Origin of the sequence: Synechococcus sp. CBW1002 (genome assembly GCF_015840915.1) — a bacterium.
Taxonomy (GTDB): domain Bacteria; phylum Cyanobacteriota; class Cyanobacteriia; order PCC-6307; family Cyanobiaceae; genus CBW1002.
The window spans coordinates 3,198,144-3,306,299 of record NZ_CP060398.1 but is presented as its reverse complement, the minus strand read 5'-3'; the positions used below and the strand labels follow the sequence as shown (position 1 = coordinate 3,306,299).

Sequence of the window (108,156 nt, the reverse complement as noted above, 5' to 3'; positions counted from 1 at the left end):
GGTGCTGTCGAACCGGCCCCAGCCCCCCGTGCGGACTCCGCTGCACTCAAGGATTCTGCTACGGATCAAGATCCAGAGGTTGCTGCCTCCAACCCGGCCTCTGCCCTGCCCGAAATCAACTGTGCGGTGGCCTGCGTGAACGGCTGTGTGCGGCCGGATGCCTGCCCCAGCGCCGAGGCCCGCGCCCGCGTGGCAGCCCTGCTGGAAAGCCGCTCCCTCGACGACCTGGTCGCGATCGCCACCAATTCCCTGGACGACCGCACCCGGGCCCGAATCGAAGCGAATGGTCCCCTTGGCGGCTGAGGTCTACCTCGATGCCTGTGCCACCAGTCCGCCGGCTCCGGCGGTGCTGGCGGCTATGGCGGACGCTGCCGCGGAGGCCTGGGCCAATCCCTCCAGCCTGCATGGGTATGGCCTGGCGGCGGCCGAGCGACTGGAGCGCAGCCGGATCTCAATCGCCACCCATCTGGGGGTGGAGCCCGATCGACTGGTGTTCGTCTCCGGCGGCAGTGAGGCCAACCATGCGGCCCTGCTCGGCATGGCGGCTCGGATGCAGCCAGGTCGGCTGCTGATCTCCGCAGTGGAGCACCCGGCATTGGCGGCGGCGGCGGCCGGTCTCCAGGCCCGTGGCTGGCAGGTGCGGGCCCTGCCGGTTGATCGGCGTGGGGTGGTGCGCCTGGATCGCTTTGAAGAGCTGCTACAGGCCCCGACCCGGCTGGTCTCGATGATCTGGGGCCAGAGCGAGGTGGGGGCGCTGCAGCCGATCGAGGCGATCGGCGCCCGTTGCCGAGCGGCTGGAGTGCCGTTCCACACCGATGCGGTGCAGGTGGTGGGCCACCGCAGCGTCAATCTGGGCCGCCTGCCGGTCGACCTGCTCAGCCTCACCGCCCACAAACTGCAGGGGCCGCGCGGGATCGGTGCTCTGGTCCTGGCGCCAGGGGTGGAGATCGATCCCTTGATCGGCGGCGGCGGCCAGGAGGGGGGACGCCGTGGCGGTACTGAGTCGGTTGCCCTCGCCGCCGGCTTCGCCGCCGCACTCGATCTGGCGGCCGCGCGGCTGTACGGCCATGGAGGACTCGACCCGCTTCTCCCCCTGCGCGACCGTTTGCTGGAGACACTCCTGGGTCTGGAGGGGGTGCGCCTCAGCGGACCCGATCCCGCCGATCCCGATGGACGCCTGCCCCACCACATCAGTCTCCTGGTTTCCGATGCCGCTGGCCGCCCGCTGGCGGGCCGGGATCTGGTGCGGGCGCTGTGGCGCCACGGCTATGCGGTGAGCAGTGGTTCGGCTTGCAGCAGTTCCGCACGCGGAAGTTCTGTGCGCAGCAGCTCTGCCAGCACCGCAGGTCCCGGCGGGGATCCTCAGCGGCTGCGCCCGGATGCCAGCCCCGTACTGCTGGCCATGGGGTACAGCCCTGAGGAGGCGGCCAGCGGCCTGCGTCTCAGTCTCGGCCCGTGGCTGTGCGAGGCGGATCTGGAAGGATTTCCGGCGGCATTGCAGCAGGCCCTTGCCGACCTCGCAGCGGTTTCAGCCGGCGGTGACGGTCGGGATGGGTAGGGTCGCGCCGATCTCGCCCCTTGCCGATGCTTCCCGCCGATCTGCGCGCCGCCGAGTCGCAGGCCCTCGAGGCGCTGAAGGCCGCGTTCCTCGCCGACCCCAAGGGCCGCTGGACCGTGGAGTGGCGTTTTGAAGGGTTGCGGGTGCTGCCTGTGGTGCTGCGGCTGGCCGCAGCGTTGCTGGAGACGGGCCAGGAGCTGCGGCTGCTGTTCAGCGATGCCGGTGCCACTGCTCTGGCGAAGCGGGATGCTCCTGAGCTCGCCGGTTGCATCGCCAGTTTCAGCGACCAGATCCGCCGTCAGAGCGAGGCCTCGGGCAACGAGCTGCTGCTGCTGGTGGGCGCCAGCCAGGCGGACTATGAGCTGGTGGAGCAGGTCTGCGGTGGCCATCGCGGCGCCGTGGTGCTGGTGAACGGGTCCCTGGAGGATGCGGCGGTGGGGATCGGCAGCGTCGCCCGGGAGCGGCGGCGGGGCTTCCTGGCGGGCTGGCAGAGCGCCTACGCGCTGCTTCCCCAGGCGGAGGCAGCCCTGAAGCGGGCCTATCCCGGCCCATGGGAGCTCTACCGCCTCGATCCCGATGGCTACCGCCTCTGCACGACGTTCGAGCAGAAGCCTGATGCCGAGCAGCAGGCTATGGCCCTGGCCGGAGAGGAGGGCCTTGATCTGGGCGGACAGATGCGGGTGCTGGATCAGTTCATCGAAGGCCTGCGCAACTGAGGGGCGACAGGTCTCTATCTCGGAAGTCAGCACCCCCGCTTTCGCGTTGGGGCTTGAGGGCCATGGTTGCCCTCCTTACACTTCCCCCAAAGAAGGAGGCCCATGGCTGATTCCCCCGCATCCCGACCCCGCGGCTGGAGCCTGGTGGATGCAGGTGCAGCCGTTGCCGTGCTGCTGGCCGCCGCTGGCGTGATCTGGAGCCCCAAGTTGAGCAGTGCCGTGGCGAAGGCCACCGGTGATCTGCGGCCCGTCAAAGTCGTGGTGGACGTCAGGGGTGTCCCTGTGGCTGACCCCGGCGCCCTGATCTCCGCCATCGAGACGGAGCGCAAGGTAGCGATCGTGATTCGTAACCAGCCTCATGGCACCGTGGCGATCCAGAAGCTGATCCCACTTCAGAGCCGCCTCGTGGCATTGCAGCCGAATGGCTCGGTGGTCACGGCGATTGATCCCAACCAGGCCGTCTTCGGCCGTTTTGATGCCCGGTTTGTGCTGGAGGGACAGGGCCGCAGGAGTGAGGGTGGGGTGGTCTTCGGCAACCAGAACCTCAAGATCGGGGCTCCGGTGGAGCTGGAGGGCAAGCAATACAGGGTGCAGGGTGTCGTTACCGGCCTCCAGGTCGGGGAGGGTTGAGATGCGTTCCTATCTCCTGTCCAAGCTGCACTGGGTTCAGCAGTCCTCCCGGCGCCACAGCCTGTCGCACCGGTCTGCTCTGGCCCTGACGGCCTTCAGTCTGCTGGCCACGCCGCTCAGCGCCTTTGCCCAGCAGCGCCCGGCGGTCCTGGCCTCGCCGCCTCCGGTGGCTCTGCAACCGGCCCTGCCGCTGACCCTGCCCGCCACGCCGCAGCCGGTGGGTCTGCCGCGACTTCAGGCCCAGGTGAGTTGCCCTGCACTGCAACAACGACTTCTGGCCGTCATCGGTGCTGAGCGATCGGTGTGGAGCGTGTCCGTGGCGGATGCCAGTGGCCGTCTGCTGGCGGATGTGAACGGCACTCTTCCCCGTATTCCGGCCTCCAACCAGAAGCTGGTCAGCACGGCTTTCGCCCTTGATCGACTCGGTCCGGATTATCACCTCAGCACCCGCCTGTGGCGTCTGCCCGATGGCACCCTGCGCCTCACCGGCGAGGGTGATCCCGACCTGGCGGTGCCGCAGCTTCAGCGCTTCGCCAAGCTGGCTCTCGGTGCTGGTGGTGGACCTGGTGTCGCGCCTGGGCTGGTCACCCTGCAACTGGCCGAGGAACCGGCCCAGGCCTGGTGGCCCAAGGGTTGGCATCCGGCCGATCGGGCCTACGCCTATGGCGCTCCGATCACGCGCCTTGCGGTCACCAGCAACGCCATTCACGATGCTGTGGCCAACCCGCCGGCCCGTCTTCAGGCGCTGTTGCAGAAACTGATGGTTCAGCAGGGAGGCAAGGCTCGACTGGCCGTGGTGTCAGCCACCACACCCCTGCCAGCCGATGCGGTGCTGCTGCATGAGGAGGCCTCGCTGCCGATGTACGGGCTGCTCAGCCTGGCCAACACCGAGAGCCACAATTTCACGGCCGAGGTGCTGCTGCGCCAGGCCAGCGGCACCTGGGATCTTGATCAGGCCCGTCAGGCGGCCACCCTTTGGCTCACCGAGCAGGGCCTGCCGACCGAGGGGTTGCGGGTCGTGGATGGCAGTGGTCTGGACCGGGCCAATCGCCTCACCAGCCGGATGCTTGCAGCCCTGCTGCTGCGCATGGATCAGCACCCCTATGGCCGTCAGTACGTGGCCTCGATGGCGATCGCAGGCCAACGCGGAACCCTGCGCAATCTCTATGTGGGCACCCCGCTGCAGGGCCATTTCCACGGCAAGACCGGCACGATCAGCGGGGTGCGCTCGATCAGTGGCGTGCTCGATTCTGCGGATGGCACCCGCTACGTGAGTGCGATCTCCAATGGTGCGGCAGCTCCGAACACCACCATCGGTCAGGTGCTGCGCCAAGCTCAGACAGCTGGACTGTGCCCAGCGGTCTAGTCCGGCTGGGAGGGGGTGGCGGAGGGGGCTTCAGCCCCTGCCGCCGGCCACCTGCCGCAGCCGACCGGCGGCCCGGCGGGCCCTGCTGACCGATCCGCCAGAGCCCTCAGGACCCTCCGCTGGAGCGGGCGCAGAGGCAGCTGGCCGGCTGGAGGTGACGGACTCCTCCGTCTGCATCCGCACCAGCTCCCGGCGGCCGGCCAGCACGACCTGGCTGAGGTCCTTGAGGCGGCCTTCCAGTTCCCCGAGCACCTGCTCGGCATAGCGATTGGCCCCCTCCTGCACCGAGGCAGCTTCCTGACGGCTGCGGGTGATCAGTTGCTCACACTGCTGCTGGGTCTGTTGGCGGAACTGCAGAGCGTCGTTCTGCAGCCGTTCGGCTTCCGCCTGGCTTTCCCGCTGGATCCGCAGGCCTTCCTGGCGAATGCCTTCCAGTTCCTGCAGGCTCTGCTGACGGGACCGTTCGTGCTGTTCGACCAGCTGGCGGTTGCGTTCTGCCGCTTCCTGCTCCATCTGCTGGCGTCGGCCCTGGGCTTCCTGCTCGAGGTGCTGGCGCCTGGCTGCGAACTGCTGTTCCATCCCGGCGAGACGCCCCTGGTGCTCCTGTTCTGCCTGGGCAACCTGCTGGCGGGCTTGCAGCAGCACCTGCTCGCACTGCTGGCGGGCCTGTTCGCGCATCTCGGCGCTCTGCCGTTCGGCTTCCTGTCGTACGGACGCGTTCTGGATCAGCTGTTCCCGCTCCCGTCGCGCCTGGTTGACGATCTCCTCGGCCTGCTGGCGTGCCTTCTCGATGAAGCTCTCCCGCTGACGGATCAGCTCGTCCGCCTGTTCGATCTGGCTCGGCAGAGCGTCACGCAACGCATCCATGAGCTCGATGGCGTCCTGCTCGTTGACCAGCCGCCCGCCGCTGAAGGGGATGCGGCTGCCATCCAGAATGAGCTCCTCAAGCTGCTCCAGCTGATCGAGCACGGTGATGCGCAACTCGGACATCTCAGGCTGTCGTGGATGTCCGATTAAAGAGCCTGGCCAGATCTTCCGCCACTCCCGCCGGCACCATGTGACGCACATCCCCGCCGAAGCGGGCAACCTCCTTCACCACCGAACTGCTCAGGAAGCTGTGGTGCACTGCAGTGGCCAGGAACAGGGTTTCCACCGCCGGCGCCAGGCTCTTGTTGGTGTGGGCGATCTGCAGTTCGAACTCAAAGTCGCTCAGGGCCCGCAGCCCCCGCAGGATCACGGCGGTGCCGCACTGGCGGGCGAAGTCGACGGTGAGCCCGTCGAAGCTGCCCACCTCCACACCGGCGAGGTGAGCAGTGGCGGCCTGGATCTGCTCCAGGCGTTGTTCCAGAGTGAAGGCGGGGCGCTTGCCCGGGTTCTGCAGCACCGCCACCATCACGCCGTCGAACAGGCCGGCGGATCGCTCGATCAGGTCGAGGTGGCCCAGGGTGAGGGGATCGAAGCTGCCGGGGTAGAGGGCGCGCATCGCTCGGTTCCTGCTGGCGGCCAGCCTATGGGCTGCTTCACCTGCGGATGGCTTTCTAGAGTCAGGACAGCCGCGGGCGTCCGCGCCCTCCCCTGCCATGTCCGACCAGCCCGGCCTGAACGCCGAAGCCAAGAAGGTGCTCCTGCGCAAGATCCCCCATGGGGTGTTCATCTGCGGCGTGGCCGAAGGCGAGGAGGTGAATGGCTTCACCGCCAGCTGGGTCACCCAGGGATCGTTCGAGCCGCCGCTGGTGGTGATGGCCGTGCGGGCCGATTCCACCAGCAACGGCATCATCCAGCGCACCAGACGGTTTTCCTTGAACGTGCTGAGCTCCGATCAGAAGGATCTGGCGGCCGTGTTCTTCAAGCCCCAGAAGGCCATGGGTGGCCGCTTTGATGCGGCACCCTTCAGTCTTGGCCCCCTCGGCCTGCCGATCCTCAACGACGCCCTGGGCGGCGTGGAGTGTGAGCTGGTGGGGCAGGTGGCCCACGGCGATCACACCGTCTTCGTGGGTGAGGTGAAGAGCGCTGTGCTGCACCGCGATGCCAGTGCCCTGGAGCTGAGCAGCACCGGCTGGCAGTACGGCGGCTGATCCCACGCAGCACCCGGTGGTTTGCCCCGTGGCTGAGTCCCTCCCCGAGCCCGCCGGGGCCACCCAGCGCCCCCTGATCCAACAGCCTGAGCGTCTGCGGGCCCGCCTCAAGGCGGTCCCTGCGGAGCCGGGTTGCTATCTGATGCGCGACGCCGACGATCGCATCCTCTACATCGGCAAGGCGAAGCTGCTGCGCAACCGGGTACGCAGTTACTTTCAGGCCTCCCAGGGGCACAGCCCCCGCATCGGCCTGATGGTGCGGCAGGTGTGTGAGATCGAGTTCATCGTCACCGACAGCGAAGCGGAGGCGCTGGCGCTGGAGTCGAACCTGATCAAGCAGAACCAGCCGCACTTCAACGTGCTGCTCAAGGACGACAAGAAGTATCCCTATCTCTGCATCACCTGGAGTGAGGCTTATCCGCGGTTGTTCATCACCCGCCGCCGCCGCCTCCGCAGCCCGCTGGATCGTTTCTACGGGCCCTATGTGGATGTGGGACTGCTGCGCCGCACCCTGGGCCTCGTCAAGCGGGTGTTTCCACTGCGGCAACGGCCCCAGCCACTGCATCGGGATCGCACCTGCCTGAACTTTGATATCGGCCGCTGCCCTGGTGTCTGCCAGGAGAAGATCAGCTCGGACGATTATCACCACATCCTGCGCAAGGTGGCGATGATTTTTCAGGGACGCAATGATGAGCTCCTGGAGTTGCTGCAGGTCCAGATGGAGCGCTATGCCGAGCGGCTCGATTTCGAGGCGGCAGCTCGGGTACGAGACCAGCTGCAGGGTCTGGCCAACCTCACCGCCGATCAGAAGATGAGCCTGGGGGACAGTTCCGTCTCCCGCGATGTGCTGGCCCTGGCGGTGAATGACCGGCTGGCGGCGGTGCAGCTGTTCCAGATGCGTGCCGGCAAGCTGGTGGGTCGACTCGGTTTCACCGCCGATGCGGTGGCCCTTCCCGCTGCGGAGGAAGGAGCTGGCGGGGAGTTGCCAGCCGCGCTGGAGCGGCAGCAGGCCCTGGGCCGGATCCTGCAGCGGGTGATCGAGGAGCACTACAGCCAGGTGGAACCAGTGGAGATTCCGCCGGAGCTGCTGCTGCAATACCCCCTGCCTCAGCAGAGCCTGATTGAGGACTGGCTGGCGGAGCGGCGCGGCCGCCGGGTGAAGCTGGTGGTACCGCAGCGGCAGCAGAAGGCCGAGCTGATCGAGCTGGTGGTTCGCAATGCCGGCTATGAACTGGAGCGGGCCCAGCGCAGCATTGAACAGAACACGCTGGCGACGGAAGATCTGGCCCAGCTGCTCGATCTGACCCATCCACCCCGCCGCATCGAGGGCTATGACATCAGCCACATCCAGGGCAGCGATGCGGTGGCGTCGCAGGTGGTGTTTCTCGATGGCCTGCCAGCCAAGCAGCACTACCGCAAGTACAAGATCCAGAGCAGTTCGATCCGCTCCGGCCACTCCGACGACTTCATGGCCATGGCCGAGATCATGCGTCGCCGCTTCCGCCGCTGGGCCCAGGCCAAGGCCGAGGGGGCGGATCTGCGTGAGCTGCGGCGGGCGGCCGATTCGGCGCTGCACACCGGCGGGCTCAATGACTGGCCGGATGTGGTGATGATCGACGGCGGCAAGGGGCAGCTCTCGGCGGTGATGGAGGCCCTGCGGGAGTTGAATCTCGACGAGGACCTGGTGGTCTGCTCCCTGGCCAAGCAGCGGGAGGAGGTCTTCCTGCCCGGTGCCCGGGAGCCGCTCGAAAGCGAGCCCGAGCAGCTGGGTGTCCAGCTGCTGCGTCGCCTGCGCGATGAGGCCCACCGTTTCGCTGTGAGCTTCCACCGGCAGCAGAGGGGGGAGCGAATGAAACGCTCCCGCCTCTCCGATATTCCGGGTCTGGGGCCCAAGCGCGTCAAGGAGCTGCTGGCTCACTTCCGTTCGATCGATGCCATTCAGCTGGCCAGTGCCGAGCGGATTGCCGAGGCTCCGGGGGTGGGGCCGGCCCTGGCGCAGCAGATCTGGGCCTATTTCCACCCGGATGCGGATGCTGACACCCCCGACATCAACAGCGACACCGACACCGACACGGCACCAGCATCGGATCCGGATCCACGCCTCACCGATTCCGCTCCTGACTGCGGCAGCCAGGAGAATGGAACCCCTCTGGAGCTCGCCGGTTGAGGCACATCGCTGGCCTGCTGCTGAGCCTTCTGACGGTGGCACTTCCCCTGCTGCTCCTGCCTCTGCCTGTCCCGCTGGCCCTGGCACCCCAGGCTCTGATGCCGCAGGCCCTGGCGGAGCCGGGCCTGTGCATCGGACCGGTCTGCGCAGATCAGATCACCCGCAGTGCCAAGCACCATTTCCAGCTGCGCCTGCGGGTGAGCGATCAGCAGGGGCACCACGAGCGGTTGGTGGTGGATTGCCGTGATGGGCGCCTCAGCCCGGCGACCGGACCGGTGGAGCGGGGCTATGTGGCGGCGGTGACCCGGCGCGCCTGCCGTCTCAGCGGTGAGCCGATTGGCTGACCTCGCGCCCAGGCTGGGGGTATGGGTGCTGATCGATCAGCTCAGCGCCGATCAGGCCGCCCTGGCCAGCACCGGGCCGGGGCAGGCGCGGGTGCTGTTGGTCGAGAGCGCCGCGGGACTCCGCCGCCGGGCGTCTCATTGCCAGAAGCTGGTGCTGCAGTGGAGCGCCCAGCGGCACTTCGCCATCGCGCTGCGGCAGGTGGGCTGGGAGGTGGATCACCGTGAGGCGGCCAGCTCCGGTGAGGCGGTGCGGGGCTGGATCGCCGAGCACCGGATCGAGGAACTGCGTCTGATGGAGCCGGCGGATCGGGAGTTTCGCCAGGACATCGATGCCCTGCGGCTCCCGGTGCGCCTGGTGTGGCTGCCCAGCAACGCCTTCCTCTGGAGCCGGGAGGCGTTCTCGGCGTGGGCCGGGCGCCAGAAGCAGTGGCGCCTGGAATTCTTCTACCGCGAGGGGCGCCGCCGTTTCGGCGTGCTGCTGGAGGGGGAGGGCAAGATGGCCCGTCCCCTGGGTGGCCAGTGGAACTTCGATGCCGACAACCGCAAGGCACCGCCGCGGGGGCTGGAGGGTCCGGCACCGTTGGTCTTTGCCCCGGATGCGATCACCGAGGCGGTGATCGAGCGGGTGGAGCGGCTGCAGGAGCAGCGGCGCGCGGAAGGGCTGCCGCCACTGCCGGGCAGTCCCCGTCCCTTCGGCTGGGCGGTGAGCCGGCAGCAGGCCCTGGCAGTGCTGGAACACTTCATTGCCACCCGCCTCGATGGCTTCGGGCCGTATCAGGACGCCATGGTGCAGGGGCAGCCCACCCTCTGGCATGCGCTGATCTCGCCCTATCTGAACCTGGGGCTGCTCCATCCGCTGGAGGTGATCCGCCGGCTGGAGACGGCGGGCCTGGAGCGGGGGACGCCCCTGGCGGGGCTGGAGGGGGTGATCCGCCAGATCCTCGGCTGGCGCGAGTACACCCATGGCCTCTACCACTGGTTCGGTGAGGCCTATGCCACCAGCAATCACTTCGGCCACCAGCGACCCTTGCCGGCGTTCTTCGAGGAGCTGGGCGGCAGCGGCATGGCCTGCCTCGACACGGTGCTGGCGGAGGTGAAGGCCACCGGTTACGCGCACCACATCCAGCGGCTGATGGTGCTGGCGAACTACGGCCTGATCGCCGGCCTCGATCCCCAGGCCCTCACCGCCTGGTTCCATCGCATGTTCATCGACGGCCACGACTGGGTGATGCAGACCAATGTGCTGGGGATGGCCCTGTTCGCCGATGGCGGGCGCCTGGCGAGCAAGCCCTATGCCGCCAGCGGCAACTACATCCGCCGCATGAGCAACTACTGCCAGGGCTGCCGCTACGACCCCCGCCAGCGCAGCGGCCCGCAGGCCTGCCCGCTCAATGCCCACTACTGGGATTTCCTCGCCCGCCACCAGCACGACCTGAGCCGCAACGGCCGCATGACGCTCGTGCTGCGCCAACTGGAGAAGATCCCTGCGGAGGAACTGACGGAGATCCGGGCGACGGCGGAGCTGCACAGTGACGGCTGGCCTCTTGGCGATCAGAGTCGCGGTCGGGGCTGAAAGCCACCCCTCCCGAGACCGCGAGATGCCACATCTGCCGGGATCCAGATCGCTGGAGCGGCAGGTGAGCTGGATTGCGCCGCCCGGCCTCAGCCTGGAGTTGGAATGGCCGTAGGGCCTGCGGCAGCGGATCGTGTTCCACGCCGTGCCCACCAATCCCCAGGACACGCGAGTCAGCCGCTTCTACGTCCGCAACGACACCGAAAAGCAGGTGTCGGCTGCTGCCATGGTGCGGTTCGAGCGGGGCCTGATCGATCAGGACCGGGCGATTCTCACCGCCGTGGCCGCCGTGCTCGAGCCCTGGCCGACAGGAGAGCATCTGATCGAAGCCGACCAGCCGATCGCCCTGATGCGCCAGCGACTGATGGATCTGCTTCAGTTGCGCTGAACCAGCAGATCGCGGGGGGTGTGGTTTGTGGCCGACGGCGATCGGGCTGGCGGTGATCGCCTCCAGGTAGCGGAAGAAGCGATACAGCGGCGGGTCATTGACGTTGGCATGACCAACCGGAATGCGGCCGCCACCCAGCAGCTCTGCCTGGCCTTCGATGAAGGGGCGGCCCTCGTCGTTGTTGTGATTGGAGAGATCCCGCAGTGCCCTGAGCGCAGCGTGGTGGTGTGCCGCGATCGTCGGGCACGAACAGCACCGCCAGATGCAACCCATCATCCAGTTTGTTGAGCCACAGATTGGGGGCGCCTCCCACCTGACAACGACAACGTCATCCTATGGAGGAAGGCGTTACCTATCGAACGAACGCTTCAATGGGTGAGCCATGGTTCAACCCCTGCTGAAAGGGAGGATTGGATCGGCTGAAACTAGCGGATTCAAGAGCTTGGATCTCTCAAATGAGAAACAGCACTAAATGGGAGGGATTTCGGAAATATGGATCTTAAGGAGAATGGATCTGAAAAGAGGAGTGAGTTCTAAGGATACCTTTTCTTGGGCGATCAGCTGTCAAGAGCGTCTAACCTTCATTGTATGGCTGCTGTCGACAAGGATGACCATTGCTGATAACTGCTGTTGAACTGCCTTGCCCGTTAACCAGGCATGCAATGGCGAAGAATGCGGCCATTGAGGATGTTTTGGATCAATCCCTGGCGAGGTTTTTTGCTGTGATCAGCAAGCGATGTCTGAATCGAATGATCGGGGAACTGAGGTGGTCTGGCTTTTCTGGACAGGCCCCATCGTTAACCTCTGAGGCGGGGTACCGCCCCTGAAAGGGGCTCCCACCGATGAGCAAGCGCCGCACCCACAGCCCCGAGTTCAAGGCCAGGGTCGCCATGGAGGCGATCAGTGGCCGCAAGACGATCCAGGAGATCGCCGCCGACCACGCCATCCACCCGATCCAGGTGAGCCAGTGGAAGCGGCAGCTCCTGGACGGTGCCAGCGAGCTCTTCACCCGAGGCAAGAAGACCAAGGACAAGGAGGAGGGGCAGGCCAAGGAGGCGGAGCTGTTCCAGCAGATCGGACGGCTGCAGATGGAGCTGGAGTGGCTCAAAAAAAAGTCTCAACTGCTCTGATGCCCGTGAACTGCGCAAGCTGGTCGATCACGACCACCCCGAGCTCAGCATCAGCAGGCAGTGTGCGCTGCTGGGGCTGCCTCGATCCACGCTGTACTACCGGCCGACACCGGTCCGTGTATCGACGCTGCGGATCATGGCCAGGATCGATGCTCTCTACCTGGAGGATCCCTGCAGCGGCAGCCGCCGGATGGTGGACTATCTGGCCCAAGATGGTATCCCGATCAGCCGAGATCGAGTGCGAAACCTCATGCGGCGCATGGGATTACGGGCGATCTACCAGAAGCCCCGGACGACGGTTCCAGGTGATCCGTCCGTGCGGTTCCCCTGCCTGGTGGACCTCACGCAGGTCACGTCGGTGGATCAGGTCTGGGCGACCGACATCACCTACATCCCTCTGCAGAAAGGGTTCCTCTATCTGGTGGCGATCATGGATCTCCATTCCAGGCATGTGCTCAGCTGGAGGCTCTCCAACAGCCTTGACACGAAGTTCTGTCTGGAGGCCCTGGAGATGGCCTTGGGAGGCGGCCGTAGGCCAGAGATCTTCCACTCCGATCAAGGCTGTCAGTTCACGTCCGCTGACTTTGTGGCCAGACTCAAAGGGGAGCGGATCCAGATCAGCTGGTCCGGCAGAAAGCGGTGCTACGACAACATCCTTGTTGAACGGCTGTGGAGGACTGTCAAGTACGAGGAGGTCTACCTACGGGCATACAGCGATGGCTGGGACGCTGAAATCAGCCTGGCCCGCTTCCTGTGGCGGTATTGCCATGTAAGACCTCACAGTTCCCTTGGAGGCAAAACTCCCCACGCGGTCTACACTGAGGCCGAACCATGTTCCACCCGTCCTGGGTTAACGATGTCAGGGGCCGGAACTGTCCAATAAAAGGCACCCACCTCAAACAAACAGTGCACCCCTCCAATCCGTTCAGCGTTCAGGCCCATCCAGTCCAGGCTTGTCATCCACTGATGGGGGGGCAATGCTTGCGGTGTGGGCATCGGATGGATCGGACAGGCCCACGCCATCAAAGAGGTGGCGGCCGGGCGCCTCCGGGGAGGGATCGAACCAATACTGTTCCACCAGCGTCAGGAAAGCCTCGCGCGGCAGCAGGCCTGCCGGCAAACCCAGGCCGGCGAGCATTGCATCGAGGTTGGCGGCGATGCTGCCGGTGGGATGGCCGTAGGCGGAGGCGAAGGCCGCCAGGTCGTCGAGGCAGAGCATGCCATAGCCATCGAGGTCGAGCACGTCGAAAAAACCACCGGCGGACCGGGCGATGAACCGCCGTGCACCATCCGGATCGGCCTGGAAGGCAGCGAACACCCGCGCGTGGGAGGCCACGAACTCCACCTGAGTCACCAGTCCGTCATGGTCGCTGTCTCGACGCGCGTTTTCGTGCCTGTAGGTGTCGAGAAGAAGCTGCAGCAGATTCGGGAAGGGAGTCCTCCGACCCTGCCAGCGCTGAGCGAGCTGAGCAGCCACCGGCTCGAAATCGCCGCGCAGGGTGTGGCGTCCGTCGCCATCGCGGTCGTAGAAGGCAAACAGGCGGAGATAGCGGTGGATCAGCTGGACCGGCAGATGCCCTGCCGGGGCCTGGGGCGCCGGGCGCTCAGGTCGTTCAGAGCCGTTCACCATCCATGGGACCGGGGGAATCAGCTGACGCTACCGGCACTGATGGCACCCATGGGGCCTGGCACGCCCCTGACATTGCATCGGGAACCAGGGCAACGTTCCCCTGGCGGTGGCCAGTGCGATCAACACCGCAGGATGCCCGCCCTGGCCAGGACCGATGATGCCTGACTCAGCCAGTCTTCCTTTCAATATGTATGTCCTGCCGACTGGCCCCAGCGGTACCGGATATCCATGGATGGTCGTTCAGCGGATTCCGATGCGTTCCCGGCTCGTCCCCGTCCTGGGTGCCCTCGTGCTGCTGGCCGGTCTGATGCCGCCTGCCGCCCAGTCCCGCCCCGCGACGGGCGAACTGAGGGCCGTGGTCTTCGATGCCGTTCTGCCGTTCATCGAGAAACGGGGCGACAGCTATGAGGGTCTCGCCGTTGATGTGCTGAGCGCCGTGAAAGACGAGGCGGGGGCCACAAGCCTTCACTTCATTCCGGTGGCCAGCATCGATCAGGGGTTCGACGCCATCACCACCGGCAAGGCCGACATTGCCTGCGGCGTGGCCTTCACCTGGCCCCGAACCCGGCAGGCGCTCTTCACCCTTCCCTTCGCCATTGGTGGCACCCGCCTGCTGGCACCCGCCGGTGTCGATGGCACACCTGACTCCCTGAGCGGCAGAACCGTGGGGGTGGTGGACAACTCCGCCGCCGCCCAGGTGATCGCCAGTGTGGTGCCTGCGGCCAAGCTCAGGGGATTCAAGACTCCGGCAGAGGCCCTGGCCGCTTTGAATGACAACACGGTGGACATCCTGGCAGGTTCAAGCCTCTGGCTGGCCGCCAACAGGGGGTCTGGCAACAAGAAGCTAGTGCCCGACTACCCCTATGCCCGAACCGGCATCGGTTGCATCGTGGCGCAGAACAATCCTGGCTTGCTGACCGCCGGCAACCTGGCCATCGCCCAGATGATGCAGGCCTATGTGGACGGCGACAGCGGTTCCCGTGAGATGGTGAATCGCTGGGTGGGACCGGGCAGCGCCATCAAACTCTCCGAAGAGCAGATCAGCGACTTTTACGCGTTGATCCTGACTTCCACGGCGGAGATCTCCACCACCGTGAAGCCGCCGGACCAACAGGGTGCCGAGTGATGCTCCCGTTCTGATTCCTCCCCTCTGAGTGCCATCACCGTCCGCACCCTTCTGTCCTGATGAAACGCTCCCTGATTGCCTTCCAGGTTCTGCTGGCCTGCAGTGCCGCTCTCTGCCAGAGCGCCGAAGCCTCGCTTGTCTACGGCCAGCCGGATCCTGCCAACAGTCTCGACAGCCGCATTGAGACCGTCAGAAATGGCGACTGGAGCAATCTGCTGCGACCCACTGCCGTCGAGAGCGAGCAGATTGCCAAGAGCAAGTGGGGGAACGGCGGTGGTCACGCCTTCAAGAACACCCGTGGCAGCGGCAAGTGGAGCAATGGCAAGGGCGGCGCCAAGTGGAGCAACAGCCGCCCCACCTGGAGCAATGGGTCCTACCGCGGCGGCTGGGGGAATGGGGGCAGCTCCGCCTGGCGCAACGGGGGCGGTGATGCCTGGCGCAATGGGTCTGGTCGTACGTTCATCAACTGGTGAGCCGAGCCTCTTCTGCCGGGCCTGATCTCAGCCGCTTCGGCCCTATCGGCCTGGTGGTGGTGCAGTCGACCTCGTTATGCAACCTCGACTGCTCCTACTGCTATCTGCCGGATCGCCAGAAGAAGCGGGACTTCGACCTCAGCCTGCTGCCGCTGCTGATGCAGCGCATTCTGGAGAGCCCCTATTGCGGACCGGAGCTTGCCCTGGTGTGGCATGCCGGCGAGCCGCTCACTCTGCCCTGCAGCTGGTACGACGAAGCGACCGCGATCATCCGCCGGTCGTTGCTGGAGTGGCAGGCGGAGGAGATCGACTTCACGCAGCATGTTCAGACCAACGCCACCCTGATCAACGACGGCTGGTGTGAGTGCTTCCGTCGCAACAGAATCGTGGTGGGCATCAGTGTGGATGGCCCCGAGGACATTCATGACGCCAACCGCCGTTTCCGCAACGGCCTCGGGTCCCATGGCCTGGCAATGAAGGGGATCGAGGCCCTGCATCGCCATGACCTGCCCTTCCACTGCATCTCCGTGATCACGGCGGAAGCGATGGAGCAACCGGAGCGGATCTACCGCTTCTTCCGCGACAACGGCATCAGCGCCGTGGGGTTCAACGTGGAGGAACAGGAAGGGATTCACACCAGCTCCTCGATGCAGGGGCAGGAACGGGAAGAGCAATACCGGCACTTCCTGCGAACGTTCTGGGATCTGAGTGAGCAGGACGGCTTTCCCGTCATCCTGCGGGAATTTGATCAGGTGATCGGGCTGATCCAGGATCAACGCCGCATGCAGCAGAACGAACTCAATCGGCCCTTCTCGATCCTGAGTGTCGATGCCCTTGGGAATTTCTCCACCTTTGATCCCGAGCTGCTCTCGGTGGCCAGCGACACCTATGGCAGTTTCAACCTCGGCAATCTGCGAGAGATGTCCCTGGTGGAATCCACCACCACCGACCGCTTCCACCGCCTCTGGGGAGACATGACGGCAGGTGTGGCGAACTGCCACCAGAGCTGTGAGACTTTCGGCTTCTGCGGCGGTGGGAACGGCAGCAACAAGTTCTGGGAGCACGGCAGCCTGCGGGCGAGTGAGACCCACGCCTGCCGCTTCGGCACCAAGATTCCGGTCCAGGTTCTGCTGGAGCGCTTCGAGCAAGGGCCGCCCCTGCAGCCCTCTCCTGGTGAGCCAAGCGGCGCCTGAGTGCACCATGCCCCTGCACTGGCTCTTTCCTACCCCTGTCCTGCAGGAGGATCTCCAGCCGGATGCTGCCACCGCAGCGGCCATGGAGGCTTTCCTTGCCCAGTTGGACCGGACCGTGTATCAGCACGAACGATTCTCCAGCCGCAACAATCTCACCGGTGATGTGCTGGCGGAGCTCGGGATGGATCAACTGCACCGCCTGGGCGAATTCCAGTGGCTCAACCGCCAGCTGGCCCACTATGCCGGCCTGTTTCTGGAGAAACTGATTGGCCCCGATCACGGACTGGAGCTGCACATCCAGAAGGCCTGGTCGGTGATCTGTCCGTCCCAGGGAGGTGAACTGGATGCCCACACCCATCCCAATGCCCAGCTCAGTGCCGTGTTCTACGTCCGAATGGAGCCCGACAATCCCACCGGACAACTGGAATTCCAGGCTCCGGAGACCTATTTCAGCCACAGCATGACGCTGCCCTATGCGGCGGCTGCCGTCAGTGGGGGAGTGTTTGCTGCGCAGACCCATCGGTTGCTGATCTTCCCTTCCGATCTGCGCCATCGCGTCACCCCCTATGAAGGTCGCAGCAGCCGGTATTCGGTGTCCTATGACTTGGCGCTGACCACGCCGCCGGGAGCAGGGCGCGAGATGCAGGTGCCCCATCCCCTCGATTGGGTTCCCCTGTCTCTGGTTTGACCAGCCGCTGTGGGTCGCTCCATATCGGGAATGCGCGAAGCCAGACCATGGAAAGCCATTCAGATGGAAAGCCATTGAGTCAGTGCCTTCGGACCCGTGTTCTTCTTCTTCTTCAGCCTGAAGACAGGCTCCTGCTGCAGTCTGAAGACAGGCATCTGATCGTTCCAGAACCCCTCTGGCCCCGCAGCCAAACAGCATCATCAGGACGCATCATCGAGACGGTGGCATCCTGTTCGTGTCCCATGCATGGGACGAAATCAGCGAGGAAGCACCGATGCCCTATCGAAGCTGACGCCTCCATGGGCAGAGACACTCCTCCGCTGTCCATCCCTGGGTACGCAGGGCTGGGACTGACGACATCAGGTCCAGGGCGCAGGCCTCGATCTGAAACCCCAGCAAGAAGCAAGGGTTCGTGCCAATGCCGCCTCGACAATGCCGGGTTGCCAGGGCGCCGCTTCCTGCCTTGCCGGCAACCGGCACCCCATCCGAACATCCCGAACCCCCGGCCCTAGCCTGTATCGACCCGACCGCCCTGCCGCATGCCCCTGGCCTTCGCCTGGCCGCCCGAGGCCTATCTGTGGTTCAAGACCCTCCACATCGTGGGGGTGGTGGTGTGGTTCGCCGGGCTCTTTTACCTGGTGCGACTGTTCATCTACCACCGCGAGGCTGAGGAGCTCGAACCCAGCCTGCGCTCTGCCTTCCAGCAGCAATACGCCTTGATGGAGCGGCGTCTGGCCAACATCATCACCACCCCCGGCATGGTGGTGGCGGTGGTCTGCGCAGCCGGCCTGCTCAGCGTGAATCCCGCCTGGCTGCACCAGGGTTGGATGCACGCCAAGCTCGCCTTTGTGGCGGCGCTGCTCGCGTACCACGCCTTCTGTTATCGGCTGATGGGCCAGTTGCAGCAGGGCAACTGCGGCTGGAGCCCGAAGCAGCTGCGGGCCCTCAATGAGCTGCCCACCCTTCTGCTGGTGGTGGTGGTGATGCTGGTGGTGTTCAAGAACCAGTTCCCTACCGGCGCCGCCACCTGGTTCATCGTGGCCCTGGTGGTGTTCATGGCCGCCTCGATTCAGTTCTATGCCCGCTGGCGTCGTCTGCGGGCCGAACGGCTGGCGGCGGCCGACTCGCTGGTGGGCTGACGGTATGCGCTGCCAGCCTGGCCTCGAACCCCGCGTTCTTCCTGCCGCGTCGAGATCGCGGCCCCGCTGCTGATGGTGACGTCGTTCCCCCAGCTGCGTGGCGAGGCGGCCAACCACCCTCTGGCCAGGGTGCTCCGAACAGTCTCGGCAGACAGCTGCCCGGGTCGGCTCAATTTCCATTGCCACACCACCTGCAGCGACGGCAGCCTGCATCCCCGCGAGCTGGCCCGCCAGGCCGCTGCGATCGGTCTGGAACATTTCGCGGTGACGGATCACCACTCCATGGCGGCCTGTCCGCAGGTGCAGGCGGCCCTGAATGAACTGGCGTCTGAAGGGGTGACCGTTCCCACCCTCTGGAGTGGTGTCGAAATCAGCTGCCTGCTGGAGGGTTGTCTGGTGCATGTGCTGGCCCTGGGCTTCAACCCTGACCATCCCGCCCTGGCGATCTACCTGCGCGGCGAGGCGGTGGTGGGACCGGCGCTTCGCTCCGAGGCCGTGGTGGCGGCCATCCGCGCCGCTGGAGGCCTGGCCTTGCTGGCCCATCCGGCCCGCTATCGCCTGAGCCACCAGCGTCTGCTGACGGCCGCCGCCGCCCAGGGGTTTGACGGGGCCGAAGCCTGGTACGACTACGCCATGCAGGGTTGCTGGGCGCCGACACCGCTGGTGTGCGAAGCAATCGCCGGCGCTCTGGCTGAACGTGGCCTTTTGCAGAGTTGTGGTACCGATACCCATGGGTTGGAGCTGCGGGGCCGCTAGGCTCAGTTGACGCCTTTCTTCAACGCCGATGGGCCTCTTCGATCGTCTGCTCGGTTCCCGTAACGCTGCGGCGGCCTCGAAGCCGGCCTCCAAACCCAAGAAGGAAGCCGAAGCGTTCTTCCTGGAGCCAGACGCCTCCACCAGCATGGGGGATGTGAACTTCATGCGGCGCTCCAACACGATTCGCCATACCTTCCCGGGTACGGCTGATAACCCCGGCAACAAGGAGATGGTGCAGGAGGTGGCCTCGATGGAGGCGCGTCTGGAACGGGCCTCGGAAGGACTCCCCGGCATGGCTTCCGCCAGCGCTGAGATGAATCTCACCGGCGGTGTGCCCAAGCCGGTCAAGAAGACCTTTGCCAAGCAGATGTCCGCCGCTGAGCTGGAGCAGCGGCTCAAGGGCTCGGCCGTGACCGGGGTGAACGTCCCGGGTGGGGCCGCTGCCGCCAGGAAGCAGAACGACACCGACGCCAACGACCAACCGGCGATCACCCGTCAGCAGGGCAAGCCCGGATCGATCGATCCGTTCAAGTCCATGGTCAAGGATCTCAACGCCTGAGCGGCAGGCTGGGGCGCTTGATCAGGCCCTAACGGGCTTCGATCATGGCCTCACTGTCCAGAACCAGCTGGCGTAGCTGGTCCAGCTGGTTCTGGTTCGCGCTCTCCCAGAGTCCGCGGTGGTGGGCCTCCAGCAGTCGTTCGGCCATATCTCGCAGGGCCCAGGGGTTGGCGCCCTGCAGGAACTGGCGCACGGCTGCATCCCCCAGCCAGCGGTCACAGAGAGCTCCATAGCTCCAGTCCGGTACCCGGCCGGTGCTGGCGTCGTAGGCGAACAGGTAATCCAGACTGGCCGCCATCTCGAATCCTCCCTTGTAGCCGTGCTCGCGCATGGCATCGATCCAGCGGGGGTTGAGTACGCGGCTGCGCAGCACCTTGTCGAATTCCCGTTCCAGCCGATGCAGGCGCGGCCGCTGGCTACGGGAATGATCGCCGAACCACAGGGCCGGAGCTGAGCCACTGAGCGCTTCAGCGGCGGCGCTGAGGCCTCCCTGGAACTGGTAGTAATCATCCGAGTCGAGCAGGTCGTGCTCGCGGTTGTCCTGGTTGTGCAACACCACCTCAACGTGGCGCAGCCGCCGCTCCAGACCGCTGCGATCGATGCGGGCGTCAATCGCCCCGGGGGCCAGAGCCGTCGAGCCGGCTGAGCTGCCCAGACCGGCGTCCCCGTCATACCGCCACTGACTCCAGTTGAGGAAGGCCTCCCCCAGATCGCGGCGCTCCTCCCAGTGGCCGCTGTCGATCAGGCCCTGCAGACCGGCGCCGTAGGCCCCTGGCGCCGATCCATAGACACGGCCGCTGTGGCCCTCGCGGCGGGCCGCCGCCGCCAGGGGATTGGACTCCTCGGGTTCATCCAGCGCCGCCACCATGGCCGTGGCCCGGTTGATCCAGCCCACCAGCTGGGGAAAGGCGTCGCGGAACAGCCCCGAGATCCGCAGGGTCACGTCCACCCGTGGCCGCTGCAGCACGCGCAGGGGAATCAGCTCGAGATCCACCATCCGCCGGGTGGGTCCGTCCCAGACCGGTTGCACCCCCAGCAGGGCCAGGGCCTGGGCGATGTCTTCGCCACCGTTGCGCATCGTGGCTGTGCCCCACACCGACAGGGCCAGGCAGCGCAGGTCGTCGCCCTGCTCCTGGAGGTGCAACTCCAGCAGCAGGGCGGCACTGCGGCGTCCCAGATCCCAGGCCGCTTCGGTGGGCAGGCCCCGCAGATCGACCGAATAGAAGTTGCGGCCCGTGGGCAAGAGATCGGGGCGGCCGCGGGTGGGGGCACCGGAAGGCCCGGCGGCGATGCGCTCGCCGGCCAGTCCCCGCAGAAAGGCCTGCTGTTCGGCATCGCCACAGGCCAGCAGCCGTGGCAGCAGAACGGTCTGGACCCTGTCCAGGGCGGCTGCCGTGCTGGCGCCCCACACCGGCGGCTGGGCTGCAGCTGTGACCCCGGAATCGCTGTCTTCAGGGTCCTTCAGCAGCGGTTGGAGCAGCGCCAGAGCGGCCTGCTCCAGCAACACCACACCATCGCCCACGTGGCGCAGGGGTACCGAGCACTGCTGAGCCTGCAGCGCCTGCAGACGTTGCCGGTCGAGCTCGCTCAGGCGCGCCTCCTCCGGATCGCTCCAGGGGTCGAGGTCGAGGTTGAGGTCCCGGGCCAGCGCCTGCGTGAAACCCGGTTGGCGGTCCTGCGGTGCGCGGGCCAGGCAAAGCAGCAGTTCGGTCAATTTGCCGGCCGACGGCAGGGTGCCGTAGGTGTGCAGCCCCAGGCGGATCTGAGCCTCCTTCAGCTCGCAGAGATAGCCATCGGCTGCCTCAAGGCGCTCCTCCAGGGTCCGGATCGCAGTCGATTCTTCCTCTTCCTGGCAACTGCCGGGCTCCAGGGGAAATTCCAGTCCCTCCAGACGTTCGGCCAGCCGCCTGCGCAGGGAGATGGCGCGTTCGCTGCCCAGTTGGCAGGCCTCCCAGTATTCGTCGAGCAGTGCCTCCAGTTCCTGCAGGTCGCCATGGAGCCCGGCCCGCCCCAGCGGTGGGGTGAGGTGATCGAGGATCACCGCCTGGGCCCGGCGCTTGGCTTGCGACCCCTCGCCCGGGTCATTGACGATGAAGGGATAGAGGTGCGGCATCGGCCCCAGGGCCCATTCCGGATAGCAGTCGGACGAGAGGCCCAGGCCCTTGCCGGGCAGCCATTCGAGATTGCCGTGCTTGCCCACATGCACCACCACCTGGGCTGCGAAGCTCTGCCGCAGCCACAGGTACTGGGCCAGGTAGGCATGGGTGGGCGGCAGATCGGGGCTGTGATAGCTGAGGCTGGGATCGCGGTCATAGCCCCGTTCCGGCTGGATCAGCAGCACCACCCGCCCGAAGCGCAATCCACGGATCGGAAAGCCGGCCGCCTCCAGGCCGCCATCCCGCTCCGGCGGACCCCAGACGGCTTCCAGCCGCTCCCGGCCTGCCGGCGGCAGGGATGCGTACCACTGCACGTAGCACTCCAGGGGAAGATGGTCCAGGGCCGGCCGGTGACCGCTCTCGGGGTCGTTGCTGCGGCCCGCCAGCAGGCGCTGGATCAGGGCGTCGCCATCGGCGGGCAGTGCCGGCTCGTGACGGGTAGCACCAAGGGCAAGGTCCTGGTCGGGATCCGCCAGGTCGTAGCCGGCCTGCGCCAGCCACTGCAGCATCAGGGCGGCGCTGGCTGGCGTGTCCAGCCCGACACCGTTGGCCAGGCGACTGTTGCGCGTGGGGTAATTGGCCAGCACGAGTGCCACGCGCCGCTCCGCGGCCGCGGTCGTCCGCAGCCGGATCCAGTGGGCCGTGAGCTGGGCGATCCAAGCCAACCGCTCCGGGTCGGGCCGGTAACGCGTCAAGGCCACGGATAACCGTTCACTGGCTTGCTCGGTTTCCTTGAAGGCGCCGATGCGGGTGGTGAGCCGGCCATCCAGTTCCGGCAACGCCACCTGCAGCGACAGATCCACCGGCCCGAGGCCAATGCTGCTGGCCTGCCAGGTGGCGCGCGGCTGGCCGCTGGTGAGCAGCTGCAGCACCGGCACGTTCAGGGCCTCCCACAGCGGCGCCCCCAGCCCTGCCTCCGAGACGCTTACCGAGGCAAAGGCGGTGGCACAGAGCACCGCCTGCACCTGTTCGCGGCTCAGGAGGTCGGCCACGCCCCGTTGCACGACCGCATCCCGCAGTCCGCTGACCCACAGGGCCCGGGGACAGAGCCCCTGCCCCCGCAAGGCCTTGAGACAGTCCTCCACCAGGGCCAGATCGCCGGCCTGGTGCAGGGCCCGGTAAAGCAGCAGCCCCACCCGCGGGCCCGGATCGTTCTGCCAGTCGTGGGGCAGGGGATCGGCCAGCGGGCTGGGCTGCGGCGGGACCACTTCCCGCCCCTCCAGGAGACAGCGCAGGCTGCGCAGCATCCGACGCAGGTTCTCCGCCCCGCCCTCCCGCAGGCAGCCGGCCAGGCCGATGGCCAGAGCTGGTGGGACGCTGCCCAGGTTCGCCAGGGCACGGTCTTCGTCGGCGGTGCCGGCCAGCACCACCAGCGTTCGCCTGACTGGATCCTGCTGCCACCAGTCCTGCAGGCGCTCCAGGCCGTAACTCCAGTGACCCTTCCCCCCCAGCAGGCGCACCACCACCAACCGGGCTGCTGCCACCGTGCTGGCGACGTAGTGATCGATCACGGCCGGATGGACCAGCGCCGCCAGGTTGAGGGCGCGAAGGTCACTGCCGAGCAGATCCGGCTCAGCCACCAGCAGGGCTTCCAGCGCCACGATGTCGGTGTCGGCACTGGTGAGCAGCAGCACCGGCGCCGCTGGCTGCTCAACGAACGCTCCCTGCGCCGCTTCCTCGGCTGAACCTGGAACCGTGGCCAATCGATGCATGGCCTCATCCTGGGTGCTTGCGGGCACGGCCGGGGCCTGGCAGTGAGAAGATCGCTCCAGAAACGCCGGTCCGATGCATCAGTTCCTCCCCTATGCCTGGTTCGGCGGTCAGTGCGTGCCATTTGCAGAGGCGACCCTGTCGGTGGCCACCCACGCGCTTCATTACGGCACCGGCGCGTTCGGGGGGATGCGGGCGATACCCAATCCAAGCGATTCCAGTGAGATTCTGCTGTTTCGTGCCGATCGCCATGCGCGCCGCCTCAGTCAGAGCGCGCGGCTGCTGCTCACGGAACTGAGCGAGGAAACGATCCACGCAGCCATCCACGCGTTTCTGCAGGCGAACAAACCCACCTGTCCGGTTTATCTGCGGCCATTCGTCTACACCAGCGATCTGGGCATCGCCCCGCGCCTGCACGACATCCAGACCGACTTTCTGATCTACGGCATTGAGCTGGGCGACTATCTGTCTCCCGAAGGGGTGAGCTGCCGCATCAGCTCCTGGACCCGCCAGGAAGATCGCTCCCTGCCGCTGCGCGGCAAGATCTCCGGCGCCTACATCACCAGTTCCCTGGCGAAAACAGAGGCAGTGCGCAGTGGCTTTGATGAAGCTCTGCTGCTCAACAGCCGCGGCAAGATGAGCGAAGCCAGCGGTATGAATCTCTTCATCGTGCGCGATGGTGTGCTGATCACACCCGGCGTGGATCAGGACATCCTCGAGGGCATCACCCGGGCCAGTGTGCTGGAACTGGCCCGCGACATGGGCATCCCCACCCTGGAGCGACCGGTCGACAAGACCGAGCTCTTTGTGGCCGATGAGGTGTTTCTCAGTGGAACCGCAGCGCGGGTCACACCGGTTCGGCGGGTTGAAACCACCGACCTTCCCGCGCAGAGACCGATCATGGAACGGCTGCGCGAACGCCTCACCCTGATCACGGAGGGCCGGGATCCCGCCTATGACCATTGGGTGACGCGCATTCGCCTCGAGGCCTGAGCGACAGGAACACCCGCAGATGGTCATCACTGCCCCCTCCTCTCCGACCGAAGGTTCTGCCAACGCAGGGCCCCGTCAGCAGCGCACTGGATTTCTGGAGCGCCTTCATGGCCCCCATCGTCCGGTGTTGGTGTTCGACGGCGCCACCGGCACCTCGCTGCAGCAGATGAATCTGACGGCCGAGGATTTCGGTGGGGCTGCCCTGGAGGGTTGCAACGAGGTTCTGGTGATGTCCAGGCCCGATGCCGTGCAGGCGGTGCACCGCCAGTTCCTTGAAGTTGGCGCCGATGTGATCGAGACCGACACCTTCGGTGCCACGTCCCTGGTGTTGGCTGAATACGACATCGCCGATCAGGCCTTCGCCCTGAACAAACGGGCCGCCGCGTTGGCCCGTGAGATGGCCGATGCCTACAGCACCCCCGACAAACCGCGCTTCGTGGCGGGTTCGATGGGTCCCACCACCAAGTTGCCCACCCTGGGCCACGTTGCCTTCGAGACGATGCGGGCCTCCTTCCAGGAGCAGGCCGAGGGCCTTCTGGCGGGAGATGTGGATCTGTTCATCGTCGAGACCTGCCAGGACGTTCTCCAGATCAAGGCGGCCTTGCAGGGCCTGGAGGCGGCATTCAAGGCCACAGGTGAGCGAAGGCCTCTGATGGTCAGCGTGACCATGGAGACCACCGGCACGATGCTGGTGGGTTCGGACATAGCCGCCGTGGTGGCGATCCTGGAGCCCTTTTCGATTGATGTGCTCGGCCTCAACTGCGCCACTGGCCCGGAGCAGATGAAGGAGCACATCCGCTACCTCAGCGCCAACAGTCCCTTTGTGGTGAGCTGCATCCCCAATGCCGGCCTGCCCGAGAACATCGGCGGGGTGGCCCATTACCGGCTGACGCCGCTGGAGATGAAGCTGCAGCTGCTGCACTTCGTCGAAGATCTCGGCGTCCAGGTGATCGGAGGCTGCTGTGGCACCACCCCCGCCCACATCGGCGCCCTGGTGGAGCTGGCGGCCGAGCTCAGCCCAGCCCCCCGCGAGGTGCGTCGCTCCGATGCACTCCAGGCTGCCGATGGCGATGCCACCCACAGCGGCCCGCGGCCGTTGTTGCGCTACGAGCCCGCTGCTGCCTCGATCTATGGCACCACGCCGTATCACCAGGACAACTCCTTCCTGATCATCGGCGAGCGGCTCAATGCCAGTGGCAGCAAAAAGGTGCGCGAACTGTTGGCGGCGGAAGACTGGGACGGTCTGGTGGCCGTGGCCCGCAACCAGGTGAAGGAGAACGCCCACGTGCTTGACGTCAACGTCGATTACGTGGGCCGCGATGGTGAACGCGACATGCACCAGCTGGTGAGCCGGTTGGTGACCAATGTCAATCTGCCGTTGATGCTCGATTCCACCGAGTGGCAGAAGATGGAGGCCGGCCTCAAGGTGGCCGGTGGCAAGTGCATCCTCAACTCGACCAACTACGAAGACGGCGACGAGCGTTTCTTCAAGGTGCTGGAGCTGGCCAAGGCCTACGGCGCTGGTGTGGTGGTCGGCACCATCGATGAAGAGGGCATGGCACGCACGGCGGAGCGCAAGTTCGCCATTGCACAACGCGCTTACCGCGATGCCCTGGAGTTCGGCATCCCTGCCCATGAACTCTTTTACGACCCCCTGGCCCTGCCGATCTCCACCGGCATCGAGGAGGATCGGCTCAATGCTGCCGCCACGATCGAATCGATCCGCCGGATCCGCACGCAGTTGCCGGGCGTGCACGTGGTGCTGGGCGTCAGCAATGTGAGTTTTGGACTGTCACCAGCTGCCCGTATCGTGTTGAACTCCGTGTTCTTGCACGACTGCTGCGCGGCCGGCATGGATGCCGCGATAGTCAGCCCGGCCAAGATTCTGCCGCTGGTGAAGATCAGTGAGGAGCACCAGCAGGTCTGCCGCGATCTGATTCACGATCGCCGTCGCTTTGTGAATGCCAGCGAAGCTGGCATCTCGGCGACGGAGGCGGCAAAAGCTGGAGCGGTCTGCAACTACGACCCGCTCACGGTGTTGACCACCCTGTTCGAAGGGGTGAGCGCCCGTGAGGCGCGGGCTTCGGGGCCATCGCTGACCGATCTTCCTGTGGAAGAGCGGCTGAAACAGCACATCATTGATGGGGAACGGATCGGCCTGGAGCCAAGCCTCGATGAAGCCCTGGCCAGTTATCCGCCGCTGCAGATCATCAACACTTTCCTGCTGGATGGCATGAAGGTGGTGGGCGAACTGTTCGGTTCCGGCCAGATGCAGTTGCCCTTTGTGCTGCAGAGTGCTGAAACCATGAAGTCGGCGGTGGCCTATCTCGAGCCCCACATGGAGAAGCAGGAGGGGGAGAGCAGCGGCAAGGGCAAGTTTCTGATTGCCACCGTGAAGGGCGACGTCCACGATATCGGCAAGAATCTGGTGGATATCATTCTTACCAACAATGGCTATGAGGTGATCAATCTCGGCATCAAACAGAGTTGTGATGCCATCATTGAGGCCCAGCAGAAACACAATGCCGATTGCATTGCCATGAGTGGTCTGCTGGTCAAATCCACGGCCTTCATGAAGGACAACCTTGAGGCCTTCAATCAGGCCGGCATCGGTGTGCCCGTGATTCTCGGTGGTGCTGCACTGACGCCGCGCTTCGTCAACGGTGACTGCCGCGCCGCCTATCGCGGCCTGGTGGTCTATGGCCGCGATGCGTTTGCCGATCTGCGCTTCATGGATGCCTTGATGGATGCGAAATCAGCCGGCACCTGGGATGATCAGAAGGGTTTCCTGGCGGGCGTTCCCGAAGGGCTTGGTCTGGCCAGTGCCGATGGTAATGCGGGCCCTGAGGATGGTGCCACCACTCCCGCTGAAACGTCTTCAAGTCAGACATCTTCGTCTGAGACATCTGCGGACATTGCGTCCCAGCTTCACTCCGGTGCTGTTCAGCCTGCCGGCTCCATCTCCCCTGGCCCCAACGACCATCGTTCTGAGATGGTGCCCGAGGAGCCGGCCCTGACCCCACCGTTCTGGGGCAGCAGAGTCCTCAACGAAAACGACATCGATCTAGAGGAGGTGTTTGCCTACCTCGATCGTCAGGCCCTGTTCGCTGGCCAGTGGCAATTGCGCAAAACCCAGCAGCAATCACGTGCCGACTACGAAGCCATGCTGGTCGAGAAGGCTGAGCCCGTGCTGCAGCACTGGAAGCAACGGTGCATCAACGAAAGCCTGCTGACCCCGCGGGTGGCGTATGGCTATTTCCCCTGCGGCCGCAGCGGCAATGCCGTGGTGATCTTTGATCCCACGGGTCTGGCTGAATCGGATAGCCCCAGCCAGGCGGGCCGCGAACTGGGCCGTTTTGAACTGCCGCGTCAGCGGGCTGGCAACCGCTACTGCATCGCCGATTTCTACCGCGATCTGGTGATCGGTGCCGATGGAGAGCCCAGGCCTGCCGACATGATGCCGATGCAGGCGGTGACCATGGGGGAGGGGGCCACCACGTTTGCGCAGCAGCTGTTCCAAGCGGATCAATACACGGATTACCTCTATTTCCATGGCCTTGCCGTGCAGATGGCCGAGGCCCTGGCGGAGTGGGTCCATGCCCGCATCCGAAAGGAGCTCGGCTTCGCCGCCGAGGAACCCGCGGCCCTTCGGGATGTGCTGGCGCAGCGCTACCGAGGCAGCCGCTATTCCTTCGGCTATCCGGCCTGTCCCAATGTGGCCGATTCCCGTCCCCAGCTGGCATGGCTCGGTGCCGAGCGCATTGGTCTGTCCATGGATGAGAGTGATCAGCTGGATCCTGAGCAGAGCACCACAGCCCTGGTGGCACTGCACAGCAAGGCCCGCTACTTCAGCGCCTGATCTCGGCCGTCTGCCCTTGGCCGTGCCTGCTGCCCCAGGGTCATGGCAGGCTTTTGCCGCCTCTCTGTTTGCGATCCATGGCCATTGCCGGACCCGGTGGTGTTGATGCCGCCATTGCCTCCGGGCTTGATCTCGATGGCACCCCCATTCCCGTCGAGATGGTGGAGCTCTACAACGAGGTGATGGAGCTCGAAAGCCAGCGTTCCCGCAGCGGCGTCAAGAAGTCGATGCGAAACCGCATCGTCAAGACCGGCTCCAAGCACTTCGATCAGGCCTCTCTGGATGCCCGTCTCAAGGCTGCCGGCTGGGACGGCCTCAAGGACAAGGAGATTGCCTTCTTCTATTCCTGAGCGCCGCTCCTGGGGCTCCAGCCTCGGATCCCTGGCCCTGGCGGTCAGGGACGCGATCGGGTCAGCTCAGTCGGCACACATGGCCTCGAGCGTGTCGATCACCTCCTGCTGGAACTCCTCGAGCTCGGTCGAGTCACTCAGATCAACCCCCTCACCGGCAGCGTTCTGAGTCAGTTCCTGAAAGTGAAACGCTCCTTCGCCGTGGGCCAGGAACTCCATGGCGGAGGGTTCACCGCTCTCCTTGTAGGCGTCGCACAGGGCCATGAAGGCCGCGTCTTCGGTGAAATCCCAGCTCATGAAGGGGGGTGGCAATCAACGACCTTTAACGCCTACCCCCCGGATCCCGTCAACCTCCTGGGGAAAGCTTGTGCCAGTCCTTCGTCAGACTGCGACACAACCGCCCCCCCTACGGCCGTGTCCAGCTCCGTTCCTGACTCGCCCCTGGTTTCCGCCTCCGAGGCGCGCAACGTGCTCGACCAACCCCTGGAGCTGTGCGGCTGTGCCCCGTTGACCGGGTGGCATCGCGACGGCTACTGCCGCACCGATCCCACCGATCTGGGCCGCCACACCGTCTGTTGCGTGGTCAGTGAGGCGTTCCTCACCTATGCCCGTGCCCAGGGCAACGACCTCACCACGCCCGTTCCGGAGTTCCAGTTTCCCGGCCTCAAGCCGGGAGATGCCTGGTGCGTCTGCGCAGCCCGCTGGCTGGAGGCCTACGACGACGGTATGGCGCCGCCCGTGCGGCTGGCGGCCTGCGAACGCTCCACCCTTGAGATCATCCCGCTGGAGGTGCTGCGCGAGCATGCCGTCTGAGCCGCCTGCTCACCAGGGAATCGCCGCCCCGTCCCATGCCCAGAAGTTGCCGCTCTGCTCCGGCCCCAGGCCACTGATCACATCCAGGAGGTGATCAGCGGCCCGCCGGGGTGTGAACAACTGCTCGGCTGGCACCGAGCCGCGAAAGGGGGCTGAGAAGGCGGTGGCCGTGGTGCCGGGGTGCAGCAGGCTGACGCAGGCCAGGGGCAGCCGTCGTTGCCACTCCAGGGCCAGGGTGCGCAGCAGCTGGTTCTGGGCGGCCTTGGCGCCCCGGTAGGCGTACCAGCCGCCGAGCCGGTTGTCGCCGATGCTGCCCACCCGGGCCGACAGGCTGGCGAACTGGCAGGGCTCGCGGCGCGGCAGGCAGGGCTCCACGGCTTGCGCCAGCAGGATGGGCCCGAAGGCATTCACCGCGAAGCTCTGCTCCAGGGCCTGGCGCTTCACCTGGCTGAGCCGCTTCTCCGGTTGGAGAGCAGGGGCGTGCAGCAGACCAGCGGTGTTGATCACCAGCCGCAGGGTCGGCGCCGTGGCTTGGATCCGTGCGGCAAAAGTGCCCAGGCTGAGGTCATCGCTCAGGTCCAGAGGCAGCCAGACCACCTCCTCCGGCAGGCGATCGGGCCGATGGCGACCGGCAGCATGCAGCCGCAGCCCCGGAGCACGCTGTTGCAAGGCCTCCAGCAGGGCCATGCCGATGCCGCCGGCTCCCACCACCAGCGCTTCCCCCTGCCAGCGCTCCAACGGGGCCAGGGCCGCGGAGGGCTGCGGTGGATTCGGCATGGCAGGGATCCCTGGATGGCGCATGATGACGGCCCCACCGCGGCAGTCGCGGTTTCTCGTCCGTTTGCGCATGGCTCTGAGGCTTGTCGTTCTGGGCCGCGGTGCCTGGGGCACCACCCTCACCGATCTGTGGCGCCGCGCCGGTCATCACGTCGTGGTCTGGTCGCGCCGGGATGGCGGCGATGCCAAGGCGCTGCTGGGCGATCGGGATCTGGTGGTGGCGGCCGTGGCGATGGCCGGCATCGAGCCCCTGGCGAGCCAGTTGAGCGCCGCCTGGCCGGACGATCTGCCCCTGTTGAGCTGCAGCAAGGGTCTCGATCCGGATCGGCTCTGCACCGCCACCCAGCTCTGGCGGCAACACCTCGCGAACGCAGCGCTGGCGGTGCTGAGCGGTCCCAACCTGGCCACGGAGCTGCAGCAGGGTCTGCCCGCCGCCAGCGTTCTGGCCTCCCAGAAGGCGACGCTGGCCCGCCATCTGCAACGGGAGCTGAGCAGCGACAACCTGCGCCTCTACACCAATGCTGACCCGATCGGCGTCGAAGCCGCCGGGGCCCTCAAGAACGTGATGGCCCTGGCGGCCGGCATCTGCGACGGTCTTGGCCTGGGTGCCAATGCCCGCGCCTCGCTGCTCTGCCGGGGGCTGGCGGAACTCGGCCTGGTGGTGCGCGGCATGGGGGGTGATCCCGCCACCACCTATGGCCTGGCGGGCCTGGGGGATCTGCTGGCCACGGCCACCAGCTCCCTGAGCCGCAACTATCGCTGCGGCGTTCTGCTGGCGGAGGGGCTGGACGAAACCGCCGCCATCGCCCGGATCGGGGCCACGGTGGAGGGCCGTGCCACCGCCAGGGCCGTGCTGCGGTTGGCCCAACAGAACGGTTGGCATCTGCCCATCTGCGATCAGGTGGTGCAGGTGCTTGAGGGCCGCACGACACCCCGCCGGGCCGTGGCGGATCTGATGGAACGGCAGCTCACGTCAGAGTGATCTGCCCACCTTCATTCGCGCCTGCGTGATGCTCCCAGCCCTGCTGATCGAGGCCTTCGCCGAACGGCCCCTGGCCGGCAACGGTGCCGCCGTTGTGCGGCTGGAGCGACCCGCCAGCGACGCCTGGCTGCAGGGGGTGGCCACCAGCCTGCGCCAGTCGGAAACGGCCTTTCTGCTGCCAGCGCCTGGCGGAGGCTGGGCCCTGCGCTGGTTCACCCCCAGCTGTGAGGTGCCGCTCTGCGGCCACGCCACCCTGGCTGCGCTGCTGGCGCTGGGGGCCTGGGGCCTGTTGGAACCTGGCGCGTCCACTGCCCTGCTCAGCCGCAGTGGCCCCCTGGTCGTGCAGCTGGCCGAAGACGATCCGGGCCGTGGACGGATCGAGCTCCCGAGCGCACCGCTGCAGCCGGCAGAACTGCCGGATCCGCTGGCGGCGCTGCTGCATCGTCGACTCGGCTCAGGCGTGGAGCAGTACTGGCATTCCGCGCTGGGGTACTGCGTCGCTCTGTTGCCGCCGGCGGCCCAGCTGGGCCAGCTCGATGGTCTGGCAGCGGAGCTGCAGGGGGAGGCGCGGGCAGGGCTTGTGCTGATGCAGCAGTGCGCCCAGACCAGCCATGCGGAGGGCTCTGGCGTTGCTTCTGGCGAGCTGGTCGGTGGCCGCCCCGCCGACTTCCGCCTGCGCTTCTTCGCCCCGGGGCTCGGCATCGATGAGGACCCGGTCACCGGATCCGCCCATGCCCTGGTGGCCCCCTACTGGATCGAGCGCCTCAACCGGCCGGTGGTGGGCTGGCAGTGTTCCAGCCGGCCAGGCGGCATGCTCTGTGAGGCGGCATCTTCAGGCATGATCCGCTTGACCGGTACGGGCCATCTGTTGTGGAACGGCAGCTTGCAGGCAGAACCCGATGGCAGCGGTGCCGAGAGCTGGGCAGCACTCTGGGCCGCTGCCTGAACCTGCCCTGGCTGCCTCCGTTCAGCCGGCGTCTGCTGCTGACCGGCCCCCTGGCGGCGGGAGCTCTCGCCGTCGGTTTTGCGGCCCAGGGCCTCATGGCCAGCAGCCGCGGCACGGCCGACGACGATCGCCTGCTCGCAGCCCTGGTGGCCAGCCCCACCACCACCACGACGGCCTCCCGCAGCGCGGCCGGCACGGCAGCTGGCGGTGAGGAGCGGATGGCGCCGACCCAGGACCAGCTGAGCGGCCTCCAGGCCGAGCGGGCCGCCAGTGCGGCGTCCCAGCGCCTCGATCTGGTGGAGCCTGGGGCTGGTGCACCGGTGGCCCTGGAGATCCGCGTGGCCTTACTGGGGGCTGCCGGCCAGCCCCGACTGGGGGCCAGCGGCCCCTGGCAGCTGCTCAGCCGCGACGGCCGCCTGCTGCAGCAGGGTTCCGCTGGCGATGCTGTGGCCCTGGGGGCTCTGCCATCCGGCCTGGCGGAAGCCTGGTTACAGACAAGTTCCGGCGTGCTGCTGGTTGATGGCCAGGCCTATGCAGGCCGCTTGAGGCTCCTGCTCAACGGCAGTGGCGTGGAGCTTGTCAACCATCTTTCGCTCGAGGACTACGTGGCCTCGGTGGTGGGGGCGGAAATGCCCAGCAGCTGGAACATGGAGGCCCTGCGGGCCCAGGCCGTGGCGGCCCGTTCCTATGCCCTGGCTCACATGGCCCGGCCGGCCAGCCGCCATTGGCACCTGGGCAACACCACCCGCTGGCAGGCGTATCGCGGACTGGCCAGCGTCAGCGAGCGAACCCGACAGGCAGCTGCCTCCACCGCCGGCCTGATCCTCAGCTACCAGGGCGGGATCGTCGAAAGCCTCTACGCCTCCACCCAGCAGATCAGTTCGGAGGCCCATGGCCATCTCGGCGCCAGCATGAGCCAGCACGGTGCCCAGGATCTGGCTGAGCAGGGTCTTCGGTACAACCAGATCCTCGGCCGCTACTACCAGGGTGCCTCCCTGGCCCGCCTCAAGGCCGGTGCCGGGTAACTCCCTGATGCGGGGCACGCGTCCCGGCCAGCGCGCCGCTCGGCTCTGGCGTCGTGCCCTGGCCGTCTCTGAGCGGGCCTTGGCCGCCGGTGCCCTGGTGCCACTGCGTACGGAGCGGGTGCCCCATCCGAGCAGCGCCCCCTTCGTGTTGCGTCGACTGCTTTCCAGCACCCCCAAGCATCTGCGGGCGGGCGGGCCCAAGCCGAACCCATTCCTGCCCTGGGAACCGCTGCTGCAGGTGGAGCTGCTGGGCGAAAGCCATGTGGTGCTGCTCAACAAATTCCCCGTGCAGCGGGGCCATCTGCTGCTGATCACCAGCCAGTGGCAAGCTCAGGCCGGTTGGCTGCAGGAGAACGACTGGGCCAGCGTGGCCCACGTAGCCAGCGATACCGGCGGGCTCTGGTTCTTCAACAGCTGTGCCGAAGCCGGGGCCAGCCAGCCGCATCGGCATCTGCAGCTGTTGCCGCGCCACCCCGGCGAACCGAGCTGCCCGTTGGCTCCGAGGCTGCGCTGCCAGCTCGATGGGCTGGCTCCTGCCTGGCCCTGGGCCTACAGGCTCAGCCGCCGCCACGATCCACTCGGCTGCTCCGACCTGCCCAGCCTTTACCAGGAGCACTGCCGTTCCCTCGGCCTGGGCAGCCCGGAATCCGATCGTCAGCCCCGTCACCCCTACAACCTGCTCTTCGATGACGACTGGTTCCTGACCGTGCGGCGGGTGCGGGAACATGCGGCCGGTTTCAGCGTCAATGCGCTCGGCTTCGCCGGCTGCCTGCTGTGTTGTCCATCCTCACGTCTGGACTGGATTGAGACAGAGGGCCCCTTTCGATTGCTGCAAGAGGTGGCGGCATCGCCCGAGCTCCTGCTTGAGTCCCAGATCGAGGGACTGACCGCCCCCGACTGATCCCTGCGGGCTGATCACTGCCGACCGGACCCTCTTGAACAGGCTCCTCCCGCAGTCACGGTGCAGCTGGCGACTGGAAGGCTGGGCTCGAAGGCCGTGGTTTCACGGAATCTTGCCCCTCCGGCCGGCTGATTCCGTGGAATCGCGGTTGAGGACGACGCCCGGCTGCGGCTGAGTGAACCGAGGAGACCCCCACCGGTGCTCTCCGATGGCCATTCGCCTCCGATTCGATGTCTCGCCGTTGTCTGCCAGCACCAGCCGCCGCTCGATCCACCGCCGAGCAGCGCCGGAATGCACGCGTGCTCCAGTACCTCCAGATTGTGCGGCCCCTGGCCTTGCACTATTCCCGCTGCTGCCGTGAGCCCCTGGATGACCTCCTGCAGGTCGGGATGCTGGGGCTGCTGCGCGCCGCCGAGCTCTACAACCAGGACCGCGCTGTGCCTTTTGAGGCCTTTGCCCGGCCCCATGTGCGGGGCGCCATCCTCCACTACCTGCGCGATTCCGTCGGTTGCGTGAGGCTGCCCCGTCGCCAGGTGGAGATGCTCGATCGGTTGCGGGTGCTGGGACGGGAGATCGAATGCCAGCAGGGGCGCACCCCCGGCTCCGAGGAGCTGCGGCGGGCTCTGGGCCTCAGCCCCGAGCAGTGGCATGTGCTGCGCCAGGGGGAGCAACTCAAGCGTGCGGCTTCGCTGGAGGGTCTGGTCGGAACCGAACCCACTGCCCTGCCGGATGCCAGCCGGGAGGAAGTCTCAGGCGGTCACGATGACCTGACTGGCTTCAACGGGAGCAGCCCGACATCGGTGGAGCGGCTGCTGGCCAACCTCGACCCGGCTCTGGCCACTCTGGTACGCCAGGTCGTTCTGGGAGGCTGGAGCTATCGCCGCGTCGCCCGGCAGCTGCAGGTGAGTCCGATGACGGCCCGCCGCTGGTTTCTTGGAGCGCTGGATCAGTTGCGCAGCCAGTGGGGGCAACTGAGGCTCAATCCTGAGGGTCCAGCGGCTGGTCTCGGCGCATCTGTGCTTCCAGGGTGTTGATCGCGGCTGTCACTGCCGCCAGCTGCCGCTCGATTCCATCGCGCCAGAAAGACAGCATGCGCAGCTTGCGTTCCTGGTAACGCCGCCGACTGGTGCGGCTGTCCTCCTCGGAGGCACAGCAGGGGAAGGGCGGAAACATGAGAAAATTCTGTGGATCCGTCTGGTTCTAGCCTGCGACTCAGCGCCTCTGAGACTTGCCCACTCCCATCCTCGTCTACCAGAGATCGTTGAGATGCTCCGCTGGGCCCTCCCCTTACGCTTGCCTTCCCCAGGCAGAGTGGCCCCATTCTGGGTTCAGCAGGAAGCCTCGCCCCCAACTGCGAAGAAAATCACAGATCATGTGCCTTTGCCAGTCGCAAGACACAGTTTGAAAGAGGTCGGTCCCGCTGGTTCTATGCAGCTGGTTTCAGTCCTGCCAGCCGTTTCGGCTGTCCTGCTTGGTTCGGCGCTGGTCCTGCAGGCTCCGGCTGCTTCGGCCTATGTGGCGTTGATGGCTGGTCAGCAGGCACGCCCACTCAACGGCACCTTCAACAACGTGCCCGTGCTCCACTCCAACCAGCCGGAGGAGGTGGAGGGGCCCGGCATCTTGATCACCACCACTCCCGGCAGCTCAATCGCTGCGGAGACGGGCCAAGCCCTCCGCAATTCTGAATTCACCTTCAACGGAGACTTCGGCCTGCACCTGCATCACAAGTATTTCCCCCCCAACCGCAAGAGCATTTCTCCGCAGGATCGCCGCGCCCAGCTCACCCTGGCGGCGATCCTGATCAATCCCGGTGTGCGGCCCGTTCACATCCGCTTCAAGAACGGTGCGGTCCGCAACAGTTTCGAAGCGCCTTATCTGGCAAACAATCTGATGGGAGTGAAGCCTTTGGGCCCCAGGCCATGGAACACGGGTCCTGGAGATGCCACGGCGGTTCAGATGCTGCGGGGTCGCCTGGATCGAAATCTCACCGATGAGATCACCATTCCTGCTCGCAGCCGGGTCGTGCTGTTCAACACGGCCCTTCCGGCCCTTGGGATTGCCAATGCCCTGCTGCGAGGTCACAGCGATGGTCCCTTCCAGGTGGCTGTGGTGGCGGCGAAGGACCCCACCAGTGATCGAGACATCCTGGCGGTGCTCGATCAGGGGCGTCTGGCTCCGGGTCGGGTCTATCTCAGTCGCATCGCCGACATCCAGAACCGCCAGATTTTTTCCCGGGTGGGGGGCGTGGCCCTTGGCGATGCCTACAAGGCCAGCATTCGTCATGACCTAGGCAGCCAGGGACCTCTTCACGTGCCGTTGACCAGCACATTCCGCCATCACTTCGGGACCAGCGACGTGCAGGTGAATGCCTTGGCGACCCGCATGATCGATTCGTCGCTTGACAATGTGGGCACCTATGGCGTTCGCTTCGACGTCGATCTACAGCTCACCGGCAATGGACCGTATGAGCTGGTGATGAGCCATCCGTCTCCCAGTGGTGGCCGACATTTCACCGCTTTCCGAGGCTCTCTGCAGGTCACGACTCCCGAAGGTCTGCAGGAAATGCACGTCGGCATGCGTTCTGGTCAGAGCCTCTCGCTCACCTCCCTGCAATTGCAGCCTGGGGTGGTCAATACCGTGCGGGTGAGCTTGGTTTACCCAGCCGATGCGACCCCTGGCCACCTTCTCAGCGTTGTGCCCAGCTCCCAGTTGGCCCTTGTGCAGGAGCGGGAGCGACAACTGGAGCTGGCTCGTTCATCGGTGACCCGTCCGAATGCTCCGCCACCTGCTGTTCCGCCTGCGGTCGCCAACAATGGCCCCGCCCTGGTTCCTGCGCCGGCGGTCCAACCAGCCGGTCCTCAGGTGCCTCGACCAGCTGTGGCTCAGCCCCGCCCGCTCGTGACTCCCGGACCTCATCGCTGGGAGCCGCCGACCCCGCCCCTTCCCCCGATCAACCATTCCGTCAGTCCGTCACGGTCGGCAGCCGCTGCCACACAGGTCCCCGTGGTCCTTCCACCGGTCAGGGTCAGTCAGTCGTTGATTGAGCGCTACCGGGACGCTGTGGAGGCTCAGCAAGACATCATGCGCGGCCTTGTGGGCCGCTGAGCGAATCACATCGTCGGTGGAACCAGTAGTGGACTCGGCCCAGAGAGAGCGGCGCAGGATCAGTCTGGAACTGCCGGTTGAACTGGTCGCCCAGATCGACAGTCTGCGGGGGGAATGGGGTCTACGCAGCCGGGGCGACATCCTGGTGCGGCTGCTGCAGGGTCTCTTCGAGGATGACCTTCCGGAAGAGACGCTGGAGGTCGTGGAACTCTCCAGCGGGAGTTGGCCAGTGAGGACTGTCTCCCCGGAGGCAGTCCCCAGAGACACCGTGGGGTCGGACGTGACTGCCACCGAGACGATGCAGTCTCCGCCAGAGGACCTGGGGAGCGCCGCTGATGAGGCGAGCGACTGGACCACGGCTGGGCTTGGCTCGCCGCTTCCTGCCCCAGGAATGCCGACACCGGAGCCAGAGATCCTGGATGGGAGCAGGCACTCTGCGCAGGACCTGGTTGCAGAAGAGGATGCGCCTGAGGATCCGGAGGACGAGGAGTTCAGCACCGCCCTCGACGAGCGCGGCTCCCTGGTGCTGGTGCCCCGCAGGCAGGTGGCTCTGCGAGCCACTGGAGATCCGATCGCATCGCCCCGTGCCCCGTCGGAGGTTCCTCCACCGTCCAGTGGGGGCAGCCCTGGCGGTATCGATCTGCCGGGCTTCGTTCAGCGCCGCTCCGATCGCCTGCGGCGTAGTCTGCGGGTCCGGCCTGGCTCGATCCAGACGGATGATTCCCTGCCGACGGTGCCGGCGGCATCCATTCAGCGGGCCCTCACGGCAGCTGCCCAGCACTGGAGTGATCTTTACGGCAGCGAACCCAATGAGGCCGTGCTCGAAGCCGCCATGGTCTGGTTGGCTCAGGACATCTGGCCGCACGCCGACCAGAGCGAGGGACGGGCGTTCACCTGGTCCCTGGCCAGTGCATTGGTACGGTGCTTTGTCCCCAGCTGGGAGGCGGGTCCTGCCAGTTTTGAGCGGGTGATGGTGATGGCGGGGCTGCTGGAAGACCCTTTCAGTGCCGCCACCCTGGAGCTACGCCTTCCGACGTTGATTCGACGTTTTGTGCATCGGTTTCGCAGGCGCCGCCCCGGGACTTCATTCCTCACCCTGGAGCACACGATGACCCTCCATGGCGCCCTCAAGCTGCTGCAATTGCCAACAGCACCGGGTCATCAGCTCAGCCTCCGCCAGATCCGGGAGTCTTACCGCGAGATGGCTGTGCTCCATCATCCCGATTCAGGCGGCTCCGTGGATGTGATGCGACGTCTCAATGAGGCCTATCACATGCTCAAGGAGCTCTACCGCGGATCCAGCTGAGAACGCTGCTCTGGCTGAGTGGATCAAGCCAAGACCTCGCGTCAGCGCTGATCGCACAGTCTGCTGGATGACCGATTGCAGCGACCCGCTGCAGAGACCTGTTGCGTGGACCATGGGTTCTCGTTCGTCTTGAGGCTGTCCCGATGTGTGTCCAATGTCGTGTCGATAGCGAGAGGTTGAAATGCGATCTCGTGAGCCCGGCGGGCCTTCAGGGCCGGATGTGTTGACCATCGGCCGGTGTTAAGGGGAGGGAGTTGCGGGCATTGTCCATGCATCTCGCCTGAGAAGTCGGACGAGACCAGCCATGGGACTCAGTCGGGGACCATGCGCCTAGACCTTCTCAACTGGGTCCCATATCAGGACTGATTCAAAGTCTTGAATGGGCCTCGTGAGACTACTGCGAAGGGATGGGTTTTCGTTCTTCCTCGGAATGGCTGAGTGGTTCGCTTGACCTTTGCTCGGTCCTTTGCAGCTGGATCGTGACTCCGCAGGGTTGGATCGATTCTTATGCGAACTCCATTGGCTTCTTCATCTGATTCTGATCACGACATTCAGAAAAATCGTGGAATCCAGCTGCCATTTGTCTGTCTTGGGATGCAGAGGTGAGGCGAGCCGCTCTGGATGCAGGGCTGTGCTTCGGGCTTGAAGACCCTGCTGGAGCCACCATTGTCTGGGAGATGACCTCCGGGTCGGTCTGGATGGCGTGCCCGTGCCCACGCGCCCCCCACTGTGTCCAGTGGGGTGTGAACAGACTGTCCAAGTCTTGATTGACTGCTTGAAAGCCAAGTCAGGAACTGTGCTCTGGGAGTCTGCGTACCTGCTTTTGAAGCAGGTACGCATTCGGAGAGCGGGTGATGGCGGACTGGTGATCGGTTCGGATTTCGCCTCCCCAGGACCTTGTTGTCGTGTGCGCCCGCAGGGGGTCTCCGGCACCCCTGCGGGGCCAGGTCGAAATCAGGCCATTCTCTTCCTGTCTATCCCGAATGAGACGCCTATGGGTCTTGTCTATGGTCCCTAATGAGACTCGTGCGTCGGGTCCGGATGTCAAACGTGCGGACGTCAAACGTGCGGCGTCCAGTTCTGCCGGCTTGCTCGGATCGGGAACGTTGCCTCAATGTCGGTCCTTGACGGCTGTACGGCAGAGCCAGCTCACACATCCAGGCTGTGTCTCTTGTTCAGACCAATATGGCGACTTGGTCGGGATAGCTGAGACACTGGTGCTCCGGGCGAATCACCTGCCGATGCTTCCTGACGTGCTCATCCTGGGAAGCCCCTTGACCAGTCACCCGATCGAGAGAGCATGAAAAAGCCGCGCCTGTAGGAGACGCGGCGGAAGATGTGTGTCCGTCAGGTGCTTCAGGTGGTGGTCTGCATGCCCTGAATCAGAAAGTCAAAATAGGGACCAGCCGTAGCCGCTTGCTCAGTGCTCAGCAGCGATAGGGCGGCTTCCCGGAGGGTGCGCATGGCTTCGACCATACCGGGCATGGGAACACCGAGGCTGTTGTACATCTCGCGGGCACCCTCCAGGCCGATCTTCTGGATCTGCTCGGTGCTGCCAGCCAGAACGCCATAGGTGACCAGCCTGAGGTACCAGCTGTAATCCCTCAGGCACTGGGCACGCTGCTTCTGGCCATAGGCGTTGCCACCCGGGGCCACGTAATCGGGCTTGCGGGAGAACAGCTGTTTGGCTGCCTCATCGATGATTTTTTTCTCGTTGTCGGTGAGCACCTTCACGATCGACAGCCGTTGGCTGCCTCCGGTGAGGAAGTCCACCATCGAGCGCAGCTCGCCGCCGGTGGGATAACGAAGCTGATCATCGGCCTGGAGGATCAGATCCCGAACGACGCTCATTTCTGCTGCCACGTGCACGCACCACCTTATCGAGATCTCGTCTCCGGATCGCCTCCTGAGCCGAACGTGTTACGCCCCTTTGCAACCTGGTCTGCCCAGGGGCCGATGATCAAGGCCAGTGTCTGCCTCCCGCCCGTGTCGAAATCCAGGGACCATCAGACCCGGGCCCGCGTGGCAGTGGGGTCTCTGCTCTCGGTGGAGATCGCCGATCTGGGTCGCGATGGCCAGGGCGTGGGCCGTGTGGGGGATCAGGTGGTCTTCGTGGCCGACGCCCTGCCCGGCGAGCTTGTCCGCGTGCGGGTGGTGCACCAGGCCCGGCGCCACCTGGTGGCGGAACTCAAGGGGATCGAACGCCCGTCCCCCGACCGGCGCCAGCCCCCCTGCATCCTTTCGGACAATTGTGGCGGCTGCAGCCTGCAGCATTGCAGCGATGCCGCCCAGGTGTCCTGGAAGCAGGGGATGGTGGGCGAGGTGCTGCGGCGCCTCGGCGGAACGGACCTGCCGCCCCTGCCCTTGCTGGCAGCGGAGTCTCCGCTCGGCTACCGCAACCGCGCCGTGATTCCGTTGGAGCTCACTGACGAGCTGCGGCTGCGGGCCGGGTTCTACCGACGCGGCTCCCATCAGATCGTCAACATGAACCACTGCCCGGTGCTGGACGCCCGGCTGGATCGGCTGATCGAACCGTTGAAGGAGGATCTGGAGGAAGCCGCCTGGCCGGTGGATCGCCATGGCCGCAGCGGTGGTGGTCTTCGCCATCTGGCTCTGCGGGTGGGCCACCACACCGGCGATGTGCTGATCACCCTCATCGCCAGCAACGACAACCTGCCGGGCCTCGATGCGCTGGCCAGCAGCTGGATGGATCGCTGGCCCGAGGTGGTGGGGGTGTCGCTCAATCTCCAGCCGGAGCCCAACAACAAGCTGATGGGCCATGAGACCCGCACGCTCTGCGGGCGGGACTGGCTGGAGGAACGCTTTGCTGGCCTGCGCTATCGCATTGCCGCCGACACCTTCTTTCAGGTGAACACGGTGCAGGCCGAGCGGGTCGTGCCCCTGCTTCTGGCTGCACTGAAAGCCGCTGGCACGAGCCGCTCCGTGATCGATGCCTACTGCGGCATCGGCACCTACACCCTTCCGATCGCGGCCGCCGGCTATCGGGTCGAGGGCATCGAGGCACACCTGGCTTCGGTCCAACTGGCCCGCCGCAATGCTGAATCCAATGGTCTGAGCGCCTTGGCACGCTTCAGCAACTCGGATGTGGCCGAGGCTCTGGCCCAATCACTACCCGGCGCTGGCGCCCTGTTGCTCGATCCGCCCCGCAAGGGGCTGGAGCCGCCGGTGCTGGAGGCCATCCTGAACTCCCCCCCACCGCTGCTGCTCTATCTCAGCTGCGACCCAGGCACCCTGGCCCGGGATCTCGGTCGCCTCTGCGGCACCAGGCAGGCTCCTCAAACGGATCCATCCGTCTGCGCTGAGGCCAGTGCCGACGCTGAGGCCAATGCTGACGCTGGGACCGGGGCAGAAGCCTTGGCCGAGCCGGAAGCTGCACGGTTCCGGCTGCTGAGCGTGCAACCCCTCGATTTTTTCCCCAACACCAGCCACGTGGAAACCCTGGTGGTGCTGGAGCGCTGCGCCTGAGCTCAGCGATGCCCAGGCGGTGAACGCAGGCTCAGCTGCGCAGCTGGGCCCCGAACTGCTTTTCGAGCGCCGCACGGATCTTCGCCTGGGCCCCATCCACCTGATCGTCGGTGAGGGTGCGCTTCGGATCGCGGTAGCGCAGCCGGAAGGCCTGGCTGCACTGGCCATCCCCCAGCTGCGTGCCCTCATAGCGATCCACCAGCTCCGCCTGCTCCAGCAGGGGCTTGCCCGCCTTGCGGATGGTGCTGAGCAGGTCGGCCGCCCGGGTGGCCTGCGGCACCACCAGGGCCAGATCCCGCTCGGAGGCCGGCACTGTGGCGAAGGGAGCGAAGGCGGGTTGCCAGCGGTTGCGGCGTGTGGCGGCGCAGAGCAGCGGCTCCAGGGCCAGGGTGAACAGGTAGGTGGCCTCCGGCAGGTCGTGTTGGTCGGCCTGCTCGGGATGCAGCTGGCCGAACCAGCCGGCCGGCCGGCCCTCGACCAGCAGCGTGGCAGCACGACCGGGATGCAGCAGGGGCTGATCGGTGAGCGGGCGATCGTCCACGGGCAGCTTCAGGGTCTGCAGCGCCGCCTGCAAGACGCCCCGGGCCTGGAAGTAGCCAGGCGGCTGGGGTTTGCCGCTGCTGGTCCAGCGCTCGGCGCGGCGTTCGCCGGCCAGCACCCCCACCAGCTGCTGCCGTTCGACACCATCGGCATCGAAGACCTGGCCGATCTCGAAGGCCCAGAAGCCGTTTTGGGAGGCCTGGAGGTTGCGGCGGGCCGCCTGGAGCAATTCTTCGTGCAGGTTGTCGCGCAGATGGCCGTAATCCGCCAGCAGGGGGTTGGCCAGTGGCAGCCGCCCGGCAGCCTGGGGCACCAGCGAGAGGCTGCAGGTTTCCTGCAGACCAGCCGCGCAGAGGGCGCGGCGCAACCGGCGCTCGGCCAGCTGGGCAGGTTCGAGGCCGCCGGGGAGCAGGGGGTCGGGCAGATGGCAGGCGAACTGGTCGTAGCCCACCAGGCGGGCCACCTCCTCGATCAGATCCACTTCCCGCTGCAGGTCCATGCGGCGCGAGGGGGGGACGACCACACTCCAGCCATCGTCGCTGTCCTTCAGCACGCAGCCCAGGGCCGTGAGGGTGGCCGCGATGCGCCCCTCCTCGAGATCCTCTTCTTCGCCGTCCACCACCACCGGCCCGAGCAGGTTGTGCAGGGCTTCGCGGCGCAGCCTCAGGGGCTGAACCGGCTCCTGGGGCCGCTGATGCAGCCAACGGCCCTCCAGTTCGGCGCCGGCCAGCTCGATCAGCAGCTGCACGGCCCGATCCGCGGCCGCCAGGGTGGCTTCCCGCGGCAGACCCTTCTCAAAGCGCAGGCTGGCCTCGGTGCGCAGACCCTGGCTACGGGCCGACCGCCGCACGGCCTGGGGCGCAAACACGGCGGCTTCCAGCCACAGGGATGTGGTGTCGTTCTGAACCGCCTCCTCAAGGCCGCCGATCACGCCGGCCAGGGCAATCGCCTGATCGGCGTAGGTGACCACCAGGGCTTCCTCATCCAGGGTCCGCGACTCGCCATCGAGGCTGGTGAACGACTCCCCGCTGCGGGCCTGCCGCAACCCCAGGGCTGCCGGTTCGGCCTGGCCAGCGGTCTTGTGCGCCAGGCGATCGCTGTCGAAGGCATGCAGGGGTTGACCGGTTTCCAGCATCACCAGGTTGGTGATGTCCACCACCGTGTTGATCGGTCGAATGCCGGCACGCTCCAGACGCTGCTGCAGCCACTGGGGTGACGGCGCCACACGCACGCCCTTCAGGGCCGTGACGCTGAACAGTCCACCGGCTTCGATCGCCAGCCTCGAGGCTGCATCGATCGCCAGGGGTGCGGCTTCGATCGCGGGCGCGGCTGGGGGCAGGCTGGTGGAGGCCTCCAACAGAGCCGCCACTTCACGGGCAATGCCCTGCATCGACAGACCATCCGGCCGGTTGGCGGTGATCGCCAGCTCCAGCACCTGATCGTCGAGGCCCAGATGCGGCCCCACAGGTTGGCCCGGCAGGGGTACGGACGCGAGCAGATCATCCAGAACGGCAATCCCGTCGCTGGCGTCGGGCAGGCCGAGTTCCCGCAGGGAGCAGATCATGCCGCTGCTGGCCACACCCCGCAGTTCGGCTGGCTTGATCGTCAGATCCACCGCCGGCAGGGTGGTACCCACCAGGGCCACCGGCACGTGGATGCCAGCGCGGACATTGGCGGCGCCACAGACAATCTGCAACGGTTCTGCGCTGCCGACATCGACCCGGCAGACGCTCAGTTTGGTGGCATCCGGATGGGGCCGGCGATCCGCGACGAGCCCAACGACCACCCCAGAGGCCTGGGCCGCCAGGTCATGAATCTCCTCGACTTCGAACCCGGCGACCGACAGCCGCTCAGCCAGGAGCTGTGGCTGCAGATCGTCCGGCTCGCAGGTCACGAGCTCCTTCAACCACTGGAGCGAGACCCGCATCCATTCAGTCCATCAACGGCAGTCGATCCTAGGGAGCGGAGGGGTAGGGAACCATCACACGGTAAAGTCTTCGTTTGTCACTTCGCATCGCACACGCGGCGCAACGTCCTTTATGGCCAAAAACAAGGGCGTCCGGATCGTGATCACTCTCGAGTGCACCGAATGCCGGTCCAACCCCGCCAAGCGGTCTCCTGGTGTGTCCCGCTACACCACCCAGAAGAACCGCCGCAACACCACCGAACGGCTGGAGCTGAAGAAGTTCTGCCCCCACTGCAACGCCTCCACCAACCACAAGGAAATCAAGTGAGGTCCGGGCGGAAGCAGTGGTCTGCTTCCGCCTCATCCTGATTTCCAGCCGCTCCTGCTTGCGGGCCGGAGCTCAGGGGTTGCCGTTGCAGCCGCAGTTTTTTCGTCTTCTCTTTCTTTTCGATGGCCAGTTCCTTTTTCAAGAAGCGTCTCTCCCCGATCAAGCCGGGCGACCCGATCGACTACAAGGATGTCGATCTGCTCAAGAAATTCATCACTGAGCGCGGCAAGATCCTGCCCCGCCGTCTGACGGGCCTCACCGCCAAGCAGCAGCGCGATCTCACCAACGCCGTCAAGCGTGCCCGCATCGTGGCCCTGCTTCCCTTTGTGAATCCCGAGGGCTGATCCCTCTGGCTTCCCAGACCCTCCAACCCGGCGATCTGGTCGGACTGAGCACGGACAAGGGGCCCCAGCTGGCCCTGGTTCGGGGTCTGCAGTCTGGCAAAGCCAAGGTCCTGGCCGGTTTTCTGGCCCGACCGCAGCAGTTGCCGCTGCGTCAGATCACCCTGCTCATCCCCCTGCCTTCAGGAGCTGATATTCCTGCGGGTCTGGGGGCTTCGCCATGGAACCTCTCCGCAGAGGTTGTGGCCGAGGCTTTGCCGTCCCGACGGCAGCTTGGCGAGGCCTGGCACCTTCTGGTGGAAGACGGGCAGCCCCAACCACTCTCGGATTTCGCTTCCCTGCTCGGCGATGGGGCCAACCCCGCCCTGCTCGCCGCCTGCTGGCTCTGGCTGGAAGGCGACCAGCTGCTGTTCCGCTGGCGACACGGGGTTGTGGAACCCCGGCCGGTGGATGAGCTGCGGCGCCTGCGGCGCGACCGGCGCCGTGAACGCCTGGTGCTGGAGCGCCGCCGCCGCTGGCATGAGGCCCTGCGGCGGCGCCAGCCTCTGGATCCCACAACTCTCGATCCCGAGCATCGCCGCGATCTGGAGCTGCTGATGCTCTGGGCCGGGGGCGACAGCACCGACCCCCTGCCGCTGGAGCTGCGCCAGGCGCTGCAGGTGGCCCACTGCCCTGCCGAGACCGGAGCGATCCGCCACCTGATGGTGGACCTGGGTCTCTGGCAGCCGCACCACCTGCCTTCCCTGGCTCGCAGCCATTGGCAGCACGGCTTCTCCGACGAACTCCTGACGGAGGCCGAAGAGCTTGTCGCCCAGGCGGATCAGCCCCAGCCCGGCGATGAGCAGCGGCGGGATCTCACCGGGCTCCGGATGGTGACGATCGACGATGCCGACACCCGCGACATTGACGACGGCCTCTCGCTCGAGACCTTGCCGGGTGGTGTGCAGCGCCTCTGGATTCATGTGGCCGATCCGGGTCGACTGGTGCCGGCGGGTTCAGCGCTCGACCTCGAAGCCCGACGCCGGGCCAGCAGCCTCTACCTGGCGGGGGGAACCCTGCCGATGTTTCCGGAGTGCCTCTCCACCGGTCCCTTCAGCCTGGTGCAGGGCCGTCGCTGTGCGGCCTGGAGTCTCTGGGTGGAGCTCGATGCCACCGGGGCCGTGGCCGACTTCGGCCTGCAGCGCAGCTGGGTTCAACCCACCTATCGCCTCTCCTACGCCGACGCCGACGAGCTGATCGAACTGGCGCCGCCGCAGGAGGCTGATCTGCTTTGCCTGCACCAGCTGCTGCTGCGCCGGCGTGGCTGGCGCCAGCAGCATGGCGCCCTGATGATGGATCAACCCGAAGGCCGCATCCGCGCCGCCGGCGACGAGCCGGTGCTGGAGATCGTCGAGCCGGGTCCATCGCGGCTGCTGGTGGCCGAAGCGATGATCCTGGCGGGGGCCGTGGTGGCCGAGTTCGGTCGCCGGGAGGGTCTGGCACTCCCCTACCGCAGCCAGCTTCCGACTGAGCTGCCGTCGCCGGCCGAGCTTGAGGCGTTGCCACCGGGGCCGGTGCGCCACGCCGCCATCAAGCGCTGCCTCAGTCGCAGTCACACCGGTACCCAACCGGCTCTCCACTTCAGCCTCGCTCTGGAGGGATACGCGCAGGCCACCTCACCGATCCGACGCTACGGCGATCTGCTCGTGCAGCGCCAGCTGCAGGCCGCCCTGACGGATCAGGCGCCATTGCCGGAGGAGGACGTGGCGGCGTTGCTGAGCGAGCTGGAGGACCCGGTCAAGCAGGGGATTCAGATCAGCCGTGAGGATCACCGCCACTGGCAGCAGGTGTGGTTCGCGGCCCATCAGCGTGACCAGTGGCCCGGGGTGTTTCTGCGCTGGCTCCGTCCGCAGGAGCGGCTGGCTCTGGTGCATGTCGAAGACCTGGCCATGGATCTGGTGGCGGAATGCCCCGAAGGCAGCGATCCGGGCGATGCGCTGCTGCTTCGGGTTCTCGAGGTGGATCCCCTGCGCGATCAGCTGCGTCTGCAGGGGCGGGCCTCAGTCGGTCAGGCGTGAGGCCCGCAGCCAGGGCCCCCAGGGGTTGGCATGGGCGATCAGCCGCACCGATCGGGGGCTGTCGAGCTGCAGCAGCCACTGGTGCAGCTCCGGCTCCAGGGTGATCAGGGGCCAGTCGCGGCCAGCCTCGGCCTGGCTTGGGCTGGATACGCGCAGCCGGTAACCCCCCTGGCCATCGGGCCGCAGCTCTCCCTGCCAGAGCCGCTCGTGGGGTGAGGCCGGTGGCTGGTGGCCGGGCTGCGCCGGGCCCATCCAGGTTCCTGTAGGCGAGAGCAGCGAGGGATCATCGAGCACCTGCTTCTGCCGCTTCCGCCGCTGCGGATGGTGCCAGGGGGTGTCCCACAGGGGCACGGGGCTGGCTGGGGCCAGGCGGTCGTCGATCAGGGCCTCCTGCAGTGTTCGCACCGGCAGCTCGGCTGGCGTACAACCGTGGCGCAGGCAGAGCGCGGCAGCCAGTCCGGCGGCCTGGCCGATGTTGAGCACAAGCGGCTGCAGCCGGGTTGCGCCGTTGGCCATGTGGCTGACGCTGAGGCACTTGTCGGCGGCGAGCAGGTTGCTCACCGTCGCGCTGACCAGGGCGCCGTAGGGAAGCGCGAAGGGCGTGCCGCTCCAGCGGCCGCCCCAGCGGCAGCTCTTGGGCGCCAGGGGCCAGTCACCGCCCGGGTAGTGGTGGTCATTGGCGTAGTTCCCCACCGCAATCGCTGCAATCGCGCCGCTGGCCTCCAGCGGCAGGGCCGCGATCGAGGCTCCCTCCCCCTGGGGCAGCAGGTGCTGCTCCAGCACCAGATCCCGGCCCACCAGCCGGCGCCCTTCGCGCCAGTAGGGCATCAGGGCCAGGGCCCCCGGAAAGGCATCGCCGGCCACCAGGGCCCCCTCGCAGGCCTGTTCGAGGGTTGCCAGGAAGGCCAGGCTGTGGGCCTGCATGGCCCGCTCCAGCGCGTTGTCCTGGAGGGCATCGCCCGAAAAGGCCTGCTCCAGCCCCTCGTGCCAGTCGTTGCCACAGAGCGGCCAGTTGAGCATCACCAACCCGCCGGGCAGGCGGCCATAGGTGAGGGTGCGCTCCAGGCCAAAGCGGCTGCAGGCCTGCTGGAAGGGTTCCGCCAGGTCAGGCGGCTCTGCGGGGGCCGGCAACCGCTCCTGATCCAGCTGGCCCATCACCACCCAGGTGGGCGACTGCACCGGCTGGCGGCGAAAGAACGGATCGCCGGTCAACCGCTCCCGGCTGGGGGCACTGGGTTCGCCATGGTCTTCGGCGGCTTCCCAGCCCAGCCGGAAGGGGGCCTCTGCCAGGGGAAACAGATCACCGCGGTCGCTGCCGTCGATCACCAGCTGCGGCTCGATCCATGGGCGCTCGCCCTGGTTCGTTCCGCCCTCAGGGCCGACCTGGACGCGTACAGCGCTGATCCGATCGCCCAAGCGGCGCACGTCGAGCAGGCGACAGCCGGGCCACCAGCGCAACCGCGGCTCCGCCGCCACCCACTCCTGCAGGATCGTCTCGGCCGTTCGCGGCCGGAACCCGAAACAGCTCACCCAGTTGTGATCCAGGCCGCTGGGCTCGCGGTGTTCCAGGGCCCGCAGCAGGGCACCCCAGAGGCCGCTCTGCCACGGAGAGAGTTCATTGCCATCCGGGGCACAGACGCCGGCTGCGCTGAGCATGCCGCCCAGCCAGGAGGCGGGGGTGAGCAGCAGGGTGTCGGCGCCGCTGCGGGCTGCCTGGAGGGCGGCGGCGACGCCGCCGCTGCCGCCGCCCCAGACCAGCACCTGGGGGGTAAGGCCGGCGTTGAGATCAGGTGGCATCAGTGCCATCCGACTCCTCGAGGCGGCAGAGGCAACGGAAGCGCAGGGCCACCAGCTGGTCGTAGAGGGGGTTGATCTTGCACATCGGCGGGATGTGCACCAGCTTGCGGCCAAAGAGCACCACGTCCCGCTCGAAGGGGCACTGGGCCGGGATCAGCTTCACCAGAAAGCGTGCCACCGCCGGATCATTCGGCTGGATGCCATCGAGCCACTGGCGCAGGCCGTCGAGGGCCTGGGGATGGGGCACGCCGCAGGCGTCCACGCTCAGCTGGGCCACCACCGCCTCAGCCACCTGCAGCTCGCGGCTCCAGCGCTGCAACAGGTCCAGCTCCACCTCGCTGATGTGGCCATCGGCCAGGGCCACCATCACGGCGCTGCGCAGGAACTGCTCGGCCAGCTCCGTGCCCACACCGAAGCGATGCACCAGGGCGCCGTCACCGGGTTGCTGGATGCCGTCCCAGGAGTCGTCGGGCAGTTCTGCCTTGAGCTCATGGATGAGCAGGTGCTGCTCCTCCTCGGAGAAATCTCCATCCGCCAGGGCGAGCTGGTGCAGCGCCCCGAGCCAGATGTGCCGGCAGGCCGGGCTGAGCCCGGCATCGAGGCTGCACAGCCCGGTGGTCTCGGTTCCTTCCGGCATGGCAGGCGAAGGGGAATGGGGAGAGAGAGGAGAGGGGATCCTGGTCCGGAACCGTCCCGGGGCTCTCGGTAGGATCCGGCCCCGACGCAGGGCCGCGGGCGCAGGTCTGAGAGGGCGGCGCAGCGAGAACCAATCTCCCGCCACTCCGGTCCCCCGCCACCAGCCTCCGGCCGATGTCCTACACCCTCACAACTCCGCTCTATTACGTCAACGACCGGGCGCACCTGGGCAGCACCTACACCACCCTGGCCTGTGATGCCATCGCCCGTCATCGTCGTCTGTGCGGTGATCAGGTGCACTTCATCACCGGCTGCGACGAGCACGGCCAGAAGATTCAGCGCACTGCCGAGGCGGCGGGCCTCACCCCCCAGGCCCATTGCGACAGCGTCAGTGCGTCCTATCGGGATCTGTGGTCGCGCTGGCAGATCAGCAACGATCGCTTGATTCGCACCACCGATCCCCGCCATCGTCAGCTGGTTGAGCAGTTCTTCGCGCGGGTGGAGGCCAGCGGTGATGTGGTGGAGGGACGCCAGCAGGGTTGGTATTGCGTCGCCTGCGAGGAATTCAAGGATGACGCCCCCGGCGCCGAGGATCCCGAGTGTTCCATTCATCAGCGCCCCCTGGAATGGCGCGATGAGGTCAACCTGTTCTTCCGTCTGTCGCGCTATCAGGCACAGATCGAGGAGCTGATTGCTCGACCGGGCTTCATCCAGCCAGCCAGCCGCCGCCGGGAGGTGGAGAATTTCGTGGTCCAGGGGCTGCGCGATTTTTCGATCTCCCGCATCGATCTGCCCTGGGGCATTCCAGTGCCCGGTCACCCAGGCCACACCTTCTATGTATGGTTCGACGCCTTGCTTGGCTACCTCACCGCCCTGCTCGAACCGGACGAACCGGTGGTGCTGGACCAGATCCTCCAACGTGGCTGGCCGGCGCAACTGCATGTGATCGGCAAGGACATCCTGCGTTTCCATGCTGTCTACTGGCCGGCGATGCTGTTGTCGGCCGGATTGCCGCTGCCGGAACGGGTGTTCGGCCACGGCTTTCTCACCCGTGAGGGCCAGAAGATGGGCAAGTCGCTCGGCAATGTGCTCGATCCGGTGGTGTTGCTGGAGCGGTGCGGCCGTGATGCGGTGCGGTGGTACCTGCTGCGCGATATCCCCTTCGGCGACGACGGTGACTTCCAGCAGCAGCGCTTCAGTGATCTGGTGAACAACGATCTCGCCAACACGATCGGCAACCTGCTCAACCGCACCTCCTCGATGGCGCGGCGTTGGTTCGACGGGGGCGTGCCTCCAGCCGGAGCGGGGGAAGATCCAGCCCATCCCCTGGCGCTGGCCGCGCAGGACGCGGCCGATCGCAGCGCGGCCGCTCTGGAGGCTCTGGATTTCCGGACGGCAGCTGAGGCCGTGCTGGGCCTGGCCATCGCGGCCAACGGCTTCCTCAATGAGCGGGCTCCCTGGAGCCGCATGAAGCAGGAGGGCCAGAGCGAGGTGGTGGCGGCCGATCTCTATGCCGTGCTCGAGGCCACCCGCTGGGTGGGGGTCCTGCTGGCGCCTCTGCTGCCGGAGCTGTCGGATCGCATGCTGGAGCAACTCGGCCAGGAGCCTTTTGAATCCGGCACTGAGACTTTGCCCTCGCCTGCAGCCCTATCGCTTGAAGCTGCGTCCACTGCCGCGACACCGACGGCCTGGCAGGTCGCCCAGCAATGGGGCCGTCTGCAGCCGGGTCTGGAACTGCCCGAACCTTCCCCCGTGATGGGTCGACTGGAGTTGGACTCCCCCCTGTGAGCTGCCCACCCCTCCGCCTTCCCCGCCGGGGGCCCCGCCCCGGCTGGTTTGCGCTTCTCTTTCTGCCTGCCCTGCTGGTCGGCTGCGCTCCGAACCTGCCGGAGCAGGCCGAGGATCCCCTGCCCTTCGTGTTCCGTTCCCTGGATCTGCGCCAGCAGGATCCCAAGGGCCGTCCCGCCTGGGAGCTCAGAAGTCCTGAGGCCCGTTACGACCTCAATCGCCGCATCGCACGGGCGCGCTCGCCGCACGGCCTCATCTATGCGAAGGGCAAGCCGCTCTATCGGATTGAGGCCACCAGCGGCACCGTGCTCAACGATGGCCAGGTGATTCAGCTGGAAGGGGGGGTCCGGATCCAGCGCCTTGGCAGTCAGCCGGTGCTGATCGAGGGCGAACGGGTGCGCTGGATTCCTTCCGAGCAGCTGATGGAGATCGATCTGCGTCCCAGCGCCACCAACCAGGAAACCCGCCTGGTGGCCCAGAGGGCCCGCTTCCTGATTGACCAGGACAAGCTTGAGTTGCGTGGTCAGCCTGAGCTGCAGCGCTGGACCAAGGCTGCCAAGGGCGATGGGAAAGGCGCAGGCAAGAGCGAAGACAGGCGAGTGCCACCGAGAGCTCATGACAAAGCCACCGCTACCAGCAATGGCAAGGACGGCAGCAAGGCAAAGCCAACAGCCTCTGAACTCGCTTACGCCATCCCCGCTCTTGCCACACCGAAACGCAGGCCGGATGTGATCATCCGCGCCACCACAGCCGACTGGTACCCGGGCAGCGGCCGCCTGATCGCCATCGGCCCCCTGCGGGGCACCCGCACCCTCAAGCCAGGAGTGGTTCAGATCCTCATATCCCCTGCCCTGGAGGGCAACACGATCCAGCAGGTGCTGCGCTTGCAGGCTCCCGTGCTGTTCGAGGACCCAACCAACAAATCCCGCCTGCGGGCCCAGGCCACCCTGCTCGATCTCGAGAAGCAGATCGCCAGCACGGACCTGCCGATGGAGGGCCAGTTCGGCGATCTGCAGGTGCGCGGTGAAGCTCTGGAGGTGCAGCTCGATAAGGAGCTGGCCACGATTCCGAGGGGTTGCCAGCTGGATCAGCCCGGTGATTCGTTGCGTGCCCAGCGGTGTCAGTGGAACTGGAAGACCCAGGTGATCGAGGCCGATGGAAACGTGGTGCTGCGGCGCAAGGCCAACGACCAGATCACCCGCAGCCAGAAGCTGCGGGGTCGCATGGGTTCCAAGGGGCTGGCGGTGTTCACGACTCCTGGTGCCCGGGTGCAGACGCAGCTGACGATTCCGAAGGGGTCGGGACAGACGACGAAACGCGAACCGGAGCCAATTCGTCTTTGAGTTTGCGGGCCCAGCCCTCGGTCCAGGCGAGGTCGCTGCGGCTGAAACAGCGGGGTGACCAGCCCCCCAGCAGGATCCAGCCCTGATCACCGATCGGCTGTACCAGCACCGATGGCACACCAGCCAGCAGGGGTTCGAATTCGGCCCTGCCGGGGTACAACTTGAGATTCACCAGCGACACGGCCTTGCCGCTGCGGCGGCTGCGCTCGCAGATCGCTCCAGGGACGAAGGCTTCGCTCTGGAGCAGGCCTCGCCGTAACAGGGTGGTGCCGCGCCAGTGGATCAGCACCACGGCGGCCGGGGTTGCAGTGAGCAGCATCTGGCTGCCCCATGCCAGTTCTCGGGCCAGTGACTCGGAGCACTCCCGACTCAGCTGGAGCCCCTGCTCTCCTTCCAGGGCGACACGTTCGGAGGCCTCGGGGATGGCCCTGGTCCACAGCACTCCCACCAACATCAGCCCGACCGCCAGCAGGCTGGCCAGAACAGAGGCGCGCTCCAGCGCGGGAGACGGAGGCCCGGCCGTGAGCTGGTTGGCCACCAGCAGTGCCAGCCCCAGGATCCCGATCCCCAGGCTGAAGCGGGCCGGTAGGGGCAGGTCCATGGGGAAAGGGGCGCAGGTGGATCAATCGCCAAGGATGCCGGATTCACCGGTCCTTGCTGCAATGGAATCTGATCTGCCTTCTTCCCATGACTCCGAGTCAGGCCTTTGCCGCGGTTGCCCTGGCGGCGGTGGCCTGTGACGGCACCCTGGGCCGCGATGAGGCCCGGGCGCTGCGCAGCCAGTTGGAGTTCCGAAGCCCCTACCGCAATCTGAGCGAGAAGGCGATGGGGGATCTGTTCGATGGGCTGCTCAATCAGTTACGCCAGTCCGGCTGGCGAGCCCTGCTGCATGAAGCGATCCCGGCGCTGGATCCTGGGCAGCAGGAAACCTGCCTGGCGATGGCTGCCCAGCTGGTGCGTTGCGACCGCGTGGTGCAGGCCGCCGAGGAGGAGTTGCTCGAGCAACTGGCCAGCGAATTCAGGCTGGGCGAGGGACGCGCTGCCCAGATCCTCGATGTGATCGCCGTGCTGAATCGCGACAGCCTGGCCGGCTGAGTGCAAACTGGAATCCATGCACTTCGCATCCCGCCAGGTGGTTCTGCCCGCTGCTGCTGGTTCCCTTAACCGTCCGGACACCCTCCCCGTCTGGCACCGCTGGCTCCTGGCCGTCACGACGGCCCTGGTGCTGTGGCTGGTTCCAGCTCCGGTGGCGCTGGCGGTTTCGGCAGCGGATCTGCCTGATCTGCCAGCCGGCGAGCATGTGCTCGACACCGCCTCCGTTCTGAGCCGGGCAGCCAGCTCGGAGCTGGAGATCAAGCTTGCGGCCTTCGAAGGGGCTCACATTGATGCGCGGCTGGTCACCTTGAACCGGCTGGATTACGGCCTTTCCCTGCCGGCAGTGGGACGGGAGCTGATCGAGCGCTGGAAGCAGGCTTCCAGTCCTGATCCGCTGCTGCTTCTGTTGATCGACAGCCAGACCAACACGGCCGCTGTGGTGGTGGATCCTGCCCTGAATGGCCAGTTGCCCCGCGATCTGCTCACCAGCACCGCCCGCAGCACGATGGCGACTCCGCTGCGGGATGGGGCCCGTTATCGGCAGGCATCAGTCGAGGCTCTGGATCGCCTGGCTCTGGTGCTTCAGGGTGGAGAGGATCCTGGAGAAGCTGCCGAGGCCGAAGTGGTGAGCCTGCCCTCCAATGTGCCCAGCCGTGAGGAGACCGCCAACAGCAATGCCTTCACCTGGGTGATCGTGCTGCTGGTGGTGGGCACAATTGTGCCGATGCTGACCTGGTGGGTCTTCTCACGCTGAGCCTGACAGCCGAAGATTGGTGTTCACGATCGCCGCCGCCACTCCATGGGCCTGACCGACTGGATCGGAGCCTTCGGCCGTGCCCAGGCCAAGGATTTCAGCAGTGACCTGGCCCGCGGCTATGAAGCTGCGCTTCTGATCCAGAGTATTGAGCTGGAGTATTACAACGACAGGCCCGTGCGCCCTGAGATCGAACTCAGCGTTCCGCGCTCGGTTGAGGCCCAGGTGCTGCGTCGCTTTCGCGTCGCCCTGCAGCTGTGCCGCACCGCCCTGGACATGATCGAGCCCCATCGCCAGGAACTGGCCGGCCAGGATCTGCGTCAGGTGCAGCTGATTGAATCGGTGGTCGGGCACTACACCAAACGACCACAGCGCCTGCCCAAGATCAGCCGATCACCGGAAGTGCTGCCCCGCAGCCTCATCGGGGTGGTGGACCAGGTGAGGCGCCAGCTGGATCCGGAAGCCGAGGCCTCGGTGCTGGCCGGCTTCCGGCGCCGGCGCGATTCCACCCTGGTCTCCCTGCGGATCCTGTTGCTGCTGATCCTGGTGCCGGTGCTGATGCAGCAGGTGAGCCGCGCCTATGTGTTCTCGCCACTGGTGGATCGATTTGCACCGGATAATGCCTTTCTGACCTATCCCAAGCCCCAGCTCGAGGAGAGGGCTGTGGAGAAGCTGCGGGTCTACCGGGAGGAGATCGAGTTCGACGCGTTGCTCCAGGGCACGGCCCTCCCCTCGCGCGAGGAACTCCATGCCTTGCTGGCCAAGCGGGCTCAGGATCTGAAGGAGGAGGCGGATCAGGACAGCACGCATGCCATCAAGAACGTTCTCGCCGACCTTGGCGGTCTGTTCGGGTTCATCGCCGTCTGCGTGTTCGGCCAGAGGGACATCCAGGTGCTGCGCAGCTTTCTCGATGAGCTGGTCTATGGCCTGAGTGACAGTGCCAAGGCTTTCGCCATCATCCTGTTCACGGACATCTTCGTGGGTTTCCACAGCCCTGAGGGCTGGACCGTTCTGCTGGATGGGGTGGCCAATCACCTGGGATTGCCGGCCAGGGAGAATTTCATCATGTTGTTCATCGCCACCTTCCCGGTGGTACTGGCGACGATTTTCAAATACTGGATCTTCCGTTATCTCAACCGTGTGTCTCCATCGTCCGTGGCGACCCTGCGCAACATGAATGGTGGGGGCTGAGCTGGGCTTGCGCGGTTGTCTGACCCTGGTGAGTGGCCCCAGCAGCGGCGGCAAGAGCCGCTGGGCCGAGCACCTGGCCGCCCGTTCGGGCCGCCAGGTGGTGTATCTGGCCACTGGGCCCTCCCTGCCGGAGGATCCCGCTTGGCAGCAGCGGCTTGCCCTGCATCGCCGCCGCCGCCCCTCAAGCTGGCAGAACCGCGAGGTGGGGCGCCACCTGGCCGAGGCCCTGCAGGAGCTGGGCCCCGATCAACTTGCGCTGGTTGATTCGCTCGGCACCTGGGTGGCGGCCGGGCTCGACTGGGACGGGGAGACCTGGGAAACGGCCTGTGCGGGCCTGTTGGAGGCGATCGGCCACTGCGCCGCTCCTGTGGTCCTCGTCTGTGAGGAGGTGGGCTGGGGGGTGGTTCCCCCCACAGCCATCGGCGGATTGTTCCGCGATCGGCAGGGCCGCCTGCAGCAGCGGTTGATGGCTCTGTGCACGGGAGCCTGGCTGGTGCTGCAGGGGCGGGCTGTTGATCTGCTGGCTCTGAGCCAGCCCGTACCAGAGCTGCTGGAGCCCTGAGCGATGCCACAGGTCGTGCTGTTCCAGCCTCAGATTCCTCCCAACACCGGCAATGTGGCCCGCACCTGTGCCGCCACCGGCACTGAACTGCATCTGATCGAACCGCTCGGCTTTCAGATCGATGATCGGCAGCTGCGCCGCGCCGGCCTGGACTACTGGCCCTGGGTGCGCCTGCATCGCCATGGCGACCTGGAGGCTTTCCTGCAGGAGAGAGCGCGTCGTGGCGGTCGACTCCTGGCCCTGAGCAGTCATGCCGAGCATGGCTACACCGATCTGGCTTACAGAGACGACGACTGGCTGCTGTTCGGACGGGAAACGGACGGATTACCGAACCCGGTTCAGGCCCTCGCAGACGACTGTCTCACCATTCCCATGGCCTGCGGTCAGCGCCATGGGAATGGTGGCGTCAGGAGTCTCAACCTATCCGTAGCGGTCGGGGTGGTGCTGTTTGAGGCGCTGCGGCAACTTTCCTGATGCCAGAAGCCAGGATTGGCCTGCATTCTTACGCTGAGACACCTGTTTTCGGTGTCGATGCTTGCTTGCTTGCAAGGGTTCGGGGCGCTACTGTCTGCGCTGCCCGGAGATGGTGGCTTCTCTACCGGGTCTTGTCCGCATGAACTGAAACTCCATGAAGCCTTGGCTGATCCTTTTACCCGCTGTTGCCACGATTCCCGTTGTTGGGCTCATGGCACGCGCCGATTGGAGCGGTGATCGTGTCGAAAACGCTCTGGTTGCCTCTCTCCCAGCCGCCAGCCTCGACAAGCTCTGGGTAAAGGTGCGTCAGCCGGTTTCGATCGAAGATCTCTCCAACGAACTCAGCGTTGACGAGACCCGGTTGGCCAAGCTCAACGACGTCAACGAAGACCACGAATTCGAATCCGGTGACTGGCTTGTGTTGCCGTCCCAGAGCAGTCGAAAGGCAAAGTTTCTGCTGGCGCTCGACACCAGTGAATTGCGTCGAACACCCCCTCTGCAGCAGCCGCCCCCGCTGGAGCAGTCCGGGGTGGTTCGCTTAGGCGACACTCTGATCAAGATTGCCCAGCGTTATGGGGTTACCTTGCAGGAGCTTCTGCGCCTGAACCCTGGCCTGGAAACGGCCCGCCTGGTGGCCGGTAGTCAGGTTCGCCTTGCCCAGTCATCTCCGGGGCGCTCGCGCATGGTTCTGGGTCTCAAGCCCGTCGGCAGTGGTGGCCTCAGCTGGCCCGATCAGCCAGATCTTGGCCCCGAGCGGCGCTTCGGTGGCGGAAATGACGCGTCCCGCACCACCTGGATCTGGCCCGCACAGGGCACCTTCACCTCCGGATTCGGCTGGCGTTGGGGGCGGATGCACAAGGGTATCGACGTGGCCAACAACGTCGGCACCTCCATCGTGGCAGCCCGTTCCGGGAGGGTTTCCTTTGCTGGCTGGCACGACGGCGGCTACGGCTACCTGGTGGAACTGACCCACGACGATGGCAGCCGATCTCTCTACGCCCACAACAGCCGCCTGCTGGTGCGGGTCGGTGAAGAGGTGAACCAGGGGACCCAGATCTCCCAGATGGGCAGCACCGGACGCAGCACCGGCCCTCACCTCCATTTTGAAATCCATCCCCCATCCAGGGGCGCCGCAAATCCCCTGCAGTTCCTGCCACCCCGCGCCTGAGCAGCATCTGTCCGGCTGGATCCTGGGGGAACGGTCATCCTTTACACTTCCCAAGGCAAGGCTCGGTAGCTCAGCTGGTTAGAGCGTGGGATTCATAACCCCAAGGTCGGGAGTTCAAGTCTCCCCCGAGCCATTCGCATGTTTGCTTGAAATCAGGGGCTTTTGCTTTCTGGGACTGGGTTCTGGGGCATTCCACGCCTGAGACCACACTGTCCAGGTTGTAGCCGGTAGGAGCCTCTAGTATGCCGTCCCGGAAATAACAGCTAGAATCGAGAGTGTCACCCGAGGTGCCTTGTGGCGCTTGGTCGTCCGATGCCTCCGCTGGTCCTCAGCGAGGACGAGGTTCAGCAGTTGCGGGCCCTTGCAAATTCCCGGTCGTTGCCGCATTCGATCGTGCAGCGCGCTCAGATCGTGCTGGCCTGCGGTGCCGGCGAGACCAACACCGCCATCGCCAAACGGATGGGGCTGACGGGGATGACCGTTGGCAAGTGGCGCAAGCGGTACCGGGAGCTGGGCCTGGAGGGCCTGCATGACGAGCTGCGGCCGGGTAGGCCTCGCACCTACGAGGACGACACGGTGGCGGAGGTGATCAACCGGGCACTGCAGACCAAGCCCACCGATGGCAGCACCCAGTGGTCTGCGCGCTCCCTCGCGGCTGCCACCGGCATCTCCAAAACCACCGTTCACCGCTGGCTGCAGACTTTCTCGGTCCAGCCCCACCGGCAGAAGTCGTTCAAGCTCTCCACCGACCCGTTCTTTGTGGAGAAGGTCCGCGACATCGTCGGCCTGTACCTGAACCCTCCGGATAAGGCGATGGTGCTCTGCGTCGACGAGAAGACGCAGATCCAGGCACTGGACCGCACCCAGCCGCTGTTGCCCATGGGCCTGGGTTACGTGGAGGGCGTCACCCACGACTACATCCGCCACGGCACCACCACGCTGTTCGCTGCTCTGGATGTGGCAACAGGCGAGGTGATCACCCAATGCAAGCCCCGCCATAGGCATCAGGAGTTCCTGGGGTTCCTGCGCCAGATCGAGAAGTCGGTCCCCGAGGAGCTTGATGTCCACTTGATCGTCGACAACTACTGCACCCACAAGCACGCCAAGGTGAGGGCCTGGCTGGCGCAGCGGCCCCGCTTCCACGTGCACTACACACCGACCTACGCCTCCTGGATCAACCAGGTGGAGCGTTGGTTTGGGATCATCACCCAGCGGGCGATCCGACGCGGCAGCTTCTCCAGCGTCAAGGAGTTGATCTCCAAGATCGAGCAATTCGTGGCGGCCTACAACAAGACCAAGGCGCCGTTCAACTGGACGGCCACAGCGGATTCAATCCTGGAGAAGCTCCAGCGACTTTGCTCGCAGATCTCCGGGACGGCACACTAGAAGCCATTGGTTGTGAACCTGTTCACAACCTGCTTCGACGGCTTCGGGGAATACTCCTGCGAGCCGCCCGGTCCGCGCCTTGCCGTCTCGCCTTTCTCATCGCATCGATGCCTGGGACCACTGCGCCCGCGAACTGGTGGCCAGGCGGTGCCGCTTCCGCCTACGCCGCTACGACCGGAGCTCGTCGATCTACGTGTGCGAACTGGTGCAGGGGGTCCATGTGCGGGAGTTCTCCCTGGCTCCGCTCCTGCACCGCCGCGACGAGGACGTCGAGCGGGCCCGGGATCTGTGTCTGGAGGGCCAGCGCACCCGCCCCTGGCCCGAACCCCTGGCGGCCCGTGGCGGGACCTCGCGCCTCCGCTGGCAGGGCCTGGTGGAGGCCTGCATCGCCGATATCGAGGTGAGGATCTGCAAGGAGGGCAGCCGCGTCCACGCCATCAACGACCTGAAGCTGCGGGTTGCCCGATTCCGTGACCCGGCGGATCCCCAACGGCTGCTGAGCTGGGCCATGGAGGTGAACCCGCTCACCCACCTGAAGCGGTTCAACCACCGGATCGAGACCATCTCCCAGATCCACCGCAGCGGCCTGATGGATCTGACGGCCGTGCTGCAGCAGCTGAGGGGGATGAGGCCCAAGGGTGCCGCCGAGAAGATCCGTAAGGCCTCGTCGATGCGGGTGCGGGTCATCCCCTCCGATGCTGACCTGGAGCACTGGCTGGATCGGCTCGAGCCCTTTCACCAGTGGGTATTCGCCTGCATCGCCGTGTTCGGGCTGCGGCCCCATGAGCTCTGGCACGCCGAAGGCATCGACGACCGGGGCTGGATCAGCATTCCCGGCGACATGAAGACCAAGACCAGCGAGCACTTCGCCCCCGCGGTTCCCGAGGCCTGGCTGGAGCGCTATCAGCTGCGGCAGAACTGGGATCTCTTCCACGGTCAGCTCAACGCCCGCTGGACGGTGCGCTTCGCGGAGATCTCGAGCGTGCGGATCGCCGTCAACAACGTCGCCGTGTCCAACGTGCTCTACAAGGAGTTTCAGCACAGGGGGCTCCAGAAGCTCTGGGCGCCGCGGGCCGAGGGTGCCGGCATGGACTGGGTCCATGAACACCTCGCCATGGATCACGGCACTGGAGTGATCCTCCAGCACGGCCATCGGATAGCCACCGAGGGAGTACAGGCGGTCACCTGCAAGGCGGTGACGCCCAAGAAACAGGGCCCCACGGAGCCAGTGGTGGTTGGACTGGCCGCGCTTGAGGCTGCCATAGACAAAGACATGGTTCATAGGGGGGATTGGAGGGGACGGGGGTTGCGGGTTGCTGATGCTGCTCAGCGAGGCCGGGAACTGGGGGCGTTCATACCTGGGGACGCCGTCCTTGCCGGGCGAGCCGGTCCTGATTGCCCTCCCGGCCGATCAGGCAAAGCATTCGGCGCTCAATGGCCCGAAATTCCTGGCGGTCGTTGATCTCTTTATCAAGGGAATGGATGCGGCTTCCCTGGCGAAGCAGGAAGTTGGTGATCATCTCTGCGGAGAAGCCATAGCCTTCACAGGCTTCGCGAATCGCCTGGGCCATGCAGTCCAAGGCCGGCTTGACGGGCCGGTAGTTGGCCTTCAGTACCCCTTGAAGGCGAAAAGCCTCAATCACGAGGGCATATTCGATCGGACCCATGGGCGTTCTCGGTTTGGTTGACGCTTATCAGCATCCCGCTTTTGCCCTCAAGAGTCACTGCGGATTCACTGCGGAGTCGTCAAGATCCCCAAAACAGCGGCCCCCAGAGGAGGCCGCAGGAGAGCGCCAAGGCTGATTGAAATCAACTACGCTTCGTCTGAATGTTGTGGAGCTGGTTATAGGTGTAGAGAAGGCTATGGATCTGCTTGTACAGCTGCATCTTCATCTCCTTGCTGAGGCGAGAGATCCTGAAGTCGAAGCAGTAGTTCTGCCCGTTCAGGTTCAGCGCCGGCCCGGCTTTCTTGTGAAGCGCAGGATCCGCGCACCGGGAGGCCGCCTAGGAATGGGCTGAGGACCGGCGGCAACGTGAACCTGATCGATGTCGCCATCGTTGGGAGCCCAGCTCGTTGAAGACGCCCATCGCTATGCCACCCGGGCGGGCATAGCGGTCTTCCCCTTTCTGCGCACCATCGTGATGAGCCTGCTCAGGCGTGGCGACAACCGCTCGATTCGCCAGCGCATTTGCGAGCAAGCTGGCCTATGACATCAGAGGAATGCTGGCGTCGGGAGGCGTGACAGAAGCCGGGGCTGCCATGCCTTGACCACGCTTTTCGAGAGCCCTGATGACTGGCTGGAATCCGGTCCTCGATCGAGACGCAGCAGACAGCGAGCCGGTGTGCTCCTGTTGGAATCAATGACCTTGCCGAAAGTTCAACCATCCGGACATTCCGGATCGTTGGAATCGAGAGCCAACGCGAGCGCCACTCACGCCCATTCACCCACCAAGCCAGTAAGCTGGTTTCCCAGGCTGGGGCGTGATGAAGATGACGCTGGACCTTCCGGATCACCTGATGCTTCAAGTGAAGCAGCGGGCCCTGCAGCAGGGGCGGCCGATCAAGGAGCTGGTGGCCGACTACATCCGCCAGGGGCTGCATGGCGCCGCCCTGCCCCAGCCCAGCAAGCGCGAGGTGCTGGAGGTGGACGCGGAAGGACTGCCACTGTTTCGCCCTGACCCCCGGCTCAAGCGGCATCCCATCGATGTGGCCACAGCGCTGCGGCTGGAGCAGGAGACGCTGATGCAGGAGGACCGCCAGCGTGCCGGCCTGTCTGCTTGACAGCAATGTGTGGCTGGCGGCGGCCTTCAGCGAGCACCTGGCCCATGCGCTCGCCCGTGGGTGCTGCGCTCGACCAGCGCGGTGGAACCGGCTTTGTGGTGCCGCGCCACCCAGCAGAGTTTTCTGCGTCTGGCCTCCACGCCGGCGATCACGCAGGCTTGTGGCGTGCCGATGGCCACCAACGGCGATGCCTGGGCCGCACTGCAGACGTTCATGGCGCTGCCGCAGGTGGATGTGATCGATGAGCCGCCTGATCTGGGGCGTCTTTGGTGCCAGCTGGGCGCAATCGAGCAGACTGCCCCGAAGCGCTGGATGGATGCCTACCTGGCCGCCTTCGCGATCGCTGCTGGCCTTCCACTGATCAGCCTCGACCAGGATTTTCGCCAGTTTGAGCAGGAAGGGCTCACGTTCCAGCTGCTGCAGGCGGATGTCCGTGGAGAAGACGCACCATGAGCTTTCCCACAGTTACCCGGCCTGCGGATTGATTGCGGACTCGGGAGGATCCCCAAAAAGCGGCCCCCAGAGGAGCCCGCTAAAGGACGTCAATCCAAGCCCAAGCCGAGCGAGATCAGCTGTGCTCACTCAGGATGTTGTGGAGTTCCTTGTCGGTGTAGACAAAGGCCTGGATCTGCTTGTACAGCTGGGTCTTCATCTCCTTGCTGAGGGGGGTGATCTTGAAATCGAAGTAGTAGCTCCGCTCGCTCAGGTTCAGGTGCAGCCCCATCTCGGCGATGTCGCCGGCTTCGATATCGGCCATCGAGATCTGCTGGACCTTGAACGGGTCATTCTCGGCTTCGAAGTGATTGTTTTTTGTCATGGATAGGGTTGAGCCTGGGTTGAGGTTTTTTTCTTTCTGTCGCTATTAAGGTCAGTCTTGACTATCTGGCCAGATTTCTGGCCTATCGATCAATCGGCCTAAGACCGTACCACGGTTTCTGATGCCATTGGGCTACGCCTTCTTTCAAGGCGTAGCGGGAGCCTTCAAGGAGCCCCGTCCCCGTAGATCGAAGGCCCTTTCGCCAGGCCCGGGAAGCAGGCGCGCCAGGCTGACCAGCGTGGTTCCCATCAGCCAGATCTGTCCGCCTGGGATCAGGGCCAGGGCCAGGCTGACCACCAGTGACATCGAGGCACCACTGAGGGCGGAGAGGCCAGCCGCCTGGATCGCTGCCCGCAGAATCCTCTGCTTGCCAGCGCCAGAAGCCTGCACCCAGCTGTGACGTTGGCGGATCAGGTGCCAGGCGAGGGCGATCGAGGCCGCGATCAAGGCTGCTTCCACCCCATGGGCCGCCATGTCGGCCGGCACCCCGGGAGCCAGCAGCGCATCCAGGCCGCCATCGGCATGGGCGCGGGCGATCTCGGCAGGGTTCATCACCTCGGCGCCGCGGCTCCGGTTCCAGCTGGCGGTCTCGAACTGCCAGCCCTGGTCTGCCGTTCCCCCCTGGGACTGGGGCCACCAGTGGCTGAGGTCCTTATCGGCCAGCCAGCTGCGGATGGCGTCGTGGGGAGAGTCGCTGCGCAGCAGCAGCTCGGGGAGCTGGCCCTGCAGTTCAGCCGCGTGGCTGGTCAGCCGTTCCTGGAGGCCAGCGCTTTGTTGCGGATCCAGGAGTGGCTCCTGGATCCGTGTGATCAGTGCCGCCCCAGCCAGCCGGTCGCACCCTCCCGCTTCATGCTGTGAGAGCGGCGGAGCCAGGCCTGCCCAGCAGTTGGCTGAGGTTCACGCCCGCATCAAAGGCGGCACGGTGCAGATCACGGCGCTGCTCATCGCTGAGGCCATCCCAGAAGGCATGGACCAGATCCAGCGACGCCTTGCCCATCCCCACCAGGCCCACCAGGGTCAGGGGGAAGCCCAGCCAGGGGAAGACCAGCAGGACAACGCTCAGCACCGCACTGACCGCAGCCCCCTGCTTGGTGGTTGCCCAGACGCTTTCGGCGATCACCTGGATCTGGGTGGCCCGATTGATGTCGCCCCGCTTGCGCATCGCCTCGGTGCGCAGGCCGGTGAGCAGCGCCTGGTAGATGGCGTAGACCAGCATCCCGCCAACGGTGGATTCTCCGATGAACTCAGTGCCGGTCAGGGCACCCTGGTTTCCGTTCAGGTCAATGGAGGCCAGGCCAGCGGCCGGTGCGATCTCCCAGCCGGCGCGGGGGATGCGGTAGGGATCACGTTCTCGGGTCATGGGAGGAGTGCAGGGGAACTTCAATCTGGGGCTGACGGGGGCTGAACGGGGGCCGATTCGTGCGAAGTACCAGCTGGAGGTGGTTTGGGGGTTGCTGCCGGTGGGTGTCAGAGGGCGGGCAATGCCTCATCTGTTGTTCGTGCGGATTGAGCAGAAAGAATGGATCCGACGGTTGGTGCCATTGCCTTGTCTGGGCGTGCCGCCCATGGCTGGAGGGAGTGGAAGAGCGACATTTGCCCCTAGGCTGCTAGCAGATTGCAAGCAGGAGGTCATCGTGTCGCGCACCCTCTACATCCGCCACGTGCCCGACGATGTGGCCGAGCGCCTGGAACAGCTGGCCCGCCGCGCCGGACTCCCCTTGAGCACCTTTGCCCTGCAGGAGCTCTGCGAAACCTCACGCCGCGCGGACAACGCCGATCTGCTCCAGGCTTTGCCCTCGGCCACCATCGAGCCCGGCGCGATCCTGGAGGCCCTGCGCCAGAGCCGCGCCGAACGCTGATGGTGGTGGTGGTGGATGCCTCGGTGCTGGTGGATGCCCTGTTGATCGATGGCCCTGCACGTGCACGGCTCGCGGATGCCAATCTCCAGGCGCCGGAGCTGATCGATGCCGAGCTTCTCTCGGTGCTGCGCCGCCTGGTGTTGGCCGATCTTCTGCCCGAGCAGCACGCCCTGCAGGCCCTGGCCACCAGCCAACAGCTGGGGCTGCGGCGGCACACCAGCCGCCACCTCTGGCCACGGACCTGGGAACTGCGGGCCAACCTCACGGCCTACGACGCGCTCTATGTGGCCCTGGCCGAACAACTCGGCGCCACCCTGCTCACCGCCGATGCCCGTGCCGCCCGCGCGCCCGGGCTGCAGTGCCCCGTGGAGGTGATCGCTTCCTGAGCATCCATTGCAGGAACAGACGAAAGATGGCAGCGGGGTGTTCAAAGGGCGGCGCAGACCAGCATCCCGCCGATGGTGGATTCTCCGATGAACTCAGTGCCGGTCTGGGCACCCTGGTTTCCGTTCAGATCAATGGAGGCCAGGCCAGCGGCCGGTGCGATCTCCCAGCCGGCGCGGGGGATGCGGTAGGGGTCACGTTCGCGGGGCATGGGGTTGGTGCGTCTAGAAACCAATCCTGGATCAACAACTGAGGTGGAGGGAGGCAGTCCGCCGATGCGAACGACGGGACAGGGGGTGTTTGAAGGATGACTTGTTGATTGCTGCGATCGGCTTTTGGGTGCCACAACCCGGCCATGCAGCAGGGATTACTGATCAGCCAGCCCACGATCGGCATCGTCAGGTCGCACGACCGGAGCGACCACGCCCTCTGCCTGTCCGACCACGCTGGACCAGGAGCCACCGTTCATCTCACCGTTTCTTCTGTCCTTGCTTCCACCAACTCCAGTAGCTCCGCCAGCAGATGCCGCAGAGCTGGCCCTTTTTCGGGGTGGTGCACAGCTGCGTCGGCCCTGCAGGTGATCAAGGTTTCGAGTGTCTGGAGGGTGTTGGTGGTGTCCATCAGCAACTCGATCGAGATGGCTGCGGTGGTTAAAGGCAAGGTGGGGAATGCAGTGTCCACAAAGAGTTCCCCAAGGCGGCGCAGGTGCTCCAGGGCGGCTCGAGCTCAGTTGCAGGGCTTATCGCGGGACCATCTCATTGAATGGTCATGCTGCGTCAGAGTCTCAGCCGAGCGGAACGCGTCTGAAGGGATCGCGCCGGAAGCGCCGGTAGACATCGAAGTCGCTGTCGAGACTGAGGATCTCGGCCACATCCAGCCGCTCCGAGAGTGTCACCAAGGTGAGATCGGCGAAATCGCCGGGCAGATCGGCAGTGCGTTGATTGAGTTCCGCGATACGGGCGTAATCCACTGGCAGCAGGTTGATCACCTCAATGCCACAGCGGCTGACGGCCCCGAGCAGATGGTTCTGAGCGGCCATGACGCGGGAATCACCGGGATGACCCAGCAGCCAGAGCACCTCGGCGATGCAGATCGGTGAGGTGATCAATTGAGCGGCAGTCTGATCAAAGAAGACCACGACGGCCTGGTGCAGTGGCTCCTGCTGTTGGTAGTAGCTCAACAGGATCCCCGAATCGACCAGGATTCGCCGCATCAGCGCCGCTCCATCCGCCGCGCTGCAAGTCTCTGGCCGAGGAGTCGGCGCCGCTCCTGACGCTCTGAACTCCCCGACGGCAAGGTGTCGAGAAAGCTGCCGGGATGACCACCCAATTGCTGGGTGATCGACGGGAGGGGCTGGCGCTGCTGCCAGCGTTCTCGGATCAGCTGGCGAATCAAGGAGCTCTTGTCCTGTCCCGTTTCTGCCAGGAGCTGCTCGAGGCAGTGCTCTGTATCGGCGTCAAGCCTGACGGTGAGGGGCATGACGAGCAGGGCCCGATCCCTGTATTACAAGCATGCCCATCGTAGTACCGGTGGTTGGATGCTGGGGCTTCCGGCCATGGCGCACCGGGAGAGTGGGCAAGAAAAAGCCCCGGGCGCCGGGCCCAGGGCTTCTGTGATGGGTGGCTTCACCCCTTGATCGACCTCAGCTCCCAGAAGCAGCTCCCCACGGTGGCGGTGGCATCGCCGCTCTGCTGTTCATAGGCCTGGCGGGCCTTGAGCTGGCATTCGATCTCCTTGCAGCTGAGGCTATAGCGCCTACTGGGCAGTTGCTGCCTGAGGTCACCGCGCAGATGGGCCAGACGCAGATGTTCCTGCAGCTGTTTCTGCTCTGCCGCCAGGAATTCCAGCTCCTGCTTCACGGCAACGAGTCGCTCCAGGCTGCTGCTGATGGTGTCGGGCGCAAAGCGGGGATCGTTGAAGTCCGCGCTGGCGGGCAGGATCCCCAGACCAGCCAGCAGCAGCAGCGCCTCCGGCGATCCGGGGGCAGGCTCGGCGCTCACGGGGGGCTGCGCGGCACTGGGGCTCAAGGCGGTGGTCATGGTCAAGGAGGGCATGGCGGCGGTCATCGGGGTGGTGGTCATGGGCGAACGGAATGGGGAATCGGCGATCAGGGAGATTCAGGCGCTCAAGTCACCAACGCAGCGAGCTGCATCTGGGCCTCGAGCAGCTCCTCTCGCCGCAACAGCTCGATCGGGGCCGGCAGCGAGCGGCGATCGATCGGGTAGCTGCGCAGCAGCGCTCGCAGCTCCACCACTGAGAACTCGTTCCAGCGGTCCACCTGCGCGCCGGCGGGGGCGGCTCTGGTCGGCAACGGCGCTTCCCAGGCCGTCTCGACGGGGCGGGGTGGTTGTTGGTGGGCTGCACCCCGTGGGGCAGAGAGCTGCTCCACCAGGCCTTCTCCAGGGGCTTCCGCACCGCGTTTCAGGTTCCCGACTCCCAACCATCCCTGGCCGGGCTGATCACCACCAACCGGCACCGGCGCTGGATCGAGACTTTTCTGGCGGGGATCGCTCCGGCCTGAATCTCAGCGATTCCCCTGAATGGCTCGGGTGGATGACGCGGCCATCCACCCTGGCATTCAGGGGATAGACTTCGCGTATATCCCAGATGGGTGCTCCCCGTGGCGGCTGTCACCAGGCTCTTCCTCAGTAACCGCAGTCAGGCTGTGCGCATCCCCGCCCATCTGCGCCTGCCTGACTCCGTGAAAGACGTGGAGGTCCGGGCCTGCGGCGAGGAGCGCATCATCTCTCCGCTCGGTCGCCGCTGGGACACGTTCTTTCAGGATGCGCTGCCCGTGCCGGATGACTTCCTGCAGGAGAGGGCGACTCAGGATCAACCGGAGCGCGAGGCCTTCTGACACGGAAGATGTTGCGCTATCTGCTGGATACCAATATCTGCATCTATGTGATCAAGCAAAGGCCGGCTTCGCTGCTTGAGAGATTCAACGAGAATGCTGCCCTGATGGGGATCTCTGCGATCACCCTGGCCGAGTTGCTGCACGGGGCTGAAAAGAGTTCCCAACCCCGGAGATCTCTTGCCGTTGTGGAGGACTTCTGCAGTCGCTTGGATGTGCTCAGCTACGGAGCCAAAGCTGCGCAGCACTATGGACTGATTCGCGCATCCCTTGAGCGGCGTGGATTACCGATTGGTGTGAATGATCTGCACATCGCTGCCCATGCCCGCAGTGAGGGCCTGACCCTGGTCAGCAACAACCTGCGGGAATTCGAGCGGGTGGATGGTCTGTTGCTCGACAACTGGGTCTGACGGCACCTCTCCACGCCCGCTTGAATGACGCAGGGGGGCCGCCAGCCAAAAGGCCGGCCTCTGGCCGGCCCCAGGGCATCAGCAGGCCCCGCCCTCTGGAGCCTCTTCTCCATCCGGCGCCTGGCTCTCCTGGGCCGCGATCTCGGCCTGCAGCCTGGCCTCAAGCCCCTGATCGATCGCATCAATGCGCTCCAGGAAAGCCGCCATCACCGGCAGCACCTCCTCCTCCAGCAAGGTGAGCTCCTCCTCCCCATAGGGCTGATCGATCCAGCAGCGGCGGATCGGCCGGCCTTCGGCGCTGTGGGTGCGCAGGATCCACTCCAGCGCCTTCTGGCACGACTCCACCAGGGACACCGGATCTTGCGGGGAATAACGAACGACTGAGCTGACCATGAACCATTGACGCCATCCGGCGCAGCGACGGGACACCGCAGGGCCGCCCCGCCCGGCAAGGGGCGCCGACCCTCGATCAGGTGCGCTGAGCACCGGCGGCAACGCCGGGGCGATCGCACCCACGCAACCAGCAGCGGCGCCTGGCGCAGCCCTTGCCCAGGGGCGAGCCTGGAGGTGCCCGGCGCGGAGCATCCTGCGGTGCGGCGAAAGCGGCGGCGGCACGCAGACTGATCCCCGCCACTCCCGCTTCCGCCTGCTGGTCCGCCCTGGTGCGTCAGCAGTTCGGGAGCATCCGGGGCTCGCGCAGCTTCATCGACCGACAGCAGCTCAGGGCGCTGGCCAAGGATCTGCTCCGCCAGCTGGACGCCATCCGCGGGCCGATCGCCACGAGCGATCCCTCCCTGGCCCTGGCGCTGCTGTGGGAGTTCCTCGCTCTCAGCCGGAACATGCTCTCCCGCTGCGATGACAGCAACGCTGAGATGGATGAGCTGTTCCGGGAGGCATGCCACGCCCTCCCCCCCGTGGCTCTGGCGACACGGCCGGAGCCTGCAGCGCTGGCGCGACAGGTGTTCGAGGCCCACTGCCACGACGACGACGGCATCGTGCACGGCCTGATCGGGAAGCTCGCCGAGTCGCTTGGACCCACCGGGCTGGCGGCGCTGCGGCAGCAGTTTGAGCAGCTGGCCCAGCAGCCAGCCACGGTGCTGCTCCAGGAGCAGTCCCGGTTCTGGACCGCACAGTCCGGCCTCAGGGCCGTTGCCGAGGCCATGGGGGATGTAGATGGCTACATCGCCCAGTACAGCGAACGGCAGCGGCGCGTTCCCTCGGATCGCGGCCGGGATTGCACAGCGGCTGCTCAAGGTCGGGCGGCCTGAGGAGGCCCTGCGGTTTCTGCGGGGGGGGGTCTCCGGAGCGCTCCCCCTGGCCGGTACTCGACTGGGAAGACGCCCAGATCGCCGCCCTGGAGGCCCTCGGCCGCACCGATGAAGCCCAGGCGGCCCGGTGGCACTGGTTCGAGCAGACCCTGATGGAGACCTATCTGCGCGATTACCTCCAGCAGCTGCCCGCTTTCGAGGACGGGGAGGCTGAGCAGCGCGCCATCGACTTCGTGGCTGCCAGGCCGGATCTTGTCGAGGCCCTGTCTTTTCTGCTGGACTGGCCCACGGGCCTGAACCGCGTGGCCCAGGTGATCGTGCAGCGCCACGGTGAACTCAACGGTGCCCACGACGAGCTGTTCGACGCAGCAGCAGAGCGCCTGAGTGCAGACCATCCGCTGGCAGCGACCCTGGTCCTGCGCTGCATGGTGGATTTCGCGCTGACCAATCGCTACTCCAGCCAATACGCCGCCGCCGCCGGCCATCTGCACACCTGCCAGCTGCTGAGCTCTCGCATCAGCGACTGGGGCGAGATCCCACCCCATGAGGCCTACCTGGCAGCGATCCGCTCCACCCATGCCCGCAAACGCGGCTTCTGGAGCAAGGCCAGGCCCCTGGGCCTCTGATCCGGCCCTGCTCCAGCCAGCGCCGTTCTGCCTGGCCACGAACCGTCGCTGCCACCGGCGGGGAGCACCACGAGAGCGGCGTGAACCCTCCCAGCGTGCCCACCGCGTCAGCGGCGGCAAGGATCAGGCCGGGCCGCGATGTCTGCAAGCCGCACCTCTCGGTGCGACGCGGTCCTTGCCGCCTCTGCCGCAGCGGGCCTCGGTCGGTGGTTCCACGCCTTCCTTCCCATGGCACTCCCCACCGCTCCCTGCTGCGAGATCCGCTGCCTGCTCCTGCACGTCTACCCCGATGGCATCAAGGCCTATGGCCACCCCAGGGCCGGAACCGCTGGAACTGCTCGCCGGGGTGCATCAGCTGTGCGGTTGTGGTCGCAGCCGTCAGGGCTGGTTCTGCGATGGCGCCCATCTGGGAACCGGCCGGGTGTCCTACGAGCTGCGCCTGAGCGAGGCGGCCACGATGCTGCTGTGCCGCTGCGGCCGTTCGCACCGCTATCCCCTCTGCGACGGCCGCCATGCCGCCCAGCCCCGCAGGCCCTGGTGGCGGCCATGGGGATGAGCGCCTCGATCGTGTTGGCCGCCGATGATCCGGCCGGCCTGGCCCGCTTCTACGGCGCACTGCTGGAGGTGGAGCCGCAGCCGGGGCTGAGTGGCACCCACTGGCGGGTGGCCTGGCCGGCCGGCGGGTGGCTGGAGATCTATGCCCCATCACGCAGCCGGACCCAGCCGCGGCAGCCGGGGCGATTGGCGCTGTGCCTGCAACGCCAGTCGGATGGCACAGGTGCCGTTGCCGTGCTCAACGCCTGGATCACCGCAGCATTGGGCCTGGGCGCCTTGCTGCAGGAACCTCCACGCGTGGAACCCTTTGGCGCAGAAGCCTGGCTGCTGGATCCGGAGGGCAACCGGTTGCTGTTGCTGGTGATGCCAGCACCGTGAAGTCCCCTTCATGAAGCCCCATTGCCCATGGTGAAGAGCGGTTTCGTTCTCGCTCCAGCTCTTGCCCCCGACGGCCAGCTGTCCGATCGTGACTCCATCGACACCCGGGAGGCTCCAGAGCATGGAAGACACCCCACCTGAGCAACCGTCTGGAGTGAGCTGACGATCCGGCCCCTGCTCCAACACTCTCAACGGATCACTGACGTTCCTGGCGTGTCGAGGCTGTTTTGCTGAAACAACCCTGGCGCCGTCCATTGCACCGCCTCAGGTGCCCCGGACCCAACGGAACGTCCCGATGGACCCCTGGCCCCAGGTGCCAGCGTCAGCAGCTCCGACCTCACAACCCACGATTCAAGCCCGGTGGCCTCGTCACTGGGCTTTGTCGTGTTTCCGACGACAATCAAGGCGATCAGCAAGGCATCAACTCCAGAGAGGCTCTGCTCACCTCAGTTCCTGAGGACTTCTGATCGATTCAGAAGTCACCTGATCACACGCTGATCAGAGGCTCAATCTGTACCAGCAGCGCAGGCAGTTGCTCGCTCAGGGTGATCCACACCTCCTCAAGGTCCACGCGGTCATAGGCATGGATCAGCACATCCCGCATACCTGCCATCTCCAGCCAGGGGATCTGTGGATGTTGCTTGCGGCAGGAGTCGCTCAGCCACTTGGTGGCTTCCCCAATGATCTCCAGATTGCGCACCACGGCATCCTGGAGAACGTCGCTGGCCATGAATGTCTCGCGATCGGGAATGGGGAATCCTTGAACCCGTCGGATCGTGGTCAGGATGTCGCGCAAGGCATCACGGTCCCTGGGCTCCATCACAGAGGGATCGCGTCCCGCTCAGCCGAGGCCAGAGCGGTGGGCCTGAGATTGCGGCGGCGAATCAGATCAACGCGGCAGTGCAGCGTGTCTTCCAGGGCCTGCTTCAGGGCAATGCGGTCCAGGAGACCGGTGCGTGGAGGCAGATCCACCAGCAGATCCAGATCACTATCGGGTCCAGCCTGATCACGGGCCACGGACCCAAATGCCGCCAGATTGCTGGCGCCATGGGCCATGGCGATCTCCCTGATCCTTGGAGCCTGTGCCAGTAGGTCGTCGAGGCGCATGGCTGCCCAGAAGCCATTGGTAGCCTAAGAGAAGCGACTCAGCTCGCCCTGCCTCGTGAGGCCATGGTCACTGGTGGACTGGCCGGTTGCAGGGAACTGGTTGGAACCGCCCTGGTCGAGGCCTCTGATTCATTGATAGATCCGCTGGACCGCCGCGTCAGTACGGCAAACCGTTCACAGCTGCAGGGAGGTCGTACCACAAGCGACAGGAAGGCTGGCGGTCCGAGCACCGAGGTGGAGAGCCTGGCTGCGCGGGGTGAGCGGGTGGTGGCCTACAGCTTCAGGCACGGCTATACCTCTCGGTAGCGGCCATGAACAGGAGCGGCACTGGGTAACTCGCCAACGGGGACTCTGCCTTGATCAGCACAGCAGCCGAGGCATGGCGCGGCTCAGCCGCCTTGCCCAGCGCCTTCAAACAGAGCAGCAATATCGCCGGCAGCCATTTGATCGAAGTCGTCGGGCACGGTGCACTGGCCCCCCAGCAGGCCCAGGCGGCGCACCATCGGCCGGCCTGCCACCGGCGCCTATCAGCAAAGATGTCCGCTCAGGGTACTGATCTGAGTACCTCAGAAAGCCTACTCCGGATGGAGGATCATGGGCTTCGAGATCGGATGTTGATCGTCATCGCGCGTTGATCAGGAGCGCAGGCTTGAGCGGCCGGCCCCCGGTCGGAGGCTGAGGCCGGCCCGCCTCTTGCGGGCGGTCCAACCACAACCCCCTGGGGCCTGGGTTTCTGATCTTCAAGCAGCGACAGTGTCCTGCGGTCTGGGATGGTTGACCCGCACGACTGTTGGCTGAGCCCAATCGCGAGGTGGCCTGGCCCAGCGGCGTGGATGTTGCGCACGCGCCTGCTCATAGGTCTGCTGACGGACTCTGCAGATCGCGTCAGCTTCTCCGTAGTGACGTTGATTGGGCGTCACATACTTGATGCCGCTGTGACGATGCTCAGCGTTGTACCAGTCAACAAAACCATCGACCCAGGCACGCACTGAGAGAAGATCCCGGAAACGACGCACTGGATAGCTCTGGTGATATTTCATGGTTCGGAACCATGACTCAACGTAGGCGTTGTCATTGCTCACCCGCGGCCGCGAGAATGACAGGGAGATGCCGAGCTCGGCCAGCTTGGCGGCCAAGGTGTAGGAGCGCATGGGTGCTCCGTTATCGGCGTGCAGGATCGTGGTCGACCCCGAGCTGATCCCTTCATCACGGCAGACACGATCAAAGAAGTGCTTGGCCAGTTCGCCGCATTCACGATCGTGCACCTCAACGCCAAGGATGCGCCGGCTCCACACATCCATCACCATATAAAGGTAGTAGAATTGACCCTTCACAGGCCCCGGCAACAGGGTGATATCCCAGGCCAGCACTTGATGGATGCCCGTTGCCTCCAGCACGGGTGGCTCTCTTGGCTCCCGCGGTGGGCGGCTCCTGCCGCGATGATTTAACAGGCCTTCCTGGCGCATGATGCGGTAAATCGTTGACTCCGATCCCACGTAGACTCCCTCCTCGGCAAGGATCGCCACGATCTGACCAGGCGTGAGATCGGCAAAGCGTGGATCGTTGACAGTGGACAACACCTGTTGGCGCTCCTCCTCGCTGAAACGATGCATGACATGCCTGGACGCTCCCTTGCGTTGATCGCAGCTGAATCCCTGGGTCCGAATCATCAAGCCCCATCGCCTCAGCGTGCGTGTCGCCAGGCCGAAAAGATCAGCAATGGCCTTGGCCGAAAGGCCACGACTGATGCCTTCCTGTAGAAGCGCGACGATCGCACCGCGATCGCCAGACGGAATCAAGGATCCTCGTCCGGTTGAAAGATCTGGTTGAACTTTTTTGAGAGCATCAACAACGTCGCCGCTTCTGTCAGTGCTTTTTCTTTCTTCTGCAATTCACGCTCCAGCTGGCGATTCCGCCGGACCAGTTCCTGATTCTTGCGTTGCAGTTCCCGCTGATCAGCCATGCTCGGCGCGCTGGGGCCATTGGCATCCTCGGCGGCCTGGCGCCAACGGGCAACCTGCTTGGGGTACAGCCCCCGCTCCCTGCAGAACGACCCGAGCTCGCTTCCGTTCAGTCCTGCGGCCTGGATCACGGCTGCCAGCTTGTCGGCAGCGCTCCACTGCTCCGGCGGCCGGTTCGTGGCAGGCACCAGCTGGCCCTGCTTCTGCCACTGGCTCCGCCAGTTGTAGATGGTCTGCGCCGTGATCCCGGTGTCGCGGGCGATCTCAGCCACGCTCTCAAGGTTCGGAGGGCTCATCCGCAGGCGGACGGCTTCCCGCAGAGCGGCGTCATAGGGCGGTTGCATAGTCGTCGGTTGGGCCCCCAGGTGGACGGGTCAAACCGAGCGGACTTCTTCCTAAGAAACACCAACGGCCAACAGGGATCTCGGCTGACTGACCACACCTCAAGCAGAGGCAACAAGTTGAAAACCAAGGGCAATGGCGCGTCGCTGGAGACCACGAATCTGACGATCCCTTGATTCCTCCTGATATGCGGCAGCACCGGGATCCTGATATACCAAACCATCACGGAGCGTCTTGTAGTAAAGAATGGCAAGCTTTCGGGCAGTAGCAATTAATGCTTTACTCTTTCCGGCACGTGCTGCCAGACGACGTTGAAAAGCACCCAGTGCAGTATTCGTTCTTCCCAGCGGTACGGCAGCCATCCAAAAGGCACTACCTGCTCGCGTAGTGCCCTGTCGTGTTCGTGAAGAAAGTACCTTTCCCCCTGAGATCCTGTTCTGAGGACTGAGTCCCAGCCATGACACAAAATGCTGGGCACTGGGCCAGCGCTTCATGTCCAACCCACACTCACTAATGAGCGTGAGAACTGTTGTTGGTCCTAATCCCGGAAGCCTTAGAAGATTGTGGCCTGACAAGGCTTGAATTAGGTGGGTTGGGTTAAATGCAAAGCCATGTCCGCATATCTTCCAATCCCCAGGTTGACTGCCTGGATCTTGATAGTCCGAGCCGGCAAGCTCTGTCATCAATGATTGTGCCGCAAGCTCGCAGGCCCTGATCTTCTCTGAATAGGTGTCAAAGAGCTCAACTGCGATCTTCAAAGAGAACAAGTGATCGTCTTGGTAGTTCCCCTCAAGAGCAGCCGCAATTGTTGCCGCGCTCTCCTTGCAGCGTCTGTCTCGGAGAGAAGCGAGTCTTTCGGGGTCCCTCTCACCTGAAAGTATGGCATCGATGATTCGCCTACCGGTTAGTCCGCTGATATCTCTGACAACATGATGAAGCTGAAGATTCATAAGCATCAGCGCCTTCTGGATGTGTTGCTGATGAGACGAGCGGTATCGAACAAGTTGATCACGCTGCCGCAGATATGAGCGTAGTTCTGTGATTTTTTGGTCTGGACGAAAGCTTGCTCTCACCAGGCCGTAGCTGTGGAGCTGCTGAAGCCATTGTGCATCGTTGATATCCGTCTTGCGGCCCGGAACATTCTTGGCGTGCCTGGCATTAACAAGAAAGACGTCAATGCCTTTGCCAGAGAGAATCTCGTAAAGCGGAACCCAGTAGATTCCAGTGGACTCCATGGCAATGGTGCTAATTCCAACTGCCAGCAGCCATTCGGCGAGTGCGATTAGATCCTTTGTGAAGCTTGAAAACTTGCGGACGGGATTCGGATCAAGCTCGACAGGAACAGCAACAACGTGGAATCTACTGCCGACATCAATTCCAGCGGAACGAGGGTTAATGACTTTCAGACGAGCTCGGCGCTTGCCTGCTGAAATTGGTTCTCCCATGGCTTAAGGACTCACTAGGTGATCGGGAGGGCATCAGGCAGGATTCGCGCACTAAAATCAGCAAATTCCTAATCGGGATCGGCCGACTAACTCATTGGTCAGTCGAGCCGTCGCCAGGGCAGGGAGCGCAATTCGAATCCCAGGCCACGTTTGCTTTCGGGGTCAGGCCTCCAAAGATGTCATCGGCCATGGCCCGATGTCCTCATGACCAGAGTGGCAAGGGCGCTCTGGCTTGGCCGTGGGTGTTTCGGGCGCGAGGGCGTACGCGCGTACTGGTTCGTTTGCTGACACTGGGGGGATCGCGACTTCCTCGCTCTCCTCTTCAAGCAAGGTCCCCCACCACAGGTGATCTGGCTTCGTGTGGGAAACAGCTCCAACAAAGCCCTTCAAGCGGTTCTGCTGCGAACGCTTGATCAGGCCATCGCCAGCCTTCTTGAAGGAGAGCCATGGGTAGAAGTTCGTTCATCTGTCTGACGACGCCCTCTTCTCCCCCACCACCCGCACCCGCGACCTGGCCCTGGGCCCCTCCCTGTTCCCCTGGGAGAGCCAGAGCATCACCACAGCCGCCTCCCCCAGCGGCCAGCGGTACATCCACCACGAGACGCGGGGTTCACGGGTGCTGCGGTTCGTGCGCGAGCACCGGCGCGAAGGGGGCCGCGCCGAGGGTGTCACCGAGCCGTTTCGGTGTCTGGGGTTTGTCCGCTACGAAAGCCACGAGGCGGAGCGGCCGATGGCGATTCGATGGAGGCTGGAGCGGCCGATACCGGCGGCTTGGCTACCGGTGATGGCGTTGGCGGTTTAGCGTTCGATCGCTTGCCGAGCGCCTCCCACAAGCTCCTGCGCAATGGCTGAGACCGCCGACGACCTGATCCGCCTGCTCAGAGAGCACGCGCCCGATTGGAGCGAGCGCTTCGGTGTGCGCAGCCTCCGGATCTTCGGCTCATGGGCACGGGGAGCGGCCACTCCAGAGAGCGATGTGGATCTGCTGGTGGCGTTCGAAGCCCCCTCCACCGCCAGGCGGTTCTATGGCCTCCAGGTGTTTCTGGAGGATCTTCTCGGCAGGTCCGTGGACCTGGTGACGGAACAGGCGCTCAGGCAGGAGTTGCGGCAGAGCGTGGAGGCTGATGCCATCAGCATCTGATCGCCCGTCTGGTCGTGACTGGCGGCTCTACGCCCGGGACATGGATCAACTTGCACGTCGAGCTGTGGACTACTGCGCTGGTCTGAACCGCGACCAGTTCTTCGACAACCAACTGGTACAGGACGCGGTTCTCCGCAACATCGAACTCATCGGCGAAGCAGCAGCCCGCATCCCGCCTGAGGTAAGACTTGCCCATCCAGAGATCGCCTGGCGTGAGATCGTGGCCATGCGCAATCAGCTGATCCATGGCTACCTGGGTGTCGACCTTGATGTGGTCTGGGATGTCGTGCAGGTGGAGCTGCCCCTGCTGATCACTCAGCTCGAGGCCGTGCTGGCCTGAGACGATCAGCTTTCACATTCATGGCCTTGGTCTCGCTCTGGCGAGTCCCCCTCCGCAACGACGCCCCCTGGATCCACCGCGAAGGTGTGCTCCGGCACGAACCCAGCTAGACCGCCGCGGCCAGACCGATCTCATGACAGCCTGCAGCACCTGGCGGTGCAGGCTGGTGGGGTAATGGCTCACAATGCCGCCCACGTTCAGCTCCGGCGCCGACTGGCCGACGTTCCGCCGATGACGAGGCCCACAGCACCCCGGCTGGAGACGTTCGGCCGCTTTCTGCTGCGCGGCCTGCGCATCGGCGCCAGCACGATGTCGGTCTTCGTTGAGCACCAGCAGCGGCGGCAGGCGCGGGCTGAACAGCGCCACCGTCAGCAGGATGTAGCGCAGCGTGCCGTCCGAGAGTTCCGCGGCATCCAGCGGCCGCAGCAGGCCCGGCTGGTGGAAGCGCAGCCGGAACAGCCCCTCCTCCGTGCTCACGCTCAGATGGCACCGCGGCCGGCAGGTCGCCGCCGTCGCCGGCCAGGGCGAAGCAGCGGGTGCCCACCCTTGGCTGCCGCGCCGGCGCGCCGGCATCGGTGCGGAAGCTTTCGTAGAAGCGCCAGCTGAGGATCTGCTCACGCAGCAGGTGCACCTCCGGCTGCTCCTGCGGATCGGCGCCGCTCTGGAACAGGCTCCGGTCGGGATCGGCCTGCCCGCTCGAGCGGCTGAGCACGGCGCGGGGATGGAAGCTACCGCCGGCCCAGATCCATTCCCCCTTCAGGGCCGGATCGAGCGCGAAGGCCGTCTGCGGCTCCTGGGGGTAGCCCAGCGCGATCGCATAGGAGAAGGGATCGGCCGAAAAGCCCAGGCGCAGGAGCACCGGTGCCTGGCGCCCCCCCCTGCACCGGCTGCTCCCCCTGCCGCATCTGGCGGCTCAGCCGTTCAGGGCCGGCCCACAGCACCGCCGGCAGGCCTCCCTCCCGGGCCAGGGCCCCCACCATCTCGCCGCGGTCCGCCTGTCGGTCGTGGGAGGCCCGGCCGGCACGAAGCGGTAGATGGCGCCGGCAAGCGCTGTGCGTCCAGTGGGTTGCGCTGAAGCCCGCTCACCGGGCTGATCTCGATCTGGCGCTGGCCCGGCGGGAAGCCGCCACCTTGATCAGCGTGGATCGTCTATCGCCTGCAGCAGCTGGCCAAGCGGGTGCTGCCCTGAGCACCCATCACGACGAACAGCTGTAGTGCGACACGCCCCCGGCGTTGAAGAATTCCCGGGGCTTGAGGCGGTCGTACGTCGCCTCCAGCTCCGGAGGCAGCTCGTCGTAGGGATGGCGGAACACCTCCTGAAGTTCCCTGACCAGGCAGAAATCACCTTCCGCAGCCTTCTCATAGGCCGGAGCAATCAGCCACTCGCGCCAGGTCACGGCCGGGTTCACCCGTTTCATCGCGGCGGATGTCGCGTTGATGTCGCCACCTGCCGTGAGGCGATCCCGCCAGCGTTGCAGCCACTGCGTCCACTGCCCATCGAGCTGCTCGGAGCAGGGCAGGTAGAAGCTCTCCTGCAGAGCAGAGACGTGCTCGGGGATGTCAGACAGCCTGCGGAAGAAGATCGTGTAATCCAGCTTGGAGCTCACCATCAGCTGCAGCAGTTCGTTCACCAGCTCGGCGTCGGTGTTGATCAGGCCGAGCTTGCTGGCCCACATCGCCTCGAGCGCCTGAGCCATCGCTTCAGCGAAGCCGGCGCGGATCGCATCCAGCCTTGCCAGCGCCTGCGTGTTGCCCTCGAGCAGCGGCAGCAGCGATTTGCAGAACATCCCGTAGTTCACTTCCGCCGCCGCCGGTTGGTTGAAGAAGCAGAAATGCTCGCCGCCGCCGGTCCAGGGCTGAAAGCGCGGATCAAAGCGTTCGCAGAAGCCGAACGGGCCGTAGTCGAGCGTGTAGCCACCGGCGGCGCAGTTGTCGCTGTTGAAATTGCCCTGGCAGTAGCCCACCCGCATCCAGTGGGCCACCAGGGAAGTAAGCCGCCCGCGGAACAATCGCGCCAGCTCCACCACCTGATCGCTGAACTCCAGAGCCGGATCAATCTCCGGCCGGTAGTTCCGCTCGATCAGGTGCGCCACGATCAACCGCAGCTCGTTCCGTGCATCCGGGTGCGCACCGCTGCGGGCGCGACGGGCGAACAGTTCCAGCTGGCCGACCCGCAGAAACGAGGGGGCCACGCGGGTGGTGATCGCCGCTGGGTTGTCCACCAGGATGTCGGGATCGAACGACCGGGAGTTCGGGGAATACCAGGGCCGGCGCACCGTTTCGGCCCGCGACATGTACAGCGTCAGCGAGCGGGAGGTGGGCACCCCCAGGGCGTGCATGAACTCCTGCGCCAGAAACTCGCGCACACTGGAGCGGAGCACAGCGCGTCCATCGGCCCCGCGGCAGTAAGGCGTGGGGCCACCGCCTTTGAGTTGCATCTCCCAGCGTTTGCCCTTGAACACACCTTCGAACACGGAAATGGCCCGGCCATCGCCATAGCCGTTGCCGGTGCCGAACGGGCACTGCTGGATGTATTCGGTCCCGTAGATCGAGAGGGCATAACCGGTGGCCCAGCCAAACGGTCGCATCGGTTGCATCGCCACGCTGATGTCGCCGGAAAACAGACGACGGAACTGGTCGTCGTGGGCCAGCTCATCGCTCAGGCCCAGGTCGTGGAACAGGGTTCTGCTGTGCGCCACCACCTCCGGCGCGGGAATCGCCGTGGGTGTGACCGGCACGTAATGACCGGAGAACACCTGGCGGGGCTGGTGATCGTGGCCGTCGCCGCTGGCCTGAGGATCCGGCTGCAGTGCATCCAGCAGCGAATAGTCGGCCCGTTGGGCAAACTCCGCGAAGGTGGTGGTCGTCACTCCTTTCGTCACTGTTGTCGGCACTGGTCTCTCGGGGTGTTGAGCCGCCTGGGCATGGCCCTGACGCTGAGGTCATCATCCTGGCGAGCCCGCCGCCATCAGCGGCGGCCCTGCAGGTGTCACGCCGTCTGAGGGTGCGTTCGCGCTTGAACCCGCCTCAGCAGCCTGGCGGCTGCGCGTCCAGGAAGGCGATCACCTCATCGCACCAGCGGATCCACTCCTGTTCGTAAAGGATGCCGCGGCGCAGGGTGAGATAGCGGAACTGCTCCTGCAGGGGCAACGCGGCGTGGGCCAGGACCTCCGCTTCGTGTTCCTGGTAGGAGGCCAGCTGCTGGCCATGGATGGCGCGACGGCGCTGCACTTCCTCCAGCAGTTGCGTGCGCGATCCGTACGGACCACCCAGCACCCGCACCAGCAGGTCCTCCCGGATCGGGGTGGGCCATGTGGGCTCCGCCGACCAGCGGCTCAGTTCCTGTCGGCCCGTCTCGGTGATGGCGTAGACCTTGCGGTCGGGCTTTCCCAGCTGCGGCACCACCTGGCAGCAGACCCACCCCTGCTTCTCCATCTTTCCCAGCTCCCGGTAGATCTGCTGTTGGGTGGCCTTCCAGTAGCAGACGACGGTTTCCTCGAACTGCTTGCTGATGTCGTAGCCGCTGGCGGGCTTCTCACTCAGCACCGTGAGGATCGTGTGAGCCAGGGCCATGGGGAACGATCGGCAGCGGTGCTGGGCCTTCCGATCTTCCTCCCGCACCCCCGTCGCGACCACTGGGACGACCACCGAGGCGACGACGGCAGCGCGCAGGCGCGGTTGACCTAGTCAACTTGTTGTGCATACACTTTCGCGAATACCCAACGCGTTGCCTAGCAACGTTGGTCTCACCGCCGTGCCGCCATGGATTCCGCCTCCGGTGCCCTGCCTGCTCCAGGCGCCCACGCGCCGCCGCAGCTGCGGCACCCGGCCCTGCGGCAACTGCTGCAGCATCTACCCTCCCGCCAGCTGCGCTGGCTGCTGCCACTCACCGCCGCCATGGGCCTCGCCCTGGCCGTCGCCCAGCGTCCCCGTCCGCCTGTGGCCAGGGCCCTGCCCGTGTCCGTGGTCACGGCACAGCCTGTGAGTCAGTACCGCACCAGCCGGGAGTACAGCGGCGAGGTGGTGGCCGGCCGCAGCAGCAGCCTCGGCTTCGAGCTCGCCGGCACCGTGGCCCAGGTGCTGGTGGAAGAGGGGGATCCGGTGCTGGCCGGCCGGCCGCTGGCCCGCCTCGACAACCGCCGGCTGCTGGCTCAGCGCCAGCAGCTGCTGGCGCAGCAGCGCACCGCCCGGGCCGCCGTGCAGGAAGTGCGCCAGCAGCTCACCCTGGCGGAGCTGCAGCGGGAACGCCGCCGCAAGCTCCATGCCCAGGGGGCGATCTCCCTCGAAGACCTCGACCAGCAGATCTATGGCGCCGCGGCACTGGTCAGCCGCCTCGATCAGGCCGACAGCCAGGTCGATGACCTCAGCGCCCGCCTGCGCCAGATCGATGTCGACCTGGCCCGCAGCGTGCTCGTGGCCCCCTTCGCCGCCACGGTCAGCGAGCGCCTGATTGATGAGGGTGTGGTGGTGAGTGGCGGCCAGGCACTGCTCACCCTGGTGGAAGCCGCCCCCCGTGAACTGCGCGTGGGGGTGCCTCCGGACGTCGCCCAGGTCCTGCGGGTGGGCGAAAGCCATCCTGTGAGCGTGGGCGACCGCCGCCTCACGGCCACGATCAGCGCCGTGCTGCCGCAACTCGATGCCGGCAGCCGCACGGCCACGGTGGTCCTGCGGTTGCCGGCAGCGGATCTGCCGGTGGGAGCGACGGCCCGCCTCTCCTTGCAGCGCAGCGAACGGGGGGCGGGCTTCTGGCTGCCCACCGACGCCCTGGTGGCAGCGGAACGGGGCCTCTGGTCGGTCTTCGTGCTCGTGCCCGCTTCGACGACCCAAGGCAAGGCGGCTGCAGCGCAAGGCCCACAACCGGCACGGCAGGTGGCCCGGCGCCTGGTGGAGATGGTGCACACCGAAGGCGATCGCTCGCTGGTGCGCGGCACCCTTCGCCCCGGTGAACAGGTGATCGCCACCGGCACCCATCGCGTCGTGCCGGGCCAATGGGTGCAGGCAGCGATCTGATGCTCGATCTCTTTCATCGCAACCGGCAGCTGCTGCTGCTCACCCTGCTGCTGGTGGTGGTCTGGGGGTTGTCGTCGCTGCTCACCCTGCCGCGGCTGGAGGATCCGCTGATCACCCAGCGCAATGCCCTGGTGATCACCGCCCTGCCGGGGGCCACGCCGGAGCGGGTCGAATCGCTGCTCACCGAACCACTCGAAGATGCCCTGCTGGAACTGCAGGAGGTGGACCATCTCGACTCCACCTCGTCCGCCGGCACCTCAATGATCGCCGTGGCTCTGAAGGATTCGATCCGAGATGTGGAGCCGGCCTGGAGCAAGGTGCGCAGCAAGCTCGACAATGCCACCCCCCTGCTGCCGCCAGAGGCCTCAGGTCCGGAATTCCGCGACGGCAACATCGGCGCCAGTGCCCTGATCGTCGGGCTCACCTGGGACCTGCCCGGACCCGCCAATCTGGGGCTGCTGGCCCGCCTGGCGGAGGATCTGGAAACCCGCCTGCGCGCCCTTCCCGGCACCGACAAACTGGAACTCAGCGGCGAGCCAGACGAGGAGATCCAGGTGGCGATCGGTGCCCGAGACCTGGCCCGACTCGGGCTCACGGCCCAGGGCCTCTCCGAGCGCATCGCCGCCAGTGATGCCAAGGAGGCGGCCGGGCAGGTGCGGGGCGCTCGCAGCGCGCTGCTGCTCCAGGTGGATGGCGCCCTGGATTCGCTGGAGCGCATCCGCGCCATCCCCGTGCAAACGGGCGCCGATGGCGCCAGCACCCGCCTGGGGCAGGTGGCAGCGGTGAGCAGGGGCGTGCGCAGCCCCGCCAGTCGGCTGGCGCTGGTGCACGGCCATCCCGCCGTGGTGGTGTCGGCCACGGTGGCCTCCGGTGAACGTGTGGACCGCTGGGCGCAGCAGGCGCGCGCGCAGCTGGAGGAGGTTCGCGCAGCCCTGCCCGAAGGCCTCGGGCTGCACACGGTGCTGGATCAGAGCCGCTACGTGCAGGAGCGCCTCGATGGTGTGATCGGCAACCTGATCACCGGCGCGCTGATGGTGGTGGCCGTGTCGGTGCTGATGCTCGGTGGCCGGGCGGCGCTGGTGGTGGGGACGGCCCTGCCCCTCGCCGCCCTGATGGTGTTCGGCTGGATGCGGCTCCTGGCGATTCCTCTGCATCAGATGTCAGCCACCGGCCTGGTGATTGCTCTGGGGCTGCTGATCGACAACGCCATCGTGGTGGTCGATGAGATGCAGCAACGCCTGCGCAGCGGTGTCTCCGCCGGCGCCGCGGTGCGTCAGTCGGTGGGCTACCTGCTGGTGCCGATGCTGGCCGCCACGCTCACCACGGTGCTGGCCTTCGTGCCGATCGCCACCTCACCGGGGGCCACCGGGGAATTCATCGGCACGATCGGCCTCACGGTGATCCTGGCGCTGGCCAGTTCCCTGTTCCTCTCCCTCACGGTGATCCCGGCGCTCACCGCCCGTCTGCAGCACTGGCGGCCTCTGGGGCCACGGGCGCGCTGGTGGGAGCAGGGGCTGTCGCTGCCCCTGCTCGCGACCCGATACCGCCGCACCGTGCAGCACGCCCTGCGGCATCCCTGACAGGGGGTGGCCCTGTCGCTGGTGCTGCCGGTGCTCGGCTTCGTGGCCTTCGGCAGCCTCGAGCAGCAGTTCTTTCCGCCCACCAACCGCGACCAGTTCCAGATCGAGATGCGCCTGCCGCAGCAGAGCACCCTGGACCGCACCGAAGCGCTGGCGTTGGCCGCCCGCCAGCGCCTGCGCGAGCATCCCGGCGTCGCCGATGTGCACTGGTTCCTGGGCGAGAGCGCGCCGCTGTTCTTCTACAACGTGGTCGCCTCCCAGGAGAACGCGCCCCATTACGCCCAAGGCCTGGTGCAGCTTCACAGCATCTCTCGCCTCCGTGACACCCTTCGCTCCCTTCAGGAGAGCCTGGACCGGACCTTCCCGGAAGCGCAGATGCTGGTCAAGCAGCTGGAGCAGGGTCCGCCCTTCGAGGCACCGATCGAGCTGCGCCTGCAGGGCCCCGACCTGACGCAGCTGCGGCAGATCGGTGATGAGCTGCGGCAGCGCCTGGCGCAACAGGCGGCGGTGACCCACACGAGTGCGAGCCTCAGCGAAGCCCTGCCCCGTCTGGCCCTGGCGGTGGATGAACAGCAGGCCCAGCGCAGCGGCCTCAACAACCGCGCCATCGCCCGGCAACTGCAGGCCGGCCTCGAAGGGGTCGTGGGCGGTTCGATCCTCGAAGGCGTCACCAGCCTGCCGGTGCGGGTGCAGGTGGCCGAAGCCCAGCGGGAGGATCTTCAGCAGATGGCCTCCCTGGATGTGGTGTCTCCCAGCAGTGGCGACAGCCTGCCGCTCTCGGCCCTGGCACGCCTGCGGCTGGAACCGGAGCTGGCCTCCATCGATCGGCGTGACGGGCAGCGCATCAACACCGTGCAGGCCTTTCTTTCCGCCGGGTCGCTGCCCGATGCCGTGCTGGGCGGGTTCCGGCAGCAGCTGGACCAGGAGGGTTGGCAACTGCCGGCCGGGGTGACGCTGTCCTACGGCGGTGAAGCCGATGCCCGCGGTGATGCCATCGCCAACCTGCTCTCCACGGTGGGGGTGCTGACGATCCTGATGACCGCCACCCTGGTGCTGTCGTTCCGCTCCTTCCGCCTGGCGGCTCTGATCGCCTCGGTGGCGTTGCTGTCGGTCGGTCTGGCGGCCCTGGCCCTGAAGCTGAGCGGATCGTTGTTCGGCTTCACCGCCATCCTGGGCACGCTCGGCCTGATCGGCCTGGCGATCAACGACGCGATCGTGGTGCTCAACGCCATCCGCACCGATCCACTCGCCGCCAGCGGCGACCCTGCCGCCACCACCACCGTTGTGCTGCCCGCCACCCGCCACGTGATCACCACCACGCTCACCACCGTGACCGGCTTCCTGCCGCTGATGCTGGATCCCACCGGCTTCTGGCCGCCGCTGGCGATCGCGGTGTCGGGCGGTCTGCTGGGGGCCACCGCCCTGGCCCTGTTCTATGTGCCGGCCGCCCACAGCCTGCTGATGCGGGGCACGCTGTGTCCAGTGCCCACAACAGCGTCCGCAGCACCGCAAGCGCGATCATCACGGTTGGTGAAACCGCATCATCCACGTGAACGAAGCCGTGGATCAGCTGATGCTCTGGGAAGGAAACCAGAATGACCTTCGCACCCTCCTTCGCCATCTCCTGGATTCATTCAGCAGCAGCCGATCCCTGCGGAGTTCAATCCGGAGCTGGCGGTGGCGGTGTGACATCGAGGCTGGCCACGGTGACGGGATCCAGGGGGATGATCACTTCTTCGTCAACGACGTCCTGGAGGAGTTCTACCGGCTGCTGGGCCTGATGGGCGGGCGTTCCTCCGGCGCCAGGTAGGCGCCGATCGCGCGAAAGATGTCATCAGCTGAGTTGCGGTACGCACCGCTGGAGTCGAAGGCCTGTTCGTCGAAGGTGACCGCCACCGCAATCGCGATCTTCTGCGAGGGCAGGTAGGCCATCACCCCGGCCTGTCCAGAGAACAGCGGGTTCTGCAGCAGCCAGGGGCCTGAGAGGACGATCCCGATCCCATAGGTGTAGAAGTCGTTGAGGGTGGCGCAGGTCGCACAGCCCTCGATCGGCTTGCCGAAGCCCCGAAGCTTCGGAGAGATCTGCTGCCTGTGGGTCTCCGGCGACAACAGCCGACCCGTCCCGATCGCCTCGGCGGACGTCGCCATGTCGTGGATGGTGGTGTACTGGACTGCGCCGCGGCTGAGCGTCCACGACGGGTTCCAGTAGGTCGACTCCTCGTAGAAGCGCGTTCCTGGGGCGATGCCGAGGGCCTGGCGCCGTTCCGACGAGAAGGCGTGAAGCACCGGCGGCGCGATCACGGGCGTGCCGCCGGGATCCCGGGTGTTACGGATGTTCAGGGGTCCGAAGATCCGCTCCTGCATCAGCACGGGCATGGTCTTGCCCGTGATTCTCTCCAGCGCCAGACCGAGGAGAACGTAATTCGTGTGCGCGTAATTCCAGCTCGTTCCGGGCTCGTACCAGAGCGTCTGAAGGTTCGCGTAGGAGAGCAGATCCTGTACCGAAAACTGACGGAACGGGTTTTCGAGCAGAGCCTGGACGAACGCGTCGTTGCCGATCACGTAGTCGCGGTAGCCGGAGGTCATCTGGGCGAGCTGACCAAGCGTGACCCGATCCGCATTCGGGATGTCCGGCAGCCAGGTCGAGAGCTTGTCGTCGAGACGCACCTTGTGCTCGTCGACCAGTTGCAGCAGCAGCGTCGCCACGTAGGAGATGGCGACCGCACCGTTGCGGAAATGCATGCCCTCCGTGGCGGGCACGCCCGTGATCGACTCGCCCATCGCCTCGGTGACAACCTCCTTGCCGTCGATCGTGACGCGCACAATCACCGCCCGCAGGTGATCAACAGCCATACGGTTGCGAACGATCCGAAGGATGGCGGCCGCCTGGGGCGAATCCGCCGCGGCTGCCTCGCTGGCCTGCATGGCCCAGACGGGGTCAGCTCCGCTCAGGCAGAATGCGAGCACACCGCCCAGGACGCGCCTGGCCCGTAGGGCGAACCAGCGGCCATCCATACCCGCTCGAGCAGGAAGCGGCAACGCTACGTCGCCTTGTCGCTTCATCGAGAAACCACCGGGATCCATCACGATCGGGCTGGGCGAATCATGCCTTGCATGGACCACTGCGCATCGGATCAAGCGACGTGACCTTGACCGGTACCAAGGAAGATCCTGCACAGCCTGGGTGCAGCTTCGCAGGAATCTCCAGCTTCGATGAGGCGACGCGTTGTGACGTGTGCTTCGTCACCCTCAAGAAGAGCGAGCGGCTACTGGGAGAGCCAGAGCCTCACCCGCGAATCCTCATCCACGGGGCAGTGCTGGATCCACCGCGTCGAGCCCGGCAGGCGGGTGCCCCCTACCAGGAAGTTGACGCCAGCTTCAGCCGATTGCTGCGGCGTTCGATCCGGAGCCGGAGCCGGAGTCAGAGCAGGAGCCGGCGGTGGCGGTGGCGGTGGCGATTAAAACGATCCCTTCCGTCTGAACACCCAGGGCCTGGTGATCCCTCCAGGCACCTGCCACACACCATGACGATGCCGGGAGGCCCGGTACTCAGCGTCGAGATACTCCTTGGAGTCGCACTGGCCCAGGTACTTGCGGTACGCGAAGGCCTGGCCGTCTTCCACCAGCGCCAGACCCAGGTTGATCGCGCCGATCACTTCGGCCACGGTGCGGCCGTAGCGGTCAGTTGCTTTCACCGCCAGCGCCACCGGCGTGCCGATCGGCAGACGCATCTGCAGGTACCGGCGGGCCTGAGGGCCGTAGGGGCTCTGATCCAACTCCGGTGCATCGATGCAGGCCAGCCGCACCGTGATCAGCCGGCCGGCCTGCTTGACACGGATCGTGTCGCCATCGCCGATCGAGAGCACCGTGGCACGACTGATCGGGGGCTGAGCCGTCTGGGCGCCGGCCAACGGCATCAACAGGGTGACCAACCCCAGAAGGCCAGGCAGTGGAAGAAGGATGCGGGCCATCGCCACAGTCTGGATGTCAGGCATGTACCGCGATTGCCCGAGGCCGTCGCCCGTCCGATCGTGAATCCATCGAAATCGGAAGACTCCAGACCATGGATGACACCCCATCCCAGCAACAGCCAGGAGTGCGCTGACGATCCGGCCCCTGCTCCATCACTTTCAACGGATCACTGGCTTCCCTGGCATGTGTCAACGTCGCCGTCCATGGCACACGTCCATGGCACCGTTCACGAGCCCGGCCCACAAGCCACCGCTCCAGCTAGGTGCCCAGGATCCGACGGGAAGCCCCACTGGATCTCTGGCCCCAGGTGCCAGCGTCAGGAGCTCCGCTCACACCATCCTCCATCCAAGCTCGGTGGCGGTGAGCTGCAAGCCAGTCGTGTGTTGTTGCAGAGCCGGGTTCTGCACACCCAGGGAGTGCGCGGCACCCCACAATGCCGTCACAACGAACCGACACCCATGCGTGCGCAGCCATCGGGTCTCTCCCTGCTGAACCGAATCGCGCGGGTGCTGCTGTGCCTGGTGTTCATCCATGCGGTGATCGGCAAGCTGACGGGCTTCACCGGCGTGGCTGGTGCCATTGCCGCCAAGGGATTGCCGCTGGCACCGTTGTTGCTGGGGATCGCCATGGCCTTGATGGCCGTAGGCTCAGTGCTGGTGATTAGTGGCTGGAAAGCACGACTGGGAGCGGTGCTGCTGCTGGTGTTTCTTGTACCCACCACGCTGCTCTTCCACGCTGATGTGAATGACAGCGGCGAGAGGATTCAGCTGCTCAAGAACCTGGCGATCATGGGTGGTCTTCTGCTGGTGGCTGATCAGCACAACAAGGCCTGAACAGCTGCCAAGCCCAGCGAACGGAGCGATGGAACCAGGGAAGGAATTGCCCCAGAGTTGGACAACGGACAACCCCTAGGCAGTGCCCAGGGGTTGTCAGGGATTCATGCCAGGGCGAAGCTCTGGAAGATCAGCGGGAGTTCGTCGGTGCCAGATCGCTGGGGCGGCTGAGCACAAAGGTCACCATCCCGGTGAGAACCACGACCAGAGCAATCAGGCCGGTGATGGCAGCGGTGTAATCGGTACTCATGATGATCAACCCAGACCGATCTGGGACAGGATGCCCTGGCCGGTGAGCAGCTCGGTGCCCAGGCCGATCACGAAACCGAGCATGGCCAGGCGGCCGTTCCAGGTCTCGGCGAAGGCCACAAAGCCGAAGCGGGTCGAAGAGTCAGTCATGGGTATTGCGGTTTGTTTCTTGAATTGTAACAGATTTTGAAGCGATCGGGACAGAGCCTGTCTGATCTGGCCGGCCCCGATCAGAAGCCCTTGCTAGGTCTTGAGGGCATCCGCCAGGCCTGAGCCATGACCGGAATCCGCAACGTCTGGCTTGGGATGGCCGCTGGCCTGGCCTTCTCCCTGTCAGCGCCTGGATCGGGGCTGGCCAGGCCGAATCCAGGCGGCCTTGGGGGTCCTGCTTCAGGAGCTGGACTGGCTCCCGGTGCTGGGTTCGGAGCGGCAGGGGCAGGACTGGATCGAGAACCCGGAGTGGGTGCCGGTGGTTTCGGTGGGCCGGCCTCGGGTGCGGGTGTCTTGCCGGGGGCCGGTTTCGGTGAGGCTGGCGCTGGGCTGGAGCGGCGTCCGCTCGGCAATCCCGGTGATGCTGGTGGGCCTGCATCTGGTGCCGGTGTTCTTCCTGGTGCTGGCTTCGGAGCTCCGGGGGCTGGTCTCTACAGACGCTGAAACGCTGTGGCCAGCCCTTTCCCCTCCTGGTGGGCCGGGTTTGCTTCCCCTGCTGCAACCCGAAACGTTGTCTGACGATCGCGGGGTCTATGGCCTCGCAGAGCTGCGGGCCCATGCGGAAGACAGCGCCAATCCGGGTTGAGGCAAGCCGGCTCTTGCGTACCTTCAATCGCTTCATGCTCCTTCCGCGACCCGCTCCTCTGCGCGCGTTGCTGCTCAGGGGTCTGATTCCCTGGGCTCCCCGTCTCCCCCATCTCGCGCCTCGTCGCATTCCGGTGGCAACCAGCCACATGGCGGCCAGCCGCTGGCTTGGCTGCGAGGGATGAAGCGTCACATCAGCGGCACCGTCTCGATCCCCGCCCCCGGGAGAACGGTGTCTCCGCTGGTTGCAGTGTCTCACCGAGCGGTTGATGGAGCAGCTCACCGCTTCCGACCGGCTGACAATCGTGAGTTTCGACGATGCCGTGGCCGTGGCCGTGGTGGTGGTGCCGTCGCGCCCGGCCGGTGATTCAGAGCCCTTCTTCGCCGCGATCAACACCCTCAACTGCGGTGGCGGCAACTCTGGGGCAGAGCCTGGCCCTCCTCCCATTCCTCGCGCCCGTACAACGCACCATCCAGGAGCTGCGCGTTGCCTCCCTGGGTTGTGACCACTGACATCCCTCTGTGAGCAGGCCCGCGCAGGCGGACCCATAGGCTCTGAGCACCTCCGCAGCACTCCCTTGCCTGACCGTTCGTTCCACTACGAGCCGCTGGAGCGGTTCGGAGAAGGACTCACCACCAGCCGACCCTGGAATGCAGCAGCGTTGGCAGGCGTGGAGCGGCTGAATGGCCGCGTCGCCATGCTCGGTTTTGCTGCGGCGGTTGCTGGTGAGTGGATCACGGGTCATGGGCCAGCCGGGCAGGTGTTGGCGCTGCTGCGCTGGTACCTGGGCTGAGAGCCCTCCGCAGACCCATCGTCAGCTGCTCTGTCGGACCCGCTTCACGGCCAGGCCCGCCTCTGCTGCGGTGACGGTGGCCAACAGCACCAGACCGATCAGCCCCACCAACTGGTTCTGAGCCTCGGCTGCCGCATCGGCGTTCTGGCCCAACACGGCTCCAGATACGAACCAGGCGGTGGCGAGAGCTGATGTGATCCAGTACGCCTTCCAGCGGCGTTGATAGAGATAGCCGGCCCCAAGGCCGGGGAGAACATTCAGGACAACCGCCACCCAGCCGGCGGAGGCAGCAAGGATTTGCTCACGGGTCGGCGTCATCGATCAGGGAATGGGTGCTGCACTCTGGCGGCGGAGCGTCAGCCCTGCGGCACCGGCAGCCGCAGGCTGGTCAGCTTCGACAGCCCCACCAGCAGTGCCGAGCACCACCGAGCTTAGTGACGATGCCGAATTCCACGTTCAGCGCCTCCTCGCCGGCGATCACCCCCTTCACGGGGGAGGCCACGATCACCCGCTTCAGACCCGGTTCGGCGCAGTCGGGCCCAAGGGTTTCGGCTGTCTTGAACCGACCGCTGCAGTCGAGCATCAGGTCGACACCGGCAACCTTGCAGGGCACGGCGGTGGGATCGGTGTGCTGGTTCATGCACCGATGCGACCGAAGCCGGTGATGCCGATCGTCATCCGGAAGGCACGGGGTGTGCCGACCATAAATCAACTAGAATTGATTAAATAGGTATCGCTATGCACATGAGCTCTCCCGGCGCTGTTGCCCGCTCTTCTCTGCAGGCCGACCAGGCCCGAGCGCTGCTCAAGGCCCTTGCCGATCCCCTGCGCCTGCGGGTGATCGAAACCCTCGGCAGCGGCGAGCGCTGCGTCTGTGATCTCACCACTGACCTCGGCCTGGCCCAGTCGAAGCTCTCCTTCCACCTTAAGGTGCTCAAGCAGGCCGGGCTTCTGGACGACCGTCAGGAGGGCCGCTGGATCTACTATCGCCTGCGCTCTGAAGCGATCGAACAGCTGCGCGGTTGGCTGGCGGAGCTGGGTGCCCAGTGCAGCACGCCCGCTACCCCCTGCCCATGAGCACCATCACACCGGCGATCCAGTGAGCTGAGCACCAGCCGGCCAAGCCATGTCGCCCGGCTGGCCGGTCTCGTGGCTGGTCGGGTGCCCGCTGCCGGGGAGGCAGGTTTCAATACAAATCCGTGCGCCGATCCTTGAGATAGTTGGTGTTTTCTGGATGGCTTGGGCCGTAGTCACCAGGAAGGCAGTCAGCCATCAACAGTGTGGGCTCGGCACGGGCAGCCACCAGAGTGTCGCCGTGGGGCCCGCAAATGATGCTGTTGCCCAGATACGCCGCCTTGACCTGACCATTGACGTGTTCTTCCCCGCAGCGGTTGGCGTAGGCCACGAAGCAGCCGTTCTGGAAGGCATGGGCCGGCACCAGGGTTCTCGAGACATCGGGGTATGGCTGGGTCGTCCGCTGGCCAGTGCTCAGCTCAGCCCAGGTGTCGGCGGCCGTCGGAATCAGAATCAGCTGGGCCCCCTCCAGTGCCAGTCGCCGGAAGAGCTCGGGGAACTCGGCTTCGTAGCAGTTGAGCAAGCCCACGGAGATCCCGTTCACCGGGTGCACCGAAAAGGCAGGGCCCTCTTCAGGATGCAGGTACCCAGGATGCCAGCAGCGTTTTTCATCCGGTCCCCACAGATGGGTTTTTCGGTAGTTGCGTAACAGGCGGCCGCTGTGATCGAACAGGGCAATGGCGTCGTAGAAGCGCTCCTCTCCGGCCACCACAGCCCGTTCCGGATAGGGACAGGCCACCGCCAGCCCGTTCCTGCGGGCGGCTGCCGCCACCCTCTGGAGACTGGTTCCATCCAGCGGCTCCGCCAGCTGCCGAGCCAGATCCGGCGTCACGATGTAACCGCTCAGGTAGAGCTCCGGGAAGGCCAGCAGCTGCACCCCAAGGCTGGCAGCATGGGCACAGACCTGCTCCAGACGTAGGAGGTTCTCCTCCACCGCATCAGCTGTGGCAGCCGAACCCGTGCCTTGCCAGAGACCGAGCCTGATGCCCTCCCCGGCCGCTGGTGGCTGGGTCAGGGTGTAACTGAGCAAGCGATGGTGAGGAACCATGGGCCGATGGGGGGATGCCTTCCGACTTAAATACTGAGACAACCCTGCAGGCAATCTTCAGTGGCCCAGCGCATGCGTTCGTCTCAGCTGGATCTCACGTCCCAGCTTGGCAGCCGCCTCCGTCATCAGAAGCCGGCTGCTGACGTACCCCGCGACCGCCTGAGCGAAGAGGGTCTGCCGGCAGACCTGACCTATCAGCTGGTGCACGACCATCTGATGCTGGATGGCAATGCACGGCTGAATCTGGCCACCTTTGTGGGCACCTGGATGGAGCCCGAGGCGCGGCGCCTGATGGAGGAATGCGCCGACAAGAACATGATCGACAAGGATGAATATCCCCAGACCGCTGAACTCGAGGAGCGTTGTCTGAAGATTCTGGCCGATCTCTGGCATGCGCCCGATCCTGATCAAGCGATTGGTACCTCCACCACAGGCTCCAGTGAAGGCTGCATGCTGGGGGGACTGGCTCTAAAGTGGCGCTGGCGGGAGCGTCGCCGGGGAGCTGGTCTGGACGCCTCGCGCCCCAACCTGGTGATGGGGATCAACACCCAGATCTGCTGGGAGAAGTTCTGCACCTATTTCGATGTGGAGCCGCGGCTGGTGCCCCTGGAGCAGAACCGGTTGCACCTCACTCCCGAGGAAGCCCTGAAGCAATGCGACGAGAACACCATCGGTGTGGTCGGCATCGTGGGCAGCACGTTCGATGGAAGTTATGAACCCATTGACGCCCTGCAGACCGCTCTCGATGCTCTGCACCAGCGCAGCGGTCTTGACATTCCGATCCATGTGGATGCGGCGTCCGGTGGTTTCGTGGCTCCGTTCAATTCGCCGGATTGGGCGTGGGACTTCCGCCTCTCGCGGGTGGTTTCGATCAGCTCCAGTGGCCACAAGTATGGGGGGGTGTTGCCCGGGGTGGGCTGGGTGCTGTGGCGCAGTGGTGACCATCTGCCGGAAGACCTGCGCTTCAATGTGAATTACCTCGGCGGCGAGATGCCCACGATCGGGCTCAACTTCTCGCGCTCAGGCGCCCAGGTGGTGGGTCAATACTTCAACTTCCTGCATCTGGGGCGACAGGGGTACAGCCAGCGGATGGCCTCTCTCGAAGCGATTGCCTGTCACCTGGCCGATGGCCTGGCAGCGATGGAACCCCTGAGGCTGGTGAGCCATCCCCGCGGCCAGCTGCCCGTGTTCGCGGTGGAGTGTGATCCGAGCATCAAGAACTGGACGGTCTTTCACCTTTCAAAAATGATGCGCTCTCGTGGATGGCAGGTGCCTGCTTATACACTTCCGGCCAACCTGCAAGACCGTGCCGTGCTGCGTTTCGTGATTCGAGCCGGCTTCAATCAAGACATGGCCGACCAGTTACTGGCAGACGTGCAACGGAACCTTGCCTGGCTGGCCACGGCTGAAACACCGCTGCCATCTTCCAGCGACGAACTTGGTTTCCGGCATTGATCAGGAGTGAGTCCCGATGAAGTTCAAGGATTATTACGAGATTCTCGGCGTCGAGCGTGGGGCCAGCGAGGACGAGATCAAACAGGCCTATCGCCGACTGGCCCGCAAATTTCACCCGGACATTTCCAAGGAAAAGGGAGCCGAAGAGCGGTTCAAGGAGATCAGTGAGGCCAACCAGACCCTCTCCGACCCGGAAAAGCGCCGGGCCTACGACGAACTGGGTCGCCATCGCCCCGGTGAAGACTTCCGACCATCACCAGACTGGGATACCCGCTTCTGGCAGGGCCAGGCCGGCGAGGAGGTGGATCTGGCCGATCTGTTCGAGCAGATGGGCTTCCGTTCGGCGCAGCGGCGACACCAGGGGGGGCCTGGCTTTCCGATCCGCGGTCAGGATGTGGAGGCTGTGGCCAACCTCAGCCTTGAAGAGGTGTGCCATGGCACCCAGGTGACCCTGGAGCGGAAGGAGCCTCGCCTGCGCCCCGACGGGACCATGGAGCGTGCCTCGACCACGGTGCGCATTCGGGTGCCGAAGGGAGTGATCGATGGAGAGCGGTTGCGGATTCCCGGGCGGGGCCTGGCAGGCAGTGGCGGCGGGCCGGCGGGAGACGTCTATCTCGACATCCACCTCCAGCCCCATCCACTTTTTCGCGCCGTGGGGCATGACCTCTACCTCGAGCTGCCGGTGACCCCATGGGAAGCGGCCCTGGGTGGAGAGATCGAGGTCCCAACCCTTGATGGCCAGGTGCGTGTCACGGTGAAGGAGGGCGCTCAGGCCGGCCAGAAGCTTCGCCTGACCGGCAAGGGGCTGCCAAAGCGCAAGGAGGGGGCGGGCGATCTCTATTGCGTGCTGCAGATCGTGATGCCGAAGCAGATCGACGACCGCGAACGGGAGCTCTATCGTGAGCTGGCTGCTGCCACCTCCTTCAACCCGCGCACCTCATTCCCTGGAGCTACGACCCATGGCTGATGACCTGTTGATTCCGGTGGAGAGCGAAAGCCGAGTCGAGCTGGAGGAGTTACTGGCGGCCTCAGGCCTGGAGCATGGGGAAGTGGTGGAGTTGGTGCAGTTCGGTGTTTTCGAAACCAGAGTGAGTGCGTCGGGTTGGAGCTTTCATTCCTGCACGATTCACCAGGCGCGTCGTGCCGCAGACCTGCGCAATACGTTTGGCCTCAACCCCCCCGGCATGGCCCTTGCCCTCACTTACCTGGAAAAGATCGAGGCCTTGGAACACCGCCTGCGGGAGCTGGAATGTCTGCTTCCTCGCTGAGTCTGCTGAATGCGGCCTTCACGCGACTGAAAGGCTTGGCATTGGTTGCGAGAGCTGATCTAAATTAGGAAATCCTTCATGATGGCCATGAATTCGTCAGACCTCTCCCCGATTCAATCCAGCTCGCGGCAGTTTGTTGGTAGCCACCTCAGCGTGCGGAATGTCAGTGATCTTTCGCTTTATGAGGATCACTCTGTCATCATTCAGAAGCTCTGCAAAGAGCTTGGTTTTGAGAAACCTGCCACGGCGATGGCCTGGGTGTTTGACCAGCTGGAGCAGTCGAAGGATCTGCAGAAAGCCATCTTTGACCTGCTGAATGATTAACAATCTACCAGGCAAGCAGACGGCAAATTCAAGAATTTCGTTGGCAGGCCAGCGGTCTCAGAATCGTGATGTGACGGACAGGAACCGCAAACAACTCTTTTCAGATCCTGGCGACCAAGCAGAACCTGCCGGCCCATCAGCGCATTTCAATGGCGTTGAGCCGATCACGGAAGGACTGCCCGGCATCTGAGGAGGTCAGGCTTGCGCCACCACTGTCCATACGGGCCTGGGGGCGACGGATTCGGCCCTGGCTCTGACCGCCCCGACGGACGGCCACCGTGCGGATCACGGCTTTGCCCCGTCCGGCTCCAGCGGCGGGATCGGTCTCCACCTGCCGCTCCAGGGGATGGGCCTGCAGTTCGCTGCGCAGCTGGTTCAGCAGCCGGAAATGACCGGTGGTGCTGAATTTACGGAGGATCAGGGGATCCCAGCCCATGGGGTCATCGCGTCTTGTAGCACCAGCCTATGGCGGCGCCGCTAGGCCCTGCTTCGCCGAGGCACGCGAGATCCGTGATAAATTGTTGAAGTCCAACTGGAAGCCGATACGACTTCGCATTGGGACAGGCCCGAGGTCGGGATTTTGGGACCGCGCTTCGAGTCTGTTCGCTTCTGCCAGCTGGACTTTCAATCCTTCTGATTCCCACTTCGCTTCCGCCATGTCCCGGCTCGTCGGTCTGCCCGCTCCTGATTTCACAGCCACCGCCGTGATCGACCAGGAGTTCCAGGAGGTCACCTTGTCCCAGTACCGCGGCAAGTACGTGGTGCTCTTCTTCTACCCGCTCGACTTCACCTTCGTGTGCCCCACGGAGATCACCGCCTTCTCTGACAGTTACGGCGAATTCTCCAGCCGCAACTGCGAAGTTCTGGGTGTTTCGGTCGACAGTCAGTTCAGCCACCTGGCCTGGATTCAGACCGAGCGCAAGAGCGGCGGCATCGGCGATATCGCCTACCCCCTGGTGGCAGACCTCAAAAAGGACATCGCCCGCGCCTACGAGGTGCTGGATGAAGAGGCTGGCGTGGCCCTGCGGGGTCTGTTCATCATCGATCCCGATGGTGTGATCATGCAAAGCACGATCAACAACCTGCCCGTGGGCCGCAGCGTCGATGAAACCCTGCGCCTGCTGCAGGCCTTCCAGCACATCCGCAACAATCCGGATGAAGTCTGCCCCGCTAACTGGACCCCTGGCGATAAGACCATGAATCCGGATCCCGTCAAGAGCAAGGACTTCTTTGCGGCTGTGAACTGATCGCAACTCAGCAGATCAGGCAGCTTCTCTCCTGGTGGCAGCTTAACTTTGCCCCACATTGCTGATTTCATCAGCTACTCGTCGTTTGTTTTCAAGGTTTTGGGCCCGAAAGGGCCCTTTTTCATGTCTGGCGTCCAGACCTGGCGCCGCAGCGCTGCTTCACAGCAGCGTCAGGGTTCCGGCGCCGCCGTCCAGTCGGGCCCGATGGCCCAGTGGGAGGGCCAGATTCGGCCTGCCATGCCCCACGGGCAATCGACCCACCAGGGGGATGCCCAGATCACCGAGGCGCTCCCGCAGCACCTCCTCCATCGAGAGATCGCCAGGCATCACGTCGTCTGGCGTCCACTGGAAGCGGCCCAGTCCGATCCCGGTCACCCCTGCCAGCAGCCCGGCGCTCCTCCATTGGGTGAGCATCCGATCCACCCGGTAGGGGGCCTCACCCACATCCTCAAAGACCACAATCCGCCCCCGCAGATCCGGCAACCAAGCGGTGCCGATCAGATGCGTCGCCACCGTGAGGTTGGTCACCACCAGGGGCCCTTCCGTGATGCCGCTGCGCCAGCCCTGTCCCTGGAGGGGGTCGACCGGCTGGCGCCGCAGCAGGTGCACCAGCCGCTGCCATTGGCCGGCGTCGCCGTGCAGGCCCCCATGGATCGCGCCGCCCAGACCAGCCGCGCACTGGGCCAGCAGCAAGGCGCTGGCATCGGAGAAGCCCATCAGCCAGATCGGCCGAGGCGGCGGTTGCCAGCCACTCTCGAGCAGCCGGGCACTGCCCCAGCCGGCTGTGACGGCCAGTACGCCCTCCGCCCGTTGGTCACCGATCGCCTGCTCCCAGGCCAGGCAGCGTTGGCGGTCTGTACCCGAGAACCAGTGCCAGCGCTGACGGGTCGCTGGCGGCACCAGCAGCTCCCAGCCGGCGCTCGCGATTCGCGCTTCCAGGCTGGTCTGTTCCGATTCGGGATCCTCCCACCAGGTGCCGGGTGCGATCGCCACCAGCCGGCTGCCGGCCGTCAGGGGCGGTGGCATGGGCAGGGCCGGAGCCTGCCCGGCGGGTCCTTGGGAAAGGGCATCTGCTGGGCCAACCCCTGCCGCTCGGACCGCCGCCGCCATCCCAACACCACCAGCCCCCCCCAGCGCAGCCAGAAAGGAACGGCGGTGCAACGTCATCTGCAGACGGGCTGGCTCAGGAGCCCACCGCCTCCAGCAGGCGCCGTCCATCCATGCCGCCGGTGACGGGATCGCAGGCCCGTTCCGGGTGGGGCATCAGACCAAGCACATTGCCACCGGCATTCGTAAGGCCGGCCACGTTGCCCACGGAGCCGTTGGGGTTGTCGGCATAGCGCAACACCACGCAGCCCTGATCCTCCAGCTGCTTCAACCGCTCGGGTTCCACCTGATAACGACCTTCACCGTGGGCAATCGGCAGGGTGATGCTCTCACCGGCTCCATAGCCGCCGAGCCAGCGGCAGTGACCCGGTTGCACCTCCAGGCGGCTGGGTTCACAGAGGAAGTGCAGCTTCTCGTTGCGGGTGAGCGCCCCAGGCAGCAGGCCCAGTTCCGTCAACACCTGAAAGCCATTGCAGATGCCCAGCACCGGTCCGCCCCGCTCCGCGAAGGCGAGCACCTCCTGCAGCACCGGCGCGAACCGGGCGATGGCGCCGCAGCGCAGGTAGTCGCCATAGCTGAAGCCTCCGGGCAGCACCACCGCCTCCAGCCCGGCGAGATCGCGCTCCTCATGCCAGAGGAAACGGGTGGAGCGACCCAGGCAGCCCTCCATGGCCCAGCGCACATCCCGGTCGCAGTTGGAACCGGGGAACACCACGATGCCGATGGTCATGAGGGGGAAGTGGGGTGCGGGTACTGCGAGTGGGTGAAGCCGAGCCTGGTCCGAAGCGCTTTGGAGCCGCCTGGATCAACCGAGCTCCTGCAGGTCGAGGGTCCAGTTCTCGATCACCGGGTTGGCCAGCAGCCGATCGCTGAGCAGTTCAGCCTGGGCCTGGGCCGTGGCGCGGTCCGGCGCCTCCAGCTCCAGTTCGATCGCCTTGCCGATCCGCAACCGCGTCACCCCATCGACCCCCAGGCGGGCAGCGGCGGCCCGGGTGGCTTCGCCGGCCGGATCGAGCACCGAGGGGCGCAGGGACACCTGAACGCGAGCGCTGTAGAGGGGCACCGGGGCTGTCGGAGATTTGTTAAATCTTGGCAGCCCATCGCCCCCTTGACAGCCGCGGTAGTCAGCTTGAAGGGGTACCAGCTGCCCTGCCGTGCTGCCCGTGTCTCCATCGCTGGATCTGTGGCAACCGGTGGTGATGCTGGCGCTGTTGCTTGGACCGATCGCTGCACTGCCGGCCCAGGCGGATCCTGGCGGCTCCGATCCGGAACCAAGCTCCAGCTCTCCGATCGTGAGTCTTGATTGCCGCCTGGCCGATGGGCCCTGGCAACCCTGCGCGATGACGGTGATGAGCATCGGTGAGCGCTGGCAGCTGCAGGTGGGTGAGCGCCGCTACGACTTCCAGCACGACGGATCCGGCAGCGTGCGCATGCGCCAGGACCAGGCCGCTGGAGGCTGGCGCGAGGTGGAGAGCACCTGGAGCGCCGATGCTTCCCTCTGCTGGGATGGACTCTGCGCCCGAGGTGATATCCCCCTCGACTGAATCACCGTTAAGAGTTTGCGGAAAAACCGCCTGAGAAGCAGCGTTTTTCCCTCCTGAGAGCTGGTGCAGCTCATTTCGGTCTGGTTTTCAGAGTTTCAGCGGCTCAGAGCTCCCCTTTTGGTGTGTTTTGCCCCTTTGGGGCTCCCTGATCACTGCCGTCTGGGCACACTTCTGGGCAACCACCTGTTCACGCCGCCGCCATCGCCGGTTTGAGCAGGTTGCCCAGGCGGATCAGGTTGTAGGCGATCACATTCAGGCCGAACACCGCACTCACCTTCTCGGTGCCGCGCAGCTTGAACTGGCGCAGACCTCCCCACTGTTTGATCCAGCCAAACACCTTCTCGATGCCGCGGCGGGCATGGATCGACTTGGCGTAGCCCACGTGGCGGGTGGTGCGGCCATCGATGGCGGAACCACCAGATCGGGCGGTGTTCTGCACCACGTGCGGCGTCACGCCGATGCGGCGCATCTCGGCGACAAAGCCCCTGGTGTCGTAGTGCTTGTCGGCACCGATGGTTTTCTGGTGGGCACCGGGACGATCCGCGGCCATGGCTTTGGCGGCATCCCGCTCCCCGGTGCCCGTGGCTTGCGTGACCTTGCAATCGACGATCAGGGCATGGCGGTTGTCCATGAGCACATGACCCCGGTAGCTCGGTTGAGCCGGGTGGGCGTTGGATTTCCGGGCCAGCAAGGCGTCGGGATCACTGCCGGAGCGGTGGGTCTTGTTGCTGAGCTTGATGCCTCGGAAATCCCCTTTCGCTCGCTTCTTGCCGGGCTTTGGAGCGCCAAAACCCTCGCCAGGGCCTGACGGCGGTGGCGGCGGATCGTCCTGCCCATCGATCCGCTCCAGTGAGGCATGGGAGGCCCAGGCCTGCAGCAAGGTGCCATCGACGGAGAAGTGCTCGTCACTGAGCAGCGGCTTGACCTCCGGAGCACCCATCAGCTTCTCCAGGAACTTCCCCATCACCTGCTCGTTCAGCAGCCGCTCCCGGTTTTTTGTGAATGTGGTGGGATGCCAGATCGGATCATCTGGGCTCAGCCCCACAAACCAGCGGAACAGCAGGTTGTAGTGGAGCTGCTCGAGCAGCAACCGCTCCGAGCGGATGCCGTAGAACGCCTGCAGCAACGAGGCCAGCAGCAGTTGCTCCGGCGGCACTGATGGCCGGCCTTCTGCGGCGTACAGATCACAGAAGGTGGGATTGAGGCGATCGAGGGCCTGATCGGCCAGCTTGCGGATCCGCCGCAGCGGATGGCCGGCCGGGATCCGATCCTCAATCGACACGTAGGAGAACAGGGAGCCGCTGCGCTCCCGTTGACCTCGCATCTGGGCTGGACAGCTGGCCCATTCTCGCAGAGATGGCCGGGTTTTTCAGCAAACTCTTAAGGTGCAGGGGCAGAGTCGAGTGCATCGAGCAGGCAGACCTTGCAGGCCTCCGCGTCGAGACCCAGCCCCAGGGCCACCAGTTCAAGCCCAGGCTCGCCGGCCAGCTGGCTGGAGGGGGCGGTTTCGTACCAGCACTCCAGACGCGGACCCACGGCCTGAATCTGCAGGGGGCGTGGTCGGCCCTGCTGCCACAACCAACCCTTGAGCCGGATCAGCCCCTGGCGCTGGATCAGCTCAGCGATGGCTGGCTCCACCTGCTGACGCGACCAGTCGCCGGCCAGGCGCAACACCGCCGATCCCATCGCCACGTGGGCGTGGTCGTGGTGTTGATCGTGGTCGTCGGGATGGTGGTCGTGGTCGTCGTCGAGGTGCTCGCCGTGCTGATGAGCGTCAGCCTCGTCTGGCCGGCGGAGCTGCAGCACCAGCTCCGGGCTGATGTCACCCCGCTGCATCGGCAGAACGGCCGTGGCGCTGCGCAGGCGTGGATGGAGCTGCTGGCGCAGGCGATCGAGATCGTCTGGGCTGATGCGATCGGCTCTGCTGATCAGCACCAGATCCGCCGCCTCGAGCTGGTCTTCGAACAGGTCCTCGATCGCCGTGGCGTGATCCAGGCTCGGATCCGCCAGGCGTTGCGCCTCCAGCACAGCCGGATCCGCCACCACATGGCCAGCCGCCAGCGCTTCACCATCCACCACGGTGACCACGGCATGGACCCGCGTGCGGGTGCGGATCTCAGGCCAGCGGAAGGCATCCACCAACGGAGCCGGCAGGGCGAGGCCACTGGTTTCGACGACGATGCCGTCGAGCTGGTCCGAGCGCTCCAGCAGCCGCGTCATGGTGGGCAGGAAGTCGTCCTGCACGGTGCAGCAGAGGCAGCCGTTGGTCAGTTCCACCAACCGGCCTTCGGCTTCCTCTTCCGGGCAGAAGCCGCAATCGCGCAGCAGCGATCCATCGATGCCCACATCACCGAATTCGTTAACGAGAACGGCGAGACGCTGACCGCTGTTCAGAAGCAGATGGCGCAGCAGGGTGGTCTTGCCGGCGCCAAGAAAGCCGGTCACCACCGTGACTGGAAGGCGGGAATTCAAGGGGGCCATGGTTGGGTTCAGCCCACCAGGCTCGACCAGGCCCAGGCGCCACCGCAGCCGATCAGCCCGGCCGCAATCAGGCGCTGGCGGGTCGGGGTGAGGCTGGCAGCGGCCCGGCGCATCGCCCAGAGCGACACCAGCAGCAGAGCCATCTGACTGAGCATCAGGCCGATCAGATAGCTGCCGGTCGGACCGGCCGTCCAACCCAGAACGGCATCACTCAGCACGTAGCCATGCAAGGCAAAGGCAGGCACCAGAACCCATCGGGGCAGCCTGTCGAGCAGAACCAGGCCCACCAGGGTGAGGGTGAACGCCACGGCTGCTTCGGCTCCGGGCAGGTTGGGCAAGGCCAGCCCCAGAGCACTGCCACCCAGACCGGTGGCCAGCAGGGCCACCATCCAGGTGGCACGCTGCTGCAGCCCCACCAGCGACAGGGCCAGCAGGAAGAGCAGATGGTCGGGACCCAGAAGCGGATGGGCCAGGCCGCTGATCAGTCCATGGATCGGCGTGGGCTTCAGCCCCATCAGCTCCATGGCATGGTGCGCCTGTGCCGGCCCCGACAGCAACAGACCAGCCAGGAGAAGGATCGGCAGGCCACAGAGCGGCAGGAGACTGGAGCGAAGACGTCGGACTGGGGCAACAGATTCCGGGGGCTGTGGCGTGCGAAGCCAGAGGGGGCCGGAGCCCTCCTGGGAACCAGGGAAAGACATGCAGGGGTCCGGTCCGCGCCGGGATCGAGAGAGCAACCGGTGGGCGTTCTGGCTGGGCTCCAGGACTGGAGCCATCACAGCTGCGGGACAGCGCCGGATTTTCACCGGACTTTCCCCGTTACCTCCGGAGGCTGTTCCCCTCCGAAACCGGAGCTCGAATCTATGCGGTCAGACAAGCAGCGGGCTTTGCAGCGGTCGCCATGGCAATCCAACGCATCAAGGGATTCGTCTCACCTGGGCTTGGTCGGCTTCGGTCTGGTTGGCCATAGCTCGACTGGCCTCGGCTAGGTTTGCTCAGCGGCAACCCAGGCTTTCGGCTGTGCTGACGCCTGTGACTGGATTGGAGCCGCTGGCTCGCTTGCAGAGGGCCTTCTGTTCGGTCAGATCCAGCACCGCATCGCTGAAATCGGCGCCGCTGATCTCGGCATCGCGGAAGCGGCTCTGCATCAGCATGGCGTTGCGCAGCCGGGCGTCCCGCAGATCGGCACCATCAAACCGACTGGCGTAGGCCACCACATCGCCCAGGTCGGCCCCCTGCAGATTGGCGCCGCGCAGGTTGCTGGAATTGAACACGGCACCCCGCAGATCGGTGTCGCTGAGGTCGTAGCCCTGCAGCTCGGCCTTGAGAAATTCCTGCTGCTTCAGGTCGCGGCCGTGCATGTCCGGTTGCAGGTCCTGGACGGACCGTTGGCCGCGCAGCTCCGGCGCCGTGATCGCCCCAGCTGGAAGGGCTCCGCCGAGCCAGGCGGGTCCGGCGAGCAGCACGGACGTGCTCAGCAGCAGAGCGAGTGGGGCCTTCCTGCTGAGCATCCAGCCGCCACAACGGGCCAGGAACCGCAGACAACGGCGGAGCATCACGGCGCGGGTACGGTGGCCCTTCAAGTTATGCCAAGGGGTTCGCCAGCGCGAGCACCCCTGGCAACGGCCTCCTGTTCATGAGCATGTCCCTGCGGGTGGTGGTGCCACCCCATCCCCTGATCGGCCACTGGCTCACGTTGCTGCGCGATGCCCAGACCCCGCCCGCCCTCTTTGCCACCGGCATGGCCGAGCTGGGACGCTGGCTCACCTACGAAGCCCTGCGCGACTGGTTGCCCCATCAGCGGGTGACCGTCCAGACCGACCTGGCCTCGACCGAAGGCACGGTGGTGGATGCCTCGGTGCCGGTGCTGGTGGTGCCGATGCTGCGGGGCGGGCTGGGGCTCTGGCAGGGAGGCCAGACCGTGCTGCCCGTCGCCACGGTGGCCCATGTGGCAGTGCAACCCACCGGCTCCGGCGATCTGTTCTGGGCACTCGACGCCCTGCCCGCGGTGATCGCTTCCCGGGTGGGGGTGCTGGTCTACGCCCCGGAAATCGGCGATGGGCGCGACCTGATCGCCGTGCTGCAGCGCCTGCAGCAGCGGGGCGTGGAGGGCCAGCGGCTGCGGGTGATCTCCACCCTGGCGGCCCGTCCCGGTCTGAGTGCCATCGCTGAAGCTTTCCCGGATCTCACCATCTATTGCGCCTGCATCGACGCTGAGCTGGATCCGGCCGGCAGGCTCTCACCGGGAATCGGCGACGTTGTCCTTCGCTTATTCGGCAGTCTCGGGGCTGCTGCCTAGGCTCAGGTTTGTCGCTCCCGTACCGGAAGAGCCCATGTCCACCTCTCGCCGTTCCTCGGGTCCGGATGCAGGCGGCAACCCTGGCTATGGCAGAAGCAGTCTGGTGCTCAGCGCCTTCGCCGGTGCGGCACTGGGGGCGGCAGGACTGGGCTGGTGGCTGCTCAATCAAGCGGATCGCCGCCGCCAGCGACTGCGGCAGGAGCGACTGCTGCGCCTCTCACGCCTGCAGGGCGCTGGAGCCGGGGACAGCGGATCTTCGGATGAGGGCCTGACCTCCAGACCAGGCGATGGCAGCCCCAGCGAGGCCCAGTTGCACGACAAGGTGCAGCAGCTCAACCAGGCCATTGAAGATGTGCGGCGACAGCTCGAAAGCCTCACCACCAACGGTAATCGTGCTGTGAATCGGGCTTCCAACGGAGACAGCTGAGCCGGATCGGTAGGTTGCTCTCACAGCCAGTTCCGCTCGCCCGCCATGCTCCGCTCCGCTGCCATCACCCAGGGCATCCAGCGTTCACCCAACCGGGCCATGTTGCGGGCCGTTGGTTTTGGAGACGGCGACTTCAACAAACCGATCATCGGCATCGCCAACGGCTACAGCACGATCACGCCCTGCAATCTGGGGCTGAACGATCTCACCCGTTGCGCCGAGCAGGCTGCCCATGCCGCCGGGGCCATGCCCCAGACCTTCGGCACGATCACGGTGAGCGATGGCATCTCGATGGGTACCGAGGGGATGAAATATTCCCTGGTCAGCCGGGAGGTGATCGCCGATTCGATCGAAACCGCCTGCAACGCCCAGAGCATGGACGGGCTGCTGGCGATCGGTGGCTGCGACAAGAACATGCCAGGCGCCATGCTGGCCATGGCCCGCATGAACATTCCGGCCATCTTTGTGTATGGCGGCACCATCAAGCCCGGCAAGCTCGGCCCCTGCGATCTCACCGTGGTGAGTGCGTTTGAGGCGGTGGGTCAGTTCTCCGGCGGACGCATCGCCGAGGAGGAACTGGTGGCGATCGAGAAGAACGCCTGCCCGGGTGCTGGAAGCTGCGGCGGCATGTTCACCGCCAACACGATGAGCTCCGCATTTGAGGCGATGGGGCTGAGCCTTCCCTACAGCTCCACCATGGCGGCCGAAGATCCGGAGAAAGCCGAGAGTGCGGCCCGATCAGCCGAGGTGCTGGTGGAGGCGATCGCCAACAACATCCGCCCGCGCGACCTGCTCACCCGCGAGGCCTTTGAGAATGCGATCAGTGTGATCATGGCGGTGGGCGGCTCCACCAATTCAGTGCTGCACCTGCTGGCGATCGCCCGCACGGCCGGCGTGGAACTCTCGATCGATGATTTCGAGCAGATCCGCCAGCGGGTGCCGGTGATCTGCGATCTCAAACCCAGCGGCCGCTATGTCACGGTGAATCTGCACCAAGCCGGAGGCATTCCCCAGGTGATGAAGCTGCTGCTGGATGCCGGCCTGCTGCATGGCGATTGCCGCACGATCGAAGGCAAGACCCTGCGGGAGGTGCTGGCCGACGTTCCCAGCCAGCCCCCCGCCGATCAGGACGTGATCCGTCCCCTCTCCAACCCTCTCTATGCGAAGGGACACCTGGCCATCCTCAAGGGAAACCTGGCTCAGGAGGGTGCGGTGGCCAAGATCTCAGGAGTGAAGACCCCGGTGATCACTGGCCCGGCCCGGGTCTACGAAAGTGAGGAAGCCGCCTTGGCCGCCATCCTCGATGGCCAGATTCAACCCGGCGACGTGGTGGTGGTCCGTTACGAGGGCCCCGTTGGCGGTCCCGGCATGCGCGAGATGCTCAGCCCCACCGCCGCGATCATCGGTCAGGGTCTGGGCGAATCGGTGGCCCTGATCACGGACGGCCGCTTCTCCGGTGGCTCCTACGGCCTCGTGGTGGGTCACGTCGCCCCAGAGGCCGCCGTGGGAGGCACTATCGCTCTGGTGGAGGAGGGCGACAGCATCACCGTGGATGCCAGGCAGCTGTTGCTGCAGCTCAACGTGGATGAGGCCGAACTGCAGCGGCGCCGTGCCGCCTGGGTCAGGCCTGAACCTCGTTACCGCACGGGTGTGCTGGGCAAGTACGCCCGGCTGGTCAGCAGCAGCAGCCTCGGGGCTGTGACCGATCCGGTCTGACCCTTGCGCTCAGCTCCGAGAGTTCAAGCCTGAGGGTCTGCCTTTGAGCCCAGCAGGGCTCGCAACCGCCGGGCCAGGGCCTCAAGCCCTGCGCCGTCGGCGGGCCTCTCACAACGCAGACCGGTGACCCCATCCATCCAGACCGGATGGTTGCCATGCCAGAGCATCGGTCGATCCGGGTCGTGGCGCCAGGCCAGAGTGAGGTTCAGGGTTCCACCACTGCGGTAGAGCTCCAGATCCAGGTCATCGTCTGGCCGACGTTCCCCATCGATCGCCCGTGCCTCCAGGCGCAGGCAGCAGTCGCCCAGGTCTTCGTGCGGCGGACCAGCTACCTGATCAGCCTCGCGATCGAGCAGCACGGCATGGCGCAGGGGCTTGCGGCAGAGGTCGGCGGCGGCAGCCACCAGTTGGGACAGATCGGTGGCCATCGCCTCAGGCCACGGCCCGGATCGCTTCAATCACCAGGTGGATCGGCCCGGCACGGAAGCCACTGTTGGAGCCGCCATCATCGGCGAATCGGGAATGGAGCAGCTGCAGGCGCGTGATCCGGCTGGGATCGAAGCGCAGGGGCAGCCCCAGGGGTCTGGCCCGTACCGATGGCCGCAGATCAGCAAAGGCAATCCTGATCCGGCTGAGCTCACCGGCGGGTTGGGTGGCGAACTCCGCGACCCAGCGCAGACCACCGGGGATCAGCTCCGTCATGCCACCCAGGCCATCGGCGCAGGCAACCGCCAGCTTGTAGCGGCGGCCATCGGCCCTGAGATCCAGTTCAAAGGCCGCGTAGGCCGACAGATCGAGCGGCGGGCCGAACACGGGGGAGCGGCAGCTGATGAAGCCACCGCCCGCTTCGATCACCTCGCCATCGAACACCAGCCCACCGCTGCCCGCCTGAGTGCTGCCGCGGCTCTGGCCCCCCATCACGGTGTCGTTGAGGGCATGCCAGCCGCTGAAGCCATCGCCGGCCACCAGGGTGAGCGACGCGGGCTTTTCGGTGGAGGGGCTGGAAGACGCCATGACGAAGGAACCAGAACTGGCTTCAGCCAATCCTGGCGCCTCTCAGGCAGTCGCCGTGCCGGCGGCAGCGGCATCGGCCAGGATCAGCACCTCAGTGGCCGGACTTACCAGCCGGGCTGGGGTGCGTTCCACGGATTCCTGGGGATCCAGCAAGCGCCGCAGGGCCTCCGCCTTAGTGGCGCCGCTCACCAGAAAGATCACCTGCCGTGCCGCCGAGAGCACCGGGGCTGAAAGGCTGAGGCGCGGCAGCCCTTTGCCTTCGCCGATCGTGACCGGCTTGACCCGCTCCAGGCAGGCTGCCGTCCCAGGAAACAGGGAGGCGGTGTGGCCGTCATCGCCCAGGCCCAGCAGCACCACATCAAAG

123 protein-coding genes, 1 tRNA gene, 2 pseudogenes and 1 riboswitch (2 of these 127 running past the window's edge) are annotated in these 108,156 nt (G+C 65.6%); of the genes and pseudogenes, 77 read left to right on the top strand and 49 right to left on the bottom strand.

Annotation, left to right across the window (positions count from 1 at the left end; translation table 11 throughout):
• The 5 genes from dapF to dacB all read left to right on the top strand — a co-directional run.
• A protein-coding gene (dapF, locus tag H8F24_RS16335; protein WP_197170264.1) for a diaminopimelate epimerase crosses the window boundary here: on the top strand, positions 1–303 show its end. It extends 888 nt beyond the left edge of the window; only the last 303 of its 1,191 coding nucleotides appear in the window; the start codon falls outside the window, past its left edge; it ends in the stop codon at positions 301–303.
• Positions 284–1,558: a cysteine desulfurase family protein gene (locus tag H8F24_RS16330; RefSeq protein WP_197170263.1), complete on the top strand. Its 1,275-nt coding sequence runs from the start codon at positions 284–286 to the stop codon at positions 1,556–1,558. The genes dapF and H8F24_RS16330 overlap by 20 nt, the downstream gene beginning before the upstream one ends.
• 26 nt (positions 1,559–1,584) lie before the next feature.
• Positions 1,585–2,274, top strand: coding sequence for a DUF1995 family protein (locus tag H8F24_RS16325; RefSeq protein WP_197170262.1), 690 nt, complete (start codon positions 1,585–1,587; stop codon positions 2,272–2,274).
• A gap of 102 nt (positions 2,275–2,376) precedes the next feature.
• Positions 2,377–2,904 carry a DUF4330 domain-containing protein gene (locus H8F24_RS16320; RefSeq protein WP_197170261.1) on the top strand — a complete coding sequence of 176 codons (528 nt, stop codon included), beginning with the start codon at positions 2,377–2,379 and terminating at the stop codon, positions 2,902–2,904.
• Position 2,905: 1 nt separating this feature from the next.
• Entirely contained in the window at positions 2,906–4,270 is a 1,365-nt protein-coding gene (gene dacB, locus H8F24_RS16315) for a D-alanyl-D-alanine carboxypeptidase/D-alanyl-D-alanine-endopeptidase (RefSeq protein WP_197170260.1), read from the top strand.
• 30 nt (positions 4,271–4,300) lie between these two features.
• Here dacB and H8F24_RS16310 read toward each other — a convergent pair whose 3' ends face one another.
• Both H8F24_RS16310 and coaD read right to left on the bottom strand, forming a co-directional pair.
• Complete coding sequence (locus H8F24_RS16310) at positions 4,301–5,260, bottom strand: hypothetical protein (RefSeq protein ID WP_197170259.1); 960 nt, start codon at positions 5,258–5,260, stop codon at positions 4,301–4,303.
• Position 5,261: 1 nt separating this feature from the next.
• Complete coding sequence (gene coaD, locus H8F24_RS16305) at positions 5,262–5,753, bottom strand: pantetheine-phosphate adenylyltransferase (RefSeq protein ID WP_197170258.1); 492 nt, start codon at positions 5,751–5,753, stop codon at positions 5,262–5,264.
• A 97-nt stretch (positions 5,754–5,850) separates the two neighbouring features.
• On the opposite strand from coaD, the gene H8F24_RS16300 reads away from it, so the two are divergent.
• The 7 genes from H8F24_RS16300 (at position 5,851) to H8F24_RS16275 (ending at position 12,830) form a co-directional block, all read left to right on the top strand.
• Positions 5,851–6,345 (top strand): flavin reductase family protein, encoded by a 495-nt coding sequence (locus tag H8F24_RS16300; protein ID WP_197170257.1) that lies wholly within the window; start codon positions 5,851–5,853, stop codon positions 6,343–6,345.
• A 28-nt stretch (positions 6,346–6,373) separates the two neighbouring features.
• The gene (uvrC, locus tag H8F24_RS16295) at positions 6,374–8,512 is read left to right on the top strand and encodes an excinuclease ABC subunit UvrC (RefSeq protein WP_197170256.1); all 2,139 of its coding nucleotides are present in this window, start codon (positions 6,374–6,376) and stop codon (positions 8,510–8,512) included.
• 98 nt (positions 8,513–8,610) lie between these two features.
• Complete coding sequence (locus H8F24_RS16290; RefSeq protein WP_197172467.1) at positions 8,611–8,856, top strand: hypothetical protein; 246 nt, start codon at positions 8,611–8,613, stop codon at positions 8,854–8,856.
• The gene (locus H8F24_RS16285; RefSeq protein ID WP_231597913.1) at positions 8,849–10,429 is read left to right on the top strand and encodes a cryptochrome/photolyase family protein; all 1,581 of its coding nucleotides are present in this window, start codon (positions 8,849–8,851) and stop codon (positions 10,427–10,429) included. The genes H8F24_RS16290 and H8F24_RS16285 overlap by 8 nt, the downstream gene beginning before the upstream one ends.
• A gap of 133 nt (positions 10,430–10,562) precedes the next feature.
• Positions 10,563–10,817, top strand: coding sequence for a hypothetical protein (locus H8F24_RS16280; protein WP_197170255.1), 255 nt, complete (start codon positions 10,563–10,565; stop codon positions 10,815–10,817).
• Between the two features lie 842 nt (positions 10,818–11,659).
• Positions 11,660–11,947, top strand: coding sequence for a transposase (locus tag H8F24_RS19710; RefSeq protein ID WP_231597691.1), 288 nt, complete (start codon positions 11,660–11,662; stop codon positions 11,945–11,947).
• Between the two features lie 10 nt (positions 11,948–11,957).
• Positions 11,958–12,830 (top strand): IS3 family transposase, encoded by an 873-nt coding sequence (locus H8F24_RS16275; RefSeq protein WP_231598222.1) that lies wholly within the window; start codon positions 11,958–11,960, stop codon positions 12,828–12,830.
• A gap of 42 nt (positions 12,831–12,872) precedes the next feature.
• Here H8F24_RS16275 and H8F24_RS16270 read toward each other — a convergent pair whose 3' ends face one another.
• Entirely contained in the window at positions 12,873–13,577 is a 705-nt protein-coding gene (locus H8F24_RS16270) for an EF-hand domain-containing protein (RefSeq protein ID WP_197170254.1), read from the bottom strand.
• Between the two features lie 253 nt (positions 13,578–13,830).
• Between H8F24_RS16270 and grrP the strand changes: the two genes are divergently transcribed.
• From grrP to H8F24_RS16235, 7 genes are all read left to right on the top strand, one after another.
• On the top strand, positions 13,831–14,703 hold the full coding sequence (grrP, locus tag H8F24_RS16265) for an extracellular substrate binding-like orphan protein GrrP (RefSeq protein WP_197170253.1): 873 nt from the start codon (positions 13,831–13,833) through the stop codon (positions 14,701–14,703).
• A 59-nt stretch (positions 14,704–14,762) separates the two neighbouring features.
• On the top strand, positions 14,763–15,176 hold the full coding sequence (gene grrA / locus H8F24_RS16260) for a GrrA/OscA1 family cyclophane-containing rSAM-modified RiPP (RefSeq protein WP_197170252.1): 414 nt from the start codon (positions 14,763–14,765) through the stop codon (positions 15,174–15,176).
• Positions 15,173–16,369 (top strand): cyclophane-forming radical SAM/SPASM peptide maturase GrrM/OscB, encoded by a 1,197-nt coding sequence (gene grrM, locus H8F24_RS16255; RefSeq protein ID WP_370594763.1) that lies wholly within the window; start codon positions 15,173–15,175, stop codon positions 16,367–16,369. Before grrA ends, grrM begins: the two co-directional genes overlap by 4 nt.
• Positions 16,370–16,376: 7 nt before the next feature.
• Positions 16,377–17,057 (top strand): TIGR02466 family protein, encoded by a 681-nt coding sequence (locus H8F24_RS16250; RefSeq protein ID WP_197170251.1) that lies wholly within the window; start codon positions 16,377–16,379, stop codon positions 17,055–17,057.
• Between the two features lie 539 nt (positions 17,058–17,596).
• Positions 17,597–18,196: a protoporphyrinogen oxidase HemJ gene (gene hemJ, locus H8F24_RS16245; RefSeq protein WP_197170250.1), complete on the top strand. Its 600-nt coding sequence runs from the start codon at positions 17,597–17,599 to the stop codon at positions 18,194–18,196.
• Positions 18,197–18,268: 72 nt separating this feature from the next.
• Complete coding sequence (locus tag H8F24_RS16240) at positions 18,269–18,952, top strand: PHP domain-containing protein (protein WP_197170249.1); 684 nt, start codon at positions 18,269–18,271, stop codon at positions 18,950–18,952.
• A 28-nt stretch (positions 18,953–18,980) separates the two neighbouring features.
• A complete protein-coding gene (locus tag H8F24_RS16235; RefSeq protein ID WP_197170248.1) occupies positions 18,981–19,511 on the top strand; it encodes a hypothetical protein in 531 nt (176 codons plus the stop codon).
• Between the two features lie 28 nt (positions 19,512–19,539).
• Here H8F24_RS16235 and cobN read toward each other — a convergent pair whose 3' ends face one another.
• A complete protein-coding gene (gene cobN / locus H8F24_RS16230; RefSeq protein WP_197172458.1) occupies positions 19,540–23,379 on the bottom strand; it encodes a cobaltochelatase subunit CobN in 3,840 nt (1,279 codons plus the stop codon).
• A gap of 73 nt (positions 23,380–23,452) precedes the next feature.
• Between cobN and H8F24_RS16225 the strand changes: the two genes are divergently transcribed.
• The 3 genes from H8F24_RS16225 to H8F24_RS16215 all read left to right on the top strand — a co-directional run bounded on the left by H8F24_RS16225 (position 23,453) and on the right by H8F24_RS16215 (position 28,579).
• The gene (locus H8F24_RS16225; RefSeq protein WP_197170247.1) at positions 23,453–24,370 is read left to right on the top strand and encodes a branched-chain amino acid transaminase; all 918 of its coding nucleotides are present in this window, start codon (positions 23,453–23,455) and stop codon (positions 24,368–24,370) included.
• Positions 24,371–24,389: 19 nt separating this feature from the next.
• Positions 24,390–28,229, top strand: a complete 3,840-nt coding sequence (gene metH / locus H8F24_RS16220; protein ID WP_197170246.1) for a methionine synthase — start codon at positions 24,390–24,392, stop codon at positions 28,227–28,229.
• Positions 28,230–28,306: 77 nt separating this feature from the next.
• Complete coding sequence (locus H8F24_RS16215) at positions 28,307–28,579, top strand: DUF4090 family protein (protein ID WP_197155811.1); 273 nt, start codon at positions 28,307–28,309, stop codon at positions 28,577–28,579.
• A 66-nt stretch (positions 28,580–28,645) separates the two neighbouring features.
• Here H8F24_RS16215 and H8F24_RS16210 read toward each other — a convergent pair whose 3' ends face one another.
• Entirely contained in the window at positions 28,646–28,876 is a 231-nt protein-coding gene (locus H8F24_RS16210) for a hypothetical protein (protein ID WP_197159286.1), read from the bottom strand.
• Between the two features lie 117 nt (positions 28,877–28,993).
• Between H8F24_RS16210 and H8F24_RS16205 the strand changes: the two genes are divergently transcribed.
• Positions 28,994–29,392, top strand: coding sequence for a DUF2237 family protein (locus H8F24_RS16205; RefSeq protein WP_231597912.1), 399 nt, complete (start codon positions 28,994–28,996; stop codon positions 29,390–29,392).
• Between the two features lie 9 nt (positions 29,393–29,401).
• On the opposite strand, the gene H8F24_RS16200 is transcribed toward H8F24_RS16205, so the two are convergent.
• On the bottom strand, positions 29,402–30,169 hold the full coding sequence (locus tag H8F24_RS16200) for an SDR family NAD(P)-dependent oxidoreductase (protein WP_197170245.1): 768 nt from the start codon (positions 30,167–30,169) through the stop codon (positions 29,402–29,404).
• 70 nt (positions 30,170–30,239) lie between these two features.
• Here H8F24_RS16200 and H8F24_RS16195 point away from each other — a divergent pair, with 70 nt between their 5' ends.
• The 7 genes from H8F24_RS16195 (at position 30,240) to H8F24_RS16165 (ending at position 38,434) form a co-directional block, all read left to right on the top strand.
• The gene (locus tag H8F24_RS16195; RefSeq protein ID WP_197155808.1) at positions 30,240–31,151 is read left to right on the top strand and encodes an NAD(P)H-dependent glycerol-3-phosphate dehydrogenase; all 912 of its coding nucleotides are present in this window, start codon (positions 30,240–30,242) and stop codon (positions 31,149–31,151) included.
• A gap of 28 nt (positions 31,152–31,179) precedes the next feature.
• Positions 31,180–32,097 carry a PhzF family phenazine biosynthesis protein gene (locus H8F24_RS16190; protein WP_197170244.1) on the top strand — a complete coding sequence of 306 codons (918 nt, stop codon included), beginning with the start codon at positions 31,180–31,182 and terminating at the stop codon, positions 32,095–32,097.
• The gene (locus tag H8F24_RS16185; RefSeq protein ID WP_322758732.1) at positions 32,022–33,122 is read left to right on the top strand and encodes a SpoIID/LytB domain-containing protein; all 1,101 of its coding nucleotides are present in this window, start codon (positions 32,022–32,024) and stop codon (positions 33,120–33,122) included. The genes H8F24_RS16190 and H8F24_RS16185 overlap by 76 nt, the downstream gene beginning before the upstream one ends.
• A complete protein-coding gene (locus tag H8F24_RS16180) occupies positions 33,112–34,023 on the top strand; it encodes an ATP adenylyltransferase (protein ID WP_322758733.1) in 912 nt (303 codons plus the stop codon). Before H8F24_RS16185 ends, H8F24_RS16180 begins: the two co-directional genes overlap by 11 nt.
• Positions 34,024–34,322: 299 nt before the next feature.
• On the top strand, positions 34,323–35,057 hold the full coding sequence (locus tag H8F24_RS16175; protein ID WP_197170243.1) for a sigma-70 family RNA polymerase sigma factor: 735 nt from the start codon (positions 34,323–34,325) through the stop codon (positions 35,055–35,057).
• 394 nt (positions 35,058–35,451) lie between these two features.
• The gene (locus H8F24_RS16170) at positions 35,452–37,128 is read left to right on the top strand and encodes a DUF3370 family protein (protein ID WP_197155801.1); all 1,677 of its coding nucleotides are present in this window, start codon (positions 35,452–35,454) and stop codon (positions 37,126–37,128) included.
• A 28-nt stretch (positions 37,129–37,156) separates the two neighbouring features.
• Positions 37,157–38,434 carry a molecular chaperone DnaJ gene (locus H8F24_RS16165; protein ID WP_197155799.1) on the top strand — a complete coding sequence of 426 codons (1,278 nt, stop codon included), beginning with the start codon at positions 37,157–37,159 and terminating at the stop codon, positions 38,432–38,434.
• Between the two features lie 1,356 nt (positions 38,435–39,790).
• Here the strand turns inward: H8F24_RS16165 and H8F24_RS16160 are convergent.
• On the bottom strand, positions 39,791–40,285 hold the full coding sequence (locus H8F24_RS16160) for an allophycocyanin subunit alpha-B (RefSeq protein WP_197170242.1): 495 nt from the start codon (positions 40,283–40,285) through the stop codon (positions 39,791–39,793).
• 105 nt (positions 40,286–40,390) lie between these two features.
• On the opposite strand from H8F24_RS16160, the gene rlmD reads away from it, so the two are divergent.
• Positions 40,391–41,920, top strand: coding sequence for a 23S rRNA (uracil(1939)-C(5))-methyltransferase RlmD (gene rlmD, locus H8F24_RS16155; protein WP_197170241.1), 1,530 nt, complete (start codon positions 40,391–40,393; stop codon positions 41,918–41,920).
• A gap of 31 nt (positions 41,921–41,951) precedes the next feature.
• Here rlmD and pheT read toward each other — a convergent pair whose 3' ends face one another.
• Positions 41,952–44,387 (bottom strand): phenylalanine--tRNA ligase subunit beta, encoded by a 2,436-nt coding sequence (pheT, locus tag H8F24_RS16150; protein ID WP_197170240.1) that lies wholly within the window; start codon positions 44,385–44,387, stop codon positions 41,952–41,954.
• A gap of 112 nt (positions 44,388–44,499) precedes the next feature.
• Between pheT and rpmG the strand changes: the two genes are divergently transcribed.
• The 3 genes from rpmG to H8F24_RS16135 all read left to right on the top strand — a co-directional run bounded on the left by rpmG (position 44,500) and on the right by H8F24_RS16135 (position 47,092).
• The gene (gene rpmG / locus H8F24_RS16145) at positions 44,500–44,694 is read left to right on the top strand and encodes a 50S ribosomal protein L33 (protein WP_197155791.1); all 195 of its coding nucleotides are present in this window, start codon (positions 44,500–44,502) and stop codon (positions 44,692–44,694) included.
• Positions 44,695–44,816: 122 nt separating this feature from the next.
• A complete protein-coding gene (gene rpsR, locus H8F24_RS16140; RefSeq protein ID WP_010308434.1) occupies positions 44,817–45,038 on the top strand; it encodes a 30S ribosomal protein S18 in 222 nt (73 codons plus the stop codon).
• A gap of 251 nt (positions 45,039–45,289) precedes the next feature.
• A complete protein-coding gene (locus H8F24_RS16135) occupies positions 45,290–47,092 on the top strand; it encodes a ribonuclease catalytic domain-containing protein (protein WP_231597909.1) in 1,803 nt (600 codons plus the stop codon).
• On the opposite strand, the gene H8F24_RS16130 is transcribed toward H8F24_RS16135, so the two are convergent.
• Both H8F24_RS16130 and H8F24_RS16125 read right to left on the bottom strand, forming a co-directional pair.
• Positions 47,075–48,889, bottom strand: coding sequence for an FAD-dependent oxidoreductase (locus H8F24_RS16130; protein WP_197170239.1), 1,815 nt, complete (start codon positions 48,887–48,889; stop codon positions 47,075–47,077). The genes H8F24_RS16135 and H8F24_RS16130 overlap by 18 nt on opposite strands.
• The gene (locus H8F24_RS16125; RefSeq protein WP_197170238.1) at positions 48,879–49,526 is read right to left on the bottom strand and encodes a Mo-dependent nitrogenase C-terminal domain-containing protein; all 648 of its coding nucleotides are present in this window, start codon (positions 49,524–49,526) and stop codon (positions 48,879–48,881) included. The genes H8F24_RS16130 and H8F24_RS16125 overlap by 11 nt, the downstream gene beginning before the upstream one ends.
• Before the next feature lie 173 nt (positions 49,527–49,699).
• Between H8F24_RS16125 and metG the strand changes: the two genes are divergently transcribed.
• Together metG and lptC are read left to right on the top strand one after the other, a co-directional pair.
• Positions 49,700–51,313: a methionine--tRNA ligase gene (metG, locus tag H8F24_RS16120; RefSeq protein WP_197170237.1), complete on the top strand. Its 1,614-nt coding sequence runs from the start codon at positions 49,700–49,702 to the stop codon at positions 51,311–51,313.
• Positions 51,310–52,656, top strand: coding sequence for an LPS export ABC transporter periplasmic protein LptC (gene lptC / locus H8F24_RS16115; protein WP_197170236.1), 1,347 nt, complete (start codon positions 51,310–51,312; stop codon positions 52,654–52,656). Before metG ends, lptC begins: the two co-directional genes overlap by 4 nt.
• Here the strand turns inward: lptC and H8F24_RS16110 are convergent.
• Entirely contained in the window at positions 52,562–53,257 is a 696-nt protein-coding gene (locus H8F24_RS16110; protein ID WP_231597908.1) for a cofactor assembly of complex C subunit B, read from the bottom strand. The genes lptC and H8F24_RS16110 overlap by 95 nt on opposite strands.
• 86 nt (positions 53,258–53,343) lie before the next feature.
• Between H8F24_RS16110 and H8F24_RS16105 the strand changes: the two genes are divergently transcribed.
• The 8 genes from H8F24_RS16105 to H8F24_RS16070 all read left to right on the top strand — a co-directional run bounded on the left by H8F24_RS16105 (position 53,344) and on the right by H8F24_RS16070 (position 59,286).
• Positions 53,344–53,751, top strand: a complete 408-nt coding sequence (locus tag H8F24_RS16105; RefSeq protein ID WP_197155783.1) for a tellurite resistance TerB family protein — start codon at positions 53,344–53,346, stop codon at positions 53,749–53,751.
• A gap of 16 nt (positions 53,752–53,767) precedes the next feature.
• Positions 53,768–54,505 carry a photosystem II repair protein Psb32 gene (gene psb32 / locus H8F24_RS16100; RefSeq protein WP_197155781.1) on the top strand — a complete coding sequence of 246 codons (738 nt, stop codon included), beginning with the start codon at positions 53,768–53,770 and terminating at the stop codon, positions 54,503–54,505.
• Positions 54,506–54,550: 45 nt separating this feature from the next.
• A complete protein-coding gene (gene pxcA, locus H8F24_RS16095) occupies positions 54,551–55,696 on the top strand; it encodes a proton extrusion protein PcxA (RefSeq protein ID WP_197155780.1) in 1,146 nt (381 codons plus the stop codon).
• 7 nt (positions 55,697–55,703) lie between these two features.
• Positions 55,704–56,258: a bifunctional adenosylcobinamide kinase/adenosylcobinamide-phosphate guanylyltransferase gene (gene cobU / locus H8F24_RS16090; RefSeq protein WP_322758740.1), complete on the top strand. Its 555-nt coding sequence runs from the start codon at positions 55,704–55,706 to the stop codon at positions 56,256–56,258.
• A 3-nt stretch (positions 56,259–56,261) separates the two neighbouring features.
• Positions 56,262–56,732: a tRNA (cytidine(34)-2'-O)-methyltransferase gene (locus H8F24_RS16085; protein WP_197155776.1), complete on the top strand. Its 471-nt coding sequence runs from the start codon at positions 56,262–56,264 to the stop codon at positions 56,730–56,732.
• A 211-nt stretch (positions 56,733–56,943) separates the two neighbouring features.
• On the top strand, positions 56,944–57,900 hold the full coding sequence (locus H8F24_RS16080; RefSeq protein ID WP_231597907.1) for a M23 family metallopeptidase: 957 nt from the start codon (positions 56,944–56,946) through the stop codon (positions 57,898–57,900).
• Between the two features lie 59 nt (positions 57,901–57,959).
• Positions 57,960–58,033: transfer RNA gene (locus H8F24_RS16075), tRNA-Met, on the top strand.
• 161 nt (positions 58,034–58,194) lie between these two features.
• Positions 58,195–59,286, top strand: coding sequence for an IS630 family transposase (locus H8F24_RS16070; protein WP_197169690.1), 1,092 nt, complete (start codon positions 58,195–58,197; stop codon positions 59,284–59,286).
• A 160-nt stretch (positions 59,287–59,446) separates the two neighbouring features.
• On the opposite strand, the gene H8F24_RS20285 is transcribed toward H8F24_RS16070, so the two are convergent.
• Positions 59,447–60,568 carry a gamma-glutamylcyclotransferase gene (locus H8F24_RS20285; RefSeq protein ID WP_197170234.1) on the bottom strand — a complete coding sequence of 374 codons (1,122 nt, stop codon included), beginning with the start codon at positions 60,566–60,568 and terminating at the stop codon, positions 59,447–59,449.
• Positions 60,569–60,638: 70 nt separating this feature from the next.
• Entirely contained in the window at positions 60,639–60,953 is a 315-nt protein-coding gene (locus H8F24_RS20280; RefSeq protein ID WP_197170233.1) for a hypothetical protein, read from the bottom strand.
• 379 nt (positions 60,954–61,332) lie between these two features.
• On the opposite strand from H8F24_RS20280, the gene H8F24_RS16055 reads away from it, so the two are divergent.
• From H8F24_RS16055 to H8F24_RS16045, 3 genes are all read left to right on the top strand, one after another.
• Entirely contained in the window at positions 61,333–61,497 is a 165-nt protein-coding gene (locus H8F24_RS16055; RefSeq protein WP_197155728.1) for a hypothetical protein, read from the top strand.
• 280 nt (positions 61,498–61,777) lie between these two features.
• On the top strand, positions 61,778–62,068 hold the full coding sequence (locus H8F24_RS16050) for a hypothetical protein (protein WP_197170231.1): 291 nt from the start codon (positions 61,778–61,780) through the stop codon (positions 62,066–62,068).
• 60 nt (positions 62,069–62,128) lie between these two features.
• Positions 62,129–62,521 (top strand): PIN domain-containing protein, encoded by a 393-nt coding sequence (locus tag H8F24_RS16045; RefSeq protein WP_197170230.1) that lies wholly within the window; start codon positions 62,129–62,131, stop codon positions 62,519–62,521.
• Positions 62,522–62,636: 115 nt separating this feature from the next.
• On the opposite strand, the gene H8F24_RS16040 is transcribed toward H8F24_RS16045, so the two are convergent.
• Both H8F24_RS16040 and H8F24_RS16035 read right to left on the bottom strand, forming a co-directional pair.
• Positions 62,637–62,885: a hypothetical protein gene (locus tag H8F24_RS16040; protein ID WP_197170229.1), complete on the bottom strand. Its 249-nt coding sequence runs from the start codon at positions 62,883–62,885 to the stop codon at positions 62,637–62,639.
• Positions 62,886–63,029: 144 nt separating this feature from the next.
• On the bottom strand, positions 63,030–63,437 hold the full coding sequence (locus H8F24_RS16035; RefSeq protein WP_197170228.1) for a hypothetical protein: 408 nt from the start codon (positions 63,435–63,437) through the stop codon (positions 63,030–63,032).
• On the opposite strand from H8F24_RS16035, the gene H8F24_RS16030 reads away from it, so the two are divergent.
• Positions 63,408–63,743: a hypothetical protein gene (locus H8F24_RS16030; protein ID WP_197170227.1), complete on the top strand. Its 336-nt coding sequence runs from the start codon at positions 63,408–63,410 to the stop codon at positions 63,741–63,743. The two genes, H8F24_RS16035 and H8F24_RS16030, sit on opposite strands and share 30 nt — an antisense overlap.
• On the opposite strand, the gene H8F24_RS16025 is transcribed toward H8F24_RS16030, so the two are convergent.
• A complete protein-coding gene (locus H8F24_RS16025; protein WP_197170226.1) occupies positions 63,733–64,245 on the bottom strand; it encodes a hypothetical protein in 513 nt (170 codons plus the stop codon). The genes H8F24_RS16030 and H8F24_RS16025 overlap by 11 nt on opposite strands.
• 274 nt (positions 64,246–64,519) lie before the next feature.
• Between H8F24_RS16025 and H8F24_RS16020 the strand changes: the two genes are divergently transcribed.
• Both H8F24_RS16020 and H8F24_RS16015 read left to right on the top strand, forming a co-directional pair.
• Entirely contained in the window at positions 64,520–64,744 is a 225-nt protein-coding gene (locus H8F24_RS16020; RefSeq protein ID WP_197155720.1) for a hypothetical protein, read from the top strand.
• Positions 64,744–65,130 (top strand): type II toxin-antitoxin system VapC family toxin, encoded by a 387-nt coding sequence (locus tag H8F24_RS16015; protein WP_231597905.1) that lies wholly within the window; start codon positions 64,744–64,746, stop codon positions 65,128–65,130. Before H8F24_RS16020 ends, H8F24_RS16015 begins: the two co-directional genes overlap by 1 nt.
• A 41-nt stretch (positions 65,131–65,171) precedes the next feature.
• Here H8F24_RS16015 and H8F24_RS16010 read toward each other — a convergent pair whose 3' ends face one another.
• From H8F24_RS16010 to H8F24_RS15985, 6 genes are all read right to left on the bottom strand, one after another.
• Positions 65,172–65,339: a hypothetical protein gene (locus tag H8F24_RS16010; RefSeq protein WP_197155718.1), complete on the bottom strand. Its 168-nt coding sequence runs from the start codon at positions 65,337–65,339 to the stop codon at positions 65,172–65,174.
• Positions 65,340–65,593: 254 nt separating this feature from the next.
• Complete coding sequence (locus H8F24_RS16005; protein ID WP_197155716.1) at positions 65,594–65,788, bottom strand: hypothetical protein; 195 nt, start codon at positions 65,786–65,788, stop codon at positions 65,594–65,596.
• A 124-nt stretch (positions 65,789–65,912) separates the two neighbouring features.
• Positions 65,913–66,341, bottom strand: a complete 429-nt coding sequence (locus H8F24_RS16000) for a type II toxin-antitoxin system VapC family toxin (protein WP_197170225.1) — start codon at positions 66,339–66,341, stop codon at positions 65,913–65,915.
• Positions 66,341–66,607: a ribbon-helix-helix protein, CopG family gene (locus H8F24_RS15995; protein WP_197155712.1), complete on the bottom strand. Its 267-nt coding sequence runs from the start codon at positions 66,605–66,607 to the stop codon at positions 66,341–66,343. Before H8F24_RS15995 ends, H8F24_RS16000 begins: the two co-directional genes overlap by 1 nt.
• Before the next feature lie 146 nt (positions 66,608–66,753).
• Positions 66,754–67,209 carry a hypothetical protein gene (locus H8F24_RS15990; RefSeq protein ID WP_231597904.1) on the bottom strand — a complete coding sequence of 152 codons (456 nt, stop codon included), beginning with the start codon at positions 67,207–67,209 and terminating at the stop codon, positions 66,754–66,756.
• 44 nt (positions 67,210–67,253) lie between these two features.
• Positions 67,254–67,439 (bottom strand): hypothetical protein, encoded by a 186-nt coding sequence (locus H8F24_RS15985; RefSeq protein WP_197172576.1) that lies wholly within the window; start codon positions 67,437–67,439, stop codon positions 67,254–67,256.
• Between the two features lie 42 nt (positions 67,440–67,481).
• Between H8F24_RS15985 and H8F24_RS15980 the strand changes: the two genes are divergently transcribed.
• The 3 genes from H8F24_RS15980 (at position 67,482) to H8F24_RS15970 (ending at position 68,392) form a co-directional block, all read left to right on the top strand.
• On the top strand, positions 67,482–67,649 hold the full coding sequence (locus H8F24_RS15980) for a hypothetical protein (RefSeq protein ID WP_197159372.1): 168 nt from the start codon (positions 67,482–67,484) through the stop codon (positions 67,647–67,649).
• Positions 67,650–67,748: 99 nt separating this feature from the next.
• Complete coding sequence (vapB, locus tag H8F24_RS15975; protein ID WP_197170224.1) at positions 67,749–67,985, top strand: type II toxin-antitoxin system VapB family antitoxin; 237 nt, start codon at positions 67,749–67,751, stop codon at positions 67,983–67,985.
• An 8-nt stretch (positions 67,986–67,993) separates the two neighbouring features.
• On the top strand, positions 67,994–68,392 hold the full coding sequence (locus tag H8F24_RS15970) for a type II toxin-antitoxin system VapC family toxin (protein ID WP_197170223.1): 399 nt from the start codon (positions 67,994–67,996) through the stop codon (positions 68,390–68,392).
• Positions 68,393–68,470: 78 nt separating this feature from the next.
• Here H8F24_RS15970 and H8F24_RS15965 read toward each other — a convergent pair whose 3' ends face one another.
• Together H8F24_RS15965 and H8F24_RS15960 are read right to left on the bottom strand one after the other, a co-directional pair.
• Positions 68,471–68,785, bottom strand: coding sequence for a hypothetical protein (locus tag H8F24_RS15965; protein WP_197170222.1), 315 nt, complete (start codon positions 68,783–68,785; stop codon positions 68,471–68,473).
• Positions 68,786–68,861: 76 nt separating this feature from the next.
• Positions 68,862–69,026 carry a hypothetical protein gene (locus tag H8F24_RS15960; RefSeq protein ID WP_197155705.1) on the bottom strand — a complete coding sequence of 55 codons (165 nt, stop codon included), beginning with the start codon at positions 69,024–69,026 and terminating at the stop codon, positions 68,862–68,864.
• A gap of 28 nt (positions 69,027–69,054) precedes the next feature.
• On the opposite strand from H8F24_RS15960, the gene H8F24_RS15955 reads away from it, so the two are divergent.
• The 4 genes from H8F24_RS15955 to H8F24_RS15940 all read left to right on the top strand — a co-directional run bounded on the left by H8F24_RS15955 (position 69,055) and on the right by H8F24_RS15940 (position 71,219).
• Positions 69,055–69,660, top strand: coding sequence for a DUF6880 family protein (locus tag H8F24_RS15955; RefSeq protein ID WP_197170221.1), 606 nt, complete (start codon positions 69,055–69,057; stop codon positions 69,658–69,660).
• Positions 69,627–70,286, top strand: a complete 660-nt coding sequence (locus tag H8F24_RS15950) for a DUF6880 family protein (RefSeq protein WP_197170220.1) — start codon at positions 69,627–69,629, stop codon at positions 70,284–70,286. Before H8F24_RS15955 ends, H8F24_RS15950 begins: the two co-directional genes overlap by 34 nt.
• Before the next feature lie 304 nt (positions 70,287–70,590).
• The gene (locus tag H8F24_RS15945) at positions 70,591–70,842 is read left to right on the top strand and encodes a CDGSH iron-sulfur domain-containing protein (protein ID WP_231597903.1); all 252 of its coding nucleotides are present in this window, start codon (positions 70,591–70,593) and stop codon (positions 70,840–70,842) included.
• On the top strand, positions 70,839–71,219 hold the full coding sequence (locus H8F24_RS15940; RefSeq protein ID WP_231597902.1) for a VOC family protein: 381 nt from the start codon (positions 70,839–70,841) through the stop codon (positions 71,217–71,219). The genes H8F24_RS15945 and H8F24_RS15940 overlap by 4 nt, the downstream gene beginning before the upstream one ends.
• A 487-nt stretch (positions 71,220–71,706) precedes the next feature.
• Here H8F24_RS15940 and H8F24_RS15935 read toward each other — a convergent pair whose 3' ends face one another.
• The 5 genes from H8F24_RS15935 to H8F24_RS15920 all read right to left on the bottom strand — a co-directional run bounded on the left by H8F24_RS15935 (position 71,707) and on the right by H8F24_RS15920 (position 76,074).
• Positions 71,707–71,949: a DUF86 domain-containing protein gene (locus tag H8F24_RS15935; protein WP_231597901.1), complete on the bottom strand. Its 243-nt coding sequence runs from the start codon at positions 71,947–71,949 to the stop codon at positions 71,707–71,709.
• An 89-nt stretch (positions 71,950–72,038) separates the two neighbouring features.
• A complete protein-coding gene (locus H8F24_RS15930) occupies positions 72,039–72,326 on the bottom strand; it encodes a nucleotidyltransferase family protein (RefSeq protein WP_231597900.1) in 288 nt (95 codons plus the stop codon).
• Between the two features lie 740 nt (positions 72,327–73,066).
• Entirely contained in the window at positions 73,067–74,125 is a 1,059-nt protein-coding gene (locus H8F24_RS15925) for an IS3 family transposase (RefSeq protein ID WP_231597781.1), read from the bottom strand.
• Positions 74,122–74,631 (bottom strand): transposase, encoded by a 510-nt coding sequence (locus H8F24_RS19695; protein WP_197157219.1) that lies wholly within the window; start codon positions 74,629–74,631, stop codon positions 74,122–74,124. Before H8F24_RS19695 ends, H8F24_RS15925 begins: the two co-directional genes overlap by 4 nt.
• A 99-nt stretch (positions 74,632–74,730) precedes the next feature.
• Positions 74,731–76,074 (bottom strand): IS110 family transposase, encoded by a 1,344-nt coding sequence (locus tag H8F24_RS15920; protein ID WP_231597702.1) that lies wholly within the window; start codon positions 76,072–76,074, stop codon positions 74,731–74,733.
• Between the two features lie 345 nt (positions 76,075–76,419).
• Here H8F24_RS15920 and H8F24_RS20275 point away from each other — a divergent pair, with 345 nt between their 5' ends.
• From H8F24_RS20275 to H8F24_RS15905, 4 genes and pseudogenes are all read left to right on the top strand, one after another.
• A complete protein-coding gene (locus H8F24_RS20275) occupies positions 76,420–76,548 on the top strand; it encodes a hypothetical protein (RefSeq protein WP_370594762.1) in 129 nt (42 codons plus the stop codon).
• Positions 76,547–76,876 (top strand): annotated as a pseudogene (locus H8F24_RS15915) (DUF3427 domain-containing protein); the annotation flags it as partial. The gene H8F24_RS20275 and the pseudogene H8F24_RS15915, both read left to right, overlap by 2 nt.
• Before the next feature lie 42 nt (positions 76,877–76,918).
• Positions 76,919–77,215 (top strand): nucleotidyltransferase family protein, encoded by a 297-nt coding sequence (locus H8F24_RS15910; RefSeq protein WP_197155543.1) that lies wholly within the window; start codon positions 76,919–76,921, stop codon positions 77,213–77,215.
• Between the two features lie 40 nt (positions 77,216–77,255).
• A complete protein-coding gene (locus H8F24_RS15905) occupies positions 77,256–77,555 on the top strand; it encodes a DUF86 domain-containing protein (RefSeq protein WP_197170217.1) in 300 nt (99 codons plus the stop codon).
• A gap of 18 nt (positions 77,556–77,573) precedes the next feature.
• Here the strand turns inward: H8F24_RS15905 and H8F24_RS15900 are convergent, their stop codons facing one another.
• The 3 genes from H8F24_RS15900 to H8F24_RS15890 all read right to left on the bottom strand — a co-directional run bounded on the left by H8F24_RS15900 (position 77,574) and on the right by H8F24_RS15890 (position 81,128).
• Complete coding sequence (locus H8F24_RS15900; RefSeq protein ID WP_197170216.1) at positions 77,574–78,032, bottom strand: AAA family ATPase; 459 nt, start codon at positions 78,030–78,032, stop codon at positions 77,574–77,576.
• 719 nt (positions 78,033–78,751) lie between these two features.
• Positions 78,752–80,425: a YdiU family protein gene (locus H8F24_RS15895; protein ID WP_197170215.1), complete on the bottom strand. Its 1,674-nt coding sequence runs from the start codon at positions 80,423–80,425 to the stop codon at positions 78,752–78,754.
• Between the two features lie 157 nt (positions 80,426–80,582).
• Complete coding sequence (locus H8F24_RS15890) at positions 80,583–81,128, bottom strand: PadR family transcriptional regulator (protein WP_197170214.1); 546 nt, start codon at positions 81,126–81,128, stop codon at positions 80,583–80,585.
• 189 nt (positions 81,129–81,317) lie between these two features.
• Between H8F24_RS15890 and H8F24_RS15885 the strand changes: the two genes are divergently transcribed.
• Together H8F24_RS15885 and H8F24_RS15880 are read left to right on the top strand one after the other, a co-directional pair.
• The gene (locus H8F24_RS15885) at positions 81,318–82,565 is read left to right on the top strand and encodes an efflux RND transporter periplasmic adaptor subunit (protein WP_231597899.1); all 1,248 of its coding nucleotides are present in this window, start codon (positions 81,318–81,320) and stop codon (positions 82,563–82,565) included.
• A pseudogene (locus H8F24_RS15880) lies at positions 82,544–85,744 on the top strand (efflux RND transporter permease subunit). The gene H8F24_RS15885 and the pseudogene H8F24_RS15880 overlap by 22 nt, the downstream one beginning before the upstream one ends.
• Positions 85,745–85,906: 162 nt before the next feature.
• On the opposite strand, the gene H8F24_RS15875 reads toward H8F24_RS15880, so the two are convergent.
• Both H8F24_RS15875 and H8F24_RS15870 read right to left on the bottom strand, forming a co-directional pair.
• On the bottom strand, positions 85,907–87,070 hold the full coding sequence (locus tag H8F24_RS15875; RefSeq protein WP_231597898.1) for a serine hydrolase: 1,164 nt from the start codon (positions 87,068–87,070) through the stop codon (positions 85,907–85,909).
• A gap of 533 nt (positions 87,071–87,603) precedes the next feature.
• Positions 87,604–88,140 (bottom strand): thermonuclease family protein, encoded by a 537-nt coding sequence (locus H8F24_RS15870; RefSeq protein ID WP_231597897.1) that lies wholly within the window; start codon positions 88,138–88,140, stop codon positions 87,604–87,606.
• Between the two features lie 435 nt (positions 88,141–88,575).
• Between H8F24_RS15870 and H8F24_RS15865 the strand changes: the two genes are divergently transcribed.
• The gene (locus H8F24_RS15865) at positions 88,576–88,950 is read left to right on the top strand and encodes a DoxX family protein (protein ID WP_197170213.1); all 375 of its coding nucleotides are present in this window, start codon (positions 88,576–88,578) and stop codon (positions 88,948–88,950) included.
• A gap of 255 nt (positions 88,951–89,205) precedes the next feature.
• Here H8F24_RS15865 and H8F24_RS15860 read toward each other — a convergent pair whose 3' ends face one another.
• Complete coding sequence (locus tag H8F24_RS15860; protein WP_197170212.1) at positions 89,206–89,349, bottom strand: chlorophyll a/b-binding protein; 144 nt, start codon at positions 89,347–89,349, stop codon at positions 89,206–89,208.
• A 226-nt stretch (positions 89,350–89,575) separates the two neighbouring features.
• Here H8F24_RS15860 and H8F24_RS15855 point away from each other — a divergent pair, with 226 nt between their 5' ends.
• From H8F24_RS15855 to H8F24_RS15845, 3 genes are all read left to right on the top strand, one after another.
• A complete protein-coding gene (locus tag H8F24_RS15855) occupies positions 89,576–89,995 on the top strand; it encodes a hypothetical protein (RefSeq protein ID WP_197170211.1) in 420 nt (139 codons plus the stop codon).
• A 244-nt stretch (positions 89,996–90,239) separates the two neighbouring features.
• A complete protein-coding gene (locus H8F24_RS15850) occupies positions 90,240–90,500 on the top strand; it encodes a hypothetical protein (protein ID WP_197170210.1) in 261 nt (86 codons plus the stop codon).
• A gap of 72 nt (positions 90,501–90,572) precedes the next feature.
• Positions 90,573–90,788 (top strand): chlorophyll a/b-binding protein, encoded by a 216-nt coding sequence (locus tag H8F24_RS15845; RefSeq protein WP_197155515.1) that lies wholly within the window; start codon positions 90,573–90,575, stop codon positions 90,786–90,788.
• Between the two features lie 21 nt (positions 90,789–90,809).
• On the opposite strand, the gene H8F24_RS15840 is transcribed toward H8F24_RS15845, so the two are convergent.
• A complete protein-coding gene (locus H8F24_RS15840; RefSeq protein WP_197155513.1) occupies positions 90,810–91,106 on the bottom strand; it encodes a hypothetical protein in 297 nt (98 codons plus the stop codon).
• 70 nt (positions 91,107–91,176) lie between these two features.
• Positions 91,177–91,428 carry a hypothetical protein gene (locus H8F24_RS15835; RefSeq protein WP_197170209.1) on the bottom strand — a complete coding sequence of 84 codons (252 nt, stop codon included), beginning with the start codon at positions 91,426–91,428 and terminating at the stop codon, positions 91,177–91,179.
• A gap of 104 nt (positions 91,429–91,532) precedes the next feature.
• Between H8F24_RS15835 and H8F24_RS15830 the strand changes: the two genes are divergently transcribed.
• Entirely contained in the window at positions 91,533–91,865 is a 333-nt protein-coding gene (locus tag H8F24_RS15830; protein WP_197155509.1) for a helix-turn-helix transcriptional regulator, read from the top strand.
• Positions 91,866–91,974: 109 nt separating this feature from the next.
• On the opposite strand, the gene H8F24_RS15825 is transcribed toward H8F24_RS15830, so the two are convergent.
• Complete coding sequence (locus H8F24_RS15825) at positions 91,975–92,892, bottom strand: carbon-nitrogen hydrolase family protein (protein WP_231597896.1); 918 nt, start codon at positions 92,890–92,892, stop codon at positions 91,975–91,977.
• A 90-nt stretch (positions 92,893–92,982) separates the two neighbouring features.
• On the opposite strand from H8F24_RS15825, the gene H8F24_RS15820 reads away from it, so the two are divergent.
• From H8F24_RS15820 to H8F24_RS15805, 4 genes are all read left to right on the top strand, one after another.
• The gene (locus H8F24_RS15820) at positions 92,983–94,365 is read left to right on the top strand and encodes a glutamate decarboxylase (RefSeq protein ID WP_197170207.1); all 1,383 of its coding nucleotides are present in this window, start codon (positions 92,983–92,985) and stop codon (positions 94,363–94,365) included.
• 16 nt (positions 94,366–94,381) lie between these two features.
• On the top strand, positions 94,382–95,332 hold the full coding sequence (locus tag H8F24_RS15815) for a DnaJ C-terminal domain-containing protein (protein ID WP_197155503.1): 951 nt from the start codon (positions 94,382–94,384) through the stop codon (positions 95,330–95,332).
• Complete coding sequence (locus tag H8F24_RS15810; protein WP_197155494.1) at positions 95,325–95,633, top strand: chaperone modulator CbpM; 309 nt, start codon at positions 95,325–95,327, stop codon at positions 95,631–95,633. The genes H8F24_RS15815 and H8F24_RS15810 overlap by 8 nt, the downstream gene beginning before the upstream one ends.
• An 87-nt stretch (positions 95,634–95,720) precedes the next feature.
• Complete coding sequence (locus H8F24_RS15805) at positions 95,721–95,957, top strand: hypothetical protein (protein ID WP_197170206.1); 237 nt, start codon at positions 95,721–95,723, stop codon at positions 95,955–95,957.
• A gap of 136 nt (positions 95,958–96,093) precedes the next feature.
• On the opposite strand, the gene H8F24_RS15800 is transcribed toward H8F24_RS15805, so the two are convergent.
• The gene (locus H8F24_RS15800; protein ID WP_197155490.1) at positions 96,094–96,393 is read right to left on the bottom strand and encodes a hypothetical protein; all 300 of its coding nucleotides are present in this window, start codon (positions 96,391–96,393) and stop codon (positions 96,094–96,096) included.
• Positions 96,394–96,613: 220 nt separating this feature from the next.
• On the opposite strand from H8F24_RS15800, the gene H8F24_RS15795 reads away from it, so the two are divergent.
• Positions 96,614–97,204, top strand: a complete 591-nt coding sequence (locus tag H8F24_RS15795; RefSeq protein WP_197155488.1) for a peroxiredoxin — start codon at positions 96,614–96,616, stop codon at positions 97,202–97,204.
• A gap of 159 nt (positions 97,205–97,363) precedes the next feature.
• On the opposite strand, the gene H8F24_RS15790 is transcribed toward H8F24_RS15795, so the two are convergent.
• The 3 genes from H8F24_RS15790 to purS form a co-directional block, all read right to left on the bottom strand.
• Positions 97,364–98,230: an LD-carboxypeptidase gene (locus H8F24_RS15790; RefSeq protein ID WP_231597895.1), complete on the bottom strand. Its 867-nt coding sequence runs from the start codon at positions 98,228–98,230 to the stop codon at positions 97,364–97,366.
• Between the two features lie 157 nt (positions 98,231–98,387).
• Entirely contained in the window at positions 98,388–99,041 is a 654-nt protein-coding gene (purQ, locus tag H8F24_RS15785; protein ID WP_197155484.1) for a phosphoribosylformylglycinamidine synthase subunit PurQ, read from the bottom strand.
• Positions 99,042–99,116: 75 nt separating this feature from the next.
• Positions 99,117–99,374: a phosphoribosylformylglycinamidine synthase subunit PurS gene (purS, locus tag H8F24_RS15780; RefSeq protein ID WP_197155482.1), complete on the bottom strand. Its 258-nt coding sequence runs from the start codon at positions 99,372–99,374 to the stop codon at positions 99,117–99,119.
• Between the two features lie 100 nt (positions 99,375–99,474).
• Here purS and H8F24_RS15775 point away from each other — a divergent pair, with 100 nt between their 5' ends.
• Positions 99,475–99,855, top strand: a complete 381-nt coding sequence (locus tag H8F24_RS15775) for a hypothetical protein (protein WP_231597894.1) — start codon at positions 99,475–99,477, stop codon at positions 99,853–99,855.
• A gap of 187 nt (positions 99,856–100,042) precedes the next feature.
• Here the strand turns inward: H8F24_RS15775 and H8F24_RS15770 are convergent, their stop codons facing one another.
• The 4 genes from H8F24_RS15770 to H8F24_RS15755 all read right to left on the bottom strand — a co-directional run bounded on the left by H8F24_RS15770 (position 100,043) and on the right by H8F24_RS15755 (position 103,847).
• Positions 100,043–101,179 (bottom strand): IS5 family transposase, encoded by a 1,137-nt coding sequence (locus tag H8F24_RS15770; protein ID WP_197169629.1) that lies wholly within the window; start codon positions 101,177–101,179, stop codon positions 100,043–100,045.
• A 56-nt stretch (positions 101,180–101,235) separates the two neighbouring features.
• The gene (gene cobW / locus H8F24_RS15765) at positions 101,236–102,336 is read right to left on the bottom strand and encodes a cobalamin biosynthesis protein CobW (protein ID WP_197170203.1); all 1,101 of its coding nucleotides are present in this window, start codon (positions 102,334–102,336) and stop codon (positions 101,236–101,238) included.
• 8 nt (positions 102,337–102,344) lie between these two features.
• A complete protein-coding gene (locus tag H8F24_RS15760) occupies positions 102,345–103,037 on the bottom strand; it encodes a HupE/UreJ family protein (RefSeq protein ID WP_197170202.1) in 693 nt (230 codons plus the stop codon).
• 20 nt (positions 103,038–103,057) lie between these two features.
• A riboswitch (cobalamin riboswitch) is annotated at positions 103,058–103,204 on the bottom strand.
• Positions 103,205–103,331: 127 nt separating this feature from the next.
• Positions 103,332–103,847 (bottom strand): pentapeptide repeat-containing protein, encoded by a 516-nt coding sequence (locus H8F24_RS15755; RefSeq protein WP_197159267.1) that lies wholly within the window; start codon positions 103,845–103,847, stop codon positions 103,332–103,334.
• A 125-nt stretch (positions 103,848–103,972) separates the two neighbouring features.
• Here H8F24_RS15755 and upp point away from each other — a divergent pair, with 125 nt between their 5' ends.
• Genes upp through ilvD form a run of 3 tightly spaced genes read left to right on the top strand, consistent with a single transcriptional unit; the run spans position 103,973 to position 106,778 of the window.
• On the top strand, positions 103,973–104,635 hold the full coding sequence (gene upp / locus H8F24_RS15750) for a uracil phosphoribosyltransferase (protein WP_197170201.1): 663 nt from the start codon (positions 103,973–103,975) through the stop codon (positions 104,633–104,635).
• A gap of 34 nt (positions 104,636–104,669) precedes the next feature.
• Positions 104,670–105,062: a hypothetical protein gene (locus tag H8F24_RS15745; RefSeq protein WP_231597892.1), complete on the top strand. Its 393-nt coding sequence runs from the start codon at positions 104,670–104,672 to the stop codon at positions 105,060–105,062.
• A gap of 45 nt (positions 105,063–105,107) precedes the next feature.
• Positions 105,108–106,778: a dihydroxy-acid dehydratase gene (gene ilvD / locus H8F24_RS15740; RefSeq protein ID WP_197155459.1), complete on the top strand. Its 1,671-nt coding sequence runs from the start codon at positions 105,108–105,110 to the stop codon at positions 106,776–106,778.
• Positions 106,779–106,801: 23 nt separating this feature from the next.
• Here the strand turns inward: ilvD and H8F24_RS15735 are convergent, their stop codons facing one another.
• The 3 genes in view from H8F24_RS15735 to pgl are tightly spaced (at most 42 nt apart) and all read right to left on the bottom strand, a layout consistent with a single transcriptional unit that may run on beyond the window.
• On the bottom strand, positions 106,802–107,206 hold the full coding sequence (locus H8F24_RS15735) for a hypothetical protein (RefSeq protein ID WP_197170200.1): 405 nt from the start codon (positions 107,204–107,206) through the stop codon (positions 106,802–106,804).
• A 4-nt stretch (positions 107,207–107,210) separates the two neighbouring features.
• Positions 107,211–107,792 carry a CIA30 family protein gene (locus H8F24_RS15730; RefSeq protein WP_197155455.1) on the bottom strand — a complete coding sequence of 194 codons (582 nt, stop codon included), beginning with the start codon at positions 107,790–107,792 and terminating at the stop codon, positions 107,211–107,213.
• Positions 107,793–107,834: 42 nt separating this feature from the next.
• A protein-coding gene (pgl, locus tag H8F24_RS15725) for a 6-phosphogluconolactonase (RefSeq protein WP_197155453.1) crosses the window boundary here: on the bottom strand, positions 107,835–108,156 show its 3' portion. Its footprint extends 395 nt past the window's final position; only the last 322 of its 717 coding nucleotides appear in the window; its start codon lies beyond the right edge, outside the window; it ends in the stop codon at positions 107,835–107,837.

Coding starts and splice junctions, on each gene's coding strand:
- H8F24_RS16330 (WP_197170263.1), top strand. CDS start 284: ATGGTCCCCTTGGCGGCTGAGGTCTACCTCGATGCCTGTGCCACCAGT.
- H8F24_RS16325 (WP_197170262.1), top strand. CDS start 1,585: ATGCTTCCCGCCGATCTGCGCGCCGCCGAGTCGCAGGCCCTCGAGGCG.
- H8F24_RS16320 (WP_197170261.1), top strand. CDS start 2,377: ATGGCTGATTCCCCCGCATCCCGACCCCGCGGCTGGAGCCTGGTGGAT.
- dacB (WP_197170260.1), top strand. CDS start 2,906: ATGCGTTCCTATCTCCTGTCCAAGCTGCACTGGGTTCAGCAGTCCTCC.
- H8F24_RS16310 (WP_197170259.1), bottom strand. CDS start 5,260: ATGTCCGAGTTGCGCATCACCGTGCTCGATCAGCTGGAGCAGCTTGAG.
- coaD (WP_197170258.1), bottom strand. CDS start 5,753: ATGCGCGCCCTCTACCCCGGCAGCTTCGATCCCCTCACCCTGGGCCAC.
- H8F24_RS16300 (WP_197170257.1), top strand. CDS start 5,851: ATGTCCGACCAGCCCGGCCTGAACGCCGAAGCCAAGAAGGTGCTCCTG.
- H8F24_RS16290 (WP_197172467.1), top strand. CDS start 8,611: ATGCCGCAGGCCCTGGCGGAGCCGGGCCTGTGCATCGGACCGGTCTGC.
- H8F24_RS19710 (WP_231597691.1), top strand. CDS start 11,660: ATGAGCAAGCGCCGCACCCACAGCCCCGAGTTCAAGGCCAGGGTCGCC.
- H8F24_RS16270 (WP_197170254.1), bottom strand. CDS start 13,577: ATGGTGAACGGCTCTGAACGACCTGAGCGCCCGGCGCCCCAGGCCCCG.
- grrP (WP_197170253.1), top strand. CDS start 13,831: ATGCGTTCCCGGCTCGTCCCCGTCCTGGGTGCCCTCGTGCTGCTGGCC.
- grrA (WP_197170252.1), top strand. CDS start 14,763: ATGAAACGCTCCCTGATTGCCTTCCAGGTTCTGCTGGCCTGCAGTGCC.
- H8F24_RS16250 (WP_197170251.1), top strand. CDS start 16,377: ATGCCCCTGCACTGGCTCTTTCCTACCCCTGTCCTGCAGGAGGATCTC.
- hemJ (WP_197170250.1), top strand. CDS start 17,597: ATGCCCCTGGCCTTCGCCTGGCCGCCCGAGGCCTATCTGTGGTTCAAG.
- H8F24_RS16240 (WP_197170249.1), top strand. CDS start 18,269: ATGGTGACGTCGTTCCCCCAGCTGCGTGGCGAGGCGGCCAACCACCCT.
- H8F24_RS16235 (WP_197170248.1), top strand. CDS start 18,981: ATGGGCCTCTTCGATCGTCTGCTCGGTTCCCGTAACGCTGCGGCGGCC.
- cobN (WP_197172458.1), bottom strand. CDS start 23,379: ATGCATCGATTGGCCACGGTTCCAGGTTCAGCCGAGGAAGCGGCGCAG.
- H8F24_RS16225 (WP_197170247.1), top strand. CDS start 23,453: ATGCATCAGTTCCTCCCCTATGCCTGGTTCGGCGGTCAGTGCGTGCCA.
- metH (WP_197170246.1), top strand. CDS start 24,390: ATGGTCATCACTGCCCCCTCCTCTCCGACCGAAGGTTCTGCCAACGCA.
- H8F24_RS16215 (WP_197155811.1), top strand. CDS start 28,307: ATGGCCATTGCCGGACCCGGTGGTGTTGATGCCGCCATTGCCTCCGGG.
- H8F24_RS16210 (WP_197159286.1), bottom strand. CDS start 28,876: ATGAGCTGGGATTTCACCGAAGACGCGGCCTTCATGGCCCTGTGCGAC.
- H8F24_RS16200 (WP_197170245.1), bottom strand. CDS start 30,169: ATGCCGAATCCACCGCAGCCCTCCGCGGCCCTGGCCCCGTTGGAGCGC.
- H8F24_RS16195 (WP_197155808.1), top strand. CDS start 30,240: ATGGCTCTGAGGCTTGTCGTTCTGGGCCGCGGTGCCTGGGGCACCACC.
- H8F24_RS16190 (WP_197170244.1), top strand. CDS start 31,180: ATGCTCCCAGCCCTGCTGATCGAGGCCTTCGCCGAACGGCCCCTGGCC.
- H8F24_RS16170 (WP_197155801.1), top strand. CDS start 35,452: ATGCAGCTGGTTTCAGTCCTGCCAGCCGTTTCGGCTGTCCTGCTTGGT.
- H8F24_RS16160 (WP_197170242.1), bottom strand. CDS start 40,285: ATGAGCGTCGTTCGGGATCTGATCCTCCAGGCCGATGATCAGCTTCGT.
- rlmD (WP_197170241.1), top strand. CDS start 40,391: ATGATCAAGGCCAGTGTCTGCCTCCCGCCCGTGTCGAAATCCAGGGAC.
- pheT (WP_197170240.1), bottom strand. CDS start 44,387: ATGCGGGTCTCGCTCCAGTGGTTGAAGGAGCTCGTGACCTGCGAGCCG.
- rpmG (WP_197155791.1), top strand. CDS start 44,500: ATGGCCAAAAACAAGGGCGTCCGGATCGTGATCACTCTCGAGTGCACC.
- rpsR (WP_010308434.1), top strand. CDS start 44,817: ATGGCCAGTTCCTTTTTCAAGAAGCGTCTCTCCCCGATCAAGCCGGGC.
- H8F24_RS16130 (WP_197170239.1), bottom strand. CDS start 48,889: ATGCCACCTGATCTCAACGCCGGCCTTACCCCCCAGGTGCTGGTCTGG.
- H8F24_RS16125 (WP_197170238.1), bottom strand. CDS start 49,526: ATGCCGGAAGGAACCGAGACCACCGGGCTGTGCAGCCTCGATGCCGGG.
- metG (WP_197170237.1), top strand. CDS start 49,700: ATGTCCTACACCCTCACAACTCCGCTCTATTACGTCAACGACCGGGCG.
- H8F24_RS16110 (WP_231597908.1), bottom strand. CDS start 53,257: ATGGACCTGCCCCTACCGGCCCGCTTCAGCCTGGGGATCGGGATCCTG.
- H8F24_RS16105 (WP_197155783.1), top strand. CDS start 53,344: ATGACTCCGAGTCAGGCCTTTGCCGCGGTTGCCCTGGCGGCGGTGGCC.
- psb32 (WP_197155781.1), top strand. CDS start 53,768: ATGCACTTCGCATCCCGCCAGGTGGTTCTGCCCGCTGCTGCTGGTTCC.
- pxcA (WP_197155780.1), top strand. CDS start 54,551: ATGGGCCTGACCGACTGGATCGGAGCCTTCGGCCGTGCCCAGGCCAAG.
- H8F24_RS16085 (WP_197155776.1), top strand. CDS start 56,262: ATGCCACAGGTCGTGCTGTTCCAGCCTCAGATTCCTCCCAACACCGGC.
- H8F24_RS16080 (WP_231597907.1), top strand. CDS start 56,944: ATGGCACGCGCCGATTGGAGCGGTGATCGTGTCGAAAACGCTCTGGTT.
- H8F24_RS20285 (WP_197170234.1), bottom strand. CDS start 60,568: ATGAACCATGTCTTTGTCTATGGCAGCCTCAAGCGCGGCCAGTCCAAC.
- H8F24_RS20280 (WP_197170233.1), bottom strand. CDS start 60,953: ATGGGTCCGATCGAATATGCCCTCGTGATTGAGGCTTTTCGCCTTCAA.
- H8F24_RS16055 (WP_197155728.1), top strand. CDS start 61,333: ATGTCGCCATCGTTGGGAGCCCAGCTCGTTGAAGACGCCCATCGCTAT.
- H8F24_RS16050 (WP_197170231.1), top strand. CDS start 61,778: ATGACGCTGGACCTTCCGGATCACCTGATGCTTCAAGTGAAGCAGCGG.
- H8F24_RS16040 (WP_197170229.1), bottom strand. CDS start 62,885: ATGACAAAAAACAATCACTTCGAAGCCGAGAATGACCCGTTCAAGGTC.
- H8F24_RS16030 (WP_197170227.1), top strand. CDS start 63,408: ATGGGCGCGGGCGATCTCGGCAGGGTTCATCACCTCGGCGCCGCGGCT.
- H8F24_RS16035 (WP_197170228.1), bottom strand. CDS start 63,437: ATGAACCCTGCCGAGATCGCCCGCGCCCATGCCGATGGCGGCCTGGAT.
- H8F24_RS16025 (WP_197170226.1), bottom strand. CDS start 64,245: ATGACCCGAGAACGTGATCCCTACCGCATCCCCCGCGCCGGCTGGGAG.
- H8F24_RS16015 (WP_231597905.1), top strand. CDS start 64,744: ATGGTGGTGGTGGTGGATGCCTCGGTGCTGGTGGATGCCCTGTTGATC.
- H8F24_RS16010 (WP_197155718.1), bottom strand. CDS start 65,339: ATGCCCCGCGAACGTGACCCCTACCGCATCCCCCGCGCCGGCTGGGAG.
- H8F24_RS16000 (WP_197170225.1), bottom strand. CDS start 66,341: ATGCGGCGAATCCTGGTCGATTCGGGGATCCTGTTGAGCTACTACCAA.
- H8F24_RS15995 (WP_197155712.1), bottom strand. CDS start 66,607: ATGCCCCTCACCGTCAGGCTTGACGCCGATACAGAGCACTGCCTCGAG.
- H8F24_RS15990 (WP_231597904.1), bottom strand. CDS start 67,209: ATGACCACCACCCCGATGACCGCCGCCATGCCCTCCTTGACCATGACC.
- H8F24_RS15970 (WP_197170223.1), top strand. CDS start 67,994: ATGTTGCGCTATCTGCTGGATACCAATATCTGCATCTATGTGATCAAG.
- H8F24_RS15965 (WP_197170222.1), bottom strand. CDS start 68,785: ATGGTCAGCTCAGTCGTTCGTTATTCCCCGCAAGATCCGGTGTCCCTG.
- H8F24_RS15945 (WP_231597903.1), top strand. CDS start 70,591: ATGGCCACCCCAGGGCCGGAACCGCTGGAACTGCTCGCCGGGGTGCAT.
- H8F24_RS15940 (WP_231597902.1), top strand. CDS start 70,839: ATGAGCGCCTCGATCGTGTTGGCCGCCGATGATCCGGCCGGCCTGGCC.
- H8F24_RS15935 (WP_231597901.1), bottom strand. CDS start 71,949: ATGGCCAGCGACGTTCTCCAGGATGCCGTGGTGCGCAATCTGGAGATC.
- H8F24_RS15930 (WP_231597900.1), bottom strand. CDS start 72,326: ATGCGCCTCGACGACCTACTGGCACAGGCTCCAAGGATCAGGGAGATC.
- H8F24_RS19695 (WP_197157219.1), bottom strand. CDS start 74,631: ATGCAACCGCCCTATGACGCCGCTCTGCGGGAAGCCGTCCGCCTGCGG.
- H8F24_RS15920 (WP_231597702.1), bottom strand. CDS start 76,074: ATGGGAGAACCAATTTCAGCAGGCAAGCGCCGAGCTCGTCTGAAAGTC.
- H8F24_RS15910 (WP_197155543.1), top strand. CDS start 76,919: ATGGCTGAGACCGCCGACGACCTGATCCGCCTGCTCAGAGAGCACGCG.
- H8F24_RS15905 (WP_197170217.1), top strand. CDS start 77,256: ATGGATCAACTTGCACGTCGAGCTGTGGACTACTGCGCTGGTCTGAAC.
- H8F24_RS15890 (WP_197170214.1), bottom strand. CDS start 81,128: ATGGCCCTGGCTCACACGATCCTCACGGTGCTGAGTGAGAAGCCCGCC.
- H8F24_RS15885 (WP_231597899.1), top strand. CDS start 81,318: ATGGATTCCGCCTCCGGTGCCCTGCCTGCTCCAGGCGCCCACGCGCCG.
- H8F24_RS15875 (WP_231597898.1), bottom strand. CDS start 87,070: ATGCAGGCCAGCGAGGCAGCCGCGGCGGATTCGCCCCAGGCGGCCGCC.
- H8F24_RS15870 (WP_231597897.1), bottom strand. CDS start 88,140: ATGCCTGACATCCAGACTGTGGCGATGGCCCGCATCCTTCTTCCACTG.
- H8F24_RS15865 (WP_197170213.1), top strand. CDS start 88,576: ATGCGTGCGCAGCCATCGGGTCTCTCCCTGCTGAACCGAATCGCGCGG.
- H8F24_RS15860 (WP_197170212.1), bottom strand. CDS start 89,349: ATGACTGACTCTTCGACCCGCTTCGGCTTTGTGGCCTTCGCCGAGACC.
- H8F24_RS15840 (WP_197155513.1), bottom strand. CDS start 91,106: ATGACGCCGACCCGTGAGCAAATCCTTGCTGCCTCCGCCGGCTGGGTG.
- H8F24_RS15835 (WP_197170209.1), bottom strand. CDS start 91,428: ATGAACCAGCACACCGATCCCACCGCCGTGCCCTGCAAGGTTGCCGGT.
- H8F24_RS15830 (WP_197155509.1), top strand. CDS start 91,533: ATGAGCTCTCCCGGCGCTGTTGCCCGCTCTTCTCTGCAGGCCGACCAG.
- H8F24_RS15820 (WP_197170207.1), top strand. CDS start 92,983: ATGCGTTCGTCTCAGCTGGATCTCACGTCCCAGCTTGGCAGCCGCCTC.
- H8F24_RS15815 (WP_197155503.1), top strand. CDS start 94,382: ATGAAGTTCAAGGATTATTACGAGATTCTCGGCGTCGAGCGTGGGGCC.
- H8F24_RS15810 (WP_197155494.1), top strand. CDS start 95,325: ATGGCTGATGACCTGTTGATTCCGGTGGAGAGCGAAAGCCGAGTCGAG.
- H8F24_RS15805 (WP_197170206.1), top strand. CDS start 95,721: ATGAATTCGTCAGACCTCTCCCCGATTCAATCCAGCTCGCGGCAGTTT.
- H8F24_RS15800 (WP_197155490.1), bottom strand. CDS start 96,393: ATGGGCTGGGATCCCCTGATCCTCCGTAAATTCAGCACCACCGGTCAT.
- H8F24_RS15795 (WP_197155488.1), top strand. CDS start 96,614: ATGTCCCGGCTCGTCGGTCTGCCCGCTCCTGATTTCACAGCCACCGCC.
- H8F24_RS15790 (WP_231597895.1), bottom strand. CDS start 98,230: ATGCCACCGCCCCTGACGGCCGGCAGCCGGCTGGTGGCGATCGCACCC.
- purQ (WP_197155484.1), bottom strand. CDS start 99,041: ATGACCATCGGCATCGTGGTGTTCCCCGGTTCCAACTGCGACCGGGAT.
- H8F24_RS15770 (WP_197169629.1), bottom strand. CDS start 101,179: ATGCGAGGTCAACGGGAGCGCAGCGGCTCCCTGTTCTCCTACGTGTCG.
- cobW (WP_197170203.1), bottom strand. CDS start 102,336: ATGGCCCCCTTGAATTCCCGCCTTCCAGTCACGGTGGTGACCGGCTTT.
- H8F24_RS15760 (WP_197170202.1), bottom strand. CDS start 103,037: ATGTCTTTCCCTGGTTCCCAGGAGGGCTCCGGCCCCCTCTGGCTTCGC.
- H8F24_RS15755 (WP_197159267.1), bottom strand. CDS start 103,847: ATGCTCAGCAGGAAGGCCCCACTCGCTCTGCTGCTGAGCACGTCCGTG.
- upp (WP_197170201.1), top strand. CDS start 103,973: ATGAGCATGTCCCTGCGGGTGGTGGTGCCACCCCATCCCCTGATCGGC.
- H8F24_RS15745 (WP_231597892.1), top strand. CDS start 104,670: ATGTCCACCTCTCGCCGTTCCTCGGGTCCGGATGCAGGCGGCAACCCT.
- ilvD (WP_197155459.1), top strand. CDS start 105,108: ATGCTCCGCTCCGCTGCCATCACCCAGGGCATCCAGCGTTCACCCAAC.
- H8F24_RS15735 (WP_197170200.1), bottom strand. CDS start 107,206: ATGGCCACCGATCTGTCCCAACTGGTGGCTGCCGCCGCCGACCTCTGC.
- H8F24_RS15730 (WP_197155455.1), bottom strand. CDS start 107,792: ATGGCGTCTTCCAGCCCCTCCACCGAAAAGCCCGCGTCGCTCACCCTG.